This is a genomic window from Sinorhizobium meliloti, assembly GCF_017876815.1.
GTDB classification, from domain to species: Bacteria; Pseudomonadota; Alphaproteobacteria; order Rhizobiales; family Rhizobiaceae; genus Sinorhizobium; species Sinorhizobium meliloti.
Genome location: NZ_JAGIOS010000001.1, coordinates 170,774 through 281,337 on the forward strand (window position 1 = coordinate 170,774; position 110,564 = coordinate 281,337).

The following is a 110,564-nucleotide window of genomic DNA, read 5'->3' on the forward strand; positions in this document are numbered from 1 at the left end:
GTCGCCGGTCAGCGCTTCGAGTACCAGCGGATACAGCGTGCCGGTCAGCACCGTCGCCGTGGCCGTCGTCAGGATCAGGTTGTTCACGACGAGCGCACCCTCACGCGAAACCGGTGCGAATATTCCCCCGGCCTTGAGATGGGAGGCACGGAAGGCAAAGAGCGAGAACGCACCGCCGATGAAGACGACCAGGATGGCGAGAATGAAGACGCCGCGGGTCGGGTCGGTGGCGAAGGCATGGACGGATGTCAGCACGCCGGAGCGCACCAGGAACGTGCCGAGCAGCGACAGCGAGAAGGTCATGATCGCCAGCAGCACGGTCCATATCTTTAGCGCTTCGCGCTTTTCCATGACCAGGGCCGAGTGCAGAAGTGCCGTTCCGGCGAGCCAAGGCATGAAGGAGGCGTTTTCGACCGGGTCCCAGAACCACCAGCCGCCCCAGCCCAGCTCGTAATAGGCCCAATAGGAGCCCATGGCGATGCCGGCGGTAAGAAAAGTCCAGGCGGCAAGTGTCCACGGCCGCACCCAACGCGCCCAGGCCGCATCGATCCGCCCCTCGATGAGCGCGGCGACCGCGAAGGAGAAGCATACGGAAAAGCCGACATAGCCGAGATAGAGCAAGGGCGGGTGGATCGCGAGCCCGATATCCTGCAGCACGGGGTTGAGGTCCCTGCCCTCGCCCGGTGCCGGCACGAGCCGCGCGAAGGGATTGGAGGTCAGCAGGACGAAGAACGCGAAGGCGGTCGCGATCCAGGCCTGCACCGCAAGGACGTTCGCCTTCAACGTCTCCGGCAGGTTGCGGCCGAAGAGCGCCACCATCGCGGAAAAGAAGACAAGAATGAGCAGCCAGAGAAGCATCGAGCCTTCATGGTTTCCCCAGACCCCGGTGATCTTGTAGATCAGCGGTTTGAGGGAATGCGAGTTCTCCCAGACGTTCTTGACCGAGAAATCCGATGTCACATAGGCGAATGTCAGCACGGCGAAGGAGAAAGCGACGAGCAGGAAGCAGACGAGCGCCGCGTTTGCTGCCAGTCCCATCAAGGAAGGGTCGCCGCGCCGCACCCCCAGGACGGGCAGGACGCCCTGGATGATCGCGGTCGCGAGCGCCAAAACCAGTGCATAGTGCCCGAGTTCGATGATCATCGGATGTTTTCCTCCCCGCCGAGCGTGACGCCCTGCGCTTTGAGGCGGTCGGCGACATCCTTCGGCATGTATGTCTCATCATGCTTTGCGAGGACGGTGTCCGCAACGAAAACCGGGCTGCCGCCGACGAAGGCACCCTCGGCCACCACGCCCTGGCCCTCTCGGAAGAGGTCGGGCAGGATGCCGGTATAGGTCACCGGAACGGTCGCAAGCGTATCCGTCACCGTGAAGGTGATGGTCCTGCCCTCGCCGCGCTTGACGGAGCCCGCCTCGACAAGTCCGCCGAGGCGGATACGCGTCCCCGGCGCGACGTCGGCCTTCGCAAGATCGCCCGGAACATAGAAATAGGCGACCGCCTGGCTGAAGGCGAACATGACGAGCAGCACCGCGGCCGTCAGAAATGCCACGCCGCCGCCGATTATCGCCAACCTTTTCTGCTTGCGTGTCATTCAGCCTCTCCGCCGGCGTCGATCCCCAGTTCCCGGGCCAAGGCCAGCAACTGCTTCCCCTGCTCGCCCGTTGCCGGGAAGGCCCTCAGTCCGTCATGCAACGCATCTTTCGCCCTGTCTCTTTGGTCCAGCACCACATAGGAACGGACCAGGCGCATCCAGCCCTCCAGGTTGGCCGGGTCCTCCTTCAGGCGGCTTGCCAGGCTGTCGACCATGCCGCGGATCATCGCCTGCCGGTCGCCGGCATTCATTTCCTTTGCGGCGGCAATATCGCCGGGAGCTGGATCTCCGGGCGCGGCAGGGCCTGGGCCGGCCGGGGCGGCGGCGAGCTCCGCGATATGCTGGTTCACCAGAGACAGCCAGGGCGCATCGGCCGGTGAGCTCTCTGCAAGCTTGCGGAATGCTGCGAGCGCCTCTGCGTGCTTGCCCTCCTGCTTTAGGCCGAGCGCGAGGTAGAATGCGGAGCGTGGATCGTCGGGGTCGAGGGCCAGCGCCTTTTGCAGAGCGTTCTGCGCCTCGGCTGTAACCAGACCGCCGGCCTGCGCCACCAGAGCCTCGGCGTAGCCGCCCATTCTTGCCGGGGTTGGCCCGAGCAGGCGGATCGCGCGGTCGTAGGCGGCGACGGCATCGTCCAGGCGGCCATGGCGCATGTAGATCGGCGCGAGCAGATCCCAACCGGCGCCGTCTTGAGGATTGAGGGCCAGGTGGTTTTCGGCCTTCGCGATCAGGATGTTGACGTCGTCGCCGGGGTCGGCAAGGCGGGCCGCGAGCGGCTGCGCCGGCACGCCGGGGCTCCCGGTCGTCAAATAGAGACAAAGGCCGACAGCCGGAAGACAGAGGAAAATGAAAGCCTGCGCCAGGCGGTTGGATAGAAGCCGCTTCGGCGTGCGCTCCGCCACAGCCTGATCCGCGGCACTGGCTGAAAGCATGCGGCGGGCGATCTCGGCCCTGGCCAGCTCGGCTTCCTCGCTTCCGATCAGACCGGCCTCCCGGTCCCGCGCCAGCTCACCGAGCTGATCGCGATAGACTTCGATGTCGTGACTATGGCGAGACGGTAACGGCTCTGCCGCCCGCATGAGCGGCAGAAGAAGCACGGCTGCGACAGCCGCCGTCAGAATGGCGACGAGGATCCAGAACAACATGTTTGGGGAATACTATGAGGGCCATGTCATTCCAACTCGAAAACCGGCAATGACGTATATTTGAGGCGTTTCGCCGCAAGAAGTGCCGCCGCGCGCGAGGAATCCGCTCGCCCAAAGCAAACCGGCCGCGATTCAACACCTTACACGGTTCGCGATATGCGAGGGCGGTGCCGCTCAGGTGAGCGGCGTCCAGCTTCCATCGCTGTTGCGGCAGGCCGCGCCGCGTGCCGTGGTCTGTTGGCTTTTGACGGTAACCGTATGGCTGTATTGACGGCAATTCTGCGACCCGACCTGATAGGGTGCGGCAGCGACGACGGAGCCGCTGACGCCCCGCCCTTGCCAGGCGACGGGCTGCCCGCCCGGCGCGGCCTCGAGGGCGCGATACTCGGCCTCGAGCGCCCGCTGCCGGTCCGACTTGCCGAGATCGACGCCGCCAAGGCGCGAAACGACGCCACCCTGCAGGGCTTCGATATAGGTCGCGGACGATGCAACGCGGGTGGAAGCTGCTCCGAGTCCGGCAACCGCCCCGCCTTGGCCGGACGAGGTCGTGCCACAGCCGGCGAGGGCTACACCCGAAGCCACCACCGCGATCCTACCGCGTGAAGCGAAGGCTCGCGTCATTTCTGCGTAATTCCTCATGATACGCGCTACTCATTCCTCTTGTCGGTCGCCAGTCGAGTTCTTTTTGCACCACCTGAGGGTCGAGGCAACCGCCTGCCGTCAGCGCCGGCATTTTCAGGTCCGGGTGTGACCGCCGGATCACGATCGTCCCGCATCGGTCCTATCCGGTTGGCGCTTAGACTGCGGCCGGCAGTACGAGCGTGGCCCGCAATCCTCCAACATCGCGACGGCTGAGCTCCACACTTCCCTGATATTCACCCACGATCTCGCTTACGATCGAAAGACCGAGCCCGGTTCCGGGCTTGCTCTCGTCGAGCCGCTTGCCGCGCTTCATCGCCACCGCGATCTGATCGGGGTCGAGCCCCGGTCCGTCGTCGTCGATCTGGAGCACGATCCACTGGCGGCCCGGCTCCCTTTCGCGCGCATCTTCAGGGGCCGGCTCGACATTCAGCGAGATCCGATCATGCGCGTAACGGGCGGCGTTTTCCAGCAAGTTGCCGACCGTTTCCTCGACGTCCTGCTGTTCCATCGCCAGCACCAGTCCGGGCGGATTGATCGAGAGGCTGAATTGCTTGTCGGGATTGAGGCGCCGCATCACCCGCATGATTCTTTCCAGTGCCGGCTGGGCTTCGGTCCGCGCCAGAACCGACCCGCGCTGGGCGGCGATCCTGGCGCGGCTGAGATAGGATTGCACCTGTGTCTGCATGGCGTCCGCCTGGGCCCTGACCAGCTCGCCGTGCGGCACCTCCAGCACTCTCGCCTCGTTGAGCAGCACGGCGATCGGCGTCTTGAGCGAATGGGCCAGATTGCCGACCTGCATGCGCGCGCGTTCGACGATGCGCCGATTGCTGTCGATCAGCGCGTTCACCTCGTTGGCAAGCGGCTGGATCTCCCGCGGGAAAGCGCCATCCAGCCGCTCGCTCTCCCCCGTGCGGATCTTTTCAAGCGAGCGGCGTACCTGGTCGAGCGGCTTCAGGCCGAACAGGATCGTGAGCGCGTTCACGCCAAGGCCGCCAAGGCCGAAAATGGACAGGGCGATCGTGAGGTTGCGCGTGAAGCGGTCGATATCCGCCTCGAGCACATCGCGGTTGCCGGCGACGCGGAAGCGGGCGGCGTGGCCCTGAATGTCGAGAACGACCTCGGTCTCTGCCACCTCGACCTCGTTTCCGAACGGATCCGTGGTGGTGTAGAACCGCTCGTAGCGGATGTCGAAGGGGACCTCGTCGACGCTGACGATCGGCAGTTTCGCCGTGCCGAGCGACGTCGATATCAGCGGCGGCGTGTCGAATTCGCCGATCGGCTCGACGATCCAGTACCAGCCCGTCTGAGGCTGGGAAAAGCGCAGGTCGCCGAGCTGCGGGCTCCCGGAGAGCGCGGCCTTCTCGTCGACGGAGATGGAGTTGATGACGTTGTAGAGCTGCGCGCGCAGCAGATCCTGAAAGCCGCGCTCGGACCCCTGCCGGTAAAGGGCTGAGATGACAACCCCGATAACCACGAGGGCAACGACGGCCCAGACGGTCGAAACCGACAGAACGCGCGCCGTGAGCGATCTAATGGCCATTGCCGGGTGCTTGCATGCGATATCCGAGGCCGCGCACCGTTTCGATCAGATCGTTGCCGATCTTCTTACGGAGCCGGCCGATGAAAACCTCGATCGTGTTGGAATCGCGATCGAAGTCCTGATCATACATGTGTTCGACCAACTCGGTGCGGGAAACCACCTGTCCCATATGGTGCATGAGGTAGGAAAGCAGACGGAACTCGTGCGATGTGAGCTTCAGCGCGACGCCAGCGACGGTCGCCTTGGAGCCCTTGGTGTCGAGACGGACGGGGCCGCAGACGATCTCGGAGCTTGCGTGCCCGGCGGCCCGCCGGATCAACGCACGGATGCGGGCCAGCACCTCCTCGACGTGGAAAGGCTTCGCCACATAATCGTCGGCGCCGGCATCGATGCCTGCGACCTTGTCGCTCCATCGATCGCGGGCCGTCAGGATCAGCACCGGCATGGTCTTGCCGTCTGCGCGCCATTTCTCGAGAACGGTGATGCCGTCCATCTCCGGAAGACCTATATCGAGAATTACCGCATCATAGGGCTCCGCATCGCCTAGATAGTGGCCCTCTTCGCCGTCATAAGCCTGGTCGACGACATAACCGGCCTCCTTCAGAGCGTCAGCCAGCTGCCTGTTCAGATTGGTATCGTCCTCGACGATCAGAATGCGCATTCTCGTCCACTTCCCTTGCCTTCGGGTACCCCGAAAGAGCTTACATAGGCACTTTCACCGTGACTTTCTTGGGGCGCCCTCCATTGCCCGGGATGAGCACCGTCACCACGCACTGCCCATCGCCGGTCGGCTGGGCAGAAAGCAGCTCGCCACCCGTCTGGGCGACCACCTGCGCGGCGGCCGCGCTGCAATCGCCAGCCACGCGGACGACAACCGCAGGCATGTTGACGGCAGGCGGAGAAAAGCCTGCGAGGCCTGCGGCGAGCGCGGCTATGGTCAATGCTGAAGACATGAACGCACTTTCGACTGGGAAGCACTATGCCGGAATCATTAACCGATACAGGCTGAATGGCAAATGAATGTCGGCCTTGAGGATACGCGCACCCGCGTCCGGCGGTTGCTTGACCTCTGGCCGAGGAAAACGACCACAGATTGCAGAGGTCGGGCGAACCGGTCTTTCGGGCAGCTCGGTGCGGGCATCGATGATGACACCGGCATCTTTCTGTGGATCGGCTGGAAAATTAATCGATTTAAATTTTTTTTAATCGTTTAAATGCTTTAAACCGCTGATTTACAAAGTCTTTATCCTGTGGAATCGTCCGCCCAGTCCAACATTCTCGCCCAAAGGAGAGCCGGATGAAGACACTCGCCAACAAGCCGCCGGTATCACCGCAATCCAGAATTCCGCAATCGCTGCTCGAGCGGTTCGAGAACGAGTGGCGCGAAATGCGCACGGTCGGCGAGGCTGCACAGAAGACCGTTCCTCCCGCGGAGTGAGATGCGCTGACGCGGCCTCGGAGCGTGGGATTTTTGCCAATCGGCAATTCCGTGCTACTCTCCTGGCATGCTGACCGAAGAAATCGAAAAGCTGGCCCTGAGCCTTCCGGGAACCCAGGAAAATGCCCATTTCGGTGCACGGGATTTCCGTGTGGGCAAGCGGATTTTCATGACCCTGCCGGAAGCCGGTCGCGCCGTTTTCAAGTTCACGCCCGACCAGCAGCGAATGCTTCTGGAAATGGAGCCCGGCGTCTGCGCCGCCGTTCCCGGCGGCTGGGGCGCACGCGGCTGGACATCATTCTATTTCGTCGGTGCCGACGACGAACTCGTTCGCCAGTCCATGGAAACCGCATGGCGCAATGTCGCGCCGAGAAGCCTCGTCGCCAAGAACGGCCGTCACTGACGGCGACGGTGCCGCGCATTTCATGGATACGCAAAGTCGCTGCAGCACTCTGCGCCGTGCCCTAATCGGCCGGCTCCCTGCCGACCTCTAGCGGCCAGGTCACGAGATAATCTTCATAATCTTCGATATCGATGCCGTCCTCGGCGACGGTGCGTCCGCGCACGGATATGCCGGCCGCATGCACGGTCTCCGGATCGCCGGAGACGAGCGGGTGCCACCAGTAGAGATCCCTGCCCTCGGCGACCAGACGGTAACCGCAGGTCGGCGGCAGCCAGCTGATCTCGCGCACTGCCTTCGGCGTCAACTGAATGCAGTCCGGCACCGTTGCCTGGCGATTGTCATAGTCCTTGCAACGACAGCTTTCTCCATCCAGCAGCGTGCAGCGGATCGAAGTCCAGGCGATCTCGGAACTGTCCCAATCCTCGAGCTTGTTGAGACAACAGAGCCCGCAACCATCGCAGAGGCTCTCCCACTCCGCCCCGGTCATCTCCTCGAGACCTTTCGTCTTCCAGAAAGGCATTTCGCCCATAAAGTCACACTTTCATAAAATCCGAGCCAACATGGAAACTTCGCAGAAAATTGCCGGTTTTTTAAGGCGGGTTGCGCGATATGCAAGTAGATTGGATTGCCGCCCCGTGCAAATATCGTCATGAGGCAGAACCTTCGGGACATGAAAGCCGTGCAGGAACCGAGGAAAGAGGACAACCGGCCGAAAAGGCGACACATCTTTCTTCGGATCGATTCCTGGATCGATTCGACCGTATGGAGCGCAGGATTCCGGCTCGGGGAGTGGTGGGAGGACACCACCATCTTTTTCCGCCGGTTTCGCGTGCGCGGCTGGAAAAGAGCGTTCTTCGAAGTGCTCGGCGAGGGAATGACGCTTGGCGCGGCGGGCTCGGTGCTGATGTTGGCGCTCGCCCTTCCCGCCTTCGAGGAAACCAAGGGCAACTGGCGGGCGCAAAGCGATTTCGCAGTCACCTTTCTTGACCGCTACGGTAACGAGATCGGCCACCGGGGCATCATCCACGAGGATTCCGTCCCGATCGACGAGCTGCCGGATCACCTCATAAAAGCGGTCCTCGCCACGGAAGACAGGCGCTTCTTCGACCATTGGGGCATAGATTTTCTCGGGCTCGCACGCGCCATGACCGAGAACGCTCGCGCCGGCGGGGTCGTTCAAGGCGGCTCGACACTCACGCAGCAGCTGGCCAAGAACCTGTTCCTCTCGAACGAGAGGACGATCGAGCGCAAGATCAAGGAAGCCTTTCTCGCCGTCTGGCTCGAATCCAACCTGTCGAAGAAGGAAATCCTCCGCCTCTATCTCGACCGCGCCTATATGGGCGGCGGCACCTTCGGCGCGGCAGCGGCGGCGCAATTCTATTTCGGCAAGGCGATTACCGACGTCAATCTTGCCGAGTCGGCGATGCTCGCCGGGCTCTTCAAGGCGCCGGCGCGCTATGCCCCCCATGTGAACCTGCCGGCGGCCCGTGCCCGCGCCAACGAGGTCCTGAGCAATCTCGTCCAGGGCGGGCTGATGACGGAGGGACAGGTGATCGCCGCCCGCCTCACCCCGGCCTCCGTGGTCGATCGTGCCCAGGTCAAGGCACCGGATTTCTTCCTCGACTGGGCCTTCGAAGAGGTCCAGCGCATTGCCGCTCCCTTCGCGCAGCATTCGCTGATCGTGCGCACGACGATCGACATGGGGCTGCAGCAAGCAGCCGAGGAAGCGGTCGAATCGGGCCTCAGGCAATATGGCGAGAGCTACAAGGTCAAGCAGGGCGCTCTCGTCATGGTCGAGCATGGCGGCGCGGTACGGGCGATGGTCGGCGGCCGCGACTACGGCGAAAGCCAGTTCAACCGCGCCACGCGCGCGCTGCGCCAGCCGGGCTCGTCCTTCAAGGTCTATACCTACGCCGCCGCGATGGAAAAGGGCATGACACCGGAAACCGTCGTCGTCGACGCGCCGATCACCTGGCGTGGCTGGTCGCCGCAGAACTACGGCCGCAAATATGCCGGCCGAGTGACGGTGATGAACGCGCTCGCCAGATCGATAAACACTATTCCGGTCCGCCTCGCCAAGGACAAGCTCGGTACAGAAATCATTGCCGAGACCGCCAAGAGAATGGGCATCGAGACCCCGGTTCGCACCGACAAGACCATGCCGCTCGGCACCTCCGAAGTGACCGTGCTCGATCAGGCGACGGCCTACGCGGTCTTTCCGGCGGGCGGGTTACAGTCGCGACGCCACGGCATCAGTCAGATTCTCAACTACGACGGCGACATTCTCTACGACTTCGGGCGCGACGCGCCGCCCCCACGCAGGGTGCTGAGCGAACAGGCAGTCTCGTCGATGAACCGCATCCTGACGCAGATCCCGGTCATCGGCACGGCGCGACGCGCAGCCCTCGACAACGGGATCGTCACCGGCGGCAAGACCGGAACGACACAGGCCTATCGCGACGCATGGTTCGTCGGCTTCACCGGCGACTACACCACGGCCGTCTGGTTCGGCAATGACGACTATACCTCCACCGACGAAATGACCGGCGGCTCTCTCCCGGCGATGACCTTCAAACGACTGATGGACTATGCCGAACAGGGGATCGAGCACCGCGCGATTCCGGGCATCGAAATCGCGCCCGCCAAACCGGCGAAGGAGCGATCCGCCGAAACTGCGAAGCCGGACGAGAACGCCCTGCCGCCGCTCGTGCGGCCGCGATCACTGTCCGCGGACGTAACCCGGCTGTTGAAAAGGATCGGCGACACATTCGAGAAAGCGCAACCGCTCAAGGCGCGCGAAAGGCCCGGCGGCAAGGTGGCCGTGCTCGAGCCGACGGATCGAGGCGTGAACATGCGGACCATGCCGGGCACGACAAACAATTGACTTTGCAGTCAGAAATCCGTTCTCTGGCGAACAAGCCGAGCGGCGCCCCCACGAGCGCCGACAGGGTAAACGACGCAACATTCGATAGAGCTGCCACTTGTTTCGAGTTCCCCTCCTTGTCGCTCTTGCCCTCATCGTCGCGTTCGGCGGCGGAATCGGGACGGCCGTGTGGGCGCTGAAGGCGACGGTCGGTTTCGGCTCGATCGCAATCGGTCCTTGGGTCGCTTTTCCCGAAGCGCAGACCGTCTCCGCCGATCCCTATGCCAAGGCGCACCGCGCCCGGGCCGGCGAATTGCTCTATGGCGGTGCCGAGGGACTGGCATTTACCGCGCTCACGGACGATACCGGTGCGCGCCTCTCGGCCGCCTGCTCCTATGACGTTTCAGGTATGACGCCGCCGGCGCGGTTCTGGACCCTTTATGCGGCGGCGGCGGACGGGACCGCGCTGATGCCGGGTGCGGAACTGCCCTCCGCAATCAATTCCTGGACCGTCCTGCGCGCCGAGGACAGCCGTTTCGTCATTCACGTTTCCCCCGCTGCCCAGCCCGACAACTGGCTCGCGATACGGCGGACGGGCAGCTTCGCGCTCGTGCTGACCCTTCTTGACACGCCAACGGCAGGTTCCTCCGGCCTGATCGACCTCGCAATGCCGAAGATCGTAAAGACCGGGTGCGGGCATGCGTAGCATCATCTTCGCCATTCTCGTCGGTCTCGTCGGAGCGGCGCTTCTTCATATCGTGATCATACTCGCCCTGCCCCAGTTCACCGGCCGCGATGCCTATACGCGCGTGCTCGGCCTGCTCGAAATGGACAGCTTCTTTCCGCTGACGGCCGAACCGGGACCGACAGGCCTGAACAACGCCGACCCCTTCCTGCGTACGGCCGTCTGCAGCTTCTCGGTGGCGGATGCTCCGGCCCGCTTCGTCGGGCGCGGCGACGTACCCTTCTGGTCGCTTGCGATCTTCGACAGCGGGTCGAACGAGGTCTTCAGCATGAACGACCAGACAGCCGTCAATGGCGATCTCGATCTCGTGGTCGCGACACCGATCCAGCTCGTCGAACTGCGCAAGTCGCCACCCGAAGCGCTGGCGCAATCGATCATGATCGAGATGAAGGACCAGGAAGGTTACGCGGTTCTTCGAGCCCTGGCACCTCTCGACAGCTTCGAGGACCTGGTCCGCACTTTCCTTGCGGAGTCGAGGTGCGAGCCCTTCCAGCGGTAGTGCGAAGGTAACGACAATTGGGGGAGACTGAAGTCGAGGTGGTCGAAGTTGCGCGGCGAACGACCGCACCGCCCGGACGGGCGCTGCCGGCGCTTTGCCCGCGAGTTTACTGCTTCTTGGCCTGGCGGCCAGCCGGGGCAGTCGGCTGCGGTCCGCGGCCGTCCAGCCTTTCGTAACGGATTCCTGTGAAGAACAACACCTTGGCGCCGCCCTTCCCGACAGGACGCCGTCGAGGGCGTTTGACGATCCGGTCCTGCATTCTGATTACGTCTGCCATGCTCGTCTCCATAGTCTCACGAGACGGATGAACTACCGTACAGATTTCACCCTGCCCGTTTTCGGGCTGACGCATTTTCCGGGTTTCCGGACAGACGCGCCCTTCTCACTCACTCCTTCTTCCGGTCACCCGGATGTCGTCCGTTTCGGCATAAGAGGCGAGGCGATAATAGCCGCCTTGTGCCGATTGAGCCACAGCCTGGTTAACCATTTGTTAATCCAGACCACGACGCATTAACCTCGCGCAATCCTCAATCTTGGGGGATTTGCAAATCCGGCAGTCCGTCCGTCAGCGCCTTGCAATCAAACCGAAAAGGAAAGCTACGCCGGCGACCGTCAGCAGCGTCGAAATGGGTTCTTCCCGAACGCGCTCCCGGACGCGCTGCGTCATCAGTTCCGCTTCCCCCTGCACGACCGCCTTGGCTCCGGTGCCGATGGCCGAGACGGTCTCCGTCAGCCGGGCGATCTCTGCCTTCAGTTCCTGGACCTGGGATTCCAATTCGGCCTGTGCGCCGGACGTCCGCGTTTCGGCACCCGTCTCTGCGCCGACTGCCGCCAGATTCTTCTCCGCCATCTCTCCGCTCCTTGCCATTCCGGGATCACCCTTTGCGCGATTTCAACGCGTCGAGGCCGGATTGGTTCCCATGGAGGGACGACGCAAGTTCAACGGCGGCAGGAAGGCCGGCGACGATCGCCGACCCTGGAGTGAAGCGACCGAATCGCAGCGCCTACTCTTCGCAGCGGAAATCGCCGGCATCGCATTCCACGATGGTTCTCTGACCGTCGTAAAGGCGCTCGCGACGCGACTGTTCCCGTTCAGCCCCCTCGATCCTGCGCCAGCGGTCATCGTCACTGCCGCGCTCCGGTTCCCATTCGCGCCGCTCTCTCTCCCGGTCATGCTCCCAGTCCCGACGTTCCCGCACCTGGCGGCGTTCCCATTCGGGCCGGTCGCGTTCACGCTCGCGATCCCAATCGCGGTCATGCCTCCAACGGTCGCGATCGCGATAGAAATCACGCCCGCGGTAGTTGCGATCCCAATAGCTGTCGAACTCGAAGACGACTGTCGGGATGCCGAGCGGACGATAGTATTCCGGCTCCACATAGACCCGACTGCTGCGATAGGCGGCCTGCACATACCGGCCTGCCACCCATCCCCGCCCGCCGTAGAAGGAAACGTCGCACCAGGGGCTTTCCGACAGGCAGCCGTGGATTTCCACCGATTCGCCGACCGGAATGACCGTTACAGCCGGATAATATGTACTCGGTCCCGAGCGCATATTGACATTGGCAGTCGCAAAACCTTCGGCCGCCGATGCGGCCACGGGCATGAGCAGCAGCGCACAGGCAGCCGCCCGCAGAAACATTTTCTTCACAAATCAACTCCCACATGAGAGGCCGCAGCCCGACTCGCTTCCGGCGTTTGCCGTCGATCGGATCAAATGGGAGCGCTTGTGGACTTTTTATGGCTAAGGAACGCGGCCTTCCGCTGCAGGGGCGGCTCGTCACCAGAATGACGCAAGCCTGAATAAAGCCCCAACGTCCATAGTTAATGCTGCGCTAACGATTTCGATCTAGTTTTAGACACGTGTGTCGTTCCGAACCATCGGAATGCCGTCATGCTTTGCGTTTTAGGATATGTCGTGACAAACCGGTTTCGTGAGTTGGAACGGCCGCAGACGGGGCGGTTGAAGGACGTCGTGCTGATGGCGACCGTCACCGGCTTCGAGAGCCTTCGGATTCCAAGCCGGTCCGACATGAAGCAGTTTGCCGAACTGTTCGAGCCGCTCTTCCTCGGCTCCAGCAACGAGGCCCGCCGGCAGGCGGCGGCGGCGCTATCCCAATGCCCCCACGTGCCGGAGCCGGTGGCCCTGCTGATCGGCAGCATGCCCATTTCGATCGCCGCCGCCTTCCTCGCCCGTGCGACAGCGATTTCGGACGGCGTGCTCATTTCCATCATTCGCCAACAGGGGCCGGGCCACGCGAACGCCATTGCCCGTCGGGAGAACCTTTCGCCTTCGGTGATCGACGTGCTCGTCGAACATCATCAGTCCGCTCCCCTCCCCGCACGGCTTCACGACGGCGCCAGTCGCCCGGTGGCGAGCGATCCGCAGACGGCTGCCGCAGCCGTCGATCGCGAAGAAAAGCTGCGCGCGGAAATCAAGGCGCTGGCGCGCGTCGGAACACAGGAGAAGAACGGCACACTGCCGATCCAACCCATCAGCGAGCTGCATTGCGCGCTGCTCGTCCGTTTTGCGCGCAATGGCGAAACGACGCGCTTCTCCACGGCCCTGGCAGACTCGCTCGGAGCAAGCCGCGCACTCACCGACCGTATATTGCTCGATGTTTCCGGCCAGCAACTCGCCGCGACGCTCGCAGCTCTCGCCTTCCCGGCGGACGAGGAAAGCCGCGTGCTCGAGGGGCTCTATCCCCACCTTTCCGAAAGAATCGGCGGCGGCAACCGCGCCGAAGCACTGATCCGAAGTCTCGACCGGCAGGCGAGCGGCGAACGGGTGGCGTCCTGGCTTCGCGCCGATGCAAATGGGGCGAAGCCCTCCCGGCATGAGAGCCTGCTTGCGGAAAATCGAGCCGCAGACCCGCGCCGGCACGAGGCGCAAACGGTTGCGCGTCAAAGCAAGGCCGTCGAACCAAAGCGGGGCTTCGGCCAGCACTAGATCACGATGATTTTAGCTAGGTCGGGTCGACCTAAAATCATGAACGTGATCGATTCTAATGGGATGCTGTGCTCGTCACAGGGATCCAGCCAGACCAGGTCCTTCGGCTGAAAGAACGCTTCCCGCGCCGCAGACGCGGCGCTGCCCTCATCTCTGTGACAAGCACAGAGATGAGGGCGAGGAGAAGCGCCATCATCCATCTCGCAGCAGCCGTCATAAACTCCAGATGAATCTCAACAGGCCTTAGACCAGATCGAACAGGTCGCTGCAGTCGTCGAGTTCCAACTCTACGATCCAGCAGTCCGGGTCGAAGCGGATTTCCGAGGAAAGCGCCCGTTCGACGGCTTCGGCTTCGACGCCCCGCAATCGCACCTCGAAGCGGCGCGACGTATCTCCGTCCTCATCGAAGAAATTCTGCGGCGCCGGCGCGTAAAGCGTCTCGTAGCCCGATCGTCCGCGCTGCCGGATGAAGATCGCGCCGGCGTCCTCCGCTCCCTTGCGCAGCACGGCCGCATACCCGCCGCGTCCAAAGGCGTTCCGCAAAAGCGAGGAGACGAAAATGTGGGACTTCAGGCGCATGCAAAGCTGATACACGCGCCACCGGCGAGATGCAAACGGAGCGACCGACCGCCAGTGGTGCGCAACTGCTCCTCTTGCTCTGGCCGTTAGAGCGCTCCGATTTCCTTAAGCTTCTTGAGAACCTTGGGGTTGGGCTCTCCGGTCTGAGGAAGACGATAGTGTTTTTCGAAGTGACGGATGGCTGCGCGCGTCTGATCGCCGGCAACGCCGTCTACGACGACATCCGCATAGGCGAGATTGCTCAGCCCCTTCTGGATGTTCATCACCATTTCGCTCGACACGGGAACCTCCGTGCGAGGGTCGAGCGCGTTGCCCTTCTCGGCGCTGCGGATGGCAGCGGCAACCGGATCCGCCTCGGCCGGAACAGTCTTCGGGTCGGAATAGGGCCGGTTGGCGGGCGTCGCAACGGCCGGCGGGGAGGCGCCGGCGTTGCGCAGTGCCCGAAGCAGATCGGCACTCGGCGCACCGGTCTCCATACGGCCGGCCTGCTTTTCGAAGCGGAGGATCGCCGCCGAGGTCTTCGGACCGCTTCGGCCGTCCGGCGCTCCTTCGTAGAAGCCGAGCCTTGCCAGTTCCTTCTGGATGTCCGCAACCAGCGTCGAGACCGTGCTACCGTGCGCATCTGCTTCTGGTACGTCCTGCGCCGGAAGCGACGCGTGCCGTTCGTTGGATCCGGCCGTTGCCGCATCGCCTGCTTTCGCGTCCCCCTCCCGCTCTATGACAAAGGTGGTAACATCGCGCTGCTCGACCGGCTCGCCTTTGGCGGCCGCAAGGCGCTCGGCCACTTCGGGACTGACGAGGGGCACGCGGGTACGCAGAAGCGGCGAGGGATGAGTACCGTTCTGGTACCACATGGCGTTTGCGGCGACGAAACTGAAGACGACGGCAAAGATCGCCGACCCGCCGGCGCTCACCGGATGACGCGAAATCAGGCGACCGGTGAGCACGAGGCCACGGCCGACGACAGCGAGTCCGCGCAAGGCAAGACCCGCTCCGCGCCGCGCCGCCCGCTTGCGCTCAGGCTGTTTTCGCTTGCGCGGCGCCATGTCCCCCTTCCCTGCCAATTTCTCCGGTGTGGAGAGCCTCGGACAGCGCCGGCACTCCGGCTTCCCTCTTTCCGTCTGCGTGCTGCTTCAATCGCGGCGGGAACTCCACTGTGACGGGCGCATCCGCGCACTGCCTTTCGGCCGCGCCGGAGGCGTCGCTGGGAATGGTTACGACGATCACGGTACCCTCCCCTTCGGCGCTGCGGATCGAAACGTCGCCGCCATGCAGTTCAGCAAGTCCCTTGACCAGCGACAGGCCGAGACCGGTACCCTCGTAGCGGCGGGTATAGTCATTCTGAATCTGGACGAAAGGTTGGCCGAGCATTTGCAGCTTGTCCGCGGCGATGCCGATTCCGGTGTCGCTGACCGTTAGCTTCAGCATGTTGCCTTCCAGCGCGGCATCCACCGTGACAAGCCCGCCGCGGTCGGTAAACTTGATGGCGTTGCCGATGAGATTGATGAGGATTTGCTGGAAGGCGCGCTGGTCTGCATTGATTTCGCCGACCGAACGGGTAACGCGGCTCGTCAGCCGCACGCCTTTTTCGCGCGCCTGGTGCGACAGCATGGCCTCGCAGGCGGCGATCGCCTCGGCGACACGGAACGGTTCGAGGAGAAGCTCGTAACGGCCCGCTTCGATCTTGCTCATATCGAGCATCGTGTTGACGACCGAGAGAAGATGCGTGCCGGACTGATGGATCAGCGACACGTATTCGCGTTGGCGATCGTTTTCGAGCTTTCCGAAATATTCGCCTGCAAGCACGTCCGAAAAGCCGAGGATGGCATTGAGCGGCGTGCGCAGTTCATGGCTGACGGCGGCAAGGAACCGCGTTTTGGCATCGTTGGCCGACTCGGCATGTGCTGCCTTGGCCGCCGCCTCTGCCTGCAAACGCGCCTCTTCGGAGACATCGCGAGACTGGGCGACAATCGCAAGGAGATTTCCTTCAGCGTCTCGAAGCGGCGTCATCTCGCAGTAGATATGTGCGAATTGAGGGCCATCCGCCGACGTCCGTTCGAGACGGATGTCCACGGCAGAACGCTCGCTGTCCAGGCGCAGCGAATCGATCGCTCTCAGGAAGGCGATGCGATCCGACACATGGATCTGCTCGATGAAGCCGCGCCCATGCGGATCGCGCATCAGTTTCAGATACTCACTCGCATCGCGCCCGTGGACAGACAGGACGTGGCCCCGGGTATCGTGGACGGTCACCAAACCCGCAAAGAGATCATAGGCCGCATTGAGATCGGGCAGTTCCGGTGCAGGCGCGAATTCCACCTCGCCGTCCGTCGGGAATTCTCGGCCGCCGGCAATGGCTGCAGCCGCGGCCAACAGGGACGCCGAGGCCCAAAGCGCCGCTCCCGCCGGCAGGGCGGCGGATACGGGCAATGCCAGCGTCAGCGCGAGAGGGACGATCGGCAGCGCGGTCAAGGATACGGCAGCGACGGCACGCAGGCGTCTGAAGTCGTGACGCGCAATAGCTGAGCCCAGGCCGCCGCGCGGCAGCCAAGGTGCGGCCGCTTCATCCACGAGGGATGTCCATCTGCCAGCCATGTCACGCAATAAATTCACGCCTTGCCCTGCCGAATTTGTCGTTCTTGCGAGGCATTTCCGGACCGTTCCGCGTCGTCGCGGACGACCGCCTCGTGATGACCCGAATCTCGCACCCCCGACTTAATGAAAGAATAAACGGCCGCTCTCCGGGGGCGCCCCGGGCGGCCGAAAATTCCCGATTTGAGGCAATCCGCGCGAGCATCGTCAGATGTGGTTAACGGTGCGTAAGCAGCGGATTTTCGTGGATTTTTCGGTTCGCGTTAACGATTTGGGCAGGCATCGCCACTACCCGGCGCCGGGAACGCGGGGCTTGAGGCCGAGACCCCCGCCACGAGCGTTAACGACGATCGCTAAAATGCAGGGAAAAGCGGCTGCACGAATATGCCAGTCATGAATTTCAATAAAATTTGAAGCAAATACCGTTGTTTCTGGAAAAGTGGCCTTGTGATTCCCGCGCTAGTTTCGAAGCGTAAACACCACGGCCGCAGCCGAAGGCAAAAGAGGATGGCGCAAGATGTGGTTTCTCGTTAAGGCGACGTTCTGGTTCTCGCTGGTGCTGGTGCTGCTGCCGTTTCTCGATCCGTCGAGCAGCGAGAAGCTCGAGCATGGCCCGAAGATGGAGATCGGCGGCACCTTCTCTGCCGCGAACGAAGCCATCCAATACATAAGCGCCATCTGCGTAGAGAAGCCGGACGTCTGCGAAAAGGGTGCGGAGACTTTCGTCGCCCTCGGACATCGCGCGCGCGAAGGCGCTCGGATCGCCTATGAGTTTCTCAACACCCAGTTCGCGGAAGGCGATGCCGCCGCTCCCGACGTCAAGGTCATGACCGGTACCGTCACACCGGCAGAAAGTGTCCCTTCGGCGGAGGCGACGGAGAAGGCCGAACCGGCCTTCAAGCGTATGCCGGTTCCGGAACACCGCCTCGATCCCGGTCCGGCTTCCGGGAAGTAACTCCTGCCGCGACGAAGGCAGACCGATCGTTCGGGCGTGGCAGCGCGGGGAAACGCGATTGCCTGTTCTCTTTGCGGCCCGCGTCTCCTATATGAAGGTGAGATAACGATGCGCCCGAAAGGCGGTTGAAGCAGTCGCCTTTCACGCGGACTGCGCTACGCAGCGGGCGCCGAAAGCCGGACATAGCATGACTTCACTTGACCAGATCATCGACGACTTTGCATTTCTCGACGAATGGGAAGATCGCTACCGCTATGTGATCGAACTTGGCAAAAACCTGCCCGAGATGCCGGAAGTCTCGAGGACGAGCGAGAATAAGGTTCAAGGCTGTGCCAGCCAGGTCTGGCTCGTGACCCATGCGACCGGCGATGCTGAAGACCCGCTCCTCACCTTCGAGGGAGAATCGGATGCGCATATCGTGCGCGGCCTCGTGGCGATCGTCCTCGCGATCTTCTCCGGTAAGCGTGCTTCGGAAATTACCAGAATCGACGCTCTCGACATCTTCGGCAAGATCGGCCTCATCGAACATCTTTCCTCGCAACGCGCGAACGGCCTGCGCTCGATGATCCGGCGTATCAAGAGCGAAGCCGAAGGGCGCCTGCCCGCCTGACTGGCAAAGAGTTAGAGCACTTCGAGGAAAGGTGCGTAACGGTTTTCCGTCCGGAAGTGCGTAGCCTCGAAGGGTTAGAGTGTGTCAGTGTTTCAATGAAATACTGAACGTCGAAAAAAAAGCCGGCCTGAACCGGCCGGCTTTTATGACACAACTCAGGTGTTCGCTTGCGCGTTCCCGACGGCCCAGTGGGGCCGCCCGGATCACTTGCCGCGACGCTTCCGACGCTGTCCGAGACCCATTTCCTTGGCGAGCCGCGAGCGCGCTTCCGCGTAGGCCGGTGCGACCATCGGATAATCCGCAGGCAAATCCCACTTGTCGCGGTATTCTTCCGGCGAAAGGTTGTGGTGCGTCATCAGATGCCGCTTCAACGACTTGAAGGTGCCGCCGCATTCGAGACATGTGATCTGGTCGTCCTGCACCGACTTTCGGACCGAAACCGCAGGCTTCGGCTTTTCCACCGGGACGACCACCGGCGCAGGAGCCGTGGTGTTGTTGAGAGCCGAATGCACGTCGGCTATGAGCGTCGGCAGCTCGGCAACCGGAACCACGTGGTTGCTTACATAGGCGGCAACGATCTCCGCCGTAAGCTCAACCAGGAGTTCATTGCTCGTACCGAGCGAAGTCTCTGTCATTTCTTTCTCCTATCGGAATCCAGCGACGAAACCTGAAACAGAGTTTCAGGGGGAGGATGTACAAAATGCCGTCGATTAGCGCTTGCCGCCTCGGAACCGACCGCTATCTCGCGATGGAGACTGCGGTTCTGCCGCGACATCAAGGCTCGAATTGCGAGAGGGAAGATCCGTCACCAAGGCGCCAAAGCGGCCGACACCTCAAAGCAACGGACAAGCATCACAACTCAGGCTGGAATTTCAGTTCAAAGTATTTTCCACAACGACACTTTGCATTTACTGCATTAACACTGATCCGCCAAAAGTCCAAACATAAATTTAACGGCATGCAGCAACTTTATTCCGAGTTGCTAAAATTGTCACGCTCGGCAAAATTGTCCTCAAATACAGAGTCAGAAATGCTGCCGGTCAATGCCGGCGCGCCTCTTCCTTATGGGGAAGCTGATCTATCACGGATCGTTTTGACATCCTGTAGCCCGCTTGATGCGCGGCTTTTGCCAATAAATGGGCCGAGATCGGTGCCGTCAGCACGAAGAAGACAAATCCCGCAAGTGCGCGCACGAAGACGGCGGCGTCCAGCGAATGCAGCCCGGCCGCAAAGAGCAGCAGACCCGAACCGACGGTACCGGCTTTCGAGGCCGCGTGCATGCGGGTGTAAAGGTCGGGGAAGCGGACGAGGCCAACCGCGGCAAGCAGCGAGAAGCAGGCGCCGACAACCATGATCAGCGCAACGACGTAGGCAATGATTTGTAGAGCCATCAACGCGCTCCCTTGCGTTTGCGGCGCCCGGCCTGGCTCGGGCGCGGCTTTGCCTGAGGGATCTCCGTTGTGCCTGGCGTCCTGCGCTCCGGCGAGAGGCCGCGCGCCAGGATGAAGCGGGCGAAAGCGACAGTTGCAAGAAAGCCGACGAGCCCGAGGGCGATCGCGATATCGATGTAGAGATAGAATCCGGTCCTTACGGCGATCACCGCGATCAGGCCGATCGCAATCGCCACCAGCATATCGAGGCCCAGCACCCGGTCCGGAAGCGTCGGCCCGCGAATGATGCGCAGCACCGTCAACAGCAGCGCGAGCGAGAGAAGCACGAGCGCCACGCCGGAGGCCGCGCTCAGGACTGCAGCGGGCGTCATCGTTCGAAGGCCTCCCGAATTCGACGTTCGAAGCCGCCGGCGATGTCTCGCCGTAGCGCTCCCGGATCGGCGCAATCGAGCGCATGGACGTAGAGGGTGTTGCGATCGTCGGAGACATCCACCGACAGCGTACCCGGCGTAAGTGTGATCAGATTGGCGAGCAGCGTTATCTCGAAGTCGCTCCTGAGCGCGAGCGGATAGGCAAAAATGCCGGGCTTCAGCGCCATGTTCGAGCGGAGAACCAGAACCGCGACCTTCGTTGCGGAAATGGCGAGCTCCTTGAAAAACAACGATGCGAGCAACAGGAGCCGCAACGGTCTCAGCGGGTAAGCCACGGGGCGCAGCTCACGCCGGATCAACCAGAGCGACAAGGCGCCGGCTGCGAAGCCCAGCAGGAGGTTCGCGGGCGTGAAGCTGGCGCTGATTGCCCCCCAGATGAGCGTAAAGACCAGGTTGGTCAGCAGGAATTTCATTGCGGACCTCCTGCGGGAAAGACTGAATTCAGGTAAGCGGACGGCTCTGCAAGACCGGCGGCGGCGCTCTGGATCATCGCGAGCAGCGGTTCGGGATAGAGGCCGAGCGCAAGCGCCAGAAGCGTAAGCGCTGCAAGCGGACCCAGGGCCGCCGCGGACAGGCGGGCGGGGCCGTCCGCCGCCTCGGGGATTGCGCTGTCTCGCCAATAGGCCAGGAGGAAAAGGCGGCCGGTGGCAATCATGGTGAAGAAGCCGACGAGAAGGAGCGCGGCGGCAAGCCACCAGGCGCCGATATCGATGGCCGCCTTCACCAGCATGACCTTCGGCCAGAAGCCGGAAAAGGGCGGCAGGCCCGAAACGGCGAAGCACAGCATCAAGGTCAGCGCCGCAAACCCCGCATGCTTGCGGTAAAGACCCGCGAGCGTTGCGATCGAGCTGTCTGCACCGAGGCGCATGGCGATCCCAGAGGCGAAATAAAGGCCCGTCATCACCAGCATCGAATGAAGCGCGTAGAAAATCGCGCCGCCAATGCCGCCCGGTCCGCCGATGGCTATGCCTGCGAGCATCGAGCCGATGCCCGAAACGACGAGGTATCCGAGAATGCGACGAAAATCCGTTTGCGCGAGCGCGCCGAGAACGCCGACCATCATCGTCAGCGCACCGACGAGCGCCAGGACGAAGCTCAATTCCTCCCTCTCGATCGGGAAGAGCATGACCGTCACCCGGATCAACGCATAAATACCGACCTTGGTGAGCAGGCCGGCAAAGAGCGCCGACACGACGACGCGAGGGGTATGATAGGAAGCAGGCAGCCAGAAGTTCAAAGGAAACGCGGCCGCCTTCATGCCGAAGGCAAGAACATAGAGTCCGACCAAAGTCATCAACGGCGCATTGACCCGCAGTTCGTCGGCCTTGCGCGCGATGTCGGCCATGTTGAGCGTGCCGAACACGGCGTAGAGGAAGCCGGTGGCGACGAGGAACAGCGTCGTTGCGACTAGGTTCAAAAAGCCGTACTTCACCGTCCCGTCGATCTGCCCGCGCTCGGAGCCGAGGACCAGTAGCCCGAAGGACGAAATCAGCAGGACCTCGAACCAGACATAGAGGTTGAAGATATCCCCCGTGAGGAAGGCTCCCGAAACGCCGGCCATCAGCAGCATCAGCAGCGGATAGAAACCATAGCGCCGGCCGCTGTCGTTGATATCGGCCAGCGAAAAGATGCCGGCGGCAAGAGCGACCAAGGCCGCCACCAGGGCAAAGAGCGCACCGGTCAGGTCGACCGTGAAGGCGATACCGAACGGCGGCAGCCAGCGACCCATCACCATGGTCGTCGGCCCATTTCTTGCGACGTGATCGAGCAGCGCCACGTCGATCAGCACCAGCACGGCCAGGCTCGCAAGCGCTATTGCGGGCTGGAGGCCGGCCCAGCGACGAAGCATCACGAGGAGCGCACCGACGGCCAGACACCAGGCGACGGGCAGAACGACGAGCCATTCGACGGCCGGCGCCGGGGCCAGCATCAGGGCTGCGGAAAGGTCGACGGGGACGGGGGTGGAAACGGCCATGGTGCGTCAGTATCCCAGCGGCGGTGCCGGCTCGTTCACCGGTTCCGCAACACGCATCTCGTCCGTGTTGTCTGTCGCGAGGTCTTCATAGGCGCGCCAGGCGAGAACGAGGAGAAAGGCGAAGAAGGAGAAGGAAATCACGATGGCGGTCAGGATGAGCGCCTGCGGCAAGGCATTGGCCGCCGGACCGGAAAGCACATCGGAGCCCTCCGCTATGACCGGCGGTACGTCGCGCGTCAGACGGCCGCCGGTGAAGATCAGAAGGTTCACCGCATTTCCCAGGATCGCCACGCCCAGGAGGACGCGGATGATGGATTTCGACAGAAGCAAGTAAATGGCGACGGTGAAGAAGAAAGTGACCAGCAGCGAAAACCAGGTCTCCATCAGGCCCCCCCTCTTTCTTCAAGCGACAGCGCGATCGAACTGATGGCACCGACGACGACCAGGTAGACCCCCGTATCGAACAGCATGACGGTGGAGAGCGGAACCTCGACGCCGAGAAAGGAGGGATATATCCAAAGCCCGGTCATGAACGGCACCCGCGCGAAAAGTGACACCAGTCCGGCCACGGTCGCGGCGAAAAGGCCGGCGCCGGCGATAGCCATGGGATGGAAGAATATCGCCCGCCGCACCGTCTCCACGCCATGGGCGATGCCGTAGATCGCCAGCGCCGAAACGGCGATCAACCCGCCTATGAAGCCGCCTCCGGGCTCGTTGTGGCCGCGCAGCAGCACGAAGATCGAAAAGAGCATCATCAATCCGGCGAGGAAGGGCGCAACGGTCCGAAAAATGATCGACTTCATACCGGCTCCTTCGTGTTCGCATCAGCGGCCGCGATCTCGCGCGTTTCGCCGCGTCTCAACGATCCCGCCCGCAACCGCACGAGGGAAAGGATGGACAGGCCCGCAACCAGCACGACGGCAATTTCGCCAAGCGTATCCGTGCCTCGGAAGTCGACGATGATGACGTTGACCACGTTCGCGCCGTGCGCGATCGATTTCGAATAGAGGTTGAAGAAGTCCGTCAGCGTCGCATCGAACGGCACGCCGGTAACCCGGAGAAGGAAAAGGCCGAATCCGATTCCGCAGGCGAGCGCGATCGTGAAGTCGGGAAGCTTCTGCCTGAGTGGTCGGTGATCCGAAGGAGACAGCCGCAGCCGGGTCATCACCAGTGCCAGCACGACGACGGACAGCGTCTCTATCATGAACTGGGTGAAGGCGAGATCCGGAGCGCCGTAAAGCAGGAAGAGCATCGCGACGGCGAAGCCCTGAATTCCGAGCGAGACGATCGCCGTCAGCCGGTCCGCGGCCAGCACCACGGCGAAGAGGCCAAGCACGGCGATCGCCATGATCGCGAATTCGTGCAGCGGAACGTCGCCCGGAAAGAAAGGTGCGCGCGGGAATTCGCCGTAGCGCAGCGGCAATGCGAGCATGACGGCGGCGACGAGCAGGAAGGTCACGGTCATGTAGTTATCGAGACGGCCGCCCTGCAATCGGCGGGTCGCGGCGACCGCAAACCGCACGAGGCCGCGTATGAACTGGTCGAAGCCTCGATCCGGTCCCCAGCCGATATCGGCAAGGATCACCGCCATGGCTGCGCGCAGCCGCGTCAGATTGAGGAACAGAACGACGCCGACCGCCAGCGTCACGACGGAGAGCAACAGCGGCACGCCGATATGCGGTGCGAGAGAAATCGTCACGGTTCTCGGTTCGCCGGCAACGGCCGAGGCCATGGGCGAGGTCACGAACCGATGAACAAGGCCCGACATCAGCGCGATGGAAAGGCCCTTCGCAGCCAGGATTGCCGGGCCGATCCAGAGGAGCACCGGTGCCTCGTGGGCATGCCTCGGCGTATCGACCTTCGGGCCCAGAAACGGTTTTAGAGCGATCGCGAAGCCGACGGCGAACATCAGGCCGTTGCCGAGGATGGTCAATGCCGCGAAGACCATGGACCGGCGGTCGAAACCGGAGAGTGCGGCGTAGATTTCCTCTTTTGCAAGGAACCCGAAAAAGGGCGGCAGGCCGCCCATCGACAGGGCCGCCGCAAGAGCTATGGCGAAGGTCAGAGGCATCGCCCTGCGCAGGCCGCCGAGCTTCGTCAGATCGCGCGTACCGGTTTCATGATCGATGATGCCGGCCACCATGAACAGCGCCCCCTTGAACAGGGCATGCGCCACCAAGTAAAGCACTGCGGCTTCGATGGCGTAGGGCAGGCCGAGGCCCGTCAGCATGACCAGAAGACCGAGCGACGACATGGTCGTATAGGCCAGCATCATCTTCAGGTCCGTCTGGCGCACTGCCAGGGCGGCTCCGGCGACGAGCGTCGTCACGCCGAAGAGCGGCAGCAGAACCTGCCACTCCGTCGTACCGCCGAGCACCGGGTTGAGCCGCATCAGAAGATAGACCCCCGCCTTCACCATCGTCGCCGAGTGCAGATAGGCCGAAACGGGCGTCGGCGCTTCCATGGCGTTCGGCAGCCAGAAGTGAAACGGAAACTGTGCCGACTTGGTGAATGCGCCGCCGAGGACGAGGAGCAGCGCCGCGAGATAGAAAGGGCTTTGCTTCAGTTCGTCGCCGAAGGACAGGAGCAGCGAAAATTGCGTGACGCCGCTGACGTTCCACAGGATGAGGAGCCCGGCGAGCAAGGCAAGCCCGCCTCCCCCCGTCACGACCAGGGCCTGCAAAGCCGCGCGGCGCGCCGCCTCGCGGGTGTGATCGAAGCCGATCAGCAGGAACGAAGTGATCGACGTCAGCTCCCAGAAGACGAAGAGCATCAGGAAGCTGTCCGAGACGACGAGCCCCTGCATCGAGCCCATGAACATCAGGATGAACGAAAAGAAGCGGCCCTGGTCGGGATGCCCCTTCAGATATCCGCCCGAATAGAGGACGATCAGTGTCCCGATGCCCGAAATCAGAAGCGCGAAGGTCAGTGACAGGCCGTCGATCAGCCAGGAGAAGCTGACGTTGAAGGACGGTATCCAGATATAGCCGCCGGTAACGATCTCGCCAGCGGCGACTTCCGGAATGAAACCTGCGAGATGCATGAAGATGGCGAGTGGCGCAAGCGCCAGCAGCCAGGCGGCATTCCCGCCGAGAAGCCGGGTCAGGGCCGGTGCGACGGCGGCCGCGGCAAAGGGAAGACCGAGGGCCAGGAATGTCAGGGCCGCGGCATCCATCGTATCGACACGCTCCTTCTCATTGATCTTTCAGTCAAGCTTTAACCGGACATAGAAGAAGGGCGGGCCTGCCTCAAGGGAAATCGGCCGCGGTGTGAGGTTATGCCACGTTTATACTATGTAGAGGGCAGCGGCTTCGCCCCGACCCTGATCAGGATCCTGTCCAGGACGCGGAGCTCCCGGCATTGACCCCCATTTGTGCCCGAGCGGATGCCATCCTATATATTCGCTGCAATCGAAAGGAGCGCAGCCATGTCCGAAAACCGGATGCCGAAGATTACGAAGACGAACGAGGAGTGGCGGGCAGCGCTGACGCCCGAGCAGTACCGCGTCACACGCGAGCATGGCACCGAACGTCCCTTCACCGGCCCCTTCCTCGACAATAAAAGGCATGGCACCTACAAATGCGTCTGTTGCGGCCGCGCGCTGTTCCGCTCGGACACCAAGTTCGATTCCGGCTGCGGCTGGCCCAGTTATTTCGCCCCGGTCGATCCGGACGCGATCGCTGAATATGTGGACCGCTCGCACCTCATGGTCAGGACGGAGATTCGCTGTGCCGATTGTGACGCCCATCTCGGCCATGTCTTCCCCGACGGGCCGCCTCCGACGGGCCTGCGCTATTGCCTCAACGGCACCGCGATGACATTCGAGGAAGATTGACCATAAGGGACTGTTCCGGCGGCACTTTCCAGCATGCGTGTTGTCTATCGCATGCCCTTAAACCCGGAACGATTTGAAGATAAGATGATGCAGCAGTTCAAAGCCGTTGCGACGGCCCTCGCGCGTGCAGGAAGAAAACGCGCGGTGCGTTGAGAAGAACCGGCAGGTCGAACGAAGCCGAGAGGACGCCACGCATGCGCCGTGCCTTTATCGCATCTCTGCTCCTCGTGACGCTTGCCTCGCCCTCTGTCGCCGAGGACGACTGGCACCCTTACGCCAATCCCCGCTTCGGCTACACGGTCGACATCCCGCCCGGATTCGAGATGGGCCTTGAGGCCGATAACGGCGACGGCGTCAGATTTCATGCCGATGACAATGGCGCGACGCTCATGGTGTTCGGCACTCATCCGCCGGATGGCGACTTCGAAACCGACGTCGCCGAAAGGATCGGCTACGAGAAGCAGGCCGACTGGCGAATCATCTTTTCGCGCGTCACGCCCGCCTGGGCAAGCTTTTCCGGCGCGCGCGAGAGCGACGTTTTCTATACGCGGGCGATTGCGCTCTGCGACGGCAGCGCCGCCTATTTCAGGCTGCAATATCGGAAGAGCAACCTGACCAGTTTCGATGGCGTCATCTCGCGCATGGCCTCGGCACTCAGGCCGTCGGAAGAATGTCAGCCTGCAGCAGACTGAAGCTGCAGCTTTGAATCTGGCTAAGGCCTGTTGAGATTCGGGATACCCGCCGCAGCCTGTTGATTACCTCATCCCTGTGCTCGTCACAGGGATCCAGCCAGACCAAGTCCTTGGGCTGAAAGAACGCTTCCCGCGCCGCAGACGCGGCGCTGCTCTCATCTCTGTGACAAGCACAGAGATGAGGAAGAGGAGAGATTGCAATCCGGTGATAGGCTTCCTGGGCCAGCCAGAGCCAGGTCATCCGCGCCGACAGCTCGACCCGACCTAAAAACATCGTGATCTAAGATACAGCGGCGCTGCTGATGCAGGTCAAGACTGCGGAATAGTGCACAGCCGCTCCCGTGACGACGAAGCCGTGCCAGATGGCGTTCTGGAAGCGAAGACGCTCCCAGACATGGAAGATGACCCCGACCGAATAGATGACGCCACCGATGACGATCAGGGTGAGCGTCGTCGCGCTCAAGGCGGTAAAGAGGGATTTCGCGGCGAGCAGCCCGCTCCAGCCCATTGCGAGATAAAGCAGGATCGCCAGCCGATCGAAGCGCCCGGGCAGGAGGCACTTCATGGCGATGCCGGCGGCTGCGATAAGCCAGATGGCGACCAGCATCGAGAAGAGGAACGGATCATCCCAGCCGCGCTGCAGGAAAGGCGTGTAGGTTGCAGCGATCAGCACGAAGATCCCGGAGTGGTCCAGCCGACGCAGGAACCACTTTGCCCGGCCGACCGGAAAGAGGTTGTAGACGAATGAAATCGACAAGGCGGCGATGAGCCCGCCGCCATAGATCGAAGCCGCGGCCAATTGCCCGGACGTGCTCCAGACGGTGGCGTAAAAGATCAGGGCGGTAACACCGACGAGCGCCGCCGAAAGGCCGATCCCGTGGACAATTGCGTCGGCGATCATCTCCGATCGGTCGTAGTCCCATTTGACGCCGGCAACCTTCACGCGGCCCCTCCCGCTCCGCTCCCGATATCCGTCTGCAGCCTGCAGCAGCAACGAAATACCTCATGACCGATTACAGCGGATTCGAACAGTTCGAAACGCCGCACAGGATCACCATGGTTTCGGTTCATCCTGCCACAGAGCAGCGACACGGCAAAGCACCAGGATCGGGCGAAAGGATCAACTTTTGCAACGCATTACAACAAATACCGCACCTTGCGCGGGAGCGTGCAGCAAACGGCTTTCGCTGAAGCAGATGGGAGCTTTGGGTGGTTATCTCCCCCCGGTCGCGATCTCGGCGGCGCAGGTCTGACAGAGCGGCGCATGCGGCACGGCGCGCAACCTTTCCGGGGATATGGCGTCGCCGCAACGGACGCAAATGCCGAAGGTTCCTGCTTCGATGCGGTTGAGCGCAGCGTCGATCGCGCGAATTTCGCCCTGGCCCGCCAATCCGAGTCCTTCCAGGACCTCGTCGCTCTCCCGTTCCGTTACGCGATCCGGCACATCGGCATTCATCGGCTGCTCGAGGTCTTCCTCTATCTGCACCAGCCGGCCATGAAGTTCGCGTTTGCGGCGCAAAAGCTGTTCGCGAAAGTCGTCAAGCGCATACTTATCCATTGCGTGACTCCTTCGGATCGCGGCGCAGGCGGCCTGCACCGCTCCCTTCTATTCCCAGTATTACCGGTCGACGAGAACCGCGCAGGGGCAATGGCTGACGACACGGCTGGCGGTCGACCCGATGAAATAATCGATCAGCCCCGGGCGGTGGGACGCGATGATCACCAGGTCGGCATTCTCTTCCTCGGCGAGGGCGTTGATGCTGCCGGCAGCTCCGCCGGTGCGGATTTCGACGCGCCCGTTGATGCCATGCTTGGTCTTCAGCGCTTCCAGGGTCTTGACCGCGTGCTTGCGCGATTCCTCGATCATCTCCAGCGGAAAATCGACGATCATGTAACCTTGTGCATAGGCGTTGAGATCCTCGACGACGTTGAGCAGAATAATCTCTCCCCCCTCATCGATCAGTTTCTCGGCGATGCCAAGGACGGACTCGCCGTGCTCCAGCTGATCCATGGCGATCGGCACGATGATCTTCTTGTACATGCTGCTGCGTCCTTTTCCTATGTTACCACGTCGCGCGCCGAATGCGACGCTGATCCCTCAGCTTGGCCGGTCATCCGGCCCCACCTCCCGTCACAGACGGAAACCACATCACGCACCCCGTCCTGCGCCGGACCGACATCGAACGGTGGCGGCTGTACGGGCCTTGACTTGGATCAAAGTGACCGCCCCTCTGCTCCCACCGTTAAAGGTAGCGCGGCCGTGACGACTGTCAACGTTCATCGAACACAACATCAAGTAATATAAGAGCTTTCGCGAACCTGTTCACGTGCTCATATTGAATTGGGCAGCAGATCACAGTCTCGGGCGTCGCCCTCCCGCTGTCCGAAAAGGCGAATAGGATGAAGGACACCTCACAACCGAAGCCGCAGGCCAGCGTTCCCGCCGATCACGCGACGGCGATGCCCGCTTATGTCGATCGGTCGCATCTTGTCGTCAGCGACCTGGAGACGGTCTCGTCCTGGTACCAGCGGATAATCGGTCTGTCGCCGATCGAGGCGAACATAAGCGGCGTGACGCTCGGCGTCGCCGGAAGACCGCTCCTGACGTTGACGAGCGACGGCAATGCCGTAAGGGCTCCGCGAAACGCACCCGGTCTCTTCCATCACGCATTTCTGGTTCCGGACCGCACCGAGCTCGGACGCTGGCTCGTGCATGCCGCCGAGAGCGGGGTGCAGTTGCAGGGAGCCTCCGATCACCTCGTCAGCGAAGCGATCTACCTCGCCGATCCGGAGGGTAACGGAATCGAGATCTACCGCGATCGACCGCGCGAGGAATGGAACTACGGAGCGGACGGCATGGTGGCAATGAACACGCTGCCGCTCGATTTGCAGGCACTCTACGAGGAGGTGCCGAAAAACGGCTGGGACGGCCTGCCGGCCGGCACCACGATCGGTCACATTCACCTTCAGGTCTCGGATATCCCGCAGGCGGACGCTTTTTTCCGCGATGCCCTGGGGCTCGACCTCATGGCGCGTTATCCTGGAGCCAGCTTCTTCGCGACGGGCAAGTACCATCACCACGTGGCGGCCAATATCTGGAATTCGCGCGGGGCGCCGAAACGTCAGGGCAACATGACCGGTCTCGCCGACTATACGATCCGCTTCCGGGAGCCGGCGGCCCTCGCCGCCGCGATCCGGAAGCTCGACGCGCTAGAAATAGCCGTGGACAGGCAGGGCGACGCGCATAGCCTCACCGACCCGTGGGGCATCGGCCTCAAACTCGCCGCCTAGACGGCTCGGCAGCCCTTTCCGCTTGATCGCCGCGCTGGTGCCCTCTATCTCATTGTCTCCCCCATACGGCGCCGCACGTCTCGTCAGACGCGAGGTTGCTGTAGCGCTTTAATCTGCTGCGTGTTCTCCCCTTGAATCGGTAGGATTCCAGAAGACATGCAGCAGGACCGATCCCGGAGACATACCTTGTCCGTATTCAAGAACCTGCCCGCCGCGCCCGTCGCCCCGAAAAAGCCGGTAACGGATACCCGCCACGGCATGACCCGCACCGACGATTACGCCTGGTTGAGGGCCGAAAACTGGCAGGCCATGTTCAAGGATCCGTCGATCCTGGATCCCGAGATCCGCCGCCATCTGGAGGCGGAGAATACCTATATGAACGCCGCGATGGCGGACACGAAGGACCTGCAGAAGACGCTGTTTGCCGAAATGCGCGGCCGGATCAAGGAAGACGATTCATCGGTTCCGATGAAGGATGGCCCTTTTGCCTATGGGACGTCTTACGTCACCGGCGGCGAGCATCCGCGCTATTTCCGTATCCCCCGCGAGGGTGCAGCGGGCGACGAGACGATCCGCCGGGTGCTGCTCGACGGCGACAGGGAGGCTGAAGGAAAAACCTATTTCCGTATCGCCGGACTTGACCATTCGAGCGATCATTCACGCGGAATCTGGGGGTACGACGACAAGGGCTCGGAATATTTCACGCTGAAGGTGCGCGACCTTTCGACCGGCGAGGACCTCGAGGACCTGCTCGAAAATACGGGTGGCGGCGGCGCCTGGGCGCCGGACGGCAAGAGCTTCTTCTATACCGTGCTCGACGAGAACCACCGGCCATCGAAGATCTTCCACCACGTCATCGGCACGCCGCAGTCGGAAGACCGGCTGGTTTATGAGGAGCCCGATGCCGGCTTCTTCATGTCCGTCGGCGGTTCGCTCCTCGATGATTTCATCTATATCGACATACATGACCACGAGACGAGCGAATACCGGCTCATCCCGACCAGGGACCTTGCCGCGGAGCCAAGGATCGTGGCGGTGCGCGTAACCGGCCTTGAATATTCCATGACCGAGGGCGGCGACGTCTTCTACATTCTCACCAATGCCGACGGCGCCAAGGATTTCAAGATCATGGAAGCGCCGGTGGAAGCGCCGCAGAAGGAAAACTGGCGCGAGGTCGTGCCGCACAAGCCGGGAACCCTGATCCTCAGCCATATGGCCTATGCCCGCCATCTGGTCTGGCTGCAGCGCCGCAACGGCCTGCCGGAAATCGTCATCCGCGACCGCCGAACCGGCGAGGAACACGCCATCGCATTCGCCGAGGAGGCCTATTCTCTGGGGCTTGCCGGTGCGGCCGAATACGGCACCGACATCATCCGTTTCTCCTATTCGTCGATGACGACGCCTTCGCAGCTTTTCGACTACGACATGCAGACGCGCAAGCGCACGCTGCTCAAGACGCAGGAAGTCCCCTCCGGCCACGATCCGGACGACTATGTGACCCGCCGGGTCTTCGCTCCGGCGCACGATGGCGAGCAGGTGCCGGTCACCCTGCTCTATCGCAAGGACACACCGCTCGACGGATCCGCCCCGTGCCTGCTCTACGGCTACGGTGCCTATGGCATCACCATTCCCGCCAGCTTCAACACCAATTGCCTGTCGCTCGTCGACCGCGGCTTCGTCTACGCGATCGCCCATATCCGCGGCGGCAAGGACAAGGGGTTCCACTGGTACGAAGACGGCAAGATGGCGAAGAAGACCAATACGTTCAAAGACTTCATCGCAGCCGCCGACTATTTGAATCAGGAAAAGTTCACTTCCTACGCGAACATCGTCGCCGAGGGCGGCTCGGCCGGAGGCATGCTGATGGGCGCCATCGCCAATATGGCGCCTGAGAAGTTCCGCGGCATCATCGCCGCGGTGCCCTTCGTCGACGTGCTCAGCACGATGCTGGACGACACGCTGCCGCTGACACCCCCGGAATGGCCTGAATGGGGCAATCCGATCGACAGCCCGGAGTTCTACGACATCATCGCGAGCTACTCGCCCTACGACAATGTCGGTGCCAGGCCGTATCCCGCCATTCTGGCGCTCGGAGGCCTGACCGATCCGCGCGTCACCTATTGGGAACCGGCGAAATGGGTGGCAAAGCTGCGCGAGGAGACGACCGGCAGCGAACCCATCCTGCTCAAGACCAACATGGACGCGGGCCACGGCGGCGCTTCCGGCCGCTTTCAGCGGCTGGAGGAGATCGCCTTCGAATATGCCTTCGCCATCAAGGTCGCAGGCAGGATGTAAGGGGCGGAGCCGGTGCCGGTCTATGTAGCACTGCTCAGGGCCGTCAATGTGGGCGGCACCGGCAAGCTGGCGATGGCGGACCTCAAGGCCGTCTGCGACGAGCTCGGCTTCGCGGGCGCCAAGACCTTTATCCAGAGCGGCAACGTCGTCTTTCGCTCTGACCTGCCTGAGCCCGCAGTGCAGGCGAAACTCGAACAGGCGCTGGCGGCGAAAATGGGCAAGGCACCGGGAGTCTTGCTCCGCAGCCGCCGCCAACTGGACGACATCGCGGCCAAGGCGGAGCGGTTTCTCGATGCCAAGCCGAACTTGCTGCTGATCACCTTCCTGCCGGAGCCGCCTCCCGCCGACGCGCTCGACAAGCTGGTGGCACCTGATGGAGAAGAGGTGCGGATCGACGGGCGCGAAATCTATGTCCACTATCCGAATGGATCCGGTCGATCGAAGCTGAAGCTTCCGGCGCTCAGACCCGGCACGGCGCGCAATCTCAACACGATACGCAAGCTGGCGGAAATGGCAGCCGCGATGGAAGACGGTTCCTGACGTTACAGCGAGACGCCACATCGCTGCGATCTGTGAGGCCTGCCTGCCACGAGCGGCACTCAGTGCCTGATCGCGAGGGTCCCTTCGCACGAATGAGCGAGGGCCCCTGTTTAGGCATCGGGGCCGAAACCTCGCGAAAAGGGCTGGGCTCGTGTAGACTTGCTGCGAAAGGGCGGCCGACTTCCGGCGTGCCGCTGTATCGTGATGAGTTCCGTTCCAACGCAGCCAATTTCAAAGATGACCGCATTCCGCTTCGACAACAGCTACGCCCGGCTGCCGGCCAATTTCTATGCCCGTGTGCAGCCGACACCGGTCGCGGAACCGTGGCTGATCAAGCTCAACCGCCCGCTTGCCGGAGAGCTTGGGCTCGACGCCGAAGCGCTCGAACGAGACGGCGCGGCGATCTTTTCGGGCAATCTCGTCCCCGAAGGGGCCGAACCGCTCGCCATGGCCTATGCCGGCCACCAGTTCGGCACCTTCGTGCCGCAGCTCGGCGACGGACGGGCCATCCTGCTCGGAGAGGTGACCGACGCCGGCGGGCGACGACGCGACATCCAGCTCAAGGGAGCCGGCCAGACGCCCTACTCCCGCCGCGGCGACGGTCGGGCGGCGCTTGGGCCCGTCCTGCGCGAATATATCGTCAGCGAGGCGATGCATGCGCTCGGCGTGCCGACGACCCGTGCGCTGGCTGCCACGGCCACGGGACAGCCCGTCTACCGCGAACAGATCCTGCCAGGTGCCGTATTCACCCGGGTCGCGGCAAGCCACATTCGTGTCGGCACGTTCCAGTTCTTCGCGGCACGCGGCGACATGGAGTCGATAAGGACGCTCGCGGATTATGTGATCGGCCGACATTATCCGGAGCTGAAGACGGATGAGAAACCCTATCTCGCGCTCCTCAAGGCAGTCGCGGCGCGCCAGGCTGCACTGATCGCGCGCTGGCTGCATGTCGGCTTCATCCATGGGGTGATGAATACCGACAATATGACGATTTCAGGCGAAACCATCGATTTCGGCCCCTGTGCCTTCATGGACGATTACGATCCGAAAACCGTGTTCAGCTCGATCGATCAGTTCGGCCGCTACGCTTATGCCAACCAGCCGGCTATCGGTCAGTGGAATCTCGCCCGCCTGGCCGAGACGCTGGTGACGCTGTTCGATCCCGTAGCCGACACGGCCGTGAACCTCGCCAACGACGCTCTTGGCGAATACGGAACGATCTTCCAGAAGCACTGGCTCGACGGCATGCGGCGCAAGATCGGCCTGCTCACGGATGAAGACGAGGATCTCGATCTCGTGCAGTCGCTGCTGACGCTCATGCAGAACGGAAAAGCGGATTTCACCCTCACCTTCCGCCGGCTGGCGGCTTCAGCGGAAAACGCAACCGCGGATACGGAGCTTGCAAGCCTCTTCGAAGAACCGCAGGCGCTCTCACCCTGGCTCGAGCATTGGCGCCGACGGCTCGAACGCGAGCCGCAGCCGGCAACCGAACGCGCTGCCGCGATGCGCTCCGTCAATCCCGCCTTCATTCCGCGCAACCACCGGGTGGAACAGGCGATCGCTGCGGCAACCGAAGACGCGGATTTCTCGCTCTTCGAGGCGCTCCTCGACGTTACCTCCAGACCCTACGAGGACCAGCCCGGCCACGCAGCCTATGCCGCGCCTCCCGAACCGGGCGAGGAAGTGCTGCAGACCTTTTGCGGCACGTGAATATTTGTTTTCCAAAGCGTTGCGAATGACCTGCCCCTCATCCGCCTGCCGGCACCTTCTCCCCGCAAGCGGCAGGGGAATCGCATTTAGCAAATAAGCGGTTGTTTTGTTGCGGCAAATCGATTCTTGGAGTTCTCCGCTGACTTGGAGGTCTCGATGAGTAGATTTGCCGCTTGCTTTGAAGATTTGCCCGATCCGCGCGGTCGCAATGCGCGCCATCCGTTGACGTCGATCCTGTTCATTGCCGTTGCGGCGATTGTCTGCGGTGCGGAAAGCTGTACCGATATGGCCGATTTCGGCGTTGCCAAGAAGAAATGGCTGAAGACAATCGTGCCGCTGCCCTATGGCATTCCCAGCCATGACACCTTCTCCACCGTCTTCCGCCATCTCGATCCGGATGCCTTTGACGCGGCCTTTCGCCGTCTCACGGCGAGCTTTGCGCAGGGTCTCGAAGGGGTGGTAGCGATCGATGGCAAGGCGGTGCGCGGTGCCTACCGGCGCGCCGCCAAGGCCACGCCACTCCACTTCGTCAATGTCTGGGCTGCCGGTCCCGGTCTGGTCATCGGCCAAAAGCTCGCGCCGGGCCGCAATGAGGTGCAAGGGGCTCTCGATGCGCTCGCGCTGCTGGCACTGGAGGGCTCTATCGTCACCGCCGATGCCCTGCATTGCCGGCCCGACACCGCCCGCGCCATCCTCGCTGCCGGCGGCGATTATGCTCTGGCACTGAAGGCCAACCAGCCCGGCCTCTTGGCCCAGGCGCTCGCCCGCATCGAGGACGCCGACCACGTCGAGAGCATCCAGATTGCAGCCGAGACTGCCCATGACCGCACCGAGACACGCCGCGCCAGCGTTGTGGCTGTCGACGATATCAACTTTCCGGGCCTGCAGGCCATCGGCTGCGTCGAGACCACAAGCCGTCATACCAACGGCCATTTGACCAGCCATGTCCGCTACTTCCTGCTCTCCACCACCATGTCGCCGAGCGCGCTGATCGAGGTTGTAAGAACCCATTGGCAAATCGAAAACAAACTGCATTGGGTTCTGGATGTCCACTTCCGCGAGGACGCCGCCAGAAACCGCAAGGACAACGGCCCTCAGAACATTGCCTTCTTGCGCAAGATCGCTCTCAACCTCTTGCGATCTCACCCCGACAAGGCCTCCATCCGCCGGAAAATCAAAAAGGCGGGCTGGGATGACCAATTCCTCACTTCTCTTATCGCTCATATGCGATAGCCCTGCCCCTTGTGGGGGGAAGGGACCCGAGGCAAGCACCTCGGCCACCATTATCATCGGCGTTTCGTAGGGGCACGTCCCCTCTCCCCGCCCCACGGGGAGAGGGTCAGGGTGAGGGGCTCTTCACCGGATTGCGGCTATTGAAAGGCACGCGTTTTGCGTTAGTTTTCACAAAACCGTCCACGACGAGTCGTGCCGACGGCACGTTCTCAACCTCGGGAGCTCGAATTGATGGTCATCGTCCTGACCGCCGTCGTCTTCGCCGTGATCGGCCTCGCCCTCGGTGGGGGCGGCACGCGGCTCCTGCTGCTCGGCGGCAGCCCGTATTATCTCATCGCCGGCTTGGGCTTTCTGCTCACCGCGTTTTTGCTCTTTCGCCGCCGCGCCGCCGCGCTTTGGGTCTATGCGCTGGTCGTTCTCGGGTCGCTCGCATGGGCGATCTGGGAGGTGGGCTTCGATTGGTGGCAACTCGGGCCTCGGGGCGGCGTGATCATCCTGCTCGGGCTGTGGCTGCTAACCCCATGGATCCGGCGACCCCTCGGCTTCGTCAGCCCACCGGCGAGCAATATGGGGCAAGCGCCTGGCCGCTTGCACTGGTGAGCCTCCTCTCGGTCGGTGTCGCCCTCTATTCGATGACGCAGGACCCCCATGACATTCGCGGCGATCTGCCCGGCGAAGTCGCGGCGAACGCGAACCTCGGGGGCAACGTACCGCCGGGCGAATGGCACCAATATGGTCGCACGCCCTTCGGTCAACGTTACTCCCCGCTCGACCAGATCCGTCCGGAAAACGTCGCCAACCTGCAGGTGGCGTGGCAATACCAGACCGGAGACGTGAAGCTGCCCGAAGACGTCAGCGAAACCACTTATCAGGTGACGCCGCTGAAGGTGAAGGACACGCTCTATGTCTGCACGCCGCACAACTGGGCGATCGCGCTCGACGCAGCCACCGGTCAGGAGAAGTGGAAATACGATTCCAATTCCGGCATGAACCCGGATCGCCAGCATCAGACCTGCCGCGGCGTCACCTATTGGGCCGATCCGGCCGCAGCGCCCGGCAGCCCCTGCGCCGAGCGCGTCTATCTGCCGACATCGGACGCCCGCCTGATCGCGCTCGACGCGACGAATGGCGAGGTCTGCACCAGCTTCGCCGACAACGGCGTCCTGCATCTCGAACAGGGCATGAAGCACAACCCCGCCGGCTACTACTATTCGACCTCGCCGCCCGTCGCCGTCGGCGACAGGCTCATCATCGGCGGGGCGGTCAACGACAACTATTCCACCACGGAACAGTCCGGCGTGATCCGCGCTTTCAACATCAACACCGGCGCACTCATCTGGAATTGGGACAGCGGGAATCCGGACGTAACGGCGCCCCTCCCTCCGGGTCAAACCTACACCACCAATTCGCCAAACAGCTGGTCCGTCTTCAGCTATGACGAAGGGCTCGGCCTCGTCTACATCCCCATGGGCAACCAGGTGCCCGACCAGCTCGGCATGGGCCGCAGCGAGCATGTGGAGAAATACTCCTCCTCCATCGTCGCCCTGGACATCAATACGGGCGCGGTACGCTGGGTACGGCAGACGGTGCATCACGATCTCTGGGATATGGACGTACCCGCCCAACCTGCCCTTCTCGACATCACGAGAGAGGACGGAACCGTCGTGCCGGCACTCGTCGGGCCTACCAAGCAGGGCGACATCTATGTGCTCGACCGGCGAAGCGGGGAGCCGATCATCCCGATCGAGGAAGTACCCGCTCCCGGCGGTGCGATCCCCGAGGATTTCACGGCCCCCACCCAGCCCGTCTCAGGTCTCACCTTCATGCCCCCGCCGCTCATGGAGCGCGACATGTGGGGGATCAGCATGTTCGACCAGCTTGCATGCCGCATCGAATTCAGAACGCTGAAATACGAGGGACGCTACACGCCGCCTTCCCTCGAGGGGACGATCGTCTATCCCGGCAATTTCGGGACTTTCAACTGGGGCTCCGTCGCCGTGGATCCGGAGCGCCAGGTGATGTTCGGGATGCCGACCTATCTCGCCTTCACCTCGCGGCTCGTTCCGCGCGACCAGATCGCCCCGAAGGGCGAAGGCGAAAAGGGTAGCGAACAGGGCCTCAACCGCAATGAAGGCGCACCTTACGGGGTCTTTATGGGTCCGTTCCTCGGCCCGCTCGGGATTCCCTGCCAGGCACCGCCATGGGGTTATGTCGCAGGCGCCGATCTCAGAACGGGCAAGATCGCCTACAAGCACAAGAACGGCACGGTCTACGACATGACGCCGCTGCCGCTGCCCTTCAAGCTGGGCGTTCCGGGCATCGGCGGACCCATGATAACCAAGGGCGGGCTCGCTTTCCTGGGTGCCGCGGTCGACGATTACTTCCGGGCTTACGACCTGACCACGGGCGAACAGCTCTGGGAAGCGCGGCTTCCGGCCGGCGGCCAGTCGACGCCGATGACCTATACGGTCGGCGAGAAGCAGTATGTCCTGATCGTCGCGGGCGGACACGGTTCGGTCGGCACCAAGCCGGGCGACTATGTCATCGCCTATACGCTGCCCTGACGCACGAACCGGAATGACGGGCGCGCTCGCATGAGCGCGCCCGCAGCCTTCAGGCCATGTCGGCGACGATTCTGCCGATATCCGCGAAGACCGGGTTCAGGTCGTCGAGCGGCGCCTTGGCCTCGCCGGTATAGACGCAGATCAGGATCGGGCCACGGCCCTCGGGCCAGGCGACGGCGATGTCTGAAACCGCACCGGTCATACTCGTTCCCGTCTTGTCTCCGATCCGCCAGTCCTGGGGCAGGCCCGCCCGCAGCCGCGCATCACCGGTCTTGTTCGCGACCAGCCAATCGATGAGCCGCTTGCGTCCTTCTTGCGAAAGGACTAGTCCCAGGACCAGTTTTCCGAGCGTGTCGAGCATGGCGCCCGGTGTCGTGGTGTCGCGCGGATCGCCCTTCCTGGCTTCGTTCAGGTCGGGCTCCGTCCGGTCGAGGCGCGTGGTCTCGTCGCCGATCGAGCGCAGCCACGACGTTAGGCCCTGGGGGCCCCCGAAGCTTTCGAGCAGCAGGTTGCCGGCGGCATTGTCGCTGATGGTGATCGCCGCCTCGCAGAGTTCCGCGACCGTCATGCCGTTGCCGCCCACATGCTTTTCCGTCACCGGCGAGTGAGGCAGCAGGACCTCCTTGCCGAAGGTGATCCGCCGGTCGAGCTTTTCCTTCCCGCGATCGACGCGGGCAAGCGCGCAAGCCGCCGCAAGCGCCTTGAAGGTCGAACACATGGCGAAACGCTCGGTCTCCCGGTGCCCGAACGAGATGTTGGTCTCGGTGTCGAGCACGGCGACGCCGAGGCGTCCGCCGGTACGCTCTTCAAGCTGGCGAAGCCGCTCGGTCACGTCATCCTCCGCCGCACCGGACGCAAGCGCGGGCGTTCCCAGGACGAATGCCGGATAGAGCATGGCCGACGCGGCCAGCATTGCTCGGCGGGTTATGTGCAAAGGCATGTCTTCCTCCGTCTGTGCGGCTCAAGCGCCGAGACATAGCTAAATTATTGATTTTGAATATTATTCCTATCGATTCCGACGGTCGAATCGCTAAAGGGCGATTGCGGCGGGCTTGTGCCCGAAGGTGCGCTCTTCGATACGGGAACGAACCCCGGATGCCGCTTTCCAAGCTTGATCGACGGCGGATCCTGCCCATATAAAGCTCTAGAGACTAGAGTATTCGAAAAGTGCTGTGACGGTTTTCCGTCCGGAAGTGCGTAGTTTCAATGTTGGAGAAATGGGGCGCATGTATACGATCGGCGATCTTTCCCGGCGGACGGGCGTAAAAATCCCGACCATCCGCTATTACGAGCAGATGGGTCTGCTCGCGGCACCGGAGCGCTCGGAGGGCAATCAGCGCCGCTATGAAAAGCGTGAGCTCGAAACGCTCGCTTTCATCCGCCACGCACGCGACCTCGGACTTTCGATAGAGGCGATCCGGGACCTTCTGGCACTGAGCGAGCATCCGGAACGCCCCTGCGGCGAGGCGGACCGCATCGCCACCGAGCATCTTGCCTCCGTGCGGGAAAAGATCGCCCAGCTCAGAAGGCTGGAGCATGAGCTCGAGCGCATCGTCGCTTGCCATGGCGACCACACGATCGGCGATTGCTATGTGATCCGCGCGCTCGCCGACCACTCGCTGTGCGGAAACGAGCATTGAAATTCCTCGTTGACAAATTCCGGGATTTGGACAATCTACGCGCATGATCAAGAACGCGCCCATTTCCAGCGTATATTTTTGGCTGTTCCGATAGGAGCGGCCTGCTGATCATATTCAACAAGGCCGCCATCAGGCGGCTTTTGTTTTTCACGGCACCTGATGGCGGCAGAGAACCATCAGGAGCCGAGAATGCTGCAGACCGTCACCCCTACCCTTCAGCCCGTTCCGTCGGCGCGTGCGCCGATGGTGACGATCCGTTGCGCCAAGCCACGTGATCTCGCCGAATTGCGCGAGATGGTCGCCGAGCTTGCCGCCCATCACGGCGATGCCGCGACGATCACCCCCGAACAGCTCGAGCGGGATCTCTTCGGACGCACGCCCTGGATCACGGCACTGGTCGCAGAAGCCGGCGGCGCGTTGATCGGTTATGCCATTCTCGTCCCGCAATACCGGGCGGCCGAAGGTGCCCGCGGCATGGAAATGCACCACCTCTTCGTCCGCCCCGGTCACCGCGGCACCGGCATCGGGCGCCACCTCGTGGCCAAGGCTCGCGAGCAGGCGAAAATGGCGGGCTGCGACTACCTCTCGGTCAGTGCCGCCACCGGAAACTTCCAGGCGCACCGTTTCTACGAGTCCGAGCGCTTCGTGCCGCGCCCGGTAACCGGCATGCGCTACCTGCAGAAACTCGGGTAAGGGGGCCGCGGTCGCTGCGGTTACAGCGCCGGCAACGCCTTGAGGTAGGCCGCGATCGCATCGCGGTCGGAGGCCGGCAGCTCCGCCATGTTCTTCTGAACCTCGACCATCGAGCCGCCGACCGTGTCGAAATCCGGCGTGAAGCCGGTTTCGAGATAGGAGGCGATGTCGGATGCACTCCAGTCCCCGATACTTTTCGAAGACGGCGTGATGTCGGGGATTCGGCCTTCGCCTTCAGGATTGGGTGCGCCGGCGAGCCACCGGTCCTCCTCGAAACCGCCAAGCGCATCGCGCGGCGTGTGACATTCGCCGCAATGACCAGGACCCTCCACGAGGTATTGCCCGCGGGCGAGCTTGGTGTCGGCGGTATTGACCTGAGTACGCGGCTCATCGCTCAGATACAGCAGCTTCCATGCTCCGAGCGCCAGGCGGACATTATAGGGGAACGCCAGATCGTGCGGAGGTGTCGCGTTGCTGCTCTTCGGCAGCGTCTGCATGAAGCCCCAAAGGTCGTTCACGTCCTTGGCGGTCATCCGGATATAGGAGCCGTAGGGGAAGGAGGGATAGAGATGCTCGCCGTCCTTTCCGACGCCGCGCGTCATGGCGTCGCCGAACTCCGCAAGCGTCCAGTTGCCGATGCCGACGGTTTCATCGGGGGAGATGTTGGGCGGATAAAACGTGCCGAAGGGGCTCTTCAGGGTACGGCCGCCGGTAAGGACGAGCCTCTGGTCGTCCTTGGCGCCCGGAGCGGAGTGGCAGCTGACACAGCCGCCTGCCCAGAAGATCTGTTCGCCATTGGCGAGATCGGGCCCGCCGAGCCCCTCCCAATGGGCGGCGTCCCAACGATCCGGCTTGGTCAACCACCAGGCGAGACTCGCTCCCGCCACCACCAGCAGGACCAGACCAGAAAGCAGATACCTCGCACGCCGGCCCATGGGCTCCTCTTGAGATCACGAATGCGGATGACAACGGCCGGTGGGCTTTCGACCTGCTTGCGGAGAGATCGCGCCGGCGAACCGGCGCGCTTCAAAACGGGTTAGAAGAACCGTCTGATCGTCAATTCTTCTTCAGACGGTAGGTCTCGTGACAGCTGCTGCAGTCCTTTCCGAGAATGCCGAGTGCGGCGCCGACACCGGCCTGATCTGCGGGCAGTTGGGCAAGGATCTTTTCAGCGTCACCGCCGAGCTTGGCGGCCTTTTCCTTGAAGTCCTCCATGTTCTCCCAAATTTTTTGGCTCGCTTCGGTTTCCATTCCCGTTTCAGAGCCGGCCGGGAAGTGATTCGGGAAGACCTTCACCGTCTCGCTGATCGTCGCCAGAGATGCTTTGACGATCTCGGCGTCATAGGGCTTTTCACCCTTGGCGATGCCGCTGAGTTCGCCCGTCGCCTTTCCCACCTTTTTCATCAACTGCTGACGCACCGCCTGCGGCTCGTCGGCCGCCGTCACGGCGGTCACGCCCAGGCCCGCCAAGGCTGCGGCAAGCATAAGAGCTCGTATCTTCATCATGTTCTCCGGTCTGACCCGCTTCCGGGGCGTAGTGTTGAAGCGCCGGCATGATGGCATTTTGGGTTTTCTACGGAAGTAACTTTTTTTTGATGTGCTTGCCGATTCAGCACAATTCGCCGCGCACATACCTGGCCGCGCGGCGACGTCTTCAAAAGTTCAAATATATGAATATAGAACTCATCTTTCTACTTGATCGACCGCGTCTCAAGCAGCCCCGCTCCAGCCATGCCATACCGTGAAGACGGCGATGACGACGAGGAGGAGACCGGCGAGCCGGCCGATGGTGACCGTGGCACCGGGGCTGCCCACGAGGAAATCACGCCCGCGCCCGGCGGCAAGTGCAAGCCCGCCATAGACCGCAAGCTGCGTCAGCGCGATCATCACGGCCATGACGGCCGCCTGGGACCACACCGGACCGAACTGCGGCTTGAGGAACTGCGGGTAGACGGCAAGCATGAAGAGATAGGCCTTGGGATTCATAAGGCTCGTCAGTGCACCCTGGCGAAAACTCGCCCAACGCGACAGCCGTGCTCCTCCTTCGACACCGCTGATGGTGATGGAACTGCGCAGGAGCGAAAAACCGATCCAGGCGATATAGGCCGCGCCGGCAGCGAGCAGCAGGTTGAAGAGTTGGGGCACCAGATGCAGGACGACGCTGACGCCAAGGGCCGCATAGAGCGTGTGCAGCACGCCGCCTGCCACGATACCGGCCGTTGCCGAAAGCCCGGAAGCGCGCCCGCCGGTCATCGCATTCGCGAGGACGAAAACCATGTCCATGCCGGGAACGATGATGATGCCGAAGAGAAGGGTGAAAAAGAGCCAGAGGTTTTCCGCATAGGTCATGTCAGTTGCTCATCCGATTTCCGTGATATCTCAAGGGCGGATTGTTTAGTTTCAACCCGTTGGCGCGTGTTATATCTTTCTCCAACTGACAAGGTCGTGTCAGGAGTGAGCAGATAGAGGGCGCTTCATGCGCAAGGCGTCGCGTCTTTTCGAAATCATCCAGATGCTGCGGCTCGCCCGTAAACCGGTGACGGCGGCGGAAATCGCCGACGCGCTGGAGGTGACGCCCCGTTCGATCTACCGGGACATCGCCGCCCTGCAGGCGATGCGCGTGCCGATCGAGGGCGAGCGTGGCATCGGCTATATCCTGAGGCCCGGCTTTGACCTGCCGCCGCTGATGTTCTCGATCGAGGAGACGGAGGCGATCGTGCTTGCGCTTGCGCTTCTTGCACGCACCGGCGACGAGGAACTGAAGGCGGCGGCACGGCGCGTCAATCAGAAGATCACAGGCGCCGTGCCGGAACCGCTGCGCAAGGTCTTCCAGTCACAGGCGCTGCACGCCTGGGGCACGATCGCCTCGCCGCCGCCGGCGGCCGACTTGGCCATGATCCGGCGGGCGATCCGTGACGAGCAGAAGCTGGTGCTGGACTATCGCGACGAGCTTGGGCGCGCGACCGAGCGCACGGTACTCCCGCTTGCGCTGATCTATTATTCCGAACACGCGATGATGGTCGCGTGGTGCGAATTGCGGCAGGATATCCGCAATTTCCGCGCCGACCGCGTTGAACACTGCGAACCTGCCGACGCCTATTTCCGCGGCGAAGGCAACCGGCTGAGGCAGATGTGGATTGCGGGATGGCAGACAAATGCGGTTCGGCCGCTCGAGGCGGCGGACGGGTAAGCCGGAGCCCCAACGAAAAGGCCCGGCGCAAGCGCCGGGCCGATTTCCGCTGGTAGAAGCAGCGCTTACTTTGCAGCCGCTTCGTACAGCTCGAGGACGTAATCCCAGTTGATGAGATTGTCGACGAAGGCTTCCAGGTATTTCGGACGCGCGTTGCGATAGTCGATGTAATAGGAATGCTCCCACACATCGACGCCGAGGATCGGGGTTGCGCCGTGGACGAGCGGGTTCTCGCCGTTCGGGGTCTTGGAGATTTCCAGCTTGCCGTTCTTCACGGAAAGCCAGGCCCAGCCCGAGCCGAACTGACCTGCGCCGGCAGCAATGAAATCGGCGCGGAACTTGTCGTAGCCGCCGAGGTCCGATTTGATCGCCGCGTCGAGCTTGCCGGGCAGGCTGGTGCCGCCGCCGCCCTTCTTCATCCACTTCCAGAAGTGAACGTGGTTGTAGTGCTGGCCGGCATTGTTGAACAACGGCTGATTGGTGCCGTAGGACTTCTTGACGATATCTTCCAGCGAAAGATCGGAAAGACCGGCTTCCTCGGCGAGCTTGTTGCCGTTCGTCACGTAAGCGAGGTGGTGCTTGTCGTGATGGTATTCGAGCGTTTCGCGCGACATGTAGGGCGCAAGCGCATCGTAGTCATAGGGAAGGTTCGGCAATTCGAAAGCCATTGTGGCATCTCCTCTTGGCATGGATTTCGTCGGGGAAATCTGTCAGCGGAACATAGGCACCGCCTCGCAGGGAGGCAACCGATGCAGCGCCAAAATTTCGCTAACCCACGCAAAATACTTTCATTGCTTTCGTGACTTCCGCCTGCGCGCGCAAGCGTCTCGACGCGCCGCCTTGCGGTCCTATCTTACGTTATCGAGAGCATGATGCCCAACCGTGCCACAGGAGAAAACGATGGAATTCCACCAGGGACGGCTCATCGATCACGTGCATCTTCGCGTCGCGGACCTTAGGGCGAGCAAGCGGTTCTATCAGGCGGTGCTCGGCGCGCTTGGCCACCAGCCGACCTACGAGACCGACGAGTTCTTTGCGTTCGACGAGTTCTTCGTCGACGCGGCAGAGGATTACCGCACCCGCGTCCACCTCGCCTTCCAGGCCTCAGGCCCCGATGCGGTGCAGCGGTTCTACGACGCCGGACTGGCCAATGGCGGCACCGACAATGGACCGCCCGGAGAGCGAAGCTACCATCCGGGCTATTATGCCGCGTTTCTCCTCGACCCGGACGGCAACAATGTCGAAGCCGTCCATCACGGACCGAACACGCGCTCGTCCGCCGATGTGGTCGTCCGTCCGCTTGAACCGTAACCTTCGAAGAGCGGTTGGCTAGAGCGGGATGAGGAAAAGTGTGTGCGGTTTTCCGCCCGCATCCCGCTCTAACCTATTGGAATCGATCACGTTCATGTTTATAGGTCGACCCGACCTATAAACATCGTGATCTAGCCTGGGAGCAGATCACTCCCTTTCGGTCGCGTGCGCCCAGTCCATATAGAGATCGCGCGCCTTCGCCGTGACCGGACCGGCCTGCAATTCGCGCTGCTCGAGGCGGGTGACGGGCAGCACCTTGGAATAATTACCCGAGGTGAAGATTTCGTCGGCCCCCTCGAAATCGGCCATGGTCAAGCTGGTTTCGATCACTTCGAAGCCTGCCTCGCTGAGAAGCCCCATCACGCGCGAGCGGGTGATGCCGGCGAGGAAGGTCCTGTTGGCGGCCGGCGTGAAGACGACGCCGTCCTTCACCATGAAGATATTCGAGGAGCCGGTCTCCGCGATGTTGCCGAGCATGTCGCGCACCAGTGCATTGTCGAAACCGCGCGAACGTGCCTCGTTGAGGATGCGGGCGTTGTTGGGATAGAGGCAGCCGGCCTTGGCATCGGTCGGCATGCATTCCAGCGTCGGTCGGCGGAAGGGAGAGAGCGTCAGCGACGAGCCGGCATGGCCGTTGCCCATCGGCGCCTCGAAAAGGCAAAGCGCGAAGCGTGTCGATTCAGGATCCACCGCAACGACGCTCCAGGATCCGTGCTCGCCCCAATACATGGGCTTCACATAGATCGCCGTCTTGCCGTCGAACTTCTTCACGCCTTCCCAGGCCAATCCCTCGATCTCCTCGGCCGACATCGTCGGCTTGAGACCCAGAGCCTCGGCGGAGCGGTTGACGCGCTGGCAATGGAGGTCGAGATCCGGCGCGATGCCGTCGAACCAGCGGGCGCCGTCGAATACGGTCGAACCGAGCCACATCGCATGGGATGTCGGGCCGATCAGCGGCGGGTTGCCGGCAAGCCACTCGCCGTCGACAAAGGTCCAGGTGGTGGATCGTGGGGATGTATCGACGGCCATCGGTGCCTCCTTCTTTTCTTCACGCACTTCCGCTCTATCCGGAAAAAGCAGCATGAGGGTGAATGGGTACATCAAAAAATGTCATGGCGTCCATTCTGTCGCCCTCCCGAGCGACGTGTCAGAATGATGAAAACGCCCAAAGGGAGAGATCGCCGATGAAAGCGATGTACTACGATGCCTTCGAGAAGATGCCGGAGATCCGGACGCTTCCCGATCCGGCGCCGACCGAGAACGGGGTCGTCATCAAGATCGAGGCGACCGGCCTTTGCCGCAGCGACTGGCACGGCTGGATGGGGCACGACCCGGACATTCGTCTTCCGCATGTGCCGGGCCACGAACTGGCGGGCACGATCGCGGCCACCGGGCGCGGGGTCCTCCGCTACAGGATCGGCGACCGGGTGACGGTACCCTTCGTTTCCGGTTGCGGCCGCTGCTTCGAATGCAGCTCCGGCAATAGCCAGGTCTGCGAAGCGCAGTTTCAACCGGGTTTCACCCACTGGGGCTCGTTCGCGGAATATGTGGCGATCGATTTTGCCGAGCAGAACCTCGTGCATCTGCCCGAGACCATGGATTTCGCAACGGCGGCGAGCCTCGGCTGCCGCTTCGCAACCTCTTTCCGTGCGGTCGTCGACCAGGCCCGCGTCAAGGGCGGTGAGTGGGTGGCAGTGCACGGCTGCGGCGGTGTTGGCCTCTCGGCAATCATGATCGCCGCCGCACTCGGAGCCAATCCAATCGCCATCGACATCTCGGAGGAGAAGCTCGCCTTCGCCCGGACGCTCGGGGCGGTCGCCACCATCAACGGCCGCGAGACGGAGGACGTCGCGGGAGCTGTCAGGGAACTCACCCGAGGTGGCGCCCACGTCTCGCTCGATGCGCTCGGCTCACCCGTTACCTGCTTCAACTCGATCAAAAATCTGCGCCGCCGCGGCCGGCACGTCCAGGTCGGACTTATGCTGGCGGAGCAAGCGACGCCGCAGATCCCGATGGCGCAGGTGATCGGCCATGAGCTCGAGATCTATGGAAGCCACGGAATGCAGGCCTGGCGTTACGATGCCATGCTGGCGATGATCACCGCCGGGAAGCTGAACCCGAAGGCGTTGATCGGCCGTGAGATATCGCTCGAAGAGGCGGCGCCGGCACTGGCTGCGATGGACCGGGCGACGGACCTCGGCATCAGTGTCATCACGCGGTTCTGACCCGGATTCCGGTCGCGGGCCGGCGCTGCTATTCTGCCGGCAACCCGAGACGAATCAGGAGGCACGTCATGGCTCTTGCGGTTCAGGCTATCGAGAACGCCTACTATCGGCCCGTTCTCGGCACGAATCCGGCGCATCCGAACGATTGGCCGGTGCGCCTCATCGTGAGCTCGCAAACCGAGGCGCGGCACAATCGCGCGCTATGGGCGCCGACGCATCTCGTCTCGATCCGAGCGCCCGCGACGCGTCTGCTTTCGATGATCGACCTGCCGCCGGAGCGGCACCTGGAACTCCGCTTCGGCGACACCATCGACCCGGATGCCCCGGATGCTGCGCGTCCGGCGGCGATCGAGGCGACGTTCGCCTTCATCGACAGCCTGCCCGAAGAGGCACATTTGCTGATCCACTGCCTCAGGGGCATCGGGCGCTCGACGGCGCTGACCCTCGGCGTTCTGGCGCGCTATATGGGACCGGAGGAGGCTGCGGCAGCGCTTCACGCGCTGCGCCCGGAGGCGAAGCCGAACCGGCACGTGCTCGGCCTTTTCGACGCGGCTCTCGGGCTCAAGGGCAAACTTGCGAAACAGGCGCTGCGTTTCCCGGCAAAGGTTTGGAAAGATTGAACGAAGGCGGGCGACGAAGACATTGTGCGGCGCACAAAGTTTTGACATGATGCACGCAAAAGAATGCTGAGGCACAGCGTCTCCGACGCAATGCCACAAGCCCCTGCCCGGCGGCCACGCGCGCGATATGGTGAAAACCTCCGGCGCACCGCCCGGACGGTGGATAGACGGGAGAACTCGATGTCTTACGCGGCCTATGTCTTCGACGCCTATGGCACGCTTTTCGACGTGCATGCGGCCGTACGCCGGCACGCCGAGGCGATCGGGCCGGACGGCCAGGCCTTTTCGGAACTCTGGCGCGCCAAGCAGCTCGAATATTCCTGGGTGCGCTCGCTGATGGGCGCCTATGTCGACTTCTGGGAATTGACCGAGCAATCGCTCGACTACGCCTTTCAGCGCTTCCCCTCCGCCGATCCCAAGCTCAAAAAGCCTCTTCTCGATGCCTATTGGGCGCTCGACTGTTATCCGGAAGTTCCCGCTGTCCTCAAGGGATTGAAGGAACTCGGCGCCCGTATCGCCATTCTTTCCAACGGTTCGCCGGCCATGTTGGCCTCGGCCGTCAAGAACGCCGCCCTCGATATCATCATCGACGACGTTTTCTCGGTGGATGCCGTCAAGGCGTTCAAGACGGCACCGGCTGTCTACGATCTGGTGACGACGAGCTACCGGCTCTACCCGCAGGCGGTCTCGTTCCAGTCCTCGAACCGGTGGGATATCGCCGGCGCCACGAAATTCGGTTTTCGCACGGTCTGGATCAACAGAGCCGACGGGCCGGATGAATACAAGGACCATGGTCCTTCGCTGATCCTCCCCTCGCTCGAAAGCTTGCAGTTCGGCATATGAAGGAGCCACGCCCATGTCCTGGTCGGCAGCGCAATATGCCAAGTTCGAGGACGAGCGGACGCGTCCGGCGCGCGACTTGCTGGCGCAGGTACCCGATCTGCCCGCTGGCCCCGCCTTCGACCTCGGCTGCGGCCCGGGAAATTCGACCGAGTTGATCCTCGCACGATTTCCGGGCAGCCCGCTTACCGGCATCGACAGCGACGATGACATGCTTTCGGCCGCGCGCACCCGCTTGCCGGACCTGCGCTTCGAAAGAGGCGACCTCGCTGCCTGGACGCCGCCGGCGGAAAGCGCGCTCTTCTTCGCCAATGCGGTCTTCCAGTGGCTGCCGGAGCACGTCACGCTTTTCGAGCGGCTCATCCTGGCGCTTGCGCCCGGCGGAACGCTCGCGGTGCAGATGCCCGACAATCTCGATGAACCGACGCATCTTCTGATGGAGGAAACGGCAGAGGAGTCCGCCTTCGCCCCGGCCTTCGCCGGCCGCACCATTCGGCGCAGGTCCCTGCCTTCACCGGCGACCTATGTCGAAAGGCTCGCCTCGAAGGAGGTCCGGGTCGATGTCTGGCACACCGTTTACTATCACCAGCTCGCGAATGCGAACGCGATTGTCGAATGGGTGAAGGGCACGGGATTACGCCCCTATCTCGACGCGCTGCCCACCACCCAACGCGCCGGCTACCTTGCCGCCTATGCCGAAAAGATCAGGAAGGCCTATCCGGCGATGAAAAATGGGCGCGTGCTCCTGCGTTTCCCTCGGCTTTTCATCGTGGCGACAAGAAATCTCTAGAGCGAGGAAAAGTGTGTGCGGTTTTCCCTATTGGAATCGATCACGTTCATGTTTTTAGGTCGACCCGACCTAAAAACATCGTGATCTAAGGCCTGTTGAGATTTGGATTTCCTGCCGCGGCTTGTTTGATCTCCTCATCCCTGTGCTCGTCACAGGGATCCAGCCAGACCAAGTCCTTGGGCTGAAAGACCTCTTCCCGCGCCGCCGACGCGGCGCCGCTGGATCTCTGTGACAAGCACAGGGCGAGAGAAGCGCCATCATCCATCTCGCAGCAACCGTCTTAGACTCCAGATGAATCTCAACAGGCCTTAGAGCGGGATGAGGAAAACTGCGCGCGGTTTTCCGCCGGACAGGCGCGGCCGTGTTTTCCGGACAAGCTTGAAGGCGCGCCTTGCGCGGACAAGTATAGGAGATCGCGCCTCGGCCCCGCCGGGCGCTCGCAGCGAAGGAGTTCTCAATGCATGCAGTCAGTTCCAACGGCGCCAATATTCCCGCGCTCGGCTTCGGCACATTCCGTATGTCCGGAGCGGAGGTGCTTCGCATCCTGCCGCAGGCCCTGAAGCTCGGTTTCCGCCACGTCGACACCGCACAGATCTACGGCAACGAGGCGGAAGTCGGCGAGGCCATCCAAAAGTCCGGCATTCCACGGGCGGACGTCTTCCTGACCACGAAGGTCTGGGTCGACAACTATCGCCACGACGCCTTCATCGCCTCGGTCGATGAGAGCCTGAGAAAGCTGAGGACCGACCATGTCGATCTGCTGCTTCTGCACTGGCCGGGGAGCGACGTGCCGATGGCCGAACGGATCGGCGCGCTGAACGAGGTGCGGAATGCCGGCAAGGTACGCCATATCGGCATCAGCAATTTCAACACCACGCAAATGGAAGAGGCGGCGCGTCTCAGCGATGCGCCGATCGCCACGAATCAAGTCGAGTATCACCCCTATCTCGACCAGACCAAGGTCCTCCAGACGGCGCGGCGGCTCGGAATGTCGCTCACGTCCTACTATGCCATGGCCAACGGCAAAGTGCCTGCCGACCCGCTACTCACGGAAATCGGCGGCCGCCACGGCAAGACGGCGGCGCAAGTGGCGCTGCGCTGGCTCGTGCAACAGCAGGACGTGATCGTGCTTTCGAAGACGGCGACGGAGGCGCGGCTCAAGGAGAATTTCGCGATATTCGACTTCGCGCTGACGCGGGAGGAGATGGCGGCAGTCCGCGAGCTTGCCCGCCCGAACGGGCGGATCGTCAATCCGCAGGGTCTTGCTCCCGAATGGGATGCGTGAGGGGAAGGCATTCCGGCCGCCCCTCTGGCCGGCAGGCCAGAGGGGGCATTGATCGCGGTGCCATCAAACGAACTGGCTGAGGCCCGGAACGGAGGCGACCACCTCGTCGACGACTTCGTCGCCCGCCTTCTCCTTGGCAAATGCGATCGTCTCTTTGGCGAGCGCCGTGATCTCTCCCATGCCGAGACCCTGGCTCATCAATTGCTGCCCGAGCGCCATGACGCCGCCGCCGCCGCCGATCGCGGACATCAGCCCGCCAAGAAGGCCGCCACCATTGCTGCCCTCGCCATTGTACTGGGCGACCAGTTCGGGCGCACCGGGGATCGCCTCGATCATCTGGGCGACCGGGCCTTCGGCGGCCTCACGCTGCAGGAAGCCGAGGATCATCCCGACTGCCTTTTCCGCCGTTGCGGTCTCGATTCCGACATTTTCCGCCACGCGCGTGACCAGTTCACTCATGGAAATCTCCTCAATCGAATTTTGACGTTAACGTCAAGGTAAATGAACGATGCCGGGATGACAAGGGCATCGAAACGAACCCCGAATACCATATCCGCCACCTCCGCAGCATCGTTTCACGGAGCTCGCCAGATGGCAAACCGGCCTTGTTCCCGTCCGCAATCATGTTGCCGGGAACAAACGCACCGCCTATAACAGATCCACGCTATGTTTCGATGACCGACTTTGTGCGACATGCGGGAAATACCCGCTTTCATTGATAAAATTGACAAGACGGAGATGAAGCCCCCATGCTGCAGGAAGGCAAGATCTATATCGGAACCAGCCGCAAGCCGGACGATTCGATCAACAAAGGCGAATATCTGGAGCTGAAGTTCGGCAATCGCCACGGGCTGATCACCGGCGCCACGGGGACCGGCAAGACCGTCACGCTGCAGATCCTGGCCGAGGGTTTCTCCAACGCGGGGGTTCCGGTCTTCTGTGCGGACGTCAAGGGCGACCTCTCCGGTATCGGCGCGATGGGCGAGCCCAAGGACTTCCTGCTGAAGCGCGCCGAACAGATCGGCCTCGACCCATACGATTTCCAGGAATTCCCGGTGATCTTCTGGGATCTCTATGGCGAGAAGGGCCACAGGGTCCGCACCACCATCTCCGAAATGGGCCCGCTGCTTCTGTCGCGGCTGATGAATGCGACGGACGCGCAGGAAGGCGTGTTGAACATCGCTTTCAAGATCGCCGACGAGGGCGGCCTGCCGCTGCTCGACCTCAAGGACCTGCAGGCGCTGCTCAATTACATGGGCGAGAATGCGAGCGAGCTTTCCAATCAGTTCGGCTTCATTTCCAAGGCCTCCGTCGGCTCGATCCAGCGCGAACTCCTGATCCTGGAACAGCAGGGTGCGGAGCATTTCTTCGGCGAGCCGGCGCTGAAGATCACCGACATCATGCGGACCACCAATGACGGGCGCGGCGCGATTTCGGTGCTTGCCGCCGACAAGCTGATGATGAACCCGCGTCTCTACGCGACCTTCCTGCTGTGGCTCTTGTCCGAGCTGTTCGAAGAGCTGCCCGAAGTCGGCGATCCCGACAAGCCGAAGCTGGTGTTCTTCTTCGACGAGGCACATCTGCTCTTCAACGATGCGCCGAAGGTTCTCGTCGAGCGTGTCGAACAGGTCGTCCGCCTGATCCGCTCTAAGGGCGTCGGCGTCTATTTCGTCACGCAGAACCCGCTGGACGTACCGGAGGCGGTCCTCGCACAGCTCGGCAACCGCATCCAGCACGCGCTGCGCGCCTATTCCCCGCGCGAACAAAAGGCCGTCAAGACGGCTGCCGACACATTCCGCCCGAACCCCGACTTCAATTGTGCCGACGTGATCACCAACCTTGGCACCGGCGAGGCTCTGGTCTCGACGCTCGAGGGCAAGGGATCGCCGTCGATCGTCGAGAGAACCCTGGTCCGGCCGCCTGCGTCGCGCCTGGGCCCGCTCACAGATGCGGAGCGGCAGAAGGTGGTGGACGTGAGCCCGGTGCGCGGTCTCTATGACGAGGACTTCGAGCGCGACTCAGCCTACGAGATGCTCGCCAAACGTGCGGCCAAGGCAGCGGAACAGGCGGAGGCTGCCCGGCAGGCTGAAGAAAAACCGGCCGAGGATACTTCCGGCGGCAGCCGCTGGACCCTGCCCGGCTTCGGCGACGACACGGCCGAAGCGCCCTCCGGCAAGCAGGCCCGGCCGCGATCCTCCGGCTACAAACGGGAGACCATCATGGAAGCTGCGATGAAGTCGGTGGCACGAACGGTTGCGACCCAGGTGGGACGAGCCCTTGTGCGCGGCATTCTCGGCAGCCTGAAGCGGTAGGGTCGGCCATGGACGTCAAGGATTCGAACGGCGCCGTTCTCAAGGACGGCGACAATGTCATCCTGATCAAGGATCTGAAGGTAAAGGGAACGTCCGCCACGCTGAAGCGCGGCACGTTGGTCAAGGGCATCCGCCTGACGGACGATCCGGACGAGGTCGAATGCCGGGTCGAAAAAATCAAGGGCCTGGTGCTGCGTACCGAGTTTCTGAAGAAGGCGTGATGCGTCCCGGTCGATCCCCGACACTTGCTTGCGGCGGAACTGCCGGGGCAAGCCGAAGCCCGGAGTGACGGGCTTCGGTAATCTGCAACGGTCCGATCAGGCCACCGTCAGCTTAACGTCGACATTGCCCCTGGTCGCATGGCTATAGGGGCAAACGATATGCGCCTTCTGGACGAGGTCTTCCAGCACGGCCTTTTCGACGCCGGGTGACGAGATTTCCAGCGCCGCGTCGATAAAGAAGCCTGTGCCGTCGTCGCGGGGTCCGATGCCGACCGTGCCCGTCACCGTCGTGTCTTCCGCAAGCTTTACCTTCTCCTTGCCGGCGACGAATTTCAGTGCACCGAGGAAGCAGGCGGAATAACCGGCGGCAAAGAGTTGCTCGGGATTGGTGCCGCGCGCGCCGTCGCCTCCGAGTTCCTTCGGAACGGTCAGCGTCACGTCGAGAACGCCGTCCTTGCTCTTGGCCTGGCCGGCGCGGCCGCCGGTCGCGGACGCGGTAGTGCGATAGAGGATGGGCATGACAGTCTCCTTCCTTGTGGTTGCCGGATTTATATATCGCAAGATTAAATAGCGCGCAAATTAATTTTGCAAATTGCTTTGCCGGCGTGAATTTGCGACAATGACATCATGACGAGGAAAGCGGCAAAATTCGACGCGGATTCCGATGAGGCGCTGGCGCTCGGACGCCAGCTCTGTTTCGCCGTCTACTCGGCGGCGCATGCCTTCAATCGCGCCTACAAGCCGTTGCTCGACCGCTTCGGGCTGACCTATCCGCAATATCTCGTGCTGCTCACTCTCTGGCAGCAGGACCGCATGACGGTGAAACGAATCGGCGAAGAGCTGGGCCTCGATTCAGGCACCCTTTCGCCTCTGCTCAAGCGGCTGGAAGCAGCCGGCTATGTCCGCCGTGTACGCGATGCGGCGGACGAGCGGCAGGTGATCGTCAGCCTGACGGATGGCGGCCGGGAGCTGAAGGCCGAAGCCTTCGGTATTCTGCGCGACATCGGCAGTGCATCAGGCTGCAGCCTGGAGGAGGTCGGCGAGTTGCGCGACGCGCTGCACCGGCTGACGCAGCGGCTTGCCGGTAGTCGACACGAAAGCTGACAAGAGCACCTGCAGGAACAGTGCATAACGGTTTTCCGTCCGGCGTCAGATGACGAGGATCGGCGCCTTGTTGCGCACGCGATCGTAAAGATCGATCACGTCCTGATTGACCATGCGGACGCAACCGGAAGAAACGGCCTTGCCGATCGATTGCCATTCGGGCGTCCCGTGGACGCGATACAGCGTGTCCTGGCCGTTCTGGAAGATGTAGAGCGCGCGCGAGCCGAGCGGATTGTCGAGCCCCGGCGGCATGCCGCCATTATCAGCGGAATATTTCGCCAGCACCGGCTGCCGGGCGATCATTTCGTTCGGCGGCGTCCACTTCGGCCATTTCTGCTTCCACTGGATCAGGCCGCGGCCCGACCAGGCGAAGCCTTCGCGGCCTAACCCGACGCCATAGCGCATCGCGCGCCCGCCCGGCTGCACGAGGTAGAGATAGCGGTCGGCCGTATCGACGACGATCGTGCCAGGGGCCTCACCGAAGGGATCGCCGACTTCCTGGCGATAGAAGCGCGGATCGATCTGTCTGAAGGGCACCTCCGGGATCAGAAAGCCGCCATCCTCCCGCGCCGCGTAGATCTCCGCGTAATAGGCATCCTGCGGCGGCAAGCCGATCGGCCCCTCGCCCACCGGTCCCTCGAAGATCCCGCCCGGGGGGCCGGTCCAGCGGCTTTCGAGCGCGGGATTGCGGTAGACCGGCATCGTTTGCTCGCGGAAGCGGTCCGTATTCATCGAAGAGGTGCAACCCGCAAGTCCGGCGGAGGCGATTGCCAAACCGGATGTGCGGAGGAACTGACGTCGGGACAAAGCTGGCAGTGATGACATCTAACTCTAACGCGTTGTGCTGCACGGAAAGAGTCCACGTGCTCCATTCCGAGGGCCGGATCAAGGTGCTTCGAAAGTGAATCGTTGCGAAGCCGTCTCGAATGGTTATCGGCAAGTCGGAACGGGACGCAAGCGGAAACCGCTCCCCTGTGGCACCAGATTGCATTTACGGCCGCTCGCGAACATCACCGCCGCTCAGAGGAAAGCAGCACTTCGAAATCCTCGCCCGGCAAGGGCTGGCTGAAGAAGTAGCCCTGGATCTCGTCGCAGCCGCTCTTTTGCAGAAACTCGACCTGGGCCTCCGTCTCGACACCCTCGGCAATGACGCGCAGACCGAGCTTCTGCGCAAGCGAGATGATCGCGGAAGTAATCGCCATGTCGTCGGCATCGTGCGGAATGTCCGTCACGAAGGACCGATCGATCTTCAACCGGCGCACCGGGAAGCGCTTGAGCGCGCTGAGGCTCGAATAGCCTGTCCCGAAATCGTCGATGGCAAGGTGCACGCCGATCGCCTCCAGCGCATGCATTGTGGCGATCGCTCCCGGCACGTCCTGCATGATCAGACTTTCGGTGAGCTCGAGTTCGAGGTAACGGGCCTCGAGGCAGGTTTCCTCCAAAACCGCCGCCACACGCGCTGCCCAGTTGCGCTCGCGGAATTGCCGCGCGGAAACATTGACGCTGACGATCAGCGGCGGCAGGCCGGCGTCCTGCCAGGCCTTCAACTGGCGGCAGGCGGTGCGCAGGACCCAATCTCCGATCGGCACGATCAGACCGGTTTCCTCGGCGAGCGGGATGAATGCCGCAGGCGAGATGATGCCGCGCACCGGGTGCTGCCAGCGCAACAGCGCCTCCGCAGCGAAGATGCGGCCGGTCTCGAGGCTCATCTGCGGCTGGAAATGCAGCAGGAACTCCTCCCGCGCAAGCGCCTCGCGAAGCTCCTCTTGCGACTGGAGTTTTTCATGGGCTCTGGCGGCCATCTCCTCGGTGAAGACCTGGATGTTGTTGCGGCCGAGCTCCTTGGCGCGGTACATGGCCATGTCGGCATTGGCGAGCAGTTCGCCCGCCGTCTTGCCCTGGTTGGGGAAGCAGGCCACGCCCATGCTGCAGCTCACCTGCAGAGAGCGGCCCTGCAACTGCACCGGCATGGCGATTGCAGTGCGGATATCCTCCAGCCGCGATAGCACGACGTCCCGCTCCTTCGGCAGGCCGTTCAGGAGGATGATGAACTCGTCGCCGCCGACGCGCACGACGGAATCGGATCTCCGGACGGCGGCCCGCATGCGCCCGGCTACGATCTTCAGGAGCTCGTCACCGGTGGCGTGCCCAAGGCTGTCATTGATCAGTTTGAAATCGTCGAGGTCGAGAAAGGCGAGCACGGCCCATTGATCCCGCTCGCGGATCTCCTCGAGCATGCCGGCGACCTGCTCCTCGAAAAGCACGCGGTTCGGCAGCCCCGTCAAGGCATCGTGATGGGCCATGAAACCGATGCGGTCCTCCGCCCGCTTGCGCTCGATTGCTATTCCGGCGAGATGAGCGGCCATGGCAATCAGTTCCTGCTGCTGCTCGCTCGGCGTTCCGACCTCCTGCGCATAGAGCGCGAATGTCCCGAGCACCTTTCGCTCGCGCGACAGGATGGGCGTGGACCAGCAGGAACGGAGGCCGGAAGGCCTCAGGAGAGGCGCGTATTCCTCCCAGAGCGGGTCGGCGAAGACGTCGGAAACGATCACCTGTTCGCCGCACCAGGCGGCCGTTCCGCAGGAGCCGGCCGCAGGGCCGATCTCGAGGCCATGGATGGCAGCGCAAAAGCCCGCGTCGAGGCTGGGGGCAGCGCCGTGCAGGAGATGCCGGCCATCCTCCGAAAGGAGCAGGATGGAGCCCTTGATCCCGGGCAGCAGCGCTTCGATCAGCAGCACCAGCTCGTGGAAGAACTCGCCAAGGGGCTTGCCGTTGGCGATCATTTCCAGCAGCCGGGCCTGACCTTCGAGCAGGCGCTCCGCGGCCTTGCGATCGCTGATATCGCGCGAGATGCCGACGATACCGATGATCCTCCCGCTCTTGCTGCGCAAGGGCACTTTCGAGGTCATCAGCCAGCGATCGCGGTCCTTGGTCACGATGGCGCGTTCCTCGATGCCGAAGATCGGTTCGCCGGTTTCCAAAACGCGTCGCTCGGTATCGGCGACGGCCTGGGCGAACTCGTGCGGGTGCAGATCGAAATCGGTCTTGCCGACGAGGTCGCGCAGGCTTTCGAGGCCGTTGTCGGCAACCGTCACCTCGTTGGCGATCAGGAAGCGCCCCGCCGTATCCTTCGCATAGATATAATCGGGAACGTGGTTGATCATCGCTTCGAGCCAGTAGTGGCGGTCGGCCATGTCGGGCTCGGGCGGAAAGAGACGCGCGACCTCCTCGGCAAGGCGGCTGCCGGCATCGATCAGCCGACGCGTCTCCGCATTGTCGTCCGCGTTCAGGTCGGCATATCGGATGCTGCGGGACGTTTTTCTTGCCAAGCGAAACCTCCGAAGGAGCGGCGCTCGCGCAGGTTTAGCGAAAAGAGGTTATGCTTCCCTAAACTCCACAGCGAAAAATCGTCTAAAGGTTGCGCAGAACCACTTCGCATCAAAAGAATTCATGCGACCTATCATTGCCGACGGCTTCTGCCGAGGACGGCGATGGCCTACTGCATAACCATGCAGGAGTTACAGCGACCTTTGCGCGGCCTATCGGGCGCGCAGCGCTGTAAGGAGCTGAACGTACAATCGGAGGACGGCAGGAATGCTGACGATCTATGGAGTTTACCGTTCGCGCGCGTCGCGCAACTACTGGATGGCGGGGGAACTCGGCCTGCCCTTCCGGTCGGTGCCGGTTGTCCAGGCGCGCCGGGTCGCCGATCCGCTGGCCGCGGATGCCCCCCTCAATACGAAGTCGCCGGGCTTCCTCGCCATAAACCCGATGGGCCTCATACCCGCGATCGAGGATGACGGGTTGGTGCTGACCGAGTCGCTCGCCAACAATCTTTATCTCGCCCGCAAACATGGCGGACCGCTGGCACCGGCCGATATCCGGGAGGAAGGGCAGATCGGCAACTGGACGATGTGGGCGGCGACTGAGGTCGAGCCGCATGCGGTGAAGATCGTACTCGCCCATGACAACGGGATCGAGGAGACGCCGGAAGGGCGGGCGGAGATCGCGGCCTGCGCCCGCTCGCTCGAGAAAGCCTTTGCCGTACTCGAAACGCACCTCGCCGAACGCGACTACGTGGTGGGTGACCGCTTTACCGTCGCGGACCTCAATCTCGCGGAGGTTTTCCGCTACACGATGAGCCAGACGGACCTCTTCGAAAGGCACCCTCAGGTCAAGGCCTGGCTGGCGCGCTGCCAATCCCGCCCCGCCTTCAAGGCAATGATGGAGGAACGGCTGAAGGAGCCGGAATAAGGCACATGGCCGGAGAGCAAAGGTCTCCTCATCCCGCCATAGCCGCGAGCTGCCGCATTCCTTCCTCGACCTCCTCGCGTACCCAGCGCTTGAAGGCGGCTGCGCCCTTGCTTTCGCGGCGTGAGACGGAGGTGACGAAGTAGTGCCCGAAGCCGGTCTTGGCGCGAATGCCGAAAGGCGCCACCAGAGACCCCCTCAGCAGCGCGTAGCCGGCAAGCGTCTGCCAGGCAAGCATCACCCCCTGGCCGGCAATCGCCGCATCGAGCGCCAGGGAAGCGTCGTTGAAGGTGTGGCGCACCGTCATAGCCGCACCGGAGAGGCCGGCGGTCTTCAGCCATAGCTCCCAGGAAAACATCGCATGAGCATCGATCACCGCCGGCAGTTTCAAAATGTCCGCGGGCTCACGAAGTCCGGCGGCCAGTGCCGGCGAGCAGACCGGGAAGACCTCCTGCTCGAGCAGCAGTTCCGATCGCACGCCGGGCCAGCGTCCAGCCCCGACGCGGATGCCGAGATCGACATCGGAGGTCTCCAGATCGGCGAGCGTCGTGGTCGCGTCGATCCTCAGCCGGATATCCGGATGATGCTCGGCGAAGCGGTCCAGCCGGTAGACGAGCCAGCGCGCCGCAAAGACCGGCGCGACCGACACCGTCAATACCGATTCGTCACGGCGGCGTGCCTGCGCGACTGCCTCGGCGAGTTCCCTGAAGGCGCTCGACAATCGCGTCAGTAGCGCGCGCCCGCTATCCGAAACCACAAGCCCCCGCGGCGAGCGCTCGAAGAGCGTACGACCGAGTTGCGCCTCGGTCTTGGCGATCTGCTGGCTGACGGCGCCGGCGGTGACGCCGAGCTCCTCCGCCGCAGCGGCGAGCGAGCCGAGGCGACCGACCGCTTCGGCCGCGCGCAATCCGTTCAGGTGAACCGAATTCAGATCTTTCATATAGTTTTTCTAAACTGCTGCCGTCGCAATCTCAATTGCAAACTTCGGCAAAGAGGCGGATGCTCCTACAACAGGTTGAAGGGTTGAGCGGCCGGCGAGACCGACTGCGCTACCCCAATCCGAGCTGAACGGTGACGTCATGCTGAAGGTTTTCTCAATACTGAAGCGCCCCGGGGCCTCGTCCGAGACTGTTCGAGGACTCGCTTCCGACTGGATGCGCGACCCTCTCCAGCATCCGGATCTCTCCCGTATGAATGAACGCGAACTCGCGGATCTGCCGTTCCCCGGATGGCCATGGCCCCGCTCTGCGACGGAGAATCTCTGCGTCCAAAGGTAACCAACGCCCGCTTGAACGCTTCGGCTCCGCCGATCTCGTGCCGATTGCCGCTACGACTGCACTTCAGCCAGAACCTTGGCGACGGCCGGACGCTCGGCCATCCTGTTGCGATGGTCGAGGATTCGCGGAAACCGGGCCGGATCGACACCGTCCGACTCGAGCCAGCCGGCGATGGTGAAGAGGTAGGGATCGGCGACCGAGTAGGCGTCGCCCCTGACAAAGGGGCCGACGAACATCGTGCGCTCGATCAGCGCGAAGCAGTCGGCCATATTCTGCGGCACCTTGGCCTTCATCGCCTCCTGCGCTGCCGGGTCGTCTGCCCACCGCGCGGCTCGACGGGCATGGGCATGGGCGACGTGGACTGTCGAGCAGAGATAGCTCAGGAACGACTGCAGCCGAGCGAACTCGAAAGGATCGTCAAGCGGCGCAAGCCGCGCCTTCGGGAAGCTCTGGGCGATATAGGCGAGAATGGCCGGCGTCTCGGTCAGGATACCACGGTCGGTCACGAGGGCGGGCACCCGCCCCTTGGGGTTGATGGTGAGGTAGTCCGGCTTGGTCTGCTCGGCTTTGGAAAAATCGACCCGATGCACTTCATAGCCGGCACCGGCTTCCTCTAACGCGATGTGCGAGGCAAGCGAGCAGGTTCCGGGCGTATAAAACAGTTTCAGCATCGTTCTTCCTCCCAAAATGCGCGGCCGACGGCGGCGCCGAAGCACAGAAGATCGAATCGCCGCGATTGACAAGCCCTGAGCGGTATCGCGTCAGGCGGCAAAGGCTTCCGTCACCACCCGCACGTCCCCGACGTGAATTCCGTTCCAGTTGCGCATCGCATGATTGGCCTGAGCCATCAATGCCTCATGGATTTCGGCATCGTCCGAGAAGAAGCGCGCAAGCGTCGCGGCGACCATCGCCTCGGCGGCCCGGGTCGTGCCGTCCTCGCATTTCAGCGCTATGCCGATGCCCTTTTCCGGTATCGCAGCACAGAATACGCCCTCGGCGCCGGTCTTCGTAAAAATGCGGCCGGGAGCGGTCTTCATCAGCCGTGTGCAGGCGCGCTTGGTGCCCGCGACGAAGAAGGGTTCGGCCATGCAGGCTTCGATCAGACGCTTCGAGGCACGCGCCCGCTCCGCACCGAGACCGACTCCGCTCGCCATCCTGGCGAAGCCGTGAGCAAGTCCCCTCATCGAGAGTGCGTAGGTCGGGATCGAGCAGCCGTCGACGCCGCAATTGTCGCGATCAAGAACTGCTCCCGTCAGCTCCGCCATGACGCCGCGGATTTCCTGCTGGATCGGGTGGTCATAGCCGATATAGCCTTTGACCTCGGTACCGGAATGGCAGCAGGCGCAGACGAAGCCCGCATGCTTGCCGGAGCAGTTGTTGTGGAGCGCGCTCGGCGCTTCGAGTGAGCGGGCCTGTGCGATCAGGGTCTTCTGGTCGGAGGACCAATGGGCGCCGCACTCAAGCGCCTGAACGTCCCGCCCCGCAGCGGACAGCATCTTGGCGGCGAGCGCCACATGTTCCGGCTCTCCCGAATGCGACGAGCAGGCCAGCGCCAATTCCCGGTCGCCGAAGCCGTTGGCGTCGGCGGCACCGCTTTCGATCAGCGGCAGGGCCTGCATTGCCTTGCAGGCGGAGCGAGGAAAGATGTGGGCATCCGTTTCGCCAAGGGAAAACAGCGTCTTTCCGTCGCCATCGACGGCGACGATCATGCCCCGATGGCGGCTTTCGACCAGATTTCCGCGCGTTACTTCGACCAGAACCGGATTCGACATCGGCTGCCCTCAATTTTCCAAGATTCGGATATGCATCTATCAGGAATCCCACGGCAGAAAAGTCACCGTAGATGAAATTCCTCCGCAAGCTCTTTCTCGTTTTCGCCGTCGTCTACCTGCTTCCGGCGCTCGCCTCGGCGGGGCTGTGGTACCTCAAGGAGCGGCCGCAGAGCTGGCACGACGCGGATTGGTCGTCGTCAGGAATTCTGGCGGATGCGGCTGCGAGCCCGCAGGCGGCGATATACGTCTTCTCGGCGACCACCGGAGGCATGAAGGGCGCGGTGGCAAGCCACGCCTGGATCGTCACCAAAGACGAAGGAGCGTCGACCTATAACCGTTATGAAAAGGTCGGCTGGGGCAAGCCGATCCGCAGGAACGCTTATCCGGCCGACGGACGCTGGTATTCGAACGAGCCGCGCATCGTCGTGGCAGTCAGGGGCGAGGAAGCCAAGCGCCTGATCCCGAAGATCGAGAAGGCGATCGAGGCTTATCCCTATTCTTCGCCGGGCGCCTATCGTCTCTGGCCCGGGCCAAACTCCAACACCTTCGTCGCCCATGTCTTGCGATCGGTGTCGGAGCTCGACGCCGTGCTGCCGCCGGATGCAGTCGGGCGCGACTATCTGCCGGAGGGGAAACTGTTCCATGTCGATGCCGACGGCCGCGACCTGCACGCAACGCTTTACGGCCTCGCCGGCGTCTCGGCCGGGTGGCGCAGTGGGCTGGAATTGCATTTCATGGGATTGGTGGCGGGCTTCGACGTCGCGCGGCCCGGCGTCAAGATACCGGCACTCGGCCGCTTCGGGATCTGAGATGAGCGGCGCTCGGTCTAATGGAAAAGGGCCGCCCTTCGGCGGCCCTTCCATGAGCTTTGGCCTCACAATGGCCGGGTGCTGAGACCCAAAGGAAGGCGGCTATCAGGCCGAGGGCTGCCTCGACTCCTTCACCTCTCCCATGTCCATTGCGAGGTCCGAAATCTCATTAGACATTGGATCACCTTCCTTTCTGTTCGTTGACGTTGATCTCAACGTACGCGATCTTTGCGCCAATACAAGGCCGACCATCGTCTTATTGTTTTTTGCTACCCGATCCGCATCACGATCTTGCCGATATGATCGCCCTCCTCCATCAGCCGATGGGCGCCGGCAATCTCGGCGAAGGGCAGGACCGCCTGGATGACCGGTGCAACGTCGCCCCCCTCCAGCAGCGGCCAGACCTTTTCCGCAAGCCCGTCGCGGATCGCCTGCTTCTCGGCGGCGGTGCGCGGGCGGAGCAGCGAGCCCATTACCTGCAGGCGCTTCATGAGAATTGGCGCAATGTTGGCGCCGTCCACCCGGGCGCCGCCAAGGAAAGCGATGATCGACAGGCGCCCGTCCTTGGCGAGGCTGCCAATGTTGCGATCGAAGTAGCGCCCGCCCACCATGTCGAGAATGACGTCGACCCCGCGGCCGCCGGTCTCTTGCAGCACGACAGCCTTGAAATCCTCCTCGCGATAATTGATCGCACGTTTCGCCCCGAGTGCTTCGCAGGCCTCGCACTTCGCAGCGTTGCCGGCGGTCGCGAAGACCTCCGCACCGAAGGCCCTCGCAAGCTGGATCGCGGTCGTACCGATACCGCTCGATCCTCCATGGACGAGGAATGTTTCGCCGGACTTCAGGCGGGCCATGTCGAAGACGTTGGCCCAGACGGTGAAGAAGGTCTCCGGCAGGGCTGCCGCCTTCGCGGCATCGTAGCCCTTGGGCCAGCGAAGGGCCTGCGTGGCGGGAACCGCGCAATATTCCGCGTAAGCGCCGCCATTGGCAAGAGCGCAGACCTTGTCGCCGGTCGAGAAGCCGGTCGCTCCCTCGCCGAGAGCAACCACTTCGCCCGCAGCTTCGAGCCCGAGGATGGGGCTCGCCCCAGCGGGCAGCGGGTAGTCTCCCTTGCGCTGCAGGACGTCCGGCCGATTGATGCCGAAAGCTTCGACGCGGATCAGAATGTCGCCGGGCCGGACCTCAGGCAGCGGCCCTCGCGCCAGCACCATATTCTCCGGCCCTCCGGGGCCAGGCAGATCGACGTAGGTCATTTCTGTCGGAAGGGTCATGACGGCATCCTCGCAAAACGGTTCCGCCTATACCTATAGCCCTCCTGCCGCTCGGGAAAGGTCGCCTTGCATCGCTGCTCAGGCGCGGTCGAGGGGCTCCATGACGAGACCTTCTTCGCTCGCCTTGGCGCGCGCCTTTATCTCCGCAATCCGCTTGCTCACGGTCTGGCCGTCCGAGAGGACAAGGCCTTCGGGAAGCACAAGTACCGCAATCGAACAGCGCATCAGTGGGAAAGCCTTCGTGAGGCCGTCGCGGCCATATCCGCTGATCCGTCCCGCCGACAGATGCTCGGGCGAATAGAGCTGGCGGACGTCCGAGCGGAAGTCGTCGATCAGGCGTGAAAGGACGCCCCGGATATCCTCCTCGGTACAGCCGTCGATGCCGATGAAGAAATCGTCGCCTCCGACGTGACCAAGGAATTTTTCTTCGCCGATGAAGTGGCGCCGCAGGAGCGCCGCGAACAGGGTGATCGCGAGATCCCCCTTCTGGAAACCATATGTGTCGTTGAAGGGCTTGAAATCGTCGAAGTCGCAATAGCAGAAGTAGCGGGCCTGATCGCCGTCCAGGATCGCGTTCTGGACATAATCGCGGATCGCCCGATTGCCGGGGAGGCCCGTCAACGGATTCTGCTCCTGGGCCATCTTCAACTGCTTCTCGTTGATGATCTTCAGGAGCGACGAAGCGGAGAGAATGCCGGCATAGCGCATGTTCTCCGTCAGCATGACGCAGTCGCTCCCGTCCATACCGGCGAAGATCTTGAGCATCTCGTCGGCGGGCGTGTCGAGATCGGCGATCGGCGCGGGCGTGACGAAATGCGAGATGCGGCGCTGATAGAGGCGGTTCTTCAGGAGGTCGCGACCGAAGGGATGATAGATCATCTCCTTGACGTGGTACTCGTGCAGGATGCCACGCGGTTCGCCATTGGCATTCAGTACCGGAAAGAAGGCCTGGCGCGGATTGAGCCGGAAAAGGTGGAACACGGAATCGAGGTCGTCGCTCTCCCGCACCGCCGGAAGCTGCTCGATCTCCTTCCGGATCAGGATGCTGTCCAGCGTCGAAGAGGGCCGCCGGGTGCCGCTCGTCGGTTCGAGATGCGGATAGACGGCCTGCAGTTCCATGATATGCGTCGTCGGCCGCGCGATGAAATAGCCCTGCATCAGATCGCAACCGAGGTCGCGGCAGACGAGAAACTCCGCCTCCGTCTCCACACCCTCGGCGATCACCCGCGTCCCGAGAGCATGGGCCATATTGACCGTGTGGCGGACAAGGTGGCGCTTGCGCGCATCCTTGTCGATCTCGGAAACGAAATGCCGGTCGATCTTCACATAGTCTACCGGCTGATCGCAGAGCAGTTTCAAGCCGCTGAACCCGGCGCCGAAATCGTCGATCGCCAGCTTGAAGCCCGCGAGCCGCAGTTGCCGCACGAGCACCGGGAAGTCCGGCATCTTGCTGCTGTCGAAGCGTTCCGACAGTTCGAAGCAAAGCGAGGAAGGAGCGATATTCGCGCGCTTCAAGTGGCTGACGAGGCGTTCGACAATGTCCCCCTCGCCGCCGATGAGCCTCGCATCGAAATTGAGAAAGAGCGTGCGCGCCGAAAAGTCCGGGAGCGTGGCAAAGGCGGCGACGGCGCGGCTGTTGATCAGGTGCTCGAGCGCGAGCAACTGTCCGGCGGCCTCGGCCTTGTCGAGCAACTCGACCGGCGAGGCGAAGCCCAGGCGCTCGAACCCGCGCATCAGGGATTCATAGCCGAACACCGCCCCGGTCGTCGCTTCCACGATCGGCTGGAGGGCATTTTCGATGACGAGTTTGGCAAGCGTCACGATTTGGTCGTCGCCGAAACGGCGAAGCGACAGTATTTCTGCGGGGGCGGCCGACATGCCGGGCTCCAGGGATAGGACACACAAACGCGCGCCAGCATCGGAGCAAGGCGTCAACGAAATCTTTCGCGAATGTGAAAGTTTGATGAAGCTTCGGAAAAGGCCTGCTCAGCCCCTCGCAAGAACCCCGAAGGCGATCGAGGCCAGCCCCTGCATGACGAGATCGACCGCCAGGAAAAGACCCAGTATCCAGAGACTGTCGACCGGCCAGCCGGCGGCGATGATGAGGCCGGCTAGCAGCGTCACGAGGCCGCCGATGACCATCCACCCCCAGCCGCCGAGCGGCCGAAGCCTGAACCCTACCCAGATGCGGGAGCAACCGGCGGCGATCAGCGCCAGGGCCAGCAGAAACGTCAGCACGGAGGAGGCGAGGACAGGATTGATGAAGGCGAACAGGCCCGCTGCGGCGTAGAAGGCGCCGCTCAATATCCAGTAAAGGACACTCCCCCAGCTTTTGACCTGAAAGGCGTGGGCGAGATTGAGCAGGCCGCCGATCAGCATGATGAGACCGACGTAATAGACGGAGGCGACTGTCGCCATCAGCAGGTTTCCGAAGGCGATGCCGCCGCACATGATCAGAAGCACGCCGAGTGCGACGAACCACCCCCATTTTCCGGCAAGGGCCTCTCTGCCGGCTGGATCGGACGCGTGAACCATTTCAACCTCCAGTCATGCCGATGCGCATGGACGCCTCCCGCTGATTGAGCCGGATTTCCAAGCAAAAAGAAAGAGAAAAGCGCAGATTTTTTTATTGATTGATGGATCAATCAAAAATAAGCTGGCACCTGAGGAGTTCGAAGATGCCGAAGGTCGGAATGGAGCCGGTGCGCCGCAAGGCGCTGGTCGATGCGGCGCTGCGCGTGATCGGCGATCAGGGTACGCTCGCGGTGACCATGTCGGAGATCGCGCGGACGGCCGGCGTCTCACCCGCGCTCGCGCATCACTATTTCGGCAGCAAGGAGCAGTTGCTGATCGCCACGATCCGCAGCCTCCTGGGCAAATTGCGCGACGACGCCGTCGCGGCAATGAAAGCGGCGGCGACGCCGCGCGAAAGGGTGAGCGCGTTGATCCGCGTGAGCTTCCGCGCCGATCAGTTCGCGCCGGAGACGGTCGCCGCCTGGCTCGCCTTCTATTCGGAGGCGCAACGGTCGGAGGAGGTGCGGCGGCTGCTCGTGATCTATGCACGGCGGCTGCGCTCCAATCTGCTTGTGGGCCTGAGAGCGCTCTGCCCGGCGGACGACGCGGAGCGCATCGCCGAAGGCGCGGCTGCGATGATCGACGGGCTCTACATCCGGCAAAGTTTGAAGTCGGCGCCGATCAGCATCGAAGCATCGGTCGCGCTCACGGAAGATTATGTGAATGCGCATTTACGGGCGAATGGTGACGGGAAATACCCCTCTCCTCGGGTTTAACCCGAGGACTAACCCTCTCCCCGCGTGCGGGGAGAGGGAACTTCGGCAGCACCGCATGTCCCTTCTCCCCGCCGGCGGGGAGAAGGTGGCGGCAGCCGGATGAGGGGCAATTTCCACCTGAACCAAGCAAGACGAGCAAGAATTCGAACCATCGAGGAACCGACCAGTGACCACCGGTAAGCCCAACATTCTGATCATCATGGTGGACCAGTTGAACGGAAAGCTCTTTCCGGACGGGCCTGCAGACTTCCTGCATGCGCCCAACCTGAAGGCGCTGGCCAAGCGGTCGGCGCGTTTCCACAACAACTACACCTCGTCGCCCCTGTGTGCCCCTGCCCGCGCATCCTTCATGGCCGGGCAATTGCCGAGCCGCACCCGGGTCTACGACAATGCTGCCGAATACCAGTCGTCGATCCCAACCTATGCACATCACCTGCGCCGGGCCGGCTACTACACCGCGCTTTCCGGCAAGATGCATTTCGTCGGGCCGGACCAGTTGCACGGCTTCGAGGAGCGGCTGACGACCGACATCTATCCCGCCGATTTCGGCTGGACGCCGGATTACCGCAAGCCGGGCGAGCGGATCGACTGGTGGTATCACAATCTCGGCTCCGTCACCGGCGCCGGGGTCGCCGAAATCACCAACCAGATGGAATATGACGACGAGGTGGCCTTCCTCGCAAACCAGAAGCTCTACCAGCTTTCGCGGGAGAACGACGACGAGAGCCGGCGTCCCTGGTGCCTCACCGTCTCCTTCACCCACCCGCACGACCCCTATGTCGCGCGGCGGAAATTCTGGGATCTCTACGAGGATTGCGAGCACCTCACGCCCGAGGTCGGCGCCATTCCCCTCGACGAGCAGGACCCGCATTCGCAACGGATCATGCTCTCCTGCGACTACCAGAATTTCGACGTGACCGAGGAGAATGTCCGCCGCTCGCGCCGCGCCTATTTCGCCAATATCTCCTATCTCGACGAGAAGGTGGGCGAGCTGATCGACACGCTCACGCGGACGCGGATGCTCGACGATACGCTCATCCTCTTCTGTTCCGACCACGGCGACATGCTCGGCGAGCGCGGCCTCTGGTTCAAGATGAACTTCTTCGAAGGCTCGGCGCGCGTGCCGCTGATGATTGCCGGCCCGGGTATCGCACCCGGCCTGCATCTGACGCCGACCTCCAATCTCGACGTGACGCCGACGCTTGCGGACCTCGCCGGCATTTCGCTCGAGGAAGTGAGGCCCTGGACCGATGGCGTCAGCCTCGTGCCGATGGTCAACGGCGTCGAACGCACGGAGCCGGTGCTGATGGAATACGCGGCTGAGGCCTCCTATGCACCGCTGGTCGCCATCCGCGAGGGCAAGTGGAAATATGTCTACTGCGCGCTCGATCCGGAGCAGCTCTTCGATCTCGAGGCAGATCCGCTGGAGCTTACGAACCTCGCGGAAAATCCGCGCGGGCCCGTCGATCAGGCGACGCTCACGGCATTCCGCGACATGCGCGCGGCGCATTGGGACATGGAAGCCTTCGACGCTGCCGTGCGCGAGAGCCAGGCACGGCGCTGGGTGGTCTACGAAGCGCTTCGCAACGGCGCCTACTACCCCTGGGACCACCAGCCGCTGCAAAAGGCATCGGAGCGCTACATGCGCAACCACATGAACCTCGACACTCTCGAGGAATCCAAACGCTATCCGCGAGGAGAATGAGATGAGAGCCCAACCGAAAGCCTCGCACTTCATCGACGGCGAATATGTCGAGGACGCCGCCGGCACGGTGATCGAGAGCATCTATCCGGCGACCGGCGAAATCATCGCCCGGCTCCATGCCGCAACGCCTGGGATCGTCGAGAAGGCGATCGCCGCGGCCAAGCGCGCGCAGCCGGAATGGGCGGCGATGAGCCCGACGGCGCGCGGCCGCATCCTGAAGCGGGCCGCCGAGCTCATGCGCCAGCGCAACCGCGAGCTTTCCGAACTCGAAACGCTCGACACCGGCAAGCCGATCCAGGAAACCATCGTCGCCGACCCGACGTCCGGCGCCGACAGTTTCGAATTCTTCGGCGGCGTCGCGCCCGCCGCACTCAACGGCGATTATATCCCGCTCGGCGGCGACTTCGCCTATACGAAGCGGGTGCCGCTCGGCGTCTGCGTCGGCATCGGCGCCTGGAACTATCCGCAGCAGATCGCCTGCTGGAAGGGTGCGCCTGCGCTCGTCGCCGGCAATGCGATGGTGTTCAAGCCTTCGGAAAACACCCCGCTCGGCGCGCTTAAGATCGCCGAAATCCTTATCGAAGCGGGTCTGCCGAAGGGCCTGTTCAACGTCATCCAGGGCGACCGCGCGACGGGCCCGCTCCTCGTCAACCATCCGGACGTCGCCAAGGTGTCGCTCACCGGCTCCGTGCCGACGGGCAAAAAAGTCGCGGGCGCCGCGGCGGCCGAACTCAAGCACGTCACCATGGAGCTCGGCGGCAAGTCGCCGCTGATCGTCTTCGACGATGCCGATCTCGAAAGCGCGATCGGCGGCGCCATGCTCGGCAATTTCTATTCGACCGGCCAGGTCTGCTCCAACGGCACGCGCGTCTTCGTGCAAAGGAAGATCAAGGAGCCTTTCCTCGCCCGCCTCAAGGAACGCACCGAAGCGATCGTCATCGGCGACCCCCTGGACGAGGCGACGCAGCTCGGTCCGATGGTCTCGGCGGCGCAACGCGACAAGGTCTTCTCCTATATCGGGAAGGGCAAGGCGGAAGGCGCCCGCCTCGTCACCGGCGGCGGCATTCCCAATAATGTGAGCGGCGAAGGCACCTATATCCAGCCGACCGTCTTCGCCGACGTCACCGACGGGATGACGATCGCGCGCGAAGAAATCTTCGGACCGGTCATGTGCGTGCTCGACTTCGACGACGAGGTGGAAGTCATCGCACGCGCCAACGCCACCGAATTCGGCCTTTCGGCCGGCGTCTTCACCGCGGACCTCACCCGCGCCCACCGGGTCGCCGACCGGCTCGAAGCCGGCACGCTCTGGATCAACACCTACAATCTCTGCCCGGTAGAGATCCCCTTTGGCGGGTCCAAGCAATCGGGTTTCGGGCGGGAGAATTCGGTCGCGGCGCTCAACCACTATACCGAGCTCAAGACCGTCTATGTCGGCATGGGGCCGGTCGAGGCGCCGTATTGAAAGTTGGCGCTTGCCCCTCTCCTCGGGTTTAACCCGAGGACTAACCCTCTCCCCGCTCGCGGGGAGAGGGGACCGGAGGCAGCGAGCTTCCGCGCCGGCGGCAGAGGGACTGAGCGGGCGCCGCGTGTCCTTCTCCCCGCGAGCGTGGAGAAGGTGGCGGCAGCCGGATGAGGGGCATGCCGAGTGCATCCAAAAAAGAAAGCAGCGAGAATGCAGGCAGATTTCGTCATCATCGGTTCCGGCTCGGCGGGCTCCGCGCTCGCCTATCGCCTGTCGGAAGACGGCAGGAATTCGGTCATCGTGCTCGAGTTCGGCGGCTCGGATGTCGGTCCGTTCATCCAGATGCCGGCAGCGCTTGCCTGGCCGATGAGCATGAACCGCTATAATTGGGGCTATCTCTCCGAACCCGAGCCGAACCTCAACAACAGGCGCATCACCGCGCCGCGCGGCAAGGTGATCGGCGGCTCCTCCTCGATCAACGGCATGGTCTATGTCCGCGGCCACTCGGAAGACTTCAACCGCTGGGAGGAACTCGGCGCACAAGGCTGGGCCTATGCGGACGTGCTGCCCTATTACAAGCGGATGGAGCATTCGCATGGCGGCGAAGAGGGCTGGCGCGGCACCGACGGGCCGCTGCACGTCCAGCGCGGCCCGGTCAAGAATCCCCTTTTTCACGCCTTCATCGAAGCGGGAAAAGAGGCCGGCTTCGAAGTCACCGAGGATTATAACGGCTCGAAGCAGGAGGGCTTCGGGCTGATGGAGCAGACGACATGGCGGGGCCGCCGCTGGTCGGCCGCTTCCGCCTATCTGAGGCCGGCGCTCAAACGTCCGAATGTCGAGCTCATCCGTTGCTTCGCCCGCAAGATCGTCATCGAGAACGGCCGGGCGACGGGCGTGGAGATCGAGCGGGGCGGACGGATCGAGGTGGTGAAGGCCAATCGCGAAGTGATCGTCTCCGCCTCTTCGTTCAATTCGCCGAAGCTGCTGATGCTGTCCGGCATCGGCCCGGCTGCGCACCTCAAGGAGATGGGAATTGACGTAAAGGTCGACCGGCCCGGCGTCGGCCAGAACCTGCAGGACCACATGGAATTCTATTTCCAGCAGGTGAGCACGAAGCCGGTTTCACTCTATTCCTGGCTGCCATGGTTCTGGCAGGGCGTCGCCGGTGCGCAATGGCTCTTCTTCAAAAGAGGCCTCGGCATTTCCAACCAGTTCGAGTCCTGCGCCTTCCTGCGCTCGGCACCCGGCGTGAAGCAGCCGGACATCCAATACCACTTCCTGCCGGTGGCGATCAGCTATGACGGCAAGGCGGCGGCGAAGTCGCACGGCTTCCAGGTGCATGTCGGCTACAACCTCTCCAAGTCGCGCGGCAACGTCTCGCTCCGCTCCTCCGACCCGAAGGCCGACCCGGTGATCCGCTTCAACTATATGAGCCATCCGGAGGACTGGGAGAAGTTCCGCCACTGCGTGCGGCTCACGCGCGAGATTTTCGGGCAGAAGGCTTTCGACCTCTATCGCGGCCCCGAAATCCAGCCCGGCGAAAAGGTGCAGACGGACGAGGAGATCGACGGGTTCCTGCGCGAGCATCTCGAAAGCGCCTATCATCCCTGCGGCACCTGCAAGATGGGTGCGAAGGACGACCCGATGGCCGTGGTCGACCCGGAAACCCGGGTTATCGGCGTCGACGGGCTTCGTGTCGCCGACTCCTCGATCTTCCCGCACATCACCTATGGCAACCTGAACGCCCCCTCGATCATGACCGGCGAGAAGTCCGCCGATCATATCCTCGGCAGACAGCCGCTCGCCCGCTCGAACCAGGAGCCGTGGATCAATCCGCGCTGGGCGGTGAGCGACAGGTAACTTATTCCGAGAGGAAACCGATCCAGCGCCCGGCAAGGACCGCGCCGGTCCAGATCGACATGGAAAGCAGCGCGGAAAGGCGGACCCTCGGGGAGAGCGGCCCGCCTTTAACGGCGTCGCGCCATTGCGGGGTCAGATGCAATATGGCCGCGTTGAGTACGCCGAGCGCGAGCAGCGTCATCTTCGTCAGGAAGGCGGGGTTGGCGGCATATTCAACCGGGCGCACGCTGAAGAGACAGAAACCGGTGGCGATGGCCAACGCTACGCCGATTGCCGCCGTACGTGAAAGATAGGGTCCGACCACTGCGACCGGCACGCTGCGGAAGAAGCCGAGCAGCCGCAGATCGAGCGGCAGGATCGAGCCGACGATTATCCCGATCGAGAGTATGTGGGCGGCGTTCACGAAGATGTAGAGCACCGCGGAGCGCCGTATCGCCACGGCGAAGGGCAACGCCCCGATCCACGTCAGCGCCTCCTCCATCAATTTGTCCGAATGCGCTCCGGATAGATGTCATAGACCTTTCCGGCGACTGTGATCCGCACGGCCTTCATCCTCTTCTCGTTCCGGTCGAGCGAGCGGTTGCCGAGCACGACGATCGGATCGCCGGCCTTGGCTGCCCCTTCCACAAAGCCCGAACGCTCGGTGAGCCGCGGGTTGCCGAGTTCGACACGCCAGGTGCCGTCATTCCGCGTCTCGACCTGAAGGGTCGGATGCGGCGGTGCCATGGAGATCTCGCGTATCGTCCCTGAAAGCTCGACCTGATCGGCCTCCGCCCAGGACCAGCCGTGATGCGCATAGGCGCCCGTCACCAGAAGCAGGCCGAAAGCCACTCCAGCGAATATGCGGGACGGCAAGGATTTTGCCATGTCTTTGTCTCCTTTCGTGGGCTCGCGGGGTCAGTCTGAAAGTGGAGCACGCGAAGCAGATGGACAGAGCATTCAACGATTGTTGAACGGCAGCACCGCGCGCGAAGACAGCTGGCGGGTTTAATCGTAAGACAATAATCTACTGGATTACTAGGTTTTCTTAGAACTTTATGGATCAGAGAGATATTTGCTCTGATCCTTGAGCAATAGAAATCCGTTTTTCTGTCCATTGACACCAGCGGCTGCCATATTCCGTGCAAATTGCAACAGGATGCAGCCATGACGACGCAATCCCTCAAAGCAGAAGCGGTGGCCCTCGAAGCAGACGTGATGGCCCTCGATGCGGAGGCGAAGGCCCTCAACGACAAGCTCGAAAGCCTGGATCTCGCCGGCCGGCTGGCGCTCATTGCCGGGCTTGAAGGCCGCGCGGTCTTTACCACGTCGCTCGGCATCGAGGACCAGGTCATTACCGCCGCGATCGGCAGCAACCGTCTCGACATCGAAGTCGCGACGCTGAAGACGGGCCGCCTCTTCAACGAGACGGTGGCGCTGATCGACCAGACCGAGGAAACCTATGACATCCTCATCAAGCGCTATTATCCTGAGAAAGCCGACATCGACGCCTATGTGGCGCAATACGGCATGAACGGGTTCTACGAAAGCGTGGAAGCCCGGCATGCCTGTTGCGGCGTGCGCAAGCTGAAGCCGCTTGCGCGCGCGCTCGACGGAGCAAGCTATTGGATCACGGGCCTGCGCCGCGGGCAGTCGGGCAACCGTGCCACGACCCCTTTCGCTGAAGCCGACGTCGAGCGCGGACTCATCAAGATCAATCCGCTCGCCGACTGGGGCATCGAGACGATCCAGGCCCATGTCGCGGCAGAGGGCATTCCCGTCAACCCGCTGCACAGTCGCGGCTATCCGTCGATCGGTTGCGAGCCCTGCACCCGTGCCATCAAGCCCGGCGAGCCGGAGCGCGCCGGCCGCTGGTGGTGGGAGAACGACGAGAAGCGCGAATGCGGCCTGCATGTGCCGGAAGCGGCTTCCTCGATCATCCCCAACGCCAGCAACGCGGCCTGAGCGCCACGCGCCGCACCCGAAGACCACGATCTTCCCCGGAGTCAGCAATGCCCCATACTCTTCCGGAAACGGAACTGCACAATCCGCAGAGCACGAAACCGCCGCTCGATCCGCATCTGAAGGCGCTCGAGAACGAAGCGATTCACATCTTCCGCGAGGTCGCGGCCGAATTCGAGCGCCCGGTGATGCTCTACTCGATCGGCAAGGATTCGTCGGTCCTGCTGCATCTTGCCCGCAAGGCCTTCTATCCCGGCCGCATCCCCTTCCCGCTCCTGCATGTCGACACCGGCTGGAAGTTCCGCGAGATGATCGCATTCCGTGACGAGATGGTCGCGAAATACGATCTCGACCTCGTTGCCCACACCAATCCGCGCGGCGCAGCCGAGAACGTCACGCCGTTCACGCACGGTTCGGCGCTCTATACCGACATCATGAAGACCGAAGCGTTGCGCCAGGCGCTCGACGCTGGCCAGTACGACGCCGCATTTGGCGGCGCGCGCCGTGACGAGGAGGCAAGCCGTGCCAAGGAGCGCATCTATTCCTTCCGCACGCCGGATCATCGCTGGGATCCACGCAACCAGCGCCCGGAACTGTGGAACGTCTATAACGGCATGATCCGCAAGGGCGAGAGCGTCCGCGCCTTCCCTCTGTCCAACTGGACCGAGGTCGACATCTGGCGCTACATCCAGGCGGAAGATATCCCGATCGTGCCGCTCTATTTCGCCAAGAAGCGCCCCGTCGTAGAGCGCGACGGCATGCTGATCCTCGCCGAGGATCCTCGTCTCGAGCTGCTTCCCGGCGAGGTCAAGCGCGAGGAAGTCATCCGCTTCCGCACGCTCGGCTGCTTCCCGCTCACGGGTGCGATCCGCTCCGAAGCCGACACGCTCGACGACATCATTGCCGAACTTGAAACCGCGACCGTCTCCGAACGTCAGGGCCGCGCGATCGACCGCGACCAGGCCGGTTCGATGGAAAAGAAGAAACGCGAAGGATATTTCTGATGACCGCACCGGCAGCAGCGAACGCAGCCCTGGACCAAACCGTCGTATCCCTCCCGGTGCAGGAGACTGCGCGGGTCGTGCGCGACACGCGCCCCCTTCGCCTCATCACCTGCGGCAGCGTCGATGACGGCAAATCGACGCTGATCGGCCGGCTGCTTTGGGACACCAAGGCGGTCAAGGAAGACCAGGCGGCAAGCCTTCAGCGCGATTCCAGCGGCAAGCAGAACGATCTCGGCCTCCCGGATTTCGCTCTCCTGCTCGACGGCCTTCAGGCCGAGCGGGAACAGGGCATAACCATCGATGTCGCCTATCGCTATTTCGCGACCGACAAGCGCTCCTTCATCGTCGCCGACACGCCCGGCCACGAGCAATACACGCGCAATATGGCGACCGGCGCTTCGACCGCCGACCTCGCCGTGCTGCTCGTCGACGCACGTGTCGGCCTTTTGGAGCAGACCCGCCGCCACGCGACGATCGCGACGCTGATGGGCATCCGCCAGTTCGTGCTCGCCGTCAACAAGATCGACCTGACGAACTACGACCGCGCCCGCTTCGATCAGATCTCGCACGAGTTCCGGGAACTGGCCCTTTCGCTCGGAGTCCGCCAGGTCACCGCAATTCCGGTCTCGGCGCTCAAGGGCGAGAACGTCGTCTATGACGGCCGCGCTTCCATGCCCTGGTATGACGGCCCGACGCTGATCGAGATTCTGGAGCTTGCCACGACCCGCTCCGCCCAGACCGTCGGCTTCCGCCTGCCGGTGCAGCGCGTATCGCGCCCGGGAGAAAGCTTCCGCGGTTATCAGGGCACGGTCGCCGGCGGCTCGGTGAAGCCGGGGGACTCCGTCGTCATCCTGCCGTCCGGCATGGTCGCCAATGTGAGCAAGATCGTCACCTTCGATCTCGTGCGCAATGCGGCGGTTGCCGGCGACGCGATCACGCTGGTGCTCGACCGCCAGGTGGACGTTTCCCGCGGCGACGTGATCGCCTCGATCGACAGCCAGCCGATGACCGGGCTCGCCTTCGATGCGCAACTCGTGGCGCTGCAGCCGGAAGGCATCCAGCCGGGCAAGCGCTACTGGCTGAAGTCCGGCAGCCGCCGCCAGCGCGTGCAGGTGCAGCCGGTCAGTCAGCTCGAACTCAAGAGCGGCAAGTGGAACCACGCAGACGAATTGCCGATGAATGCGATCGGCAAGGTGCACCTCGCCTTCGACGAACAGGCGATCTTCGACACCTATGAGCAGAACCGCACGACCGGCGCCTTCATCCTGATCGACCCCGACACCAACAACACGGTGGCCGGCGGCATGATCACCGCCAAGCGCGCCGCGCTCGGGGGCATCCATGCCGAGGAGAGCCGTGTGATCCTGTCTCTGCCGGCCGATCTCGCCGATCAGCTCATGGCAACGGAGCTCTTTGCAAGCCGCCGCGAAGACGTGGAGGTGCGTCGTGTCACGGCCGGCAAGGCGGTCAACATCATAGACGCGATTGACGGGTGACCTGACAGAGTCATCGATGAGCAGAGGGGCCGTCAGGCCCCTTTTTGCTGCGCAGCTTTCGACAGGTTGGCGATTGGCGGGTTATCATGGACGATCAAGGTGTTGTCCTCGACATCATCAAGATCGGCTCTCGCGGCAGCGTCTACGAATAGGAGTCCGTTATGCAGACCATTACCACCCCGGGTGGCGAAACCCTGGTCGTCCTTCCCATTGCTGAATATGAAGATTTGCTCGATAGGGCCGATATCGCGCAGGCCGACAAGGTGAAGGCCGATATCGCCGCTGGCCGCGACGAGCTCGTGCCGGCCGAGGTCGTCAACCGTCTTCTGGCTGGCGAGAACGCGGTCAAGGTCTGGCGCTCCCATCGCGGCATGGCCGCTCGAGAATTGGCGAAGAAGGCCAGGATCAGCGCTCCCTATCTCTCCGAAATCGAGAGCGGGAAGAAGGACGGAAGTCTTTCAACCATGAAGAAGATTGCCGAAGCTCTCTCCGTGGATCTCGACGATCTGGCGCAATAAGGCGTTCAGGCGCGCGGCTCGATCGTCGCGAGATCGATCGTCAGCGGCGGCGGATCGGCATGATTCCAAAGCTGATAGCCGACCACGCTGCCGAGAATGGCTGCCCAGACGACAAATTCACGTAGAGTGAAGATAGGTTCTTTCGACATCGCTGCCTCACGGGTTTGCACTTTGAAGCATATTCGCGCCGATTGTTCACTCCGATAAGACGGAGATTCGAGAACAAGCCGTTTCCCTGTGAACAATAAAAGCGTGGCAAAGCTACGCCGGACCCGCACCGTCCGGTTGGCGGGGCCTATCGCTATCGCGATCAAGACCTGAGGCCGCGCGTCACCCGGCTAAGAAGCCGGATCAACAACAACAATAATCGGGGGATTGTTTCAGCTGGTCGGAGTGGAGTGATTCGAACACTCGACCCCCACGTCCCGAACGTGGTGCGCTACCAGACTGCGCTACACTCCGTGACCAGCGGCGCCTCTATAGAACAGCATTTTTGATTTCACAAGCGCCTATCGCAAAAAAGACCGCGCTAAGGGTCAAAATATTCCGGCCGCCGGCACGCCCGACTCATGCGGGAATAGGGCGTTTCTGCAACGCTCTCCAATTTCCTCGGCGGCAATGCTCCGTGCCGATTTTCTTTCACGGCTTTTAGCGCTAGAGCCTCGGCGGACCGCAAGGAAAACCGGGGGATTCCGGCCCTTCCGCGCCGCAGGTTTCAGGACATATCTAAGGGACAGACACATGAATTTCCGCATGATGACGGCGGGCGCCCTCGGGCTGCTTCTTGCCGGCTGCACGACGACGACCGGGATCACGAGAAATGCGGTCGAGGCACGCTGGCTCGGCCAGCCGGCGGGGCCATTCTTCGCCCAGTTCGGCCCCCCCATTTCCGACGTCGAAGCGGGCGGCGACACCGTCTATAGCTGGAAGGGCGGTTACAAGACGCGCAAGATCGCGGCAGAATACGAAAAGACCGCCGACGGCAAACGCGGCAAGCGCATCTCGGCCCCGCGCACGGAATATCTGAGCTGCTCCGTTCAGCTCACCGTCTCCTCCGACTACGTCATCCGCGCGATCCGGATCGTCGGCGACCGCAAGCGTCCGAACGGCCCGACCTGGTGCGAGGAGTTTCTGGGCGGCGCAAAGGCGGAATAGGCAGCCCGATCCGCCCCGGATACCCCCGGCCCGCTGCCGAAAGCCAGCGGGCCTGCTTCGTCATCCGGAACTGCCTTTCATACTCATTCGCCGGCGGCCTCGGCGGCACTCTTCCGGCGCTTCGCGCGCGTTTGCCCCGGCTGAGAAGATGCTGGGGCCGGCGTCGCGGCTCGGCCATCGAACAGCTCGCGGACCAGCCCTTCGATGCTGGCGAGATCGCGAAGATGGATTTCGCGCTGGCCAAACGGCATTTCGATCTTTTCCTCGCGGAAGCGCCTGGCGATTTCGAAACGCATATCGCTCGCCGCGCCCGCATCGGCGTTGATGTTGCCAACGTGGCAGAACAAGGTGAACTGCAGGGCATCGGCTCCGAAATCGGTGAACGAAACGAAAGGCTCCGGAATTTTCAAGACGCGCGGATTGTCCATGGCGATTTCCAGCAGCACCCGCCTCACCTGCTCCGGGTCCGAATCATAGGAGACCCCCACCGGAATCTTCAGGCGCGCCGAGAAGTCGCCATGCATCCAGTTGACCACCTGGCCGCTGATCAGGTCGGCATTGGGTACGATCACGGTCACATTGTCGAATGTCTGGATCTGGGTAGCCCTGACGCTGACGCGCTGGACGATCCCCATGTTCTGGCCGACTTCGATGCGGTCCCCGACCTTGAAGGGCCGTTCGGCGAGCAGGATGATCCCGCTGACGAAGTTGTTGACGATGGACTGGAGGCCGAAACCGATACCGACGGACAGCGCGCTGGCAACGATGGCGACGTTCTGAAGATTGAGACCCGCATAGGAAAAGGCCACGAGACCTGCGATCGCCGCGCCGACATAGCCGACGCCCGTATGGATCGAGGTCCTGAGGCCGGCATCGAGGCTGGTTTGCGGCAAGAGGCGGCCGTCCAGCCACCTCTGAAAGCCGCGCGTCGCGACGATTACGATGATGAAGACGACGATCGCGCCGAGAATAGCCGAAGGCGAAAACGAGAAGCCGCCGATCTCGAAACCGAAAAAGGCGGAGGCGAAGGTGCCGACCACGTCCTCCGATTGGATGCCCCAGGGCGCAAGAAGGGCCATGATGGCAATCATGATCACGACCAGACGCGCGAAGCCCGCGAGGATCACGCCGATCTGGCTGATCGTGTTGGGCTTGAACCCGATCGCCTGCCGCATGAAGCCGCCGATCCGGGTCTGTACCGAAAAGCCGTAGGAAATCGCCTCGTCGGCAAGGCGTAGCAAGAGCACGAGGCTCATCAGCACTGCCGTCGTGAAGACGATCTGGAGCGCAGCGAAGCGGCCGAAGGCCACAAAGCCTGCGAGCGGTGCAACGACGGTCAGAGCGGCGACCGCCCAGGTCACCGGAATCAGGAGTCGCCAGGTTGAGCTCGCTCCCTGCTGGCTCTCGTCGTCGTCTTCGCGAGCGACGAATCTGAGCGCGATCATGGCGAGGATGCCGAGCGCGACGGCACCGAGGCCTTGTGCCGCGACCGCGAAGGACAAGGGCGCATGCGTCGCCTTCAGGAAGGCATCGAGGGCAAGGCCGCCGGCGATGATCACCGCCATCGCAACGATGACCGGAATCAATTTCTCCGCCGCCGCGTCGGTGACGTCGACGAGCCGCCAGCTCGGCCGTTCGGGCGCGAGTACAGCGATGGAGAGGCCGTAGAAGAAGGACGCGAAGGTCAGCCCGAAGAACACGGGCCTCAGGACCGCCGCCAGATCTGCAGGCAGGACACCGAGAATGGACATCGCCTGATAGAGCACGAAGAAGGCGATGGCCGGGATCAGGAGATTGGCAAGCGTGATGGCTGCTGCTGCGGTCGCCCTGGCGAGCCCGGATGGGTGAAGCACCGAAGGGTCGCGGCTCGTGCGCCGGGTCAGCCAGCGCCGGCCCGGCGACAGAAGGAAGGCGGCGAAGCCTATGACGACGACGAGAACGCCTGCGGCCGAACGGCCGGTGCGCTCGATCAGGGCACCGAACCAGTGTCCGACAACGCCGGACTGGTTGGCGAGCGTCTCCGGCGTCGCGGCGGCCAGATCGAACCAGAAGGAAGGATCGGCAAGGCTTTGCGAGCGCTGCAGGATAGAGCTCGTGAAGAGGGCGCGCCGCCGTTCTCCGATAATGTCGATGTTCTGCTGTGCGCGCAGCGCGATGAAATCCGCCTGCTGCACTATGCCCTGAAGACCGGCCGCCTCCGCCTGGAGCTGCGCATGTTCGAGCTTGATCGCTTCGGCCTGACTGCGGGCGGCCTGCTCATCGGCAGGCTTCAACTGCTCGACACGTTGATTGACCGCCTGCAGTCGCGGTTGCAGCTTCGCCTTGAGCCCGGCGGCATGCATGGGAATGGTACCGAGCTGCCTGCGCAGATCGGAGAGGGTGACGTCGTCGATGCGCTCGGCCTGGAGCCCACGCTCCACGCGTTCCAGCGTCGCCCGCCAGGCATCGATGCGTGCCTGTTCCTCCGGAAAGGCTTGCGGCGGCAATGCCGGCGCAGCATCCGCCTGGCTCGCCCCCTCGGCACCGGTTGCCGCGCCCGCTTCCGGCTGCGCTCCACTCTCCTGAGCGAGGGCGACTGATGAAAATGCCACCAGAAACGCGACGAGAAGCAAGCGAAACAATGCCCCGGCCGAAAGGTTCGGCGCCCCGAAAAGATTGCCCGCCGCGCAAGCGCGACGAAGTATTCGCATGCTCGTCATTTTCAGTCCCTGTTCCGCAACCGCTTCATGTGTTTGCCGAGCGCGATCAGGTCGAGCCCGGGAGATCGGGGGGAACAATAAGATTGCTCGCCGGAATATCCAACCCGCCGGCTGAATTGAGTCGATTGCCGGCGATGAACTGCGGGGCGCCTCAGAGCGCGCTTGCAGTACTCTGCGTTTTCTCCGACAAGCATTGGGTGTAGTTTTCGAAGGCGTACTCCAAGGCGATAAAAGATACATCTTCGCCGAGACCATGCACCGCCAGATTTATTCGGCTTATTCCGTCCTTAAGCCTTGATCCATATGCAACGGACCACTCGCGCCGGTACGTCCGCTCGTTCTCCGTTACGGACATTACCCAGTCGCGGTTTTCGCTCCAGCGCGAACCTTCCTTGAGAGACTTGAAGTCCTTCCCCTGGCCATAGATATCTTCGAGTTCGCGTACTATCTCGTCAAACTTCGCCCGAACCTTCGTACCGAGCCGATCCGCCGTAAACATCACCGATCCGGCGTTTACGCGGCAAACACCGACAGTTTCGCTTATCTCTGCGGAATATACTTCGAAAGCAGGGTGACGCCTGGGCACGGTACAAAGCTTGTAGACGCCATAATGCGAAGGCTCATGGACTATCCGCAGAGAGTCCTTCCTCTGCCCTTGTTCAATGCCGAATGGTCCTGCCCACGCTGCAAAAGCAGACAACAATACAGTGACAGAAAGCAATGCGGTTTGAAAAATAATGCCATTCACTCCTCAGCCACTCCACTCCATTCCCTGGCTTTGGTTGGTATATTTATATTTGACTTATGTCAATAACGAATATTGATATATGAACATATCATAAAATACACCTTAAAGTAACCCATCAGAAGTGAATAGGTTATGACAACATAACTTATATATTTCAAACCTGGTCATCCAGTATAGTCGTCCATTCTTAGATCGGCAGGGAATTCCCGGAAGACAAGGTCGCTTATTGCAGCTTATTCTGAAGCCGCGACCTGCCACGCTCATCACAGGCAGCTTCTTCTTCCTCCTTATTCGGGATGGAAGTTCCTTCACTGTCGACGCTTGCGGGGGTGTGGCTGGGGCGCCTGGATTCGAACCAGGGAATGGCGGTACCAAAAACCGCTGCCTTACCGCTTGGCTACGCCCCAACTAAACTGGCGGGAAATCTCTTCGCCAAATCGAGCGCCTGATTAGCAAAGCTCGTGCGCGCTCACAATGCTTAACTTCGTTTCGCCCGCAGATTTATGCCTTTGAGGCTCGGGCCGCAACGTCGGTCGAGCAACGGATGGTTCCCTCCCTGTGGCCTTTGGCCTATGGTCGCGCCGACGGGCCGGGAAACCGGTCTTGCCCCGGGAGCGGTCGTGCAAACGGGACACGGCAGGTGGATGGGAAGCCAGGAACATGCAAGCTCCGGAATTCGACCTCGATTTCAAGCCCGCCCATGGCGAAGCGGTGAGCGTAGCCGAGGGTGTCGAGCGCATCACCGTCAACAATCCCGGCCCCTTCACCTTCCATGGCACGAATAGCTACATCGTCGGCCGCCGCTCGGTCGCGGTGATCGATCCGGGCCCGGAGGACGACGCGCATTTCCATGCGCTGATGGACGCACTCAGAGGTCGCGAAGTGACGCATATCGCCGTCAGCCACACACATCGCGACCACTCTCCGCTCGTCGGCAGGCTTGCCCGGGCGACCGGCGCAATGGTTGTGGGCGAAGGCCCGCACCGGGCAGCCCGGCCGCTGCATGCCGGCGAGGTCAATCCGTTCGGCGAAAGTTCGGACATGGATTTCTCGCCCGATGTCGCGCTTTGCGACGGCGCACGCGTCGAAGGCGACGGCTGGAGCCTGACGGCGGTAGCGACGCCGGGGCACACGGCCAACCACATGGCCTTCGCGCTCGATGGAACCGGGATCCTCTTTTCCGCCGATCATGTGATGGCCTGGGCGACAAGCATCGTCGCGCCGCCGGATGGCGCCATGGCCGATTACATGGCCTCCCTCGATAAGCTGCTCCAGCGCGACGATCGGCTCTACCTGCCCGGGCATGGTGGTCCGGTCAACGAGCCTGCCTCCTTCGTGCGGGCGTTGAAGGCGCATCGCAGGATGCGCGAGCGCGCGGTGATCGAACGCCTGCGCGCCGGCGACCGGCAGATCGCCGACATGGTAAAGGTGATCTACGCCTCGACCGACCCGCGGCTGCATGGCGCTGCGGCGCTCTCGCTGCTGGCGCACATCGAAGACCTCATCGAGCAGGGGCGCGTCGAAACAGAGGGGCCGCCGTCGCTCGCCAGCGCGTACCGGCTGGCGTGACGCTGGGTCGATCGCTGAAAGGCGCAATTCGGGGCGCAAAACCGCGCGCACTTGCTAATCGCCCGCGATCCCCAGAAGCTCGGCGTCGAGGTCGCGCAGGAACTCCTCGGCAAACATCGCTCCCATGCCCAGGTCATGGCGGCCGTAGCGCGAGGCCACGCGCAGATCGACGAAGGTCGTTTCCGCCTCTTCGCGCAATCTGATCAGCACGTCGAATCGGAAACCGACGACAAGGCTCCGCCATTCGCCTTGCAGGACGACGTCGCTGGATCGCCGTCCCGGTATGCCGTCGTCGACCAGTTGCGTGGGGCGCGCCGTCGGGACGGGGATGACGTTCGGGCCGGCATTCGCTTCCCCGCCTGCCTCGGGTCGCACGGCGAGGTCTTCGAGATCCGCCCGCGCGTTGTCGGCGCCGAACTCCGCAGTGGTGGCGATTCGCGTCTGCTCGACGACCTTGCGCACGCCTTGGAATACGCGGTCCAGCGCCCCTTCGTAGCGCCGGCCGGTAAGCCCCGGATAGGCTTCAACCTGCGCCTCGCGGTCTTCCCGCGTCACCGCACGCTTGCGCCCGAGCCAGCTTTCCGCGGTTGCCGGCGTCCTGATCCAGGGTGGCGGCGTCAAGGTATCGGTACTGACCTCGTAGAGTGCCGGTCGCGTCAGGTATTGCACCGCCCCATAACCGAGGAACCCGAGCGGAACCGCCGCGTAGAAGAGTGCCGAGACGGAAGCGGTGCCGCCGATCGCCGCCACCTGCCAAAGGCGCGTGAGCCCGATCGTTGCCAGCACGACGCCAAGGAGAGCCAAGCCCCCGGCGATCAGCGCCAGCGCCAGAAAGTGCGGCGTCGTCAGAGGACCGAAACGATGCGACAGCAGCGACAGCAGAAAAACGATGAATGCGATGCGGGCGATGCGGCGCGCCCAATGGGCCGCGTAGGAATAGGGACGCTCGTACCGGACAATCATCTAACGGAATCAATCCCCGAGGCGGAAAAGGACCTCGCCTTTCTTAGACCATGGCTCGGGTAGTGCAAACCCGTATCTTTCCCCCATCGGCGATGGAGATCGCCCTATTGAGGGCAAAGAGAGAATGCGGGCGGCGAATATGGCGGCGCCACTCACACGAGTGCCGCAAATTTGCCATTCTCGTTAACCACCTATTCAGGTTCACTATTTGGCCGGACACACGGCGCTGTAGCATTTGGAGGCATCGGCCGTCGTCGCCGGCAAGAGGCGCGGCAAATCAACGGAGAGACATCATGGCCGCACAGCAGTCTACCATGGACATCGCCATCCCCGCCCCTCCGCCCCCGGTCGGCGAAGCTGCGATACCCATGGCGCTTCTCGAGTTGGAGCTTTCGCTCGACCGCTTCTCCGGCGACAAGGACGATTTCGTCGGCTTCACCCATAAGGTGGCTCACGACATCGGCGCCGAACTGCTCTTCATCCTGCCGGCTTCCGGTCTTGTCGACGATTGCGTGACGATCGCCGCGGTACGCCACGGCCAGGCGGAGGACAAGACACCTATCATCCTGTTCATCTGTCTCGCGCAGGACGGCACCACCATCCGCGTCGAGCAGCCGAGCGAGCGCACCGCCGGGCTCAAGAGCTTCGCCAACTCCTTCGTCGGCGTCCTCGAGCGGATCTGAACTCCGCAGGGCGATTGACCGGCGATGCGCAACGGGCGCATGATGTCGCCGAGTTGAATCGCGCCCACGGACTTCTTCTTATGCGTTGCATTATCATGCCTGTCGTCCAGCGGAATGCCATCGGTCTCTGTCCCCGCGAAGGGGTGCCGATCAGGAGGCAAGGATGACGACGATGACCATGAGACTGCTTGGCCTTGCAGCCGCGGGGCTGGTGCTTGCCGCGTGCCAGTCGATGTCGCCGCAGGAACGGCGAGCGAGAGACGAAAATACATGCGCCTCCTACGGCTTCAGAAGGGGCACGGATGCGTTCGCAACCTGCCTGCAGCGTATAGATCTCGACCGGCGCGCGGAAGCGCGCGCCTTCCGCTATGACAACGACGTTTTCCTGCGCGGCCCCTACCATTGGCATTAGAGCGGGATGAGGAAGTGTGTGCGGCCGGAATCATCACGCTGATGATTCCAGGTCGACCCAACCTAAAGTCATCGTGATCATAGCGGCTCCGCCGGCCGCGATTGCCCCTCATCCGCCTGCCGGCACCTTCTCCCCGCAAGCGGGGCGAAGGGACGCGCCGAGCACGCCCGATCCCTCATCCACCGTCGCTCCACGAAGCGAGCAACATCACCATCGGGGGCAAGTAGCGCTGAACGTTGCGACGATTCTCCTTCGCCCCGCGTGCGGGGAGAAGGTGGCCGACAGGCCGGATGAGGGGGATATCCGGTAGCCGGAACGCCCTTGGCCGTCAGCTCGCCGCCAGAGCTTGAACCTCGGCGACCTCGCGGCCGTTGATCGTCGCCTGTGCGGCCGCAAGTCTCGCGATCGGCACCCGGAAGGGCGAGCAGGAGACGTAATCGAGACCCGCTTCCTCGCAGAAGCGAATCGAGGCGGGATCGCCGCCATGCTCGCCGCAGATACCGAGCTTCAACCCGTTCTTGGTCCGCCGGCCCCGCTCCGCCGCGATCTGGATCAGTTCGCCCACGCCCTCGAAATCGAGCGAGACGAAGGGATCCTGCTCGATGATGCCCTTCTGCTGATAGGTGGCCAGGAACAGCGCTGCGTCATCGCGCGAAATGCCGAAGGTGGTCTGCGTCAGGTCATTGGTGCCGAAGGAGAAGAAATCGGCCGATTCGGCGATCGTGTCCGCCCTGAGGGCCGCCCGCGGCAACTCGATCATCGTGCCGATCAGATAATCGATGTTCACGCCAGCCTCGCCGATGACCTCCTTGGCGACCGCCTCGATCCGCGCCTTGACGTAATCGAGCTCGGCGCGCAGGCCGACGAGCGGCACCATGATCTCGGGAACGACGGCAGCGCCGGTATCGTGGGCGGCTTGGACCGCCGCCTCGAAAATCGCTCGCGCCTGCATCTCGGCGATCTCCGGATAGGAGATTGCCAGGCGGCAACCGCGATGCCCGAGCATCGGATTGAACTCGTGAAGCGCATCGACCCGCTGACGCAGTTCCGCGGGATCAATCGTCAGCACGCGCGCAACCTCTGCGATCTCCTCGTCGGTTTTCGGCAGGAACTCGTGCAGCGGCGGGTCGAGAAGACGGATCGTGACCGGCAGGCCGTGCATGATCGAAAAGAGCTCGACGAAGTCGGAGCGCTGCATCGGCAAAAGCTTGGCGAGCGCCGTCCGGCGTCCTGCTTCGTCTTCCGCCAGGATCATCTCACGCATCACATTGATGCGGTCGTCCTCGAAGAACATGTGCTCCGTGCGGCAGAGTCCAATGCCTTCGGCGCCGAAGGAGCGGGCGGCGCGCGCATCCGCCGGCGTCTCGGCATTGGTGCGCACGGTCATGCGGCGGCTTGCGTCGGCCCATTGCATGATCTTGCCGAAGTCGCCCGAAAGTTCCGGCTGCAGCATGGGGATCTCGCCCTTCAGCACCTGGCCGGAGGAGCCGTCGATGGTGATCACGTCGCCCTTCCGGAGCGTGACGCTCGCGGCGATCAGGAGCTCGTTTCGCTGGTCGACGCGGATGCTGCCGGCACCCGATACGCAAGGCGTACCCATACCGCGGGCGACGACCGCCGCGTGGCTGGTCATGCCGCCGCGGGTCGTCAGGATGCCTTCCGCCGCATGCATGCCGTGGATGTCTTCAGGACTCGTCTCGACGCGAACGAGAATGACCTTGCGGCCTTCCTTGACCGCCTGCACCGCCTCGTCGGAGCTGAAGACGATCTCGCCCGTGGCCGCACCCGGCGAGGCCGGCAGGCCGGAACCGATAATGTCGCGGCGGGCATGGGGGTCGATCGTCGGATGCAGAAGCTGGTCGAGTGAGGCGGGATCGATGCGCGCGACGGCCTCCTCCTTCGAGATCAGCCCTTCCTCGGCCATGTCGACGGCGATCCTCAGCGCCGACTTGGCCGTTCGCTTGCCGGAACGCGTCTGCAGCATCCAGAGCTTGCCGCGCTCGATCGTGAACTCGATGTCCTGCATGTCGCGATAGTGGCGCTCGAGCGCGTTGCAGATCTTTTCGAACTCGGCAAAAGCCTCCGGCATCAGCTTTTCCAGGGACGGCTTGTCCGAACCGGACGCGATGCGGGCCGCCTCGGTGATGTTCTGCGGCGTGCGGATGCCGGCGACGACGTCCTCGCCCTGAGCATTGACGAGAAACTCGCCATAAAGCTCTTTCTCGCCCGTCGACGGGTTGCGCGTGAAGGCGACGCCCGTCGCGGACGAATTGCCGAGATTGCCGAAGACCATGGCCTGGACGTTGACGGCCGTGCCCCAGCCGGCCGGTATGCCGTGAAGGTGGCGGTAGGTGATGGCCCGCGGGTTCATCCAGCTTGAAAAGACGGCACCGATCGCGCCCCAGAGCTGGACTTCCGGATCCTGCGGGAAAGGCAGGCCGAGCACCTCCTCGATCGCCTCCTTGTAGCGCGAGATCACGTGCTGCCATTCGACGGCGGAAAGCTCCGTGTCCTGCTCATGACCGAGGCGCGCCTTTTCGTCCTCCAGAACTTCCTCGAAAACCTCGTGGTCCACCCCCATCACCACATCGCCATACATCTGGATAAAGCGGCGGTAACTGTCCCAGGCAAAGCGCGCATCGCCGGCGTCGTGACCGAGCGCATGCACGGATTGATCGTTGAGGCCGAGGTTCAGGACCGTGTCCATCATTCCCGGCATCGAGGCGCGCGCGCCGGAACGGACCGACAGAAGCAGCGGGCGATTGGTATCGCCGAAGACGCGTCCGGTGATTTTCTCCATCCGGGTAATGCCCTCGCGGACCTGCTCGCGCAGACCCTCGGGCATGCTGCGGCCCTTCTCGAGATAGCTGTTGCAGGCAGCGGTGACGATTGTGAGCCCTGGCGGCACCGGCAGGCCGAGATTGCACATCTCCGCGAGGTTAGCTCCCTTGCCGCCCAGCCGGTCACGGTCTTCCGCGCTCCCTTCGGCCTGTCCCGCGCCGAAGGTATATACCCATTTCGCCATGCCTGTTCTCCACCCGAAACAGCCGTCGACCTAAAATCAGGAACGTGATCGAATCTAAGACGTTAGAGCGGGATGCGGGCGGAAAACCGCGCACACGTTTCCTTATCCCGATCTAGACCATCTACAGTATATGTTCCGGGCTGAAAATGCACTCGGCGAAGATTTTTGTTGCAGTGCACCAAATTGCAGAGCCGCCATCAGACGGCTTCGCGCAGCCGCTCTGCCGTCTGCAGGTCTACCGAGACGAGCTGCGAGACGCCCTGCTCGGCCATTGTGACCCCGAACAGGCGGTTCATCCGGGCCATGGTAATCGGATTGTGGGTGATGATGACGAAGCGGGTCTCGGTGGAGGCCGCCATTTCGTCCATCAGGTTGCAATAGCGCTCGACATTGTGGTCGTCGAGCGGCGCATCCACCTCATCGAGAACGCAGATCGGTGCCGGATTGGTGAGGAAGACGGCAAAGATCAGCGCCATGGCAGTCAACGCCTGCTCCCCGCCGGAAAGCAGCGTCATCGTCTGCGGTTTTTTGCCGGGCGGCCGGGCAAGGATTTCGAGCCCCGCTTCCAACGGGTCGTCGCTCTCGATGAGCTGCAGTTCCGCCGTGCCGCCCCCGAAGAGGTGGGTGAAAAGCCGCTGGAACTGCACATTGACCACATCGAACGCGGCAATCAGCCGCTCGCGGCCCTCGCGGTTGAGGTTCTGGATGGCACTCCTCAACCGGCGGATCGCCTCGATGACGTCGTCACGTTCCTTGAGCAGCGCCGCGAGCCGCTCCGAAAGCTCCTTCTGCTCCTCGTCGGCGCGCAGGTTGACGGCGCCGAGCCGTTCCCGCTCGATCTTCAGCCGCTCGAGTTCCCGTTCGACGCCGCGCATATCCGGTAGTCCTTCGTCGGAGCCGAGACCGGTAAGGCGCATCACTTCATGGGGGGCGCAGGACAGTGCTTCGAGAATGCGTGCCTCGATCTCGACACGCCGCTCCCGCGCGGAAACAAGCCGCTCTTCGGCGCGGCCGCGCTTTTCGCGTACCTCTGCCAGCTCCGAGAGCGCGGTAGCGGCCTGGCGATCCGCTTCGCGTTGATGGTTTTCCGCCTCGGCGAGTCTGTCGGCCGCCTCTCGGCGCGACGCCTCCGCCTTCTGCAGCTCGTTCATCAGCGCGCGGCGCTTGTCGTCGAACTCGTCAGGCGCATCGAGCAGTTCCTCGACCTCCTCCCGCGCCTCCGCCTCGCGCTCGCGAAGCGTCGCGATGTGATCTTCGGCGCTGGCCGCCCTCGCTGCCCAGGTCTCTCGCTCCCCGGCGATGGCCGCAAGCCGCCTGAGGCGCCCATCGTTTTCGCGTGCGAGACCGTCATGTGCAGCGCGAGCCTCGGCCGCCGCCGCACGGTCGGTCGCGACTTCGGCCGTCCGCCTGCTCAGCCGCAGGTCGAGTTCTGCAAGATCCGGCTGACCGGCAGAGGCTTCCTTGGCCGCCTCGATCTCTTCGGCGATCTCCTCGGCCTGGCCTTCGATCTGGAGCTTCGTCTCGGCAAGCACCGCGCGGCGGCGCGCCAGATCGCCGGACGCCCGCTCGGCCACCGCCAGGGCATCGCGCGCCTCGGAGAGCTGCCGTGCAAGCATGCGTTGCGCCTCGCGCGAAAGCCTTAGCCGCTCGTCCTCGGCGCGGATGCGCGCGCCGGCAGCGGCAAGATGCGCCTCCGCCTTCAGCGATGCATCGCTCGCCTCCTCCGCCTCACCTTCCAGTTCGGAAAGGCGGTTCTTCTGGGCAAGTCTCAGGCCCGCAGCACTTGGCGCTTCCGAGCCGGTGACGTGGCCGTCCCATCGCCAGACGGCGCCCTGTCTCGTCACCAGCCGCTGGCCGGCCCTGAGGAGCGGCAGCAGTCGCTCCGCCTCCCCGTCGCTCTCTACGATCCCGATCTGCCGGAGCGCTCGCCTCAGCGCCTCCGGTGCCTGGACGAAATCGATCAAAGGCAGGGCGCCGGCCGGCAATGCGGGATCTTCCGCATCGTCGCCGGGCATGCGCCAGTGCGTCGGCGCCGCCTGTTCCAGAGGCGAATCGAGGTCGTCGCCAAGAGCCGCGCCAAGCGCCGCCTCGAAGCCGCGCTCGACTTTCATCTCCTCTACGACGGCCGGATAGGTGCTGCCGCCGGCCGCCTCCAGCATGCGCCGGATCGTTCGCGCTTCCGTCTCGATGCCGTTCAGCCGCGCCCGGGCCTGGTCGACGGGCAGGCGCGCGGCGGCTTCGTCGGCGCGCGCCTCGGCGAGGCTCTCTTCGACGGCGGCGACGGCGGCCTCGGCCTCCTCCAGCGCCGCCTCCGCAAGCTCGACCTGCTCTCTCTTCTCGTCCGGATCGGGGAGTCGCGCCATCTGACCGTCAAGATCGTCGAGTTCACGCCCCTGATCCGCAAGCTGGCGTGCAAGGCGAGCCTGCCGCTCGGAGAGATCGCGTAGCGCTCTCTCGATCTGGTTGCGCGCGGCCTGCGCCTCGGCGCGCTCGGCCGTAATGCGGGCGAGACCGGCTTCGCTCGCCGCAAGCTTTTCATTGGCCTCATCGAGCCTTTCACGTGCCTGAGCGCCGCGATCATCCGCCTCGGCCAGCACGTCCCGCAGTTCTTCCTCCTCCTGATCGAGGCGGGCGAGAATGCCGGCATTGTCGGCGATCAGCCGCTCTTCGCGGGCGATGTCCTCCGCAAGTTGCGCCAGCCGCCGCTGCAATTCCTCACGGCGGCGCAGGATCCGGCCGGCATCCTCCTCGAGCTGGGCGCGAGCGATCTGCAGGCGCTGCAGCCCGGCAGCGAACTTCGCCTCGTTTTCACGCAGTTCCGGCAGCTTGAGGCTCGCGACGGCCTGAGCCTTGGCGGCTTCCATCTGCGCCTGCGCCTTCTCGGCGACGAGTGCAGTGATCTGGTTCAGGTGGCTGGTCGCCTCGGCCTCCGCTTCCTTGGCCTGCACCCAGCGGGTATGGAACAGGATCGCCTCGTGCCGGCGGATTTCCGCAGACAGCATCTTGAACCGGTTGGCCTGGCGCGCCTGGCGCTTGAGGCTCTCGATCTGGCTTTCGAGCTGCGAGGTAACGTCGTCCAGGCGCTCGAGATTGGTTTCGGCAGCCTTCAGCCGCAGTTCCGCCTCATGGCGGCGCGAATGCAGGCCGGAAATGCCGGCCGCCTCCTCGAGCAGCTGCCGGCGCGCCTGCGGCTTGGCGGCGATCAGCTCGCCGATGCGGCCCTGGCCCACCATCGAGGGCGAGCGTGCACCGGTGGACGCATCGGCAAACAGCAACTGCACGTCCTTGGCGCGCGCCTCCTTGCCATTGATGCGGTAGACCGAGCCCTGCTCGCGCTCGATGCGGCGCGTCACCTGTATCTCGTCGCTGTCGTTGAAGGCTGCGGGCGCGGTGCGGTCGCTGTTGTCCAGATACAGGCCGACCTCGGCCGTGTTGCGCGCCGGGCGGTTGCCGGATCCGGAAAAGATCACGTCGTCCATGCCGGAGGCACGCATGTTCTTGTAGGAGTTCTCGCCCATCACCCAGCGGAGCGCCTCGACAAGATTGGACTTGCCGCAGCCGTTCGGCCCGACGACCCCGGTCAGGCCACGCTCGATGACGAATTCCGTCGGTTCGACGAAGGATTTGAAGCCGAGCAGGCGCAGCCTGGTGAATTTCATGAGGAGCACGCCGGGGCAGCGACAAGCCGGCACCCCCCTCTGCCCTGCCGGGCATCTCCCCCGCAGGGCAGGGGAATCGCATTTAGCAAATAAGCGGTTGTTTTGTTGCGGCAAATCGATTCTTGGAGTTCTCCGCTGACTTGGAGGTCTCGATGAGTAGATTTGCCGCTTGCTTTGAAGATTTGCCCGATCCGCGCGGTCGCAATGCGCGCCATCCGTTGACGTCGATCCTGTTCATTGCCGTTGCGGCGATTGTCTGCGGTGCGGAAAGCTGTACCGATATGGCCGATTTCGGCGTTGCCAAGAAGAAATGGCTGAAGACAATCGTGCCGCTGCCCTATGGCATTCCCAGCCATGACACCTTCTCCACCGTCTTCCGCCATCTCGATCCGGATGCCTTTGACGCGGCCTTTCGCCGTCTCACGGCGAGCTTTGCGCAGGGTCTCGAAGGGGTGGTAGCGATCGATGGCAAGGCGGTGCGCGGTGCCTACCGGCGCGCCGCCAAGGCCACGCCACTCCACTTCGTCAATGTCTGGGCTGCCGGTCCCGGTCTGGTCATCGGCCAAAAGCTCGCGCCGGGCCGCAATGAGGTGCAAGGGGCTCTCGATGCGCTCGCGCTGCTGGCACTGGAGGGCTCTATCGTCACCGCCGATGCCCTGCATTGCCGGCCCGACACCGCCCGCGCCATCCTCGCTGCCGGCGGCGATTATGCTCTGGCACTGAAGGCCAACCAGCCCGGCCTCTTGGCCCAGGCGCTCGCCCGCATCGAGGACGCCGACCACGTCGAGAGCATCCAGATTGCAGCCGAGACTGCCCATGACCGCACCGAGACACGCCGCGCCAGCGTTGTGGCTGTCGACGATATCAACTTTCCGGGCCTGCAGGCCATCGGCTGCGTCGAGACCACAAGCCGTCATACCAACGGCCATTTGACCAGCCATGTCCGCTACTTCCTGCTCTCCACCACCATGTCGCCGAGCGCGCTGATCGAGGTTGTAAGAACCCATTGGCAAATCGAAAACAAACTGCATTGGGTTCTGGATGTCCACTTCCGCGAGGACGCCGCCAGAAACCGCAAGGACAACGGCCCTCAGAACATTGCCTTCTTGCGCAAGATCGCTCTCAACCTCTTGCGATCTCACCCCGACAAGGCCTCCATCCGCCGGAAAATCAAAAAGGCGGGCTGGGATGACCAATTCCTCACTTCTCTTATCGCTCATATGCGATAGCCCTGCCCCGCAGGGGGGGGCAGTCGGAACCTGCCGGCGAAAACCAAGCCCCATCAGCCGATGCGCACGAAGTTCATTCCAGAGCTTGACCTCCGCCTCCGTCATGCTGTTGCGCATGCGGCGCGCGCTGCCGCGAACTTCCGGCGATACGTCAGCGTGAGGCATGGCGAAACCTCACTGGCTGCCCAACACAAAAAACGGGCGCACGGCTGCTGCCGTCGCCCGTCGGAATCAAAAGCGAAGGATCAGAGCTTGCTGTCGATGAGGGCCGACATAACGTCAACCGACATGTCCCCCGAATAGTGCTCACCGTTGACGAAGAAAGTCGGCGTCGATTTGACCCCGAATTCCTTGGCGCCCCTCTGCATGACTGCATTCACATCATCCAGAAGTTTCTGGTTCGTCAAGCAGGCCTCGAAGCTCTCCTGTGTAAAACCGGCGAGTTTCGACAATTGCAGGAGTGCATCGCGGCCGTTCTGTGCAGCCGCCCACTGCTCCTGCTGTTTGAACAGCATGGAAACCATCGGGAAATACTGCCCCTCCGGTGCACAGCGCGCCAGCATGAAGGCGGCTGCCGCGCGCGGATCGAAGGGGAATTCGCGGACGATGAAGCGTACCTTGCCGCTGTCGATGTACTTCGCCTTGATCGCGTCGAAGGTATCGTTGTGGAAATTGGCACAATGCGGGCAGGTCATCGACATGTATTCGACGATGGTGACCGGCGCATTGGCTTCTCCGAGCGCCATTTCCGGCAGCGCTCCGGGCTCCAGGAGCTTCGCCATGTCGACGCTGCCCTCCGACTTCGGCAACTCGACCTTGGCGGCTGGGGTAGAGGCCTGCGCCACCTCGGTCGCGGGCTTCGCCACGCTCGCGGCGGCAGGCGCCTGAGACGTCGAGGCGGTGGTCGTCGCATCGGTGCTCGCCGTGGTCTCGGCGGGCGTCGTTGAAGCCGCCTCCTTCTTTTCATCGCTGCAGGCTGCGAGCGCCATAGCGAGCGCTGCAACGGCGACGCCGCTCAGCAGGCGTTTCGGAAGGCTTGTTTGGGAAGCGGACATGGACAGGACCCGTGTTCTACTCGAGGGAAATTGAAGCGTGATTTCGATAACTTGCCACGTGCGGGGCGACAAGAGGGGGTGTTTCGACAGCGTTCAAACAATTGTGACCGTCATCGCCGCTGCGTCGACAGAACGGCAGTGCCGAGCCGCTTGAGCGCCGCCTTCAACGCCTCGCTTTCGACGCCTTCCATCATGGTTTCGAGCCGCCGGGCAGCCTCGCCGACAAGGGGCGGCGGGCGGCTGTAGCGCTTGGGCGGCGGTGCGACCGGCTTCTGGACGATGCGCAACTGGCCGATTGCGTGGAAACCGAAGAAGCCGTTGATGCGCTGGATCAGCTCGCCCTGGGCATGAGTCAGGAAAAGCGCCCGGGCGCCTTCGCACGCGACCGTCAGCACACCCGGCTGGTAGCGGCCTTCGCCGGCGATTTCGGAAGCGCGGCGCGGCCAGGCAATTCTTTCCGGCCGGGTGCAATCGGCAAACTCCGCGCCCGCGATTTCGTCCCACGAGCCGAGCAGCATCGTGTTGATGCCGGCACGCTTCGCCAGCACCGGATCGATCAGGCCGTTGGCAACTTCGCTGATCTGAACGACGCCCTTTCGGGTCTTTCTCTCACTCACGGAACGACTTTCTGTTTGCAATTTCGATCGAACCTTGCGGCTCAAGCCGGCATCGGCCAAGTATAGGCCGCAAAAGGACCTCCCGGCAAATGATGCGCGATCTTCCACAGGCGGCGAGCGCCGCACTTCTTCTCGAATGGTACGATCGTCACCACCGCGACCTTCCATGGCGGGTGCCGCCGGCAGCGGCGCGGAAAGGTGCGGTTGCCGACCCCTATCGCGTCTGGCTGTCGGAGGTGATGCTTCAGCAGACGACGGTCCAGGCGGTCAAGGCTTACTTCGAGAAATTCCTCGCCCTGTGGCCGACGGTCGGCGACCTTGCCGCGGCAGACACCGAGGATGTGATGAAGGCCTGGGCCGGCCTCGGCTACTACGCCCGCGCGCGGAACCTGAAGAAATGTGCGGAAGCGGTCGCCCGCGATCATGGCGGCCGTTTTCCCGATAGCGAAGAGGGGCTGAAAGCGCTGCCGGGCATCGGCGACTACACCGCCGCAGCCATCGCCGCGATCGCCTTCAACCGGGCAAGTGCCGTTCTCGACGGCAATGTGGAGCGCGTGATCTCGCGCCTCCATGCCGTCGAAACGCCGCTGCCCGCGGCCAAGCCCGAAATGCGAGCCCTCGTCCAGGCGCTGACCCCGGCCGACCGGCCGGGCGATTTCGCCCAGGCGATGATGGATCTCGGTGCGACGATCTGCACGCCGAAACGGCCTGCCTGTTCGCTCTGTCCCTTTCGTACGGATTGCCGGGCCCTGAAAACAGCCGACCCGGAGACATTTCCGCGCAAGGCAGCAAAGAAGGAGAAGCCGTTGCGCCTGGGTGCGGCCTTCGTCGCCGTCGACGGCCTCGAGGCGGTCTATCTTCGCAAGCGCCCCGAAACGGGCCTCCTCGGCGGCATGACAGAGGTGCCCGGCACGGACTGGACGTCGCGCCGCGACGGCGACACGTCGATAGACGCTCATCCCTTCCCCGCAGAGTGGGAGCCATGCGGGACCGTCAACCACGTCTTCACGCATTTCGAGCTGCACCTGTCCGTCTTTCGGGCCAGGGTCGGGCGCGCCGATATCGGAGAGGCGCGAACGGACACGAGCGGGTGGTGGGAGCCGCTCGCCTCGCTCAGGGCGCAGGCGCTTCCGACTGTCATGAAAAAGGCAATCGCCAAGGCTATACCGCATGCGTTCGAAGCGGGATAAATGCAAAGCGGAGCGCTTTCCGGCCGCTCCGGCCCCAATTTCCATCGCAAGCCAAGGATCGGCAGGAATAACAATGAGCAGCATCGATATCCGCCACATCGTTTTCGACATCGGCAAGGTGCTGATCCATTACGATCCGAACCTTCCCTATTCCCGCCTCGTCCCGGACGAGGCGGAACGCAGCTGGTTCTTCGCCAATGTCTGCACGTCCGACTGGAACATAGAGCAGGATCGCGGCCGCTCCTGGGAAGAGGCGGAGGCAATCCTCATCCGCAATCATCCGGAAAGGGAAGATCACATCCGCGCCTTTCGCCGGCACTGGCATGAAATGGTACCGCACGCCTATGTGGAGACGGTCGCCATCATGGGAGGCCTGATCGCCGACGGCTGGGACGTCACGATGCTGACCAATTTCGCCTCCGACACCTTCCGGGAGGCGCAGAAGCTTTATCCCTTCCTGACCCTGCCGCGCGGGGTCACGGTCTCCGGCGACGTTCGGCTCATCAAGCCCGATCTCGCCATCTACCGGACCCACGCCGAGGCCTTCGACCTCGATCCGGGCGCGACGCTCTTCATCGACGACAGCGCCGCCAATGTCGAAGGCGCGCGAGCGGCCGGCTGGCACGCGGTTCAGTTCACCGGCGCCGAAAGGCTGAAAGCCGATCTCGCGGCCTACGGTATCCAGCCTTCGGACGCGGCACCCTCGCTGGCAGCGGCTGCCATGCTGTAATCGGCTGACGCCCCGCATTGATACAAACGCCCGGAATCCTCTTCGGATTCCGGGCGTTTAAAGCGCTCATCCGGGACTGAAGGCACAAAAACCGGAAGGGGGCGCCTATCGAAGACCCAGGCGGAACTGGTTGATCAGTTCAGTTTTGCCAGGTCGTTTCGAATGACGGATCTGAGCTCGTCGATCGGTTTCAATACGCTTCCCTCCTCGAAGTGCCAGAAGGTCCAGCCGTTGCAGGCGTCGAGGCCCTGCACTTTTGCGCCGAGGCGGTGAATGGATCCAGCCTCGCCGCCGGACGCCAGCGTGCCGTCGGCGCGGACGATCGCGCTGTAGCGGCGCTTCGCATCCGTCAGAACCGTGCCGGGCTTGATGAGCCCGCTTTCCACCAGAGTGTTGAAGGCGACGCGCGGCTCCGCCTTCTTGCCGGTCATGACCGAGAGCGTGGCCTTGCCGAGCGGCTCCACGGCCGCGATACGTTCGGCGGCGGCATCGATATAGTCCTGCTCGCGCTCGATCCCGACGAAGTGCCGGCCGAGGCGCTTGGCGACCGCCCCGGTGGTGCCGGAGCCGAAGAACGGATCAAGCACGACGTCCCCGGGCTTGGTCGAGGCCATCAGGATGCGGGCAAGCAGCGCTTCCGGCTTTTGCGTCGGGTGTACTTTCTTGCCGTCGTCGCCCTTCAGCCGCTCGGAACCGGAGCAGATGGGGAACAGCCAGTCGGAGCGCATCTGAACGTCGTCGTTCGCCGCCTTCATCGCTTCGTAGTTGAAGGTATAACCCTTGGCCTTGGCGTTCGGCGTCGCCCAGATCAGCGTTTCATGCGCGTTCTGGAAGCGGCGGCCCTTGAAGTTCGGCATCGGGTTGGTCTTGCGCCAGATGATATCGTTCAAGACCCAGAAGTGCAGGTCCTGGAGGATCGCGCCGACCCGGAAGATATTGTGGTAGGAACCGATGACCCAGAGCGTGCCGGTGGGCTTCAGGACACGCCGGCAGGCAAGCAGCCAGGCGCGGGTGAAAGCGTCATAGGCTTCGAAGGAAGCAAACTGGTCCCAATCGTCGTCCACTGCATCGACCAGCGACTGATCGGGCCGGTGCAACGTGCCGCCGAGCTGAAGATTATAGGGCGGGTCGGCGAAGACGACATCGACCGAATGATCGGGAAGCGCGTTCAGCGCGGCCACGCAATCTCCCTTGATGATGCTGTCCAGCCAGTTCAGCGGACGGGCGGCACGGGAGATTTCGGCAAGCGAAACAACTGATGACATTGGCAACTCGCAAATACGCTTACTCGGACTGACGATAGGCTTATGGTTACCGAAGATGGTTACCAAAGCCTGAAGGCGCCGGAAAAATTTGCGTCGCCGCAGGAGTCATCGTCCAGGCGCCGCCGATCCGGGTCTTGCCCGTCCGCGATACTTCGATTATCATCGAAGTATGAAGGAAGGCCCGGACATAGCTCTGATCGGCTCGTTGATCGGCGATCCCGCACGCGCAAACATGCTGACCGCTCTGATGGGCGGCCAGGCGCTGACGCCGACGGAGCTTGCAGCCCAGGCCGGCATCACGCTGCAGACCGCCAGTTCGCACCTCGCCAAGCTGGAGGCGGGCGGCTTGCTGACACAGCGCAAGCAGGGCCGGCACCGCTATTACGCGCTGAGCGAGGACGAGGTCGGGCTCATGCTCGAAAGCCTCATGGGTTTTGCCGCCGGGCGCGGCCTGACGCGCTCGCGGCCCGGACCGAAGGACCCGGCACTGCGCAAGGCGCGCGTCTGCTACAACCATCTTGCCGGCGATTACGGCGTGCGCATGCTGGGCAGCCTGATCGGGGCCCGGCAGATCGAAACGGCGGGCGAAGACGATCTGGCTCTGACCGATGCCGGGCGTGTCCGCATCGAGTCGCTCGGGATCGACTACGCCGCGCTCAGGAAATCCCGGCGGCCGATCTGCCGCACCTGCCTCGACTGGAGCGAGCGGCGGTCGCATCTCGCCGGCTCGCTGGGAGAGGCATTGCTGACGCTCTTCATCGACAAGGGCTGGGCGAAACGGGAGCAGAACAGCCGGGCGGTTCGCTTTACGGCGCCGGGCGAGAAGGCCTTTCTGGAGCTCTTCCCGCGGTGATCACGACGATTTGTACCGTCGGCTGCGACGATTGCGAGTTGAATCGGCCACAATCCCCGGTTCTCCGTCTCCTGCTCCAGGTTGAGCTTTGATCCGCCATCGTATAAAGCTGCGGCCACCATTTCCCGCGCCGCTTTTCAGCTCCTCCCCTGCCGGCGGCGCCTTTCTCCCAAGGAACCGATTTATGACCGGTATCGACCTCATCATCTTCGACTGCGACGGCGTGCTCGTCGACTCGGAAATCATCGCCTCGGAAGTCGAGGCCGGGTTGCTGACGGAAGCGGGCTATCCGATCAGCATCGAGGAAATGTCCGAACGCTTTTCCGGCATGACCTGGCGCGACACGTTGCTGGCGGTCGAGAAGGAAGCGAGCATTCCGCTTTCCGCCTCCTTGATCGACAAGGTCGATGCCATTCTCGACGTGCGGCTTGCCCGCGACGTCAAGATCATCGAAGGCGTGCGGCCGGCGCTCATGCAACTGACGCTTCCGCATTGCATCTGCTCGAACTCCACTTCGCAACGGCTTGCGATGATGCTCGGCAAAGTCGGCATCAGGGATCATTTCGGCAAACACATCTACTCCGCGCGCGACCTTGGCCCGGATCGCGTCAAGCCGAAGCCTGACATCTTCCTGCATGGGGCGGCCCAGTTCGGCGTCGATCCGGCACGCGTTCTTGTCATCGAAGATTCGGTTCACGGCATTCATGGCGCCCGCGCGGCGGGCATGCGCGTCGTCGGTTTCACCGGCGGTTCGCATACGTTCGCAGCCCATGCGGACAAGCTGACGGAAGCCGGCGCCGAAACGGTCATCTCGCGAATGGCGGCGCTTCCCGGAGTAATCGCCGCGCTCGCGGAATGGTCGGAGTCCATGACGGCTTAGGGCGGGCGAGGACTCCATGCCGCATTGAAGGCGCATGGACTTCCTCCGAGAATCGACCGATTTTCAGACTGCGCGCGGGCATATCAAGCAAACCCCCAGAAGGGGGAATTTTCCAAGGAGGAAACACCATGCGTCTTTCACGATTGACCGGAATGGCACTGGCAGCCAGCGTCGCGTTTGCGCCGCTCGCCCATGCCGACATCACCATCGGCGTCATCACGCCGCTCACCGGTCCCGTTGCTGCCTTCGGCGAGCAGGTCAAGAACGGCGCCGAAGCGGCGGTCGAAGCGATCAACAGCGCCGGCGGCGTCAATGGCGAGAAGCTCGTCGTCAAGATCGTCGACGACGCGGGCGAACCCAAGCAGGCCGTCTCGGTCGCCAACCAGCTGGCGGGCGAAGGCATACAATACGTGGTCGGACCGGTGCTCTCCGGCACCTCGATGCCGGCATCCGACGTGCTGGCGGAAAACGGTATCCTGATGGTCACGCCGACGGCGACCACCCCGGATCTGACGACCCGCGGCCTGTGGAACGTTCTGCGCACCTGCGGACGCGACGATCAGCAGGCCGTCGTCGCCGCCGACTACGTCGTCAAGAACTTCAAGGACAAGCGCGTTGCCGTGCTTCACGACAAGGGAGCCTATGGCAAGGGTCTTGCCGACGGATTCAAGGCTGCGATCAACGCAGGCGGCATCACCGAGGTGGTCTATGAAGGCCTGACGCCCGGCGAGAAGGATTTCGGGGCGATCGTCACCCGCCTCAAGGCCGAGAATGTCGACGTCGTCTATTTCGGGGGCTATCACGCGGAGGGCGGGCTGCTCGCTCGCCAGATGCATGACCAGGGCGTGAAGGCGCAGCTCCTCGGCGGCGACGGTCTTTCCAACACCGAGTTCTGGGCAATCGGCGGCGAAGCCGCATCGGGCACCGTCTACACCAATGCCAGCGACGCCACCCGCAACCCGGCCGCCGCACCGGTGATCGAGGCCCTCAAGGCCAAGAACATCCCCGCGGAAGCCTTCACGCTCAACGCCTATGCCGCCGTGCAGGTTCTCAAGGCGGGTATCGAGAAGGCGGGCTCGACCGAGGACGCGACTGCCGTTGCCACCGCCATCAAGTCAGGCGAGGCGATCGACACGGTCATCGGCAAGCTGACCTACGGCGAAAGCGGCGATCTCACCTCGCCAAGCTTCTCGCTTTACAAGTGGGAAGGCGGCCAGAGCGTCGCGGTCGAGTAAGCGGCCGCTGAGCGAGTTGAGCTCGCCCCTCATCCGCCTGCCGGCACCTTCTCCCCGTCTTACGGGGAGAAGGGACAAGCGGCATCGCCTCCGCACTTTCAACGCCAAGGAAGAGCTGGGAGCGTGCCGCTCGTGTCCTTCGCCCCGCCTGCGGGGAGAAGGTGGCCGGCAGGCCGGATGAGGGGCGGGTATTACTTCGCCCTATACGGACCTTCGTCAAATCCCACGAAGACCTTCGCTTCGGCGCCGGCGCCGGCGGGAAGCGTCACATCGGCCTTGGTGAAAACGAACTGGGTGGTGGCGCTGCCCGCCGGGCCCGCCGGCACTTCGACCGGGTATTGGGTGAGCTCCGAGTAAAGCGTCTTTTCGCCATCCGTGGCGGCAACGCGGATCGGCAGCGTCACCTTGCCCGGCCCGCCGGCTGGACCGGCGACCACGCGACCCTGCACCACGACCGTCATCGTCAGCTTGTCCGGGCTCTGCACGCATTGGCGCGTCGTGTCGGCAAGCGAGGCCTGATAGACGATCTTGCTCGGATCGTCCTTGGCACCCTTTGCATAGGTTCGGTAGGAGGAGGTACCGTCCCGAAGGCTGATCGGCGGGCAGGCCGCCTGGATCACCGCAGGTGTCGGCGCCGTCGCACTTCCGCCGGCGTCGATGGCGCCACCCGATTGCGTCTTGTTACAGCCGGCAGCGGCCAAAAGGAGGGATACTGCGAGAAGACGGCGAGATACTTTGCCAGACACGTTGCACAACCTCTACTGAACGGACGAACTCCCGAACCGCGATGATATCGGCTTGTAGCAAGCCAAACTCGCCGCAGCCGGCTTCAACGGGCGAGAGCTCGAGACCGCGTCGGGTCAACTCGAGCTCAGGGCCGAAAACGGCTGGAGGCCTTTCTTGACCTTCGGGCATCGTCTATAGCAGCGGCGAAATCAAAAATCGACCGGTCCACGCCCCCCAACCGAAATTTCCGATACCGACGTGAAATTGCCACGGTGACAAGAATGGCCGCGCGATTTGCCAGGGACTGACGCAAAAGCGCCTGCAGCGCCGCGCGTCTCATTCAGACGCGCAAACGACGAAGGATGACGATGGTGAAGTATATTTCGACACGGGGAGAAGCGGCCTCTCTCGGCTTTTGCGATGCTCTTCTGGCGGGACTTGCCCGCGACGGCGGGCTTTACCTGCCGAAGGAATGGCCGGCACTCTCGAAGAAGGAGATCCGGGCGCTGCGCGGCAAATCCTATCAGGAGATCGCCTTCACCGTTCTCGAACCCTTCACCAATGGCGAGATCCCGGCGGCCAAGTTCCGCGAGATGATCGACGAGGCCTATGCCACTTTCCGTCATCCGGCCGTAGCACCCCTGGTCCAGACCGGACCGAACGCTTTCGTGATGGAGCTCTTTCACGGTTCGACGCTCGCCTTCAAGGACGTCGCCATGCAGTTGCTCGCCCGGCTGATGGACTATGTTCTTGCCGAACGGGGCGAGCGGGCGACGATCGTGGGAGCGACATCAGGCGATACCGGCGGTGCCGCGATCGACGCCTTCGCCGGCCGCGACCGCACCGACATCTTCATCCTCTTTCCGCAGGGCAAAGTGTCGCCGGTGCAGCAAAGACAGATGACCACGTCCACGGCATCGAACGTGCACGCGGTTGCCGTCAAAGGCAATTTCGACGACTGCCAGAACCTGGTCAAAGCCATGTTCAACGACCAGGCCTTCCGCGACCGCGTGAAGCTTTCCGGCGTCAATTCGATCAACTGGGCGCGCATCATGGCCCAGATCGTCTACTATTTCACGACGGCGGTCGCTCTCGGCGCGCCCGACCGGAAGATCTCCTTCACCGTGCCTACCGGCAATTTCGGCGATATTTTCGCAGGCTACGTCGCCAAGCGCATGGGTCTGCCGATCGACAAGCTGATCATCGCCACCAACGAAAACGACATTCTGGCGCGCACGCTGAAGAACGGCCGCTACGAGATGCGCGACGTCAAGGCGACGACCTCGCCTTCGATGGACATCCAGATCTCGTCGAACTTCGAAAGGCTCATCTTCGAGGCGAACGAGCGCGATCCGGCGGAAGTCCGCGCGGCCATGGCGAGCCTCAGGCAATCCGGCTCGTTCACGATCGGCGACGCAGCGCTGAAAAAAATCCGCAAGGAATTTCGCGCCGGCCGCGCCTCGGAGAAAGATGTGGCGAAAACGATCCGCAAGACCTTCGACGAGACCGGCTATCTCCTTGATCCGCATACGGCAATCGGCGTTTTCGTGGCAACCAAGCACGAGAAGAACTCCGCCCCGATGGTCACCCTTGCGACTGCCCATCCGGCAAAATTTCCCGCCGCAGTAAAATCGGCAAGTGGTATTGACCCCACGCTTCCGACGTGGCTTGCTGATCTCATGACTAGGGCGGAGCGTTTCGACATCCTGGATCCGGAGCTCAAGAGCGTCGAAACCTTCATCGGCGAGCGTACCCGCGTTCGGGAATAGAGCGAAAGATCACGGATGATGAAAGTTGAGTGCACCCGGCTCCCTTCCGGGCTGACGGTGGTTACCGAGCGAATGCCGCATCTGGAAAGCGTGGCGCTCGGAGTCTGGATCAAGTCCGGTTCGCGCAACGAAACCGTGAATGAACACGGAATTGCGCATCTCCTGGAGCACATGGCTTTCAAGGGCACGAGGCGGCGCAGCGCCCGCCAGATCGCCGAGGAAATCGAGAATGTGGGCGGCGAGGTCAACGCCGCCACCTCGACCGAAACGACTTCCTACTATGCCCGCGTACTCAAGGACCATCTGCCGCTGGCGGTCGATATCCTCGCCGACATTCTGACGGAATCCACCTTCGAGGCGGACGAGCTGCGTCGTGAGAAGCAGGTCATCCTGCAGGAGATCGGCGCGGCGGACGACACGCCGGACGACGTCGTCTTCGATCGTTTTGCCGAGACCGCCTATCGTGGCCAGACGGTCGGCAGGCCGATCCTCGGCACGCCGGAAACGGTGATGTCCTTCAGCGCGGATCAGATCCGCCAGTATCTCGGCCGCAACTATACGACCGACCGCACCTTCATCGTAGCCGCCGGCGCCGTCGATCACGACACCATCGTGCGCCAGGTGGAGGAGCGTTTCGCCTCCCTGCCCGCCGAACCCGTTTGCGCTCCCGTCATCGAGACCGCGCGCTACACCGGCGGCGACAGCCGCGAGAGCCGCGACCTGATGGACGCGCAGGTTCTGCTCGGCTTCGAAGGCAAGGCCTATCACGCCCGTGATTTCTATTGTTCGCAGATCCTTGCCAACATCCTCGGCGGCGGCATGTCGTCCCGCCTGTTCCAGGAAGTGCGCGAACACAGGGGCCTCTGTTACTCGGTCTACGCCTTCCATTGGGGCTTTTCCGATACCGGCATCTTCGGCGTGCATGCGGCAACGGGCGGAGAAAACCTGCCGGAGCTGATGCCGGTGATCGTCGATGAATTGCGCAAGTCGTCCTTGAGCATCGATCAGCAGGAGATCGAGCGTGCCCGCGCACAGATCCGGGCGCAATTGCTGATGGGCCAGGAAAGCCCGGCCGCGCGTGCGGGACAAATCGCACGGCAGATGATGCTGTACGGCCGGCCGATCCCCAATGAGGAACTGATGGAACGCCTGTCGGGCATCACCATCGAGCGCCTCACCGACCTGGCCGGCCGCCTGTTCTTCGACACGGTTCCGACGTTGTCGGCCATCGGTCCGCTCGGACAGCTGGCTCCCCTGAACGACATATTGTCCTCGCTGACCACGAAGGCGGACGCGATACATGCTGCGGCGAGCTGACCGGCCCCTGCCGGTCGCATGCCTTCCTTCAAGGTCCTCTTTTTCCTTGTACAATTCTTAAAATCGGATTCGATTTGGGCGTAAACTTGTGCCACGTTTCGCAATGAGACAGTGCCCTGAAGCGCATCGCGTTCGATCGGATCCATCCGACGTGCCCTAGGGCATTGTTCTCGTGCAGGTCGTCGTCCAAAACCGCCGCATATTGTTTGGGCGACATGCATTCGGTTCGACCGAACTGCGGCATCGACGCGGTCCTGGCCTGGAGGCATAGATGACAAGATCGGTTTTTCGGTTCCTTTCGCGGCAGCCGGAGACGGTCGAGATCGCCAGCCAGCATTATCTGCTCCGCCTCCCCCGCTACGCCGACTACCGGCAATGGTATCGCTTGCGCAGCGAAAGCCGCGCCTTCCTGGAGCCGTGGGAGCCTACCTGGCGCGCCGATGAAATGACCGAAGGCGCCTTTCGCAGCCGCGTCAATCGCAACGAGCAGGAATTTGCCTCCGGTCAGGCCGTGCCGCTCTTCCTCTTCCACAAGCCGGACGAAACGCTGCTTGGCGGTCTCACCATCGGTCATATCCGCCGCGGCGCTGCGCAGAACTGCATGATCGGCTACTGGATGGGCCAGAAACATGCCGGACAGGGCCATATGTACGAGGCCTTGAAGCTGACGATCCCCTACATCTTCAAGGGGCTCGAGTTGCACCGTATCGAAGCAGCCTGTATTCCAGAAAACGCACGGAGCATCCGGCTCCTTGAAAAGGCCGGCTTTGAGCGTGAAGGCTATTTGAGACAATATTTGAAGATAAACGGGCAGTGGCGGGACCACTTGATGTTTTCGCTCCTCTCCGTCGATGCCGTACCCAACAGGAATTTGCCCCTTTGATGCCCCTGACCCGTAAGCCGCTCGCATGGCCAGCCGCAAGGCTGGCGGCGTTTCTGGTCGCACTCGTCGTTTTCGCCCTTGGTCTTGGCGGCGGCGTTGCGCATGCGCTCGAGCCGGTGAAGATCTCGCGCGAGGACACGGCGCTCGATCTCACCGCCACGACGGAGATCTACAGCGGCAGAGGCGACGCCTTTCAGGTTTCGACCGCCCCCGGCACGGACGGCATCGTCAGACGCATCGAAGTGCGTTCCAGCACGGAAAATCACCAGGGTGACTGGGCCGTGTTCGCGCTCGCCAATGTTTCGGAAGAGCAGCTCGAACGCGTTATCGTCGCACCGCATTTCCGGCTCGTGAATTCGAAGCTCTTCTGGCCCGACCTCGGCTCGCAGCGCATACTCTCGATCACGCCGAGCGAGGGTTTTGCGCTGGACCGGCAACCGAGCGAAGAAGCGGACGTCTTCCGAATCACGCTCAATCCGGGTGCGGTCATCACTTTCGTTGCCGAACTCACCACGCCGGAGCTGCCGCAGATCTATCTTTGGCAGCCGGACGCCTACAAGGATACCGTCAACGCCTTCACCCTGTACCGCGGTATCGTGCTCGGCATCGCCGGGCTGCTCGCGGTTTTCCTGACGATCCTTTTCGTCGTCAAGGGCACGTCGATGTTGCCGGCCACCGCCGCGCTCGCCTGGGCCGTGCTTGCCTATATCTGCGTCGATTTCGGCTTCCTTTCGAAGCTCATCACCGTGACTGCCGACGACGAGCGCATATGGCGAGCGGGCACCGAGGTGTTCCTCGCAGCCGGTCTCGTGATCTTCCTGTTCACCTATCTCAATCTCAATCGCTGGCATCAGCATCTCGGCTACGCGACGCTCGCATGGATTCTCGGCCTCGGGCTGCTTTTCGGCGTCGCCGTCTACGATCCGGCGATCGCCTCCGGCATCGCCCGCCTGTCCTTCGCGCTGACGGCAACCGTCGGCATCGTGCTGATCGCCTATCTGGGCTTCAACCGTTATGACCGCGCGATCCTTCTCGTTCCAGCCTGGTTGTTGATCCTCGTGTGGCTGTTCGGCGCCTGGCTCGCGGTGACCGGTCAACTCGCCAATGACATCGTGCAGCCGGCACTCGGCGGCGGCCTCGTGCTCATCGTGCTCCTGATCGGCTTCACCGTCATGCAGCACGCCTTTTCCGGCGGGGCCTATCAACTCGGTCTTTTCTCCGATCTCGAGCGCCAGGCGCTGGCGCTCACGGGATCAGGCGATACCGTCTGGGACTGGGACGTGGCGCGCGACCGGGTCGTTACCATTCCCGATATCTCGCACCAGCTCGGGCTTTCGCTCGGAACGATGAACGGGCCGGTTCGCAACTGGGTGCCGCGGCTGCACCCCGATGACCGCGACCGCTTCCGCGCAACGCTCGACGTGCTGCTCGAACATCGCCGCGGGCGGCTCAACCATGAATTCCGCGTGCGCGCCGAGGATGGCCATTATCATTGGCTCTCGATCCGGGCGCGCCCGGTGCTCGGCGCCAATGGCGAAATCATCCGATGCGTCGGGACCATCAACGACATCACCGAACAGCGCAATTCGGTCGAGCGGCTCTTGCACAACGCGCTTCTGGACAATCTGACCGGCCTGCCGAACAGACAGGTCTTTCTCGATCGCCTGCAGGCGATCCTCCTGATGGGCGACGGCAGCAACTCGATACGCCCGACCGTGCTTGCCATCGACATCGACCGCTACAAGCAGGTCAACGACATGCTGGGGATCGCCGCCGGCGACAATGTCCTCATCGCGCTGACGCGCCGCCTGCGCAGGCTTCTGCGCCCGCAGGACACGCTCGCGCGTCTTGGCGGCGACCAGTTCGGCTTGATCCTCATGTCCGAGCGCGATCCGGCCAAGATCGCCGACTTCGCCGATGCGGTCAGCAAGGCGATCATGGTCCCGCTCAACTACGGAAATCGGGAGATCAACCTGACCGCTTCGATCGGCCTCGTCTCATGGCTCGATCAGGAGCAGAGCGCAGCCGGACTGCTCGACGATGCCGAGCTTGCGATGTTCCGCGCCAAGAAGGCGGGCGGCAACCGGGTCGAGCCGTTCCGTCCGGCTTTCCGGACCTCCGGCTCGGACCGCCTACAGCTCGAAGCCGACCTGAAGCGCGCCATGGAGCGCAAGGAGCTTTCCCTCGTATACCAGCCCATCGTCCGCCTCAGCGATGCCGAGATCGCCGGCTTCGAGGCCCTCATGCGCTGGGACCATCCGAAGCGCGGAAATATTTCGCCGACCGAATTCATCCCCATCGCGGAGAATTCCGACCTGATAAACCAGCTGGGCCTGTTCGCCTTCGACAAGGCCACGAGCGATCTTGCCGAGTGGCAGACGCAGACCGGCGACCTGCCGATCTTCATCTCGATCAATCTGTCGAGCGCACAGCTGCTGAACAACGAACTCTATGACGACATGCGCGCGATTCTCAGCAAGAGCCGCTGCGATCCGGCGCAGATCAAAATGGAACTGACGGAATCGCTTGTCATGGAGAACCCCGAGCAGGCCAGGCTCGTGCTCGAAAAGCTTCGCGAGGCCGGGCTGCGGCTGGCGCTCGACGATTTCGGCACCGGCCACTCGTCGCTCTCCTACCTCACCCGCTTCCCTTTCGACACGATCAAGATCGACAAGGCGCTGGTGCGCGATCCAAGCGACAAGCGCGCCGTCATCCTGCGCGCGGTGATCACGATGGCGCGCGAGCTCGACATGCGGGTGGTCGCGGAGGGAATCGAATCCGAGGAGGATGCGATCCAGCTCGCGCAGATGGGCTGCGACTACGGTCAGAGCTTCCTGTTCGGTCCGCCGGTGGGATCGGAATCGATCCTGAGGCTCCTGAAGGAGCGATTTCCGCTGATGAAGCGGGCTTGAGGGCATCTGCCCCGTCAGCCGCTCATTGCGCGATGGGGCGGCACGTTCCTCCTGCAGCCCCCGGCGTGAGAGATGCTCGAGTGACTGCCGCTTGTCCCTTCGCCCCGCCTGCGGGGAGAAGGTGCCGGCAGGCGGATGAGGGGCAATCAATCAGTTTTCAGGCGTGGCCTGAGTCCGTCGAGAGCATCGCCGGGCTGACACCCATCAGGGCCAGCGCTCTGTCGTACTTCTCGTCGAGGTCCCGGCTGAAGATCAGCTCCTCCTGCGCAGGACAAGTCAGCCAGCCGTTCTGGGTGATTTCGGCCTCCAGCTGGCCTGGGCCCCAGCCCGCATAGCCGAGCAGCATGGTCGCCTTGAGAGGTCCCTCGCCGCGCGAGATCGCCCTGACGATATCGAGCGTCGCCGTGAGGCAGATGTCGTCACTGACGGGAATGCTGGAGTCGCTCAGGTAATCGTCCGAATGCAGTACGAAGCCGCGCCCGGTCTCAACGGGGCCCCCGGCCTGGATCTGGAACTCGCGCGTAGCCGACGGCAGGCGGATCGCCTCATCCGGGTCGAGAAGCTGCAGGTGCAGCAGAACATCCGGGAAGGTCAGGCGCTGCGGACGATTCAGGATGAAGCCCATCGCCCCATCTTCGGAATGGGCGCAGACGAAGATGACCGTCCGGGCGAAATTGGTGTCGAACATGCCGGGCATGGCGATCAGGAATTGACCGTCAAGGAAGCCGCGTTCGCGTATCGTATGCAGCACGTTTTTCGCCATGATGATGATAGCCTATCAATTCGCGACGAAATGAAAAGCGCTTCTACGTGGCGTTCGCCGAAATTTGCGCCCACGCAAGCGACACCCTGTCCATGCTCTCGTCTTGCCGATCAAGCAATTATGATCGCAGCGGCATATCGGGACCGCTGGAGACCAACGGCGAAACGCGATACAGCTTTGGCATGACCCGACGCTCGACCCCAATGAAGATGGCCCAGCGCATCGCGACGGCAAGCCTTTTCCTCGCTTTTTTTCTGCCTGCCCGGTCCTATGGAGCCGCCAGCGAATGGGTGACCTCACCCGGCGGCGATTTCCGCATTGTCGCTTCGCAACCGAAGCCGGATGGTGCCATTCCCGCCATTCTCGAGGTTCGGCTCAACCCCGGCTGGAAGACCTATTGGCGGGATCCTGGCGCAAGCGGCATACCGCCGCAGGTCACCCTCGATCCCTCCGGCGGCGTCTCGCTGCAGTCGATCCGCTTCCCGGTGCCGAAGACGTTCGGCGAAGGACCGGGACGCTACACCGGATATGATGTGCCGGTGGCGTTCCCGCTGACGCTGAAGAGGACCGGCAACGGCGGAGACGTCACCATCCGGGCCTCCGTCTTCCTCGGCATCTGCGAAGATATCTGCATTCCCGTGCAGGGGGATGTGACCGTCGCGCTCAAAAGCGGCGAGTTCGACAATCCGCTCGACGGTGCGCGCATCGAAAAGGCTTTCTCCGCACTGCCGGAGCAGCCGTCCGAGAACTTCAGGGTGGTGAACGCGAAATTCGATGCGGCCGCCGGCATGGTACGACTCGAGTTCCTGTTGCCGCCGGATGCGGCTGCCGG

General features: G+C 62.9%; 107 protein-coding genes, 2 tRNA genes and 2 pseudogenes (2 of these 111 running past the window's edge). 54 read left to right on the top strand and 57 right to left on the bottom strand.

What is annotated here, in order from left to right; genetic code table 11:
- The 7 genes from JOH52_RS00805 to feuN all read right to left on the bottom strand — a co-directional run.
- On the bottom strand, positions 1–1,143 hold the 5' portion of the coding sequence (locus JOH52_RS00805) for a heme lyase CcmF/NrfE family subunit (RefSeq protein ID WP_010968989.1). Its footprint begins 888 nt before the window's first position; 1,143 of the gene's 2,031 nt are visible here — the first part of the coding sequence; it begins with the start codon at positions 1,141–1,143; the stop codon falls past the left edge of the window.
- The gene (gene ccmE, locus JOH52_RS00810) at positions 1,140–1,592 is read right to left on the bottom strand and encodes a cytochrome c maturation protein CcmE (RefSeq protein ID WP_003527358.1); all 453 of its coding nucleotides are present in this window, start codon (positions 1,590–1,592) and stop codon (positions 1,140–1,142) included. The genes JOH52_RS00805 and ccmE overlap by 4 nt, the downstream gene beginning before the upstream one ends.
- Complete coding sequence (ccmI, locus tag JOH52_RS00815) at positions 1,589–2,734, bottom strand: c-type cytochrome biogenesis protein CcmI (RefSeq protein WP_010968988.1); 1,146 nt, start codon at positions 2,732–2,734, stop codon at positions 1,589–1,591. Before ccmI ends, ccmE begins: the two co-directional genes overlap by 4 nt.
- Before the next feature lie 174 nt (positions 2,735–2,908).
- Positions 2,909–3,355 (bottom strand): hypothetical protein, encoded by a 447-nt coding sequence (locus JOH52_RS00820; protein WP_003527360.1) that lies wholly within the window; start codon positions 3,353–3,355, stop codon positions 2,909–2,911.
- 175 nt (positions 3,356–3,530) lie between these two features.
- Positions 3,531–4,916 carry a two-component system sensor histidine kinase FeuQ gene (gene feuQ, locus JOH52_RS00825; protein WP_003527362.1) on the bottom strand — a complete coding sequence of 462 codons (1,386 nt, stop codon included), beginning with the start codon at positions 4,914–4,916 and terminating at the stop codon, positions 3,531–3,533.
- Complete coding sequence (gene feuP, locus JOH52_RS00830) at positions 4,906–5,577, bottom strand: two-component system response regulator FeuP (protein WP_003527364.1); 672 nt, start codon at positions 5,575–5,577, stop codon at positions 4,906–4,908. The genes feuQ and feuP overlap by 11 nt, the downstream gene beginning before the upstream one ends.
- Before the next feature lie 40 nt (positions 5,578–5,617).
- Complete coding sequence (gene feuN, locus JOH52_RS00835) at positions 5,618–5,869, bottom strand: two-component system FeuPQ modulator FeuN (protein WP_003527365.1); 252 nt, start codon at positions 5,867–5,869, stop codon at positions 5,618–5,620.
- Positions 5,870–6,213: 344 nt separating this feature from the next.
- On the opposite strand from feuN, the gene JOH52_RS00840 reads away from it, so the two are divergent.
- Both JOH52_RS00840 and JOH52_RS00845 read left to right on the top strand, forming a co-directional pair.
- Positions 6,214–6,354, top strand: coding sequence for a hypothetical protein (locus tag JOH52_RS00840; protein WP_003527368.1), 141 nt, complete (start codon positions 6,214–6,216; stop codon positions 6,352–6,354).
- A gap of 67 nt (positions 6,355–6,421) precedes the next feature.
- Positions 6,422–6,757, top strand: coding sequence for an MmcQ/YjbR family DNA-binding protein (locus tag JOH52_RS00845; protein WP_003527369.1), 336 nt, complete (start codon positions 6,422–6,424; stop codon positions 6,755–6,757).
- A 61-nt stretch (positions 6,758–6,818) separates the two neighbouring features.
- Here JOH52_RS00845 and JOH52_RS00850 read toward each other — a convergent pair whose 3' ends face one another.
- Positions 6,819–7,286, bottom strand: a complete 468-nt coding sequence (locus JOH52_RS00850) for a YcgN family cysteine cluster protein (RefSeq protein ID WP_003527370.1) — start codon at positions 7,284–7,286, stop codon at positions 6,819–6,821.
- Positions 7,287–7,406: 120 nt separating this feature from the next.
- On the opposite strand from JOH52_RS00850, the gene JOH52_RS00855 reads away from it, so the two are divergent.
- From JOH52_RS00855 to JOH52_RS00865, 3 genes are all read left to right on the top strand, one after another.
- Positions 7,407–9,641, top strand: coding sequence for a transglycosylase domain-containing protein (locus tag JOH52_RS00855; RefSeq protein WP_010968985.1), 2,235 nt, complete (start codon positions 7,407–7,409; stop codon positions 9,639–9,641).
- Between the two features lie 97 nt (positions 9,642–9,738).
- Complete coding sequence (locus tag JOH52_RS00860) at positions 9,739–10,326, top strand: DUF1214 domain-containing protein (protein WP_003527372.1); 588 nt, start codon at positions 9,739–9,741, stop codon at positions 10,324–10,326.
- Entirely contained in the window at positions 10,319–10,864 is a 546-nt protein-coding gene (locus JOH52_RS00865; RefSeq protein ID WP_003527373.1) for a DUF1254 domain-containing protein, read from the top strand. Before JOH52_RS00860 ends, JOH52_RS00865 begins: the two co-directional genes overlap by 8 nt.
- Before the next feature lie 106 nt (positions 10,865–10,970).
- Here the strand turns inward: JOH52_RS00865 and JOH52_RS00870 are convergent, their stop codons facing one another.
- The 3 genes from JOH52_RS00870 to JOH52_RS00880 form a co-directional block, all read right to left on the bottom strand.
- Positions 10,971–11,141 (bottom strand): hypothetical protein, encoded by a 171-nt coding sequence (locus JOH52_RS00870; protein WP_013844138.1) that lies wholly within the window; start codon positions 11,139–11,141, stop codon positions 10,971–10,973.
- Positions 11,142–11,429: 288 nt separating this feature from the next.
- Positions 11,430–11,714, bottom strand: coding sequence for a hypothetical protein (locus JOH52_RS00875; RefSeq protein WP_003527375.1), 285 nt, complete (start codon positions 11,712–11,714; stop codon positions 11,430–11,432).
- Positions 11,715–11,868: 154 nt separating this feature from the next.
- On the bottom strand, positions 11,869–12,513 hold the full coding sequence (locus JOH52_RS00880) for an SH3 domain-containing protein (RefSeq protein WP_013844136.1): 645 nt from the start codon (positions 12,511–12,513) through the stop codon (positions 11,869–11,871).
- Between the two features lie 243 nt (positions 12,514–12,756).
- Here JOH52_RS00880 and JOH52_RS00885 point away from each other — a divergent pair, with 243 nt between their 5' ends.
- Positions 12,757–13,812, top strand: a complete 1,056-nt coding sequence (locus JOH52_RS00885) for a DUF2336 domain-containing protein (RefSeq protein ID WP_010968983.1) — start codon at positions 12,757–12,759, stop codon at positions 13,810–13,812.
- Positions 13,813–14,055: 243 nt separating this feature from the next.
- On the opposite strand, the gene JOH52_RS00890 is transcribed toward JOH52_RS00885, so the two are convergent.
- From JOH52_RS00890 to JOH52_RS00900, 3 genes are all read right to left on the bottom strand, one after another.
- Positions 14,056–14,391: a DUF1491 family protein gene (locus JOH52_RS00890; protein ID WP_014529117.1), complete on the bottom strand. Its 336-nt coding sequence runs from the start codon at positions 14,389–14,391 to the stop codon at positions 14,056–14,058.
- A gap of 86 nt (positions 14,392–14,477) precedes the next feature.
- Positions 14,478–15,437, bottom strand: coding sequence for a peptidoglycan-binding domain-containing protein (locus tag JOH52_RS00895; protein ID WP_013844135.1), 960 nt, complete (start codon positions 15,435–15,437; stop codon positions 14,478–14,480).
- The gene (locus tag JOH52_RS00900; RefSeq protein ID WP_010968980.1) at positions 15,409–16,986 is read right to left on the bottom strand and encodes a sensor histidine kinase; all 1,578 of its coding nucleotides are present in this window, start codon (positions 16,984–16,986) and stop codon (positions 15,409–15,411) included. Before JOH52_RS00900 ends, JOH52_RS00895 begins: the two co-directional genes overlap by 29 nt.
- A gap of 514 nt (positions 16,987–17,500) precedes the next feature.
- On the opposite strand from JOH52_RS00900, the gene JOH52_RS00905 reads away from it, so the two are divergent.
- Together JOH52_RS00905 and JOH52_RS00910 are read left to right on the top strand one after the other, a co-directional pair.
- Positions 17,501–17,938: a DUF5330 domain-containing protein gene (locus JOH52_RS00905; RefSeq protein ID WP_003527381.1), complete on the top strand. Its 438-nt coding sequence runs from the start codon at positions 17,501–17,503 to the stop codon at positions 17,936–17,938.
- A gap of 187 nt (positions 17,939–18,125) precedes the next feature.
- Positions 18,126–18,548 carry a SufE family protein gene (locus JOH52_RS00910; RefSeq protein ID WP_003527382.1) on the top strand — a complete coding sequence of 141 codons (423 nt, stop codon included), beginning with the start codon at positions 18,126–18,128 and terminating at the stop codon, positions 18,546–18,548.
- A gap of 203 nt (positions 18,549–18,751) precedes the next feature.
- Here JOH52_RS00910 and mucR read toward each other — a convergent pair whose 3' ends face one another.
- From mucR to JOH52_RS00950, 8 genes are all read right to left on the bottom strand, one after another.
- Positions 18,752–19,183, bottom strand: a complete 432-nt coding sequence (gene mucR, locus JOH52_RS00915; RefSeq protein WP_003527383.1) for an exopolysaccharide biosynthesis transcriptional regulator MucR — start codon at positions 19,181–19,183, stop codon at positions 18,752–18,754.
- A 405-nt stretch (positions 19,184–19,588) separates the two neighbouring features.
- Positions 19,589–19,939: a monovalent cation/H(+) antiporter subunit G gene (gene mnhG, locus JOH52_RS00920; RefSeq protein WP_003527385.1), complete on the bottom strand. Its 351-nt coding sequence runs from the start codon at positions 19,937–19,939 to the stop codon at positions 19,589–19,591.
- The gene (locus JOH52_RS00925) at positions 19,939–20,310 is read right to left on the bottom strand and encodes a cation:proton antiporter (protein WP_010968979.1); all 372 of its coding nucleotides are present in this window, start codon (positions 20,308–20,310) and stop codon (positions 19,939–19,941) included. Before JOH52_RS00925 ends, mnhG begins: the two co-directional genes overlap by 1 nt.
- Positions 20,307–20,783, bottom strand: a complete 477-nt coding sequence (locus JOH52_RS00930; RefSeq protein ID WP_010968978.1) for a Na+/H+ antiporter subunit E — start codon at positions 20,781–20,783, stop codon at positions 20,307–20,309. Before JOH52_RS00930 ends, JOH52_RS00925 begins: the two co-directional genes overlap by 4 nt.
- Positions 20,780–22,345, bottom strand: coding sequence for a Na+/H+ antiporter subunit D (locus JOH52_RS00935; RefSeq protein ID WP_003527391.1), 1,566 nt, complete (start codon positions 22,343–22,345; stop codon positions 20,780–20,782). The genes JOH52_RS00930 and JOH52_RS00935 overlap by 4 nt, the downstream gene beginning before the upstream one ends.
- Before the next feature lie 6 nt (positions 22,346–22,351).
- Positions 22,352–22,729, bottom strand: a complete 378-nt coding sequence (locus JOH52_RS00940) for a Na+/H+ antiporter subunit C (RefSeq protein ID WP_010968977.1) — start codon at positions 22,727–22,729, stop codon at positions 22,352–22,354.
- A complete protein-coding gene (locus tag JOH52_RS00945) occupies positions 22,729–23,148 on the bottom strand; it encodes a Na(+)/H(+) antiporter subunit B (RefSeq protein WP_010968976.1) in 420 nt (139 codons plus the stop codon). The genes JOH52_RS00940 and JOH52_RS00945 overlap by 1 nt, the downstream gene beginning before the upstream one ends.
- Positions 23,145–25,520, bottom strand: a complete 2,376-nt coding sequence (locus JOH52_RS00950) for a putative monovalent cation/H+ antiporter subunit A (RefSeq protein ID WP_010968975.1) — start codon at positions 25,518–25,520, stop codon at positions 23,145–23,147. The genes JOH52_RS00945 and JOH52_RS00950 overlap by 4 nt, the downstream gene beginning before the upstream one ends.
- A 252-nt stretch (positions 25,521–25,772) precedes the next feature.
- Here JOH52_RS00950 and msrB point away from each other — a divergent pair, with 252 nt between their 5' ends.
- Both msrB and JOH52_RS00960 read left to right on the top strand, forming a co-directional pair.
- Positions 25,773–26,180 (top strand): peptide-methionine (R)-S-oxide reductase MsrB, encoded by a 408-nt coding sequence (msrB, locus tag JOH52_RS00955; RefSeq protein WP_010968974.1) that lies wholly within the window; start codon positions 25,773–25,775, stop codon positions 26,178–26,180.
- A gap of 194 nt (positions 26,181–26,374) precedes the next feature.
- Complete coding sequence (locus tag JOH52_RS00960) at positions 26,375–26,872, top strand: hypothetical protein (RefSeq protein ID WP_010968973.1); 498 nt, start codon at positions 26,375–26,377, stop codon at positions 26,870–26,872.
- Between the two features lie 280 nt (positions 26,873–27,152).
- Here the strand turns inward: JOH52_RS00960 and trhA are convergent, their stop codons facing one another.
- On the bottom strand, positions 27,153–27,815 hold the full coding sequence (trhA, locus tag JOH52_RS00965) for a PAQR family membrane homeostasis protein TrhA (protein ID WP_003527401.1): 663 nt from the start codon (positions 27,813–27,815) through the stop codon (positions 27,153–27,155).
- 62 nt (positions 27,816–27,877) lie between these two features.
- Here trhA and JOH52_RS00970 point away from each other — a divergent pair, with 62 nt between their 5' ends.
- Entirely contained in the window at positions 27,878–28,063 is a 186-nt protein-coding gene (locus JOH52_RS00970) for a hypothetical protein (RefSeq protein WP_127508648.1), read from the top strand.
- Positions 28,064–28,085: 22 nt separating this feature from the next.
- On the opposite strand, the gene JOH52_RS00975 is transcribed toward JOH52_RS00970, so the two are convergent.
- Together JOH52_RS00975 and JOH52_RS00980 are read right to left on the bottom strand one after the other, a co-directional pair.
- Complete coding sequence (locus tag JOH52_RS00975) at positions 28,086–28,430, bottom strand: TraR/DksA family transcriptional regulator (RefSeq protein ID WP_003527402.1); 345 nt, start codon at positions 28,428–28,430, stop codon at positions 28,086–28,088.
- A 60-nt stretch (positions 28,431–28,490) separates the two neighbouring features.
- Complete coding sequence (locus JOH52_RS00980; protein WP_003527403.1) at positions 28,491–28,913, bottom strand: universal stress protein; 423 nt, start codon at positions 28,911–28,913, stop codon at positions 28,491–28,493.
- Between the two features lie 359 nt (positions 28,914–29,272).
- Here JOH52_RS00980 and JOH52_RS00985 point away from each other — a divergent pair, with 359 nt between their 5' ends.
- The 6 genes and pseudogenes from JOH52_RS00985 (at position 29,273) to JOH52_RS01010 (ending at position 38,505) form a co-directional block, all read left to right on the top strand.
- Positions 29,273–30,163 carry a VOC family protein gene (locus tag JOH52_RS00985; RefSeq protein WP_010968971.1) on the top strand — a complete coding sequence of 297 codons (891 nt, stop codon included), beginning with the start codon at positions 29,273–29,275 and terminating at the stop codon, positions 30,161–30,163.
- A gap of 186 nt (positions 30,164–30,349) precedes the next feature.
- Positions 30,350–32,458, top strand: coding sequence for a S9 family peptidase (locus JOH52_RS00990; protein ID WP_013844132.1), 2,109 nt, complete (start codon positions 30,350–30,352; stop codon positions 32,456–32,458).
- Positions 32,459–32,470: 12 nt separating this feature from the next.
- Complete coding sequence (locus tag JOH52_RS00995; RefSeq protein WP_013844131.1) at positions 32,471–32,998, top strand: DUF1697 domain-containing protein; 528 nt, start codon at positions 32,471–32,473, stop codon at positions 32,996–32,998.
- 237 nt (positions 32,999–33,235) lie between these two features.
- The gene (locus JOH52_RS01000) at positions 33,236–34,708 is read left to right on the top strand and encodes a protein adenylyltransferase SelO (RefSeq protein WP_010968967.1); all 1,473 of its coding nucleotides are present in this window, start codon (positions 33,236–33,238) and stop codon (positions 34,706–34,708) included.
- Positions 34,709–34,864: 156 nt separating this feature from the next.
- The gene (locus JOH52_RS01005; protein ID WP_010969728.1) at positions 34,865–35,941 is read left to right on the top strand and encodes an ISAs1-like element ISRm21 family transposase; all 1,077 of its coding nucleotides are present in this window, start codon (positions 34,865–34,867) and stop codon (positions 35,939–35,941) included.
- A gap of 231 nt (positions 35,942–36,172) precedes the next feature.
- Positions 36,173–38,505, top strand: a pseudogene (locus JOH52_RS01010) (glucose/quinate/shikimate family membrane-bound PQQ-dependent dehydrogenase).
- A gap of 49 nt (positions 38,506–38,554) precedes the next feature.
- On the opposite strand, the gene bla reads toward JOH52_RS01010, so the two are convergent.
- Positions 38,555–39,445 (bottom strand): class A beta-lactamase, encoded by an 891-nt coding sequence (gene bla, locus JOH52_RS01015; RefSeq protein WP_010968965.1) that lies wholly within the window; start codon positions 39,443–39,445, stop codon positions 38,555–38,557.
- Positions 39,446–39,731: 286 nt separating this feature from the next.
- Between bla and JOH52_RS01020 the strand changes: the two genes are divergently transcribed.
- Both JOH52_RS01020 and JOH52_RS01025 read left to right on the top strand, forming a co-directional pair.
- Positions 39,732–40,145 carry a MerR family transcriptional regulator gene (locus tag JOH52_RS01020; RefSeq protein ID WP_003537590.1) on the top strand — a complete coding sequence of 138 codons (414 nt, stop codon included), beginning with the start codon at positions 39,732–39,734 and terminating at the stop codon, positions 40,143–40,145.
- A 189-nt stretch (positions 40,146–40,334) separates the two neighbouring features.
- On the top strand, positions 40,335–40,838 hold the full coding sequence (locus JOH52_RS01025) for a GNAT family N-acetyltransferase (protein WP_003537587.1): 504 nt from the start codon (positions 40,335–40,337) through the stop codon (positions 40,836–40,838).
- A gap of 20 nt (positions 40,839–40,858) precedes the next feature.
- Here JOH52_RS01025 and JOH52_RS01030 read toward each other — a convergent pair whose 3' ends face one another.
- From JOH52_RS01030 to JOH52_RS01040, 3 genes are all read right to left on the bottom strand, one after another.
- On the bottom strand, positions 40,859–41,773 hold the full coding sequence (locus JOH52_RS01030; protein WP_010968962.1) for a c-type cytochrome: 915 nt from the start codon (positions 41,771–41,773) through the stop codon (positions 40,859–40,861).
- Between the two features lie 121 nt (positions 41,774–41,894).
- On the bottom strand, positions 41,895–42,341 hold the full coding sequence (locus JOH52_RS01035) for a c-type cytochrome (protein ID WP_107010468.1): 447 nt from the start codon (positions 42,339–42,341) through the stop codon (positions 41,895–41,897).
- A 207-nt stretch (positions 42,342–42,548) separates the two neighbouring features.
- A complete protein-coding gene (locus tag JOH52_RS01040) occupies positions 42,549–43,187 on the bottom strand; it encodes a LysE family translocator (RefSeq protein ID WP_010968961.1) in 639 nt (212 codons plus the stop codon).
- A 127-nt stretch (positions 43,188–43,314) separates the two neighbouring features.
- Here JOH52_RS01040 and JOH52_RS01045 point away from each other — a divergent pair, with 127 nt between their 5' ends.
- Positions 43,315–44,028 carry a helix-turn-helix transcriptional regulator gene (locus tag JOH52_RS01045; protein WP_003537240.1) on the top strand — a complete coding sequence of 238 codons (714 nt, stop codon included), beginning with the start codon at positions 43,315–43,317 and terminating at the stop codon, positions 44,026–44,028.
- Positions 44,029–44,093: 65 nt separating this feature from the next.
- On the opposite strand, the gene JOH52_RS01050 is transcribed toward JOH52_RS01045, so the two are convergent.
- The gene (locus JOH52_RS01050; RefSeq protein ID WP_003537242.1) at positions 44,094–44,696 is read right to left on the bottom strand and encodes a superoxide dismutase; all 603 of its coding nucleotides are present in this window, start codon (positions 44,694–44,696) and stop codon (positions 44,094–44,096) included.
- Between the two features lie 232 nt (positions 44,697–44,928).
- On the opposite strand from JOH52_RS01050, the gene JOH52_RS01055 reads away from it, so the two are divergent.
- Entirely contained in the window at positions 44,929–45,339 is a 411-nt protein-coding gene (locus tag JOH52_RS01055; RefSeq protein WP_003537244.1) for a VOC family protein, read from the top strand.
- 147 nt (positions 45,340–45,486) lie between these two features.
- On the opposite strand, the gene JOH52_RS01060 is transcribed toward JOH52_RS01055, so the two are convergent.
- Entirely contained in the window at positions 45,487–46,368 is an 882-nt protein-coding gene (locus JOH52_RS01060) for a branched-chain amino acid aminotransferase (protein ID WP_003537246.1), read from the bottom strand.
- A 155-nt stretch (positions 46,369–46,523) separates the two neighbouring features.
- Here JOH52_RS01060 and JOH52_RS01065 point away from each other — a divergent pair, with 155 nt between their 5' ends.
- The 5 genes from JOH52_RS01065 to JOH52_RS01085 all read left to right on the top strand — a co-directional run bounded on the left by JOH52_RS01065 (position 46,524) and on the right by JOH52_RS01085 (position 51,099).
- Entirely contained in the window at positions 46,524–47,564 is a 1,041-nt protein-coding gene (locus tag JOH52_RS01065) for a zinc-dependent alcohol dehydrogenase family protein (protein ID WP_010968959.1), read from the top strand.
- Positions 47,565–47,632: 68 nt separating this feature from the next.
- Entirely contained in the window at positions 47,633–48,184 is a 552-nt protein-coding gene (locus JOH52_RS01070; RefSeq protein ID WP_010968958.1) for a phosphatase, read from the top strand.
- A 180-nt stretch (positions 48,185–48,364) separates the two neighbouring features.
- The gene (locus JOH52_RS01075) at positions 48,365–49,027 is read left to right on the top strand and encodes a haloacid dehalogenase type II (RefSeq protein ID WP_003537251.1); all 663 of its coding nucleotides are present in this window, start codon (positions 48,365–48,367) and stop codon (positions 49,025–49,027) included.
- Positions 49,028–49,040: 13 nt separating this feature from the next.
- Positions 49,041–49,814 carry a trans-aconitate 2-methyltransferase gene (gene tam / locus JOH52_RS01080; RefSeq protein ID WP_003537253.1) on the top strand — a complete coding sequence of 258 codons (774 nt, stop codon included), beginning with the start codon at positions 49,041–49,043 and terminating at the stop codon, positions 49,812–49,814.
- A 457-nt stretch (positions 49,815–50,271) separates the two neighbouring features.
- A complete protein-coding gene (locus tag JOH52_RS01085; protein ID WP_010968957.1) occupies positions 50,272–51,099 on the top strand; it encodes an aldo/keto reductase in 828 nt (275 codons plus the stop codon).
- Between the two features lie 63 nt (positions 51,100–51,162).
- Here JOH52_RS01085 and JOH52_RS01090 read toward each other — a convergent pair whose 3' ends face one another.
- Entirely contained in the window at positions 51,163–51,558 is a 396-nt protein-coding gene (locus JOH52_RS01090; RefSeq protein WP_003536701.1) for a hypothetical protein, read from the bottom strand.
- A 290-nt stretch (positions 51,559–51,848) separates the two neighbouring features.
- Here JOH52_RS01090 and JOH52_RS01095 point away from each other — a divergent pair, with 290 nt between their 5' ends.
- Positions 51,849–53,411: a helicase HerA-like C-terminal domain-containing protein gene (locus JOH52_RS01095; protein WP_010968956.1), complete on the top strand. Its 1,563-nt coding sequence runs from the start codon at positions 51,849–51,851 to the stop codon at positions 53,409–53,411.
- A gap of 8 nt (positions 53,412–53,419) precedes the next feature.
- Positions 53,420–53,632 carry an alkylphosphonate utilization protein gene (locus JOH52_RS01100; protein WP_010968955.1) on the top strand — a complete coding sequence of 71 codons (213 nt, stop codon included), beginning with the start codon at positions 53,420–53,422 and terminating at the stop codon, positions 53,630–53,632.
- Positions 53,633–53,728: 96 nt separating this feature from the next.
- On the opposite strand, the gene JOH52_RS01105 is transcribed toward JOH52_RS01100, so the two are convergent.
- Positions 53,729–54,151, bottom strand: a complete 423-nt coding sequence (locus JOH52_RS01105; RefSeq protein ID WP_010968954.1) for an organic hydroperoxide resistance protein — start codon at positions 54,149–54,151, stop codon at positions 53,729–53,731.
- A gap of 108 nt (positions 54,152–54,259) precedes the next feature.
- Here JOH52_RS01105 and JOH52_RS01110 point away from each other — a divergent pair, with 108 nt between their 5' ends.
- Positions 54,260–54,736, top strand: coding sequence for a MarR family winged helix-turn-helix transcriptional regulator (locus JOH52_RS01110; RefSeq protein ID WP_010968953.1), 477 nt, complete (start codon positions 54,260–54,262; stop codon positions 54,734–54,736).
- Between the two features lie 45 nt (positions 54,737–54,781).
- On the opposite strand, the gene JOH52_RS01115 is transcribed toward JOH52_RS01110, so the two are convergent.
- Both JOH52_RS01115 and JOH52_RS01120 read right to left on the bottom strand, forming a co-directional pair.
- Complete coding sequence (locus tag JOH52_RS01115) at positions 54,782–55,561, bottom strand: L,D-transpeptidase family protein (RefSeq protein WP_014529109.1); 780 nt, start codon at positions 55,559–55,561, stop codon at positions 54,782–54,784.
- 185 nt (positions 55,562–55,746) lie between these two features.
- The gene (locus tag JOH52_RS01120) at positions 55,747–58,065 is read right to left on the bottom strand and encodes an EAL domain-containing protein (RefSeq protein WP_014529108.1); all 2,319 of its coding nucleotides are present in this window, start codon (positions 58,063–58,065) and stop codon (positions 55,747–55,749) included.
- Between the two features lie 265 nt (positions 58,066–58,330).
- Between JOH52_RS01120 and JOH52_RS01125 the strand changes: the two genes are divergently transcribed.
- Positions 58,331–58,990 carry a glutathione S-transferase family protein gene (locus JOH52_RS01125; protein ID WP_013844125.1) on the top strand — a complete coding sequence of 220 codons (660 nt, stop codon included), beginning with the start codon at positions 58,331–58,333 and terminating at the stop codon, positions 58,988–58,990.
- 28 nt (positions 58,991–59,018) lie between these two features.
- Here the strand turns inward: JOH52_RS01125 and JOH52_RS01130 are convergent, their stop codons facing one another.
- From JOH52_RS01130 to JOH52_RS01140, 3 genes are all read right to left on the bottom strand, one after another.
- Positions 59,019–59,927, bottom strand: a complete 909-nt coding sequence (locus tag JOH52_RS01130; protein ID WP_010968949.1) for a LysR substrate-binding domain-containing protein — start codon at positions 59,925–59,927, stop codon at positions 59,019–59,021.
- A gap of 387 nt (positions 59,928–60,314) precedes the next feature.
- Complete coding sequence (locus JOH52_RS01135) at positions 60,315–60,935, bottom strand: glutathione S-transferase family protein (RefSeq protein WP_003536681.1); 621 nt, start codon at positions 60,933–60,935, stop codon at positions 60,315–60,317.
- A 90-nt stretch (positions 60,936–61,025) separates the two neighbouring features.
- A complete protein-coding gene (locus JOH52_RS01140; protein WP_014529107.1) occupies positions 61,026–62,036 on the bottom strand; it encodes an asparaginase in 1,011 nt (336 codons plus the stop codon).
- A 71-nt stretch (positions 62,037–62,107) separates the two neighbouring features.
- Here JOH52_RS01140 and JOH52_RS01145 point away from each other — a divergent pair, with 71 nt between their 5' ends.
- A complete protein-coding gene (locus JOH52_RS01145; RefSeq protein WP_010968947.1) occupies positions 62,108–62,845 on the top strand; it encodes a DUF3750 domain-containing protein in 738 nt (245 codons plus the stop codon).
- A 269-nt stretch (positions 62,846–63,114) separates the two neighbouring features.
- On the opposite strand, the gene JOH52_RS01150 is transcribed toward JOH52_RS01145, so the two are convergent.
- From JOH52_RS01150 to JOH52_RS01160, 3 genes are all read right to left on the bottom strand, one after another.
- Positions 63,115–64,116, bottom strand: a complete 1,002-nt coding sequence (locus JOH52_RS01150; protein WP_013844124.1) for an NAD(P)H-quinone oxidoreductase — start codon at positions 64,114–64,116, stop codon at positions 63,115–63,117.
- A 78-nt stretch (positions 64,117–64,194) separates the two neighbouring features.
- The gene (locus tag JOH52_RS01155; protein ID WP_010968945.1) at positions 64,195–65,994 is read right to left on the bottom strand and encodes a GGDEF domain-containing protein; all 1,800 of its coding nucleotides are present in this window, start codon (positions 65,992–65,994) and stop codon (positions 64,195–64,197) included.
- A gap of 108 nt (positions 65,995–66,102) precedes the next feature.
- Entirely contained in the window at positions 66,103–66,651 is a 549-nt protein-coding gene (locus JOH52_RS01160) for an HdeD family acid-resistance protein (protein ID WP_010968944.1), read from the bottom strand.
- Positions 66,652–66,794: 143 nt separating this feature from the next.
- Here JOH52_RS01160 and betI point away from each other — a divergent pair, with 143 nt between their 5' ends.
- From betI to betA, 4 genes are all read left to right on the top strand, one after another.
- Positions 66,795–67,406, top strand: a complete 612-nt coding sequence (betI, locus tag JOH52_RS01165) for a transcriptional regulator BetI (protein WP_010968943.1) — start codon at positions 66,795–66,797, stop codon at positions 67,404–67,406.
- 166 nt (positions 67,407–67,572) lie between these two features.
- Positions 67,573–69,111: a choline-sulfatase gene (gene betC, locus JOH52_RS01170; RefSeq protein ID WP_010968942.1), complete on the top strand. Its 1,539-nt coding sequence runs from the start codon at positions 67,573–67,575 to the stop codon at positions 69,109–69,111.
- A 1-nt stretch (position 69,112) separates the two neighbouring features.
- Entirely contained in the window at positions 69,113–70,576 is a 1,464-nt protein-coding gene (gene betB, locus JOH52_RS01175) for a betaine-aldehyde dehydrogenase (protein WP_010968941.1), read from the top strand.
- 210 nt (positions 70,577–70,786) lie between these two features.
- Positions 70,787–72,436, top strand: a complete 1,650-nt coding sequence (gene betA / locus JOH52_RS01180) for a choline dehydrogenase (protein WP_010968940.1) — start codon at positions 70,787–70,789, stop codon at positions 72,434–72,436.
- 1 nt (position 72,437) lies between these two features.
- Here betA and JOH52_RS01185 read toward each other — a convergent pair whose 3' ends face one another.
- Entirely contained in the window at positions 72,438–72,917 is a 480-nt protein-coding gene (locus JOH52_RS01185; RefSeq protein WP_010968939.1) for a DUF6644 family protein, read from the bottom strand.
- Positions 72,917–73,303, bottom strand: a complete 387-nt coding sequence (locus JOH52_RS01190) for a DUF6152 family protein (protein ID WP_003536268.1) — start codon at positions 73,301–73,303, stop codon at positions 72,917–72,919. The genes JOH52_RS01185 and JOH52_RS01190 overlap by 1 nt, the downstream gene beginning before the upstream one ends.
- A gap of 279 nt (positions 73,304–73,582) precedes the next feature.
- On the opposite strand from JOH52_RS01190, the gene JOH52_RS01195 reads away from it, so the two are divergent.
- The 4 genes from JOH52_RS01195 to JOH52_RS01210 all read left to right on the top strand — a co-directional run bounded on the left by JOH52_RS01195 (position 73,583) and on the right by JOH52_RS01210 (position 77,395).
- Positions 73,583–74,380 carry a phosphoadenylyl-sulfate reductase gene (locus JOH52_RS01195; RefSeq protein WP_010968938.1) on the top strand — a complete coding sequence of 266 codons (798 nt, stop codon included), beginning with the start codon at positions 73,583–73,585 and terminating at the stop codon, positions 74,378–74,380.
- A gap of 47 nt (positions 74,381–74,427) precedes the next feature.
- Positions 74,428–75,381 carry a sulfate adenylyltransferase subunit CysD gene (gene cysD / locus JOH52_RS01200; protein WP_003536273.1) on the top strand — a complete coding sequence of 318 codons (954 nt, stop codon included), beginning with the start codon at positions 74,428–74,430 and terminating at the stop codon, positions 75,379–75,381.
- A complete protein-coding gene (gene cysN / locus JOH52_RS01205; protein ID WP_013844122.1) occupies positions 75,381–76,877 on the top strand; it encodes a sulfate adenylyltransferase subunit CysN in 1,497 nt (498 codons plus the stop codon). The genes cysD and cysN overlap by 1 nt, the downstream gene beginning before the upstream one ends.
- 161 nt (positions 76,878–77,038) lie before the next feature.
- Positions 77,039–77,395, top strand: a complete 357-nt coding sequence (locus tag JOH52_RS01210) for a helix-turn-helix transcriptional regulator (protein WP_010968936.1) — start codon at positions 77,039–77,041, stop codon at positions 77,393–77,395.
- Between the two features lie 5 nt (positions 77,396–77,400).
- Here JOH52_RS01210 and JOH52_RS01215 read toward each other — a convergent pair whose 3' ends face one another.
- Positions 77,401–77,544 (bottom strand): hypothetical protein, encoded by a 144-nt coding sequence (locus tag JOH52_RS01215; protein WP_010968935.1) that lies wholly within the window; start codon positions 77,542–77,544, stop codon positions 77,401–77,403.
- 236 nt (positions 77,545–77,780) lie between these two features.
- A tRNA-Pro gene (locus JOH52_RS01220) sits at positions 77,781–77,857 on the bottom strand.
- Positions 77,858–78,136: 279 nt separating this feature from the next.
- Between JOH52_RS01220 and JOH52_RS01225 the strand changes: the two genes are divergently transcribed.
- Complete coding sequence (locus JOH52_RS01225) at positions 78,137–78,550, top strand: hypothetical protein (RefSeq protein ID WP_003536285.1); 414 nt, start codon at positions 78,137–78,139, stop codon at positions 78,548–78,550.
- An 83-nt stretch (positions 78,551–78,633) separates the two neighbouring features.
- Here the strand turns inward: JOH52_RS01225 and JOH52_RS01230 are convergent, their stop codons facing one another.
- The 3 genes from JOH52_RS01230 to JOH52_RS01240 form a co-directional block, all read right to left on the bottom strand.
- Positions 78,634–81,249 (bottom strand): mechanosensitive ion channel family protein, encoded by a 2,616-nt coding sequence (locus tag JOH52_RS01230; RefSeq protein ID WP_014529105.1) that lies wholly within the window; start codon positions 81,247–81,249, stop codon positions 78,634–78,636.
- Positions 81,250–81,400: 151 nt separating this feature from the next.
- The gene (locus tag JOH52_RS36090) at positions 81,401–81,748 is read right to left on the bottom strand and encodes a hypothetical protein (protein ID WP_017265084.1); all 348 of its coding nucleotides are present in this window, start codon (positions 81,746–81,748) and stop codon (positions 81,401–81,403) included.
- A gap of 581 nt (positions 81,749–82,329) precedes the next feature.
- Positions 82,330–82,404 (bottom strand) — tRNA-Gln (locus JOH52_RS01240).
- A gap of 253 nt (positions 82,405–82,657) precedes the next feature.
- Between JOH52_RS01240 and JOH52_RS01245 the strand changes: the two genes are divergently transcribed.
- On the top strand, positions 82,658–83,566 hold the full coding sequence (locus tag JOH52_RS01245; RefSeq protein ID WP_010968932.1) for an MBL fold metallo-hydrolase: 909 nt from the start codon (positions 82,658–82,660) through the stop codon (positions 83,564–83,566).
- 54 nt (positions 83,567–83,620) lie between these two features.
- Here JOH52_RS01245 and JOH52_RS01250 read toward each other — a convergent pair whose 3' ends face one another.
- On the bottom strand, positions 83,621–84,529 hold the full coding sequence (locus JOH52_RS01250) for a DUF1499 domain-containing protein (protein WP_010968931.1): 909 nt from the start codon (positions 84,527–84,529) through the stop codon (positions 83,621–83,623).
- Between the two features lie 293 nt (positions 84,530–84,822).
- Between JOH52_RS01250 and JOH52_RS01255 the strand changes: the two genes are divergently transcribed.
- A complete protein-coding gene (locus JOH52_RS01255) occupies positions 84,823–85,212 on the top strand; it encodes a hypothetical protein (protein ID WP_003536293.1) in 390 nt (129 codons plus the stop codon).
- Positions 85,213–85,375: 163 nt separating this feature from the next.
- Positions 85,376–85,624 carry a hypothetical protein gene (locus JOH52_RS01260; protein WP_010968930.1) on the top strand — a complete coding sequence of 83 codons (249 nt, stop codon included), beginning with the start codon at positions 85,376–85,378 and terminating at the stop codon, positions 85,622–85,624.
- Positions 85,625–85,952: 328 nt separating this feature from the next.
- On the opposite strand, the gene ppdK is transcribed toward JOH52_RS01260, so the two are convergent.
- Both ppdK and JOH52_RS01270 read right to left on the bottom strand, forming a co-directional pair.
- Positions 85,953–88,649, bottom strand: coding sequence for a pyruvate, phosphate dikinase (gene ppdK / locus JOH52_RS01265; RefSeq protein WP_028004818.1), 2,697 nt, complete (start codon positions 88,647–88,649; stop codon positions 85,953–85,955).
- Between the two features lie 197 nt (positions 88,650–88,846).
- Complete coding sequence (locus JOH52_RS01270; protein ID WP_020479498.1) at positions 88,847–92,308, bottom strand: chromosome segregation SMC family protein; 3,462 nt, start codon at positions 92,306–92,308, stop codon at positions 88,847–88,849.
- Positions 92,309–92,460: 152 nt separating this feature from the next.
- Between JOH52_RS01270 and JOH52_RS01275 the strand changes: the two genes are divergently transcribed.
- Complete coding sequence (locus JOH52_RS01275) at positions 92,461–93,537, top strand: ISAs1-like element ISRm21 family transposase (protein ID WP_010969728.1); 1,077 nt, start codon at positions 92,461–92,463, stop codon at positions 93,535–93,537.
- Positions 93,538–93,555: 18 nt separating this feature from the next.
- Here JOH52_RS01275 and JOH52_RS01280 read toward each other — a convergent pair.
- The 3 genes and pseudogenes from JOH52_RS01280 to JOH52_RS01290 form a co-directional block, all read right to left on the bottom strand.
- Positions 93,556–93,702, bottom strand: a pseudogene (locus tag JOH52_RS01280) (DUF559 domain-containing protein); the annotation flags it as partial.
- Between the two features lie 80 nt (positions 93,703–93,782).
- On the bottom strand, positions 93,783–94,592 hold the full coding sequence (locus tag JOH52_RS01285) for a DsbA family protein (RefSeq protein ID WP_010968926.1): 810 nt from the start codon (positions 94,590–94,592) through the stop codon (positions 93,783–93,785).
- 110 nt (positions 94,593–94,702) lie between these two features.
- On the bottom strand, positions 94,703–95,209 hold the full coding sequence (locus JOH52_RS01290; RefSeq protein WP_013844118.1) for a DUF721 domain-containing protein: 507 nt from the start codon (positions 95,207–95,209) through the stop codon (positions 94,703–94,705).
- Positions 95,210–95,298: 89 nt separating this feature from the next.
- On the opposite strand from JOH52_RS01290, the gene mutY reads away from it, so the two are divergent.
- A complete protein-coding gene (mutY, locus tag JOH52_RS01295) occupies positions 95,299–96,399 on the top strand; it encodes an A/G-specific adenine glycosylase (protein ID WP_010968924.1) in 1,101 nt (366 codons plus the stop codon).
- A 73-nt stretch (positions 96,400–96,472) separates the two neighbouring features.
- Positions 96,473–97,129: an HAD family hydrolase gene (locus JOH52_RS01300; RefSeq protein ID WP_010968923.1), complete on the top strand. Its 657-nt coding sequence runs from the start codon at positions 96,473–96,475 to the stop codon at positions 97,127–97,129.
- A 134-nt stretch (positions 97,130–97,263) separates the two neighbouring features.
- Here JOH52_RS01300 and JOH52_RS01305 read toward each other — a convergent pair whose 3' ends face one another.
- Positions 97,264–98,394, bottom strand: a complete 1,131-nt coding sequence (locus JOH52_RS01305) for a site-specific DNA-methyltransferase (protein ID WP_010968922.1) — start codon at positions 98,392–98,394, stop codon at positions 97,264–97,266.
- A 169-nt stretch (positions 98,395–98,563) separates the two neighbouring features.
- Here JOH52_RS01305 and JOH52_RS01310 point away from each other — a divergent pair, with 169 nt between their 5' ends.
- The 3 genes from JOH52_RS01310 to JOH52_RS01320 all read left to right on the top strand — a co-directional run bounded on the left by JOH52_RS01310 (position 98,564) and on the right by JOH52_RS01320 (position 101,362).
- The gene (locus tag JOH52_RS01310) at positions 98,564–99,247 is read left to right on the top strand and encodes an ArsR/SmtB family transcription factor (protein WP_014529101.1); all 684 of its coding nucleotides are present in this window, start codon (positions 98,564–98,566) and stop codon (positions 99,245–99,247) included.
- A 184-nt stretch (positions 99,248–99,431) separates the two neighbouring features.
- On the top strand, positions 99,432–100,127 hold the full coding sequence (locus JOH52_RS01315) for an HAD family hydrolase (protein ID WP_003532290.1): 696 nt from the start codon (positions 99,432–99,434) through the stop codon (positions 100,125–100,127).
- Between the two features lie 128 nt (positions 100,128–100,255).
- Complete coding sequence (locus tag JOH52_RS01320; RefSeq protein WP_003532293.1) at positions 100,256–101,362, top strand: ABC transporter substrate-binding protein; 1,107 nt, start codon at positions 100,256–100,258, stop codon at positions 101,360–101,362.
- A gap of 191 nt (positions 101,363–101,553) precedes the next feature.
- On the opposite strand, the gene JOH52_RS01325 is transcribed toward JOH52_RS01320, so the two are convergent.
- Positions 101,554–102,108: a hypothetical protein gene (locus JOH52_RS01325; protein ID WP_107010466.1), complete on the bottom strand. Its 555-nt coding sequence runs from the start codon at positions 102,106–102,108 to the stop codon at positions 101,554–101,556.
- 348 nt (positions 102,109–102,456) lie between these two features.
- Between JOH52_RS01325 and thrC the strand changes: the two genes are divergently transcribed.
- From thrC to JOH52_RS01345, 4 genes are all read left to right on the top strand, one after another.
- Complete coding sequence (thrC, locus tag JOH52_RS01330) at positions 102,457–103,857, top strand: threonine synthase (RefSeq protein ID WP_010968919.1); 1,401 nt, start codon at positions 102,457–102,459, stop codon at positions 103,855–103,857.
- Positions 103,858–103,872: 15 nt separating this feature from the next.
- Positions 103,873–105,174, top strand: coding sequence for a M16 family metallopeptidase (locus tag JOH52_RS01335; protein ID WP_003532299.1), 1,302 nt, complete (start codon positions 103,873–103,875; stop codon positions 105,172–105,174).
- A gap of 271 nt (positions 105,175–105,445) precedes the next feature.
- Positions 105,446–106,057, top strand: coding sequence for a GNAT family N-acetyltransferase (locus tag JOH52_RS01340; RefSeq protein WP_003532301.1), 612 nt, complete (start codon positions 105,446–105,448; stop codon positions 106,055–106,057).
- On the top strand, positions 106,057–108,969 hold the full coding sequence (locus tag JOH52_RS01345) for a sensor domain-containing phosphodiesterase (RefSeq protein WP_010968917.1): 2,913 nt from the start codon (positions 106,057–106,059) through the stop codon (positions 108,967–108,969). Before JOH52_RS01340 ends, JOH52_RS01345 begins: the two co-directional genes overlap by 1 nt.
- Before the next feature lie 157 nt (positions 108,970–109,126).
- Here JOH52_RS01345 and JOH52_RS01350 read toward each other — a convergent pair whose 3' ends face one another.
- Entirely contained in the window at positions 109,127–109,732 is a 606-nt protein-coding gene (locus tag JOH52_RS01350; RefSeq protein ID WP_003532305.1) for a YqgE/AlgH family protein, read from the bottom strand.
- 203 nt (positions 109,733–109,935) lie between these two features.
- On the opposite strand from JOH52_RS01350, the gene JOH52_RS01355 reads away from it, so the two are divergent.
- Positions 109,936–110,564 carry the 5' portion of a protein-disulfide reductase DsbD domain-containing protein gene (locus tag JOH52_RS01355; RefSeq protein ID WP_013844115.1) on the top strand. 199 nt of this gene lie beyond the right edge of the window, so the window shows 629 of its 828 coding nt (coding positions 1–629); it begins with the start codon at positions 109,936–109,938; the stop codon falls past the right edge of the window.

What these genes read in the sequence shown, in the direction of transcription:
- ccmE (WP_003527358.1), bottom strand. Translation starts at nt 1,592, where the DNA reads ATGACACGCAAGCAGAAAAGGTTGGCGATAATCGGCGGCGGCGTGGCA.
- ccmI (WP_010968988.1), bottom strand. Translation starts at nt 2,734, where the DNA reads ATGTTGTTCTGGATCCTCGTCGCCATTCTGACGGCGGCTGTCGCAGCC.
- JOH52_RS00820 (WP_003527360.1), bottom strand. Translation starts at nt 3,355, where the DNA reads ATGACGCGAGCCTTCGCTTCACGCGGTAGGATCGCGGTGGTGGCTTCG.
- feuQ (WP_003527362.1), bottom strand. Translation starts at nt 4,916, where the DNA reads ATGGCCATTAGATCGCTCACGGCGCGCGTTCTGTCGGTTTCGACCGTC.
- feuP (WP_003527364.1), bottom strand. Translation starts at nt 5,577, where the DNA reads ATGCGCATTCTGATCGTCGAGGACGATACCAATCTGAACAGGCAGCTG.
- feuN (WP_003527365.1), bottom strand. Translation starts at nt 5,869, where the DNA reads ATGTCTTCAGCATTGACCATAGCCGCGCTCGCCGCAGGCCTCGCAGGC.
- JOH52_RS00840 (WP_003527368.1), top strand. Translation starts at nt 6,214, where the DNA reads ATGAAGACACTCGCCAACAAGCCGCCGGTATCACCGCAATCCAGAATT.
- JOH52_RS00845 (WP_003527369.1), top strand. Translation starts at nt 6,422, where the DNA reads ATGCTGACCGAAGAAATCGAAAAGCTGGCCCTGAGCCTTCCGGGAACC.
- JOH52_RS00850 (WP_003527370.1), bottom strand. Translation starts at nt 7,286, where the DNA reads ATGGGCGAAATGCCTTTCTGGAAGACGAAAGGTCTCGAGGAGATGACC.
- JOH52_RS00855 (WP_010968985.1), top strand. Translation starts at nt 7,407, where the DNA reads ATGAGGCAGAACCTTCGGGACATGAAAGCCGTGCAGGAACCGAGGAAA.
- JOH52_RS00865 (WP_003527373.1), top strand. Translation starts at nt 10,319, where the DNA reads ATGCGTAGCATCATCTTCGCCATTCTCGTCGGTCTCGTCGGAGCGGCG.
- JOH52_RS00870 (WP_013844138.1), bottom strand. Translation starts at nt 11,141, where the DNA reads ATGGCAGACGTAATCAGAATGCAGGACCGGATCGTCAAACGCCCTCGA.
- JOH52_RS00875 (WP_003527375.1), bottom strand. Translation starts at nt 11,714, where the DNA reads ATGGCGGAGAAGAATCTGGCGGCAGTCGGCGCAGAGACGGGTGCCGAA.
- JOH52_RS00885 (WP_010968983.1), top strand. Translation starts at nt 12,757, where the DNA reads ATGCTTTGCGTTTTAGGATATGTCGTGACAAACCGGTTTCGTGAGTTG.
- JOH52_RS00890 (WP_014529117.1), bottom strand. Translation starts at nt 14,391, where the DNA reads ATGCGCCTGAAGTCCCACATTTTCGTCTCCTCGCTTTTGCGGAACGCC.
- JOH52_RS00895 (WP_013844135.1), bottom strand. Translation starts at nt 15,437, where the DNA reads ATGGCGCCGCGCAAGCGAAAACAGCCTGAGCGCAAGCGGGCGGCGCGG.
- JOH52_RS00900 (WP_010968980.1), bottom strand. Translation starts at nt 16,986, where the DNA reads ATGGCTGGCAGATGGACATCCCTCGTGGATGAAGCGGCCGCACCTTGG.
- JOH52_RS00905 (WP_003527381.1), top strand. Translation starts at nt 17,501, where the DNA reads ATGTGGTTTCTCGTTAAGGCGACGTTCTGGTTCTCGCTGGTGCTGGTG.
- JOH52_RS00910 (WP_003527382.1), top strand. Translation starts at nt 18,126, where the DNA reads ATGACTTCACTTGACCAGATCATCGACGACTTTGCATTTCTCGACGAA.
- mucR (WP_003527383.1), bottom strand. Translation starts at nt 19,183, where the DNA reads ATGACAGAGACTTCGCTCGGTACGAGCAATGAACTCCTGGTTGAGCTT.
- mnhG (WP_003527385.1), bottom strand. Translation starts at nt 19,939, where the DNA reads ATGGCTCTACAAATCATTGCCTACGTCGTTGCGCTGATCATGGTTGTC.
- JOH52_RS00925 (WP_010968979.1), bottom strand. Translation starts at nt 20,310, where the DNA reads ATGACGCCCGCTGCAGTCCTGAGCGCGGCCTCCGGCGTGGCGCTCGTG.
- JOH52_RS00930 (WP_010968978.1), bottom strand. Translation starts at nt 20,783, where the DNA reads ATGAAATTCCTGCTGACCAACCTGGTCTTTACGCTCATCTGGGGGGCA.
- JOH52_RS00935 (WP_003527391.1), bottom strand. Translation starts at nt 22,345, where the DNA reads ATGGCCGTTTCCACCCCCGTCCCCGTCGACCTTTCCGCAGCCCTGATG.
- JOH52_RS00940 (WP_010968977.1), bottom strand. Translation starts at nt 22,729, where the DNA reads ATGGAGACCTGGTTTTCGCTGCTGGTCACTTTCTTCTTCACCGTCGCC.
- JOH52_RS00945 (WP_010968976.1), bottom strand. Translation starts at nt 23,148, where the DNA reads ATGAAGTCGATCATTTTTCGGACCGTTGCGCCCTTCCTCGCCGGATTG.
- JOH52_RS00950 (WP_010968975.1), bottom strand. Translation starts at nt 25,520, where the DNA reads ATGGATGCCGCGGCCCTGACATTCCTGGCCCTCGGTCTTCCCTTTGCC.
- msrB (WP_010968974.1), top strand. Translation starts at nt 25,773, where the DNA reads ATGTCCGAAAACCGGATGCCGAAGATTACGAAGACGAACGAGGAGTGG.
- JOH52_RS00960 (WP_010968973.1), top strand. Translation starts at nt 26,375, where the DNA reads ATGCGCCGTGCCTTTATCGCATCTCTGCTCCTCGTGACGCTTGCCTCG.
- JOH52_RS00970 (WP_127508648.1), top strand. Translation starts at nt 27,878, where the DNA reads ATGACCGATTACAGCGGATTCGAACAGTTCGAAACGCCGCACAGGATC.
- JOH52_RS00975 (WP_003527402.1), bottom strand. Translation starts at nt 28,430, where the DNA reads ATGGATAAGTATGCGCTTGACGACTTTCGCGAACAGCTTTTGCGCCGC.
- JOH52_RS00980 (WP_003527403.1), bottom strand. Translation starts at nt 28,913, where the DNA reads ATGTACAAGAAGATCATCGTGCCGATCGCCATGGATCAGCTGGAGCAC.
- JOH52_RS00985 (WP_010968971.1), top strand. Translation starts at nt 29,273, where the DNA reads ATGAAGGACACCTCACAACCGAAGCCGCAGGCCAGCGTTCCCGCCGAT.
- JOH52_RS01000 (WP_010968967.1), top strand. Translation starts at nt 33,236, where the DNA reads ATGACCGCATTCCGCTTCGACAACAGCTACGCCCGGCTGCCGGCCAAT.
- JOH52_RS01005 (WP_010969728.1), top strand. Translation starts at nt 34,865, where the DNA reads ATGAGTAGATTTGCCGCTTGCTTTGAAGATTTGCCCGATCCGCGCGGT.
- bla (WP_010968965.1), bottom strand. Translation starts at nt 39,445, where the DNA reads ATGCCTTTGCACATAACCCGCCGAGCAATGCTGGCCGCGTCGGCCATG.
- JOH52_RS01020 (WP_003537590.1), top strand. Translation starts at nt 39,732, where the DNA reads ATGTATACGATCGGCGATCTTTCCCGGCGGACGGGCGTAAAAATCCCG.
- JOH52_RS01025 (WP_003537587.1), top strand. Translation starts at nt 40,335, where the DNA reads ATGCTGCAGACCGTCACCCCTACCCTTCAGCCCGTTCCGTCGGCGCGT.
- JOH52_RS01030 (WP_010968962.1), bottom strand. Translation starts at nt 41,773, where the DNA reads ATGGGCCGGCGTGCGAGGTATCTGCTTTCTGGTCTGGTCCTGCTGGTG.
- JOH52_RS01035 (WP_107010468.1), bottom strand. Translation starts at nt 42,341, where the DNA reads ATGAAGATACGAGCTCTTATGCTTGCCGCAGCCTTGGCGGGCCTGGGC.
- JOH52_RS01040 (WP_010968961.1), bottom strand. Translation starts at nt 43,187, where the DNA reads ATGACCTATGCGGAAAACCTCTGGCTCTTTTTCACCCTTCTCTTCGGC.
- JOH52_RS01045 (WP_003537240.1), top strand. Translation starts at nt 43,315, where the DNA reads ATGCGCAAGGCGTCGCGTCTTTTCGAAATCATCCAGATGCTGCGGCTC.
- JOH52_RS01050 (WP_003537242.1), bottom strand. Translation starts at nt 44,696, where the DNA reads ATGGCTTTCGAATTGCCGAACCTTCCCTATGACTACGATGCGCTTGCG.
- JOH52_RS01055 (WP_003537244.1), top strand. Translation starts at nt 44,929, where the DNA reads ATGGAATTCCACCAGGGACGGCTCATCGATCACGTGCATCTTCGCGTC.
- JOH52_RS01060 (WP_003537246.1), bottom strand. Translation starts at nt 46,368, where the DNA reads ATGGCCGTCGATACATCCCCACGATCCACCACCTGGACCTTTGTCGAC.
- JOH52_RS01065 (WP_010968959.1), top strand. Translation starts at nt 46,524, where the DNA reads ATGAAAGCGATGTACTACGATGCCTTCGAGAAGATGCCGGAGATCCGG.
- JOH52_RS01070 (WP_010968958.1), top strand. Translation starts at nt 47,633, where the DNA reads ATGGCTCTTGCGGTTCAGGCTATCGAGAACGCCTACTATCGGCCCGTT.
- JOH52_RS01075 (WP_003537251.1), top strand. Translation starts at nt 48,365, where the DNA reads ATGTCTTACGCGGCCTATGTCTTCGACGCCTATGGCACGCTTTTCGAC.
- tam (WP_003537253.1), top strand. Translation starts at nt 49,041, where the DNA reads ATGTCCTGGTCGGCAGCGCAATATGCCAAGTTCGAGGACGAGCGGACG.
- JOH52_RS01085 (WP_010968957.1), top strand. Translation starts at nt 50,272, where the DNA reads ATGCATGCAGTCAGTTCCAACGGCGCCAATATTCCCGCGCTCGGCTTC.
- JOH52_RS01090 (WP_003536701.1), bottom strand. Translation starts at nt 51,558, where the DNA reads ATGAGTGAACTGGTCACGCGCGTGGCGGAAAATGTCGGAATCGAGACC.
- JOH52_RS01095 (WP_010968956.1), top strand. Translation starts at nt 51,849, where the DNA reads ATGCTGCAGGAAGGCAAGATCTATATCGGAACCAGCCGCAAGCCGGAC.
- JOH52_RS01100 (WP_010968955.1), top strand. Translation starts at nt 53,420, where the DNA reads ATGGACGTCAAGGATTCGAACGGCGCCGTTCTCAAGGACGGCGACAAT.
- JOH52_RS01105 (WP_010968954.1), bottom strand. Translation starts at nt 54,151, where the DNA reads ATGCCCATCCTCTATCGCACTACCGCGTCCGCGACCGGCGGCCGCGCC.
- JOH52_RS01110 (WP_010968953.1), top strand. Translation starts at nt 54,260, where the DNA reads ATGACGAGGAAAGCGGCAAAATTCGACGCGGATTCCGATGAGGCGCTG.
- JOH52_RS01115 (WP_014529109.1), bottom strand. Translation starts at nt 55,561, where the DNA reads ATGTCATCACTGCCAGCTTTGTCCCGACGTCAGTTCCTCCGCACATCC.
- JOH52_RS01125 (WP_013844125.1), top strand. Translation starts at nt 58,331, where the DNA reads ATGCTGACGATCTATGGAGTTTACCGTTCGCGCGCGTCGCGCAACTAC.
- JOH52_RS01130 (WP_010968949.1), bottom strand. Translation starts at nt 59,927, where the DNA reads ATGAAAGATCTGAATTCGGTTCACCTGAACGGATTGCGCGCGGCCGAA.
- JOH52_RS01135 (WP_003536681.1), bottom strand. Translation starts at nt 60,935, where the DNA reads ATGCTGAAACTGTTTTATACGCCCGGAACCTGCTCGCTTGCCTCGCAC.
- JOH52_RS01140 (WP_014529107.1), bottom strand. Translation starts at nt 62,036, where the DNA reads ATGTCGAATCCGGTTCTGGTCGAAGTAACGCGCGGAAATCTGGTCGAA.
- JOH52_RS01145 (WP_010968947.1), top strand. Translation starts at nt 62,108, where the DNA reads ATGAAATTCCTCCGCAAGCTCTTTCTCGTTTTCGCCGTCGTCTACCTG.
- JOH52_RS01150 (WP_013844124.1), bottom strand. Translation starts at nt 64,116, where the DNA reads ATGACCCTTCCGACAGAAATGACCTACGTCGATCTGCCTGGCCCCGGA.
- JOH52_RS01155 (WP_010968945.1), bottom strand. Translation starts at nt 65,994, where the DNA reads ATGTCGGCCGCCCCCGCAGAAATACTGTCGCTTCGCCGTTTCGGCGAC.
- JOH52_RS01160 (WP_010968944.1), bottom strand. Translation starts at nt 66,651, where the DNA reads ATGGTTCACGCGTCCGATCCAGCCGGCAGAGAGGCCCTTGCCGGAAAA.
- betI (WP_010968943.1), top strand. Translation starts at nt 66,795, where the DNA reads ATGCCGAAGGTCGGAATGGAGCCGGTGCGCCGCAAGGCGCTGGTCGAT.
- betB (WP_010968941.1), top strand. Translation starts at nt 69,113, where the DNA reads ATGAGAGCCCAACCGAAAGCCTCGCACTTCATCGACGGCGAATATGTC.
- betA (WP_010968940.1), top strand. Translation starts at nt 70,787, where the DNA reads ATGCAGGCAGATTTCGTCATCATCGGTTCCGGCTCGGCGGGCTCCGCG.
- JOH52_RS01185 (WP_010968939.1), bottom strand. Translation starts at nt 72,917, where the DNA reads ATGGAGGAGGCGCTGACGTGGATCGGGGCGTTGCCCTTCGCCGTGGCG.
- JOH52_RS01190 (WP_003536268.1), bottom strand. Translation starts at nt 73,303, where the DNA reads ATGGCAAAATCCTTGCCGTCCCGCATATTCGCTGGAGTGGCTTTCGGC.
- JOH52_RS01195 (WP_010968938.1), top strand. Translation starts at nt 73,583, where the DNA reads ATGACGACGCAATCCCTCAAAGCAGAAGCGGTGGCCCTCGAAGCAGAC.
- cysD (WP_003536273.1), top strand. Translation starts at nt 74,428, where the DNA reads ATGCCCCATACTCTTCCGGAAACGGAACTGCACAATCCGCAGAGCACG.
- cysN (WP_013844122.1), top strand. Translation starts at nt 75,381, where the DNA reads ATGACCGCACCGGCAGCAGCGAACGCAGCCCTGGACCAAACCGTCGTA.
- JOH52_RS01210 (WP_010968936.1), top strand. Translation starts at nt 77,039, where the DNA reads ATGCAGACCATTACCACCCCGGGTGGCGAAACCCTGGTCGTCCTTCCC.
- JOH52_RS01215 (WP_010968935.1), bottom strand. Translation starts at nt 77,544, where the DNA reads ATGTCGAAAGAACCTATCTTCACTCTACGTGAATTTGTCGTCTGGGCA.
- JOH52_RS01225 (WP_003536285.1), top strand. Translation starts at nt 78,137, where the DNA reads ATGAATTTCCGCATGATGACGGCGGGCGCCCTCGGGCTGCTTCTTGCC.
- JOH52_RS01230 (WP_014529105.1), bottom strand. Translation starts at nt 81,249, where the DNA reads ATGACGAGCATGCGAATACTTCGTCGCGCTTGCGCGGCGGGCAATCTT.
- JOH52_RS36090 (WP_017265084.1), bottom strand. Translation starts at nt 81,748, where the DNA reads ATGTTTACGGCGGATCGGCTCGGTACGAAGGTTCGGGCGAAGTTTGAC.
- JOH52_RS01245 (WP_010968932.1), top strand. Translation starts at nt 82,658, where the DNA reads ATGCAAGCTCCGGAATTCGACCTCGATTTCAAGCCCGCCCATGGCGAA.
- JOH52_RS01250 (WP_010968931.1), bottom strand. Translation starts at nt 84,529, where the DNA reads ATGATTGTCCGGTACGAGCGTCCCTATTCCTACGCGGCCCATTGGGCG.
- JOH52_RS01255 (WP_003536293.1), top strand. Translation starts at nt 84,823, where the DNA reads ATGGCCGCACAGCAGTCTACCATGGACATCGCCATCCCCGCCCCTCCG.
- JOH52_RS01260 (WP_010968930.1), top strand. Translation starts at nt 85,376, where the DNA reads ATGACGACGATGACCATGAGACTGCTTGGCCTTGCAGCCGCGGGGCTG.
- ppdK (WP_028004818.1), bottom strand. Translation starts at nt 88,649, where the DNA reads ATGGCGAAATGGGTATATACCTTCGGCGCGGGACAGGCCGAAGGGAGC.
- JOH52_RS01270 (WP_020479498.1), bottom strand. Translation starts at nt 92,308, where the DNA reads ATGAAATTCACCAGGCTGCGCCTGCTCGGCTTCAAATCCTTCGTCGAA.
- JOH52_RS01275 (WP_010969728.1), top strand. Translation starts at nt 92,461, where the DNA reads ATGAGTAGATTTGCCGCTTGCTTTGAAGATTTGCCCGATCCGCGCGGT.
- JOH52_RS01285 (WP_010968926.1), bottom strand. Translation starts at nt 94,592, where the DNA reads ATGTCCGCTTCCCAAACAAGCCTTCCGAAACGCCTGCTGAGCGGCGTC.
- mutY (WP_010968924.1), top strand. Translation starts at nt 95,299, where the DNA reads ATGATGCGCGATCTTCCACAGGCGGCGAGCGCCGCACTTCTTCTCGAA.
- JOH52_RS01300 (WP_010968923.1), top strand. Translation starts at nt 96,473, where the DNA reads ATGAGCAGCATCGATATCCGCCACATCGTTTTCGACATCGGCAAGGTG.
- JOH52_RS01305 (WP_010968922.1), bottom strand. Translation starts at nt 98,394, where the DNA reads ATGTCATCAGTTGTTTCGCTTGCCGAAATCTCCCGTGCCGCCCGTCCG.
- JOH52_RS01310 (WP_014529101.1), top strand. Translation starts at nt 98,564, where the DNA reads ATGAAGGAAGGCCCGGACATAGCTCTGATCGGCTCGTTGATCGGCGAT.
- JOH52_RS01315 (WP_003532290.1), top strand. Translation starts at nt 99,432, where the DNA reads ATGACCGGTATCGACCTCATCATCTTCGACTGCGACGGCGTGCTCGTC.
- JOH52_RS01320 (WP_003532293.1), top strand. Translation starts at nt 100,256, where the DNA reads ATGCGTCTTTCACGATTGACCGGAATGGCACTGGCAGCCAGCGTCGCG.
- thrC (WP_010968919.1), top strand. Translation starts at nt 102,457, where the DNA reads ATGGTGAAGTATATTTCGACACGGGGAGAAGCGGCCTCTCTCGGCTTT.
- JOH52_RS01335 (WP_003532299.1), top strand. Translation starts at nt 103,873, where the DNA reads ATGATGAAAGTTGAGTGCACCCGGCTCCCTTCCGGGCTGACGGTGGTT.
- JOH52_RS01340 (WP_003532301.1), top strand. Translation starts at nt 105,446, where the DNA reads ATGACAAGATCGGTTTTTCGGTTCCTTTCGCGGCAGCCGGAGACGGTC.
- JOH52_RS01345 (WP_010968917.1), top strand. Translation starts at nt 106,057, where the DNA reads ATGCCCCTGACCCGTAAGCCGCTCGCATGGCCAGCCGCAAGGCTGGCG.
- JOH52_RS01350 (WP_003532305.1), bottom strand. Translation starts at nt 109,732, where the DNA reads ATGGCGAAAAACGTGCTGCATACGATACGCGAACGCGGCTTCCTTGAC.